This is a genomic window from Viridibacterium curvum, assembly GCF_039544165.1.
In the GTDB taxonomy this organism is placed as follows: Bacteria; Pseudomonadota; Gammaproteobacteria; order Burkholderiales; family Rhodocyclaceae; genus Viridibacterium; species Viridibacterium curvum.
Map to the genome: position 1 here is coordinate 172001 of NZ_BAABLD010000005.1, position 114188 is coordinate 286188.

Genomic DNA, 114188 nt, shown 5'->3' on the forward strand with positions numbered 1-114188 from the left:
TTGGCTTCGCAGGCTGCTGTGGCGTTGGCGGCGGGTTTTGCGTCTGCGGCAGCACCGCCCTTGGCATCTGCCTCGCACTTCTTCACGAAGGCATTCTTGGCAGCACCGGCCAGCGGCTTGCCATCCTTGCCAACGGCCTTGGCTTCACAGCCGCTGTCAGCGGCGCCGCCCTTGGCGTCGGCTTCGCACTTCTTGATGAATGCATTCTTTGCCGCGCCGGCCAGCGGCTTGCCATCCTTGCTCAGTGCCTTGGCTTCACAGCCGGCGTCGGCGGCGAAGGCGAGGTTGGCTGCAAACACGGTGGCGATCAGAACAATCAGCTTGCGCATGGTGAGACTCCCTGAATCTGGTTTGTGAGGGGACGATGGTGCTGCACGGAAAGCAGCAGTGATTCTAGCCCCGCTAAATGGCGCAGTGGGTTCAGACTGATGCGTGGTCAAGCGTGAAAGATGCGCCGTCGTTCTCGGCCAGCGCGTCGCGCAGCCAGGGCATCTCCGCCTTCAGGGTTTGTGCCAGCGTCCACGGGGGGTTGATGACGAACATGCCGCTGCCATGCATGCCACCATCGGTTGCGGCCTTGCGCACTGAGAGGGTGACATGCAGCCAGTTGGCAGCGCCGATCTTGACGAGGCGCTCGGGCAGCACGGTGGCTTCCAGCTTGGGCAGCATGGGGTACCACACGGCGTAGGTGCCAGTGGCGAAGCGCTCCAGGCTTTCGCGCAGTACACCCAGCACGCGGCCGTAGTCTTCTTTCAGCTCGTACGAGGGGTCGATGAGTACGAGGCCGCGGCGCGTGGGGGGCGGCAGTAGGGCCTTGAGGTGGGCAAAGCCGTCGTCGGCGTAGACGATGGTTTGCTTGCCGCCCTGATGGCTGAAATAGCTGGCGAGCGTGCGGTAGTCGGTACTGTGCAGCTCGAACAGACGCAGACGATCCTGCTCGCGCAGGGCACGGTGCGCCAGCCAGGGTGAGCCGGGGTAGCTTTGCAGCGCGCCGCCGCCATTGAGCGCGCGCACTTCGGCGACGTATTCGGCGACGGCAGGGGGCAGGTCTTTACGGTCCCACAAGCGGGAGATGCCGCCCTGATGTTCTTCGAGCTTGCTGGCGTGTTCGGAATCCAGCGCGTACAGGCCGGCGCCTGCATGGGTGTCGACAATCTGGAAGCCCTTGTCCTTCTGGCCGAGGTAGCGCAGCAGCTGGACGAGGACGAGGTGCTTGAGCACGTCGGCGTGGTTGCCGGCGTGATAGGAGTGGCGGTAGCTGAGCATGCCCGTGATTGTACGCGCCAGCTGCTGTGACCACGGCTTGCCGTAGGTGCGACTTCAGTCGCACGCCGGGTGTGGGTGTCCGACTGAAGTCGGACCTGCCTTCGGACCTGCCGAGGGAGGGGGGCCTCGTTCGGGCCTTACTGCAGCTTGCCTTCGGCGTACTGCTTCTCGAAGCGCTCGCGGGCGCGCAGGTACTGGTTGCTGCAGTCGATGCGCGTTGCGTCGTCGGCCGGGTTGCTGCACTTGGGTGCGGGGCGGAAGAAGCGGCGCCATGCGGTTTCCTTGGCATCGGCTTCGGCAGCGGCCATGGCTGCTGCGGCTTCGCGTGCGCGCAGGGCGTCGGCTTTCTTCTGCTCGCGCAGCAAGCGATCCTGTTCGATCAGTTGCTGTTCGCGTTGCTGGCGCTGGGCGCGGGCCTCGGCCTCGGCGCGCTCGTCGACGGAGGGCACTGCTACAGGTGCCGTCGCGACGGCTGTGGCCGGTTCTGGCGCGCTGCGGTTGGCCAGCGCATCCACTGCAAAACGGGCACCAAGAACGATGAGGGCCGCGCCAACCAGGGCGATGACCAGGTGCGTGGGGTTCAGCGGCGCGCGCGCGATCACGTCGTCTTGCACGATGCGGGGTCTCCTCGGCAGGTGTTGTGCAGGCAGGTGAAGCTGAAAGGGGCTACGGAGAATGTCTGCAAAAGTGGTGCAAGCATAGTCCCTGATGCGCGGCCGGCAAATCCCTTTGCTCGCGCGCTGCCGCCTGCTCGTCGCCCCGTCCTGCGCTCCGCAGGTCGCTGGCGTATCATGCGGCCCTGACGGACCGGGACTGACTGCGGCATCCGGTCGCTGTGAACACGCCCTAGGAGCAGGATCATGCAGCAGCAGTCTTCCGGCCTGACAGGCATCACTTTCGGCAACAGCTGGCTCAGCGCGGCGCTGCGTACGCTGGCCGTGTTCGTGCTGGCCTACGTGTTGCCAGCCTTCCTGATGGCGGGCAACCGCTTCGCGGGATTCCTGCAGCTGCTGGCAACCGTGCTGTGCTTTGCGGGTTGCGCAGTCGCCATCTACCGCATCCTGCAGCAGCGCACTGCTGAAGAAGAGGGCATGCCCTTCGAGGCCACGGTGTTCGTCGATGATGAGCCGCCGCCCCGCGTGGTGCGCAGTGTGCCGGCCCCGGCGGCAAGCGCTGCCCCCGATGGCGGTGCAGTGCCGGCCCCAGGTGTCGGCGCAGCGCCCGCCGCCGCCATGTCGCCCGCCGTATCGCCCGTCGCGGCCCCGGCAAGTTTGCCCACCGTCTGGACGCAGGCTGCGCTGGAACGCTTCTGCATTGCGCTGTACCGCTTCAACGGCTTGCGCAGCGAGATGGTGGCGACCGGCGTGCCGGGCGCGTATCGCATCAAGCTCTTTCCCCGCAACAGTGAAAAGGCTAACGCGCTGCTGCTGTGCGAGGCGGATGACGCCGTGCAGGGGAGTGCGCGCTACGAGGTGTTCCTGCGCGACATGGATGATGCAGGGGTCGAGAAGGGTTTCTTCGTGGCGCCAGCTGGCTTCACTAACGACGTGGTGGCCGTGGCGCGTTCGCGTCACGTGACGCTGGTCGACGACAAGCTGATGCGCGCGATGCTTGATCGCCTGCCTGATGGCGCCAAGGCTGAAGCCATCGCTGCGGCCAATGGCGTGGTGTTGTAAGTTGTAACGCCCGCTGCGGCGCAGCCTCGCTGTGCTAGCCTCGTTGCATGACGGAACCCGCTGCATCACCTTCCACCGGACCTGCTGAGAAAGCCGGTCTCGCGCGTCTGCTCAGCCGCCTTGCTTTTCTGGGCCGACCCCGTTTCCTGATTGGCCTGGGCGTTGTCCTGCTCATGTACGGACTTGCGGTCGGTGTGGCTTTGCCGCGTTACCTGCATGGACTCATCGAGCGCGAGGCGACGGCGGTGCTCGGCCGACAGCTCAGCGTCGGCGCCCTGCACATCAATCCCTTCCTGTTCCGTGCCACGGTGGAGGATCTGCGCCTGGGGGCGCAGCAGGGCGATCAGCCCTTGCTCAGCATTGCTCGCCTCGAAGTGCGTGTGGCGCCGCTGGAAAGCCTGTTCCGCCGCGGCGTCGTGCTGTCGGGCCTGCGTGTCGATCAGCCTGCCGTGCGCTTCAGCCGGCTGGCGGCAGGGCGCTTCAGCTTCTCCGACATCATCGACCGCCTCAAGGCTCGGCCGTCCGCACCCGGGCCCAGCGAGCCGGCGCGCTTTGCGCTCAACAACATCGAGTTGCATGACGGGCTGATCGAGTTCGACGACAAGCCGGTGTCCCTGCAGCATCGTATCGACAACATCGATATCGGGCTGCCCTTCATTTCCAGCATTGCCTCGCATGTGGCGGTGAAGGTAAAGCCGACGATCAAGGCGCGCCTCAATGGCACGGTGCTGGCACTGGATGGCGAGGTGACGCCTTTTGCAGACCACCGCGAAGCGACGCTGGACCTCAATCTCGATCCCTTCGATGTGACGCGTTACCTGGCCTATCTGCCGGACAAGTTGCCCGTGAAGGTGACGGCAGCGCATCTGGCGACGCAGCTCAAGCTGGTGTGGCACGAGCGACCCGCGACCGGCGCAATGTTCACGCTGCGTGGCGAAGCGGCTTTGTCCGAAGTGCAACTGACCGATACGGCCGGGAAGGATCTGCTCGGCTGGCGCCGCCTGCAGGTCGAGCTGCTCGATGTGCAACCGTTAGCCACACCGCTGCGTGTGGCGCTTGGCAAGGTCGTATGGTTTGAGCCACGTCTGGCGCTGCATCGCCGTGCTGACGGCAGCATCGCCCTGCCGGGCTTGTCGGCAGCATCCTCCTCGACCACGACCACGACCCCGGTCGCGCGGGCGCAATCGATGCCTGCCGCCTCTGCGTCGAAGTCAGCGGCCTCATCGTCGGGCGCAGTGCAGATCTCGCTCGCCAGTCTGCAAGTGCAACGCGGCAGCGTGAGCTGGCGCGACGATGCGGTGCCAGGTGGCTTCAGCAGCGAACTGACGCCGCTTGACCTGAAGTTGGAAGGCTTGAATCTGCAGAAAGGGGCCAGGCCCGCGCAGCTGACGGCCAGTGTTGAAGCGGCGACAACAGGCGAGCTGAAGGCGCAAGGCAGCGTCGATGTGAACAGCGGTGCCGTGGATGTGCAACTGGCGCTGGCCGCGCTGCAGCTGGAGCGCTATCGCCCGTATTACGCCGAGGCCCTGGGCGCTGCGCAGCCTTCGGGCGGTGTTTCGGCCGCTGTGCGCCTGGCCTGGCTGCCGGGCGAGCAGGGTGGTTTGCGACTCTCGCAGGGCAGTTTCGATGTGGCCAACCTGCGCGTGCCCGATCTGGCGGATGGCAGTGCCGAAGCCAAAGCCAAAGCCAAACCCAAACCCAAACTCCAGACCCAACCCACGGCAGCGCGACCGCCTGCAATCCGGGTGGCCCAGCTGCATCTGGGCGAGATTTCGCTCGACATGGCGAAGCAGCAATTCACGCTGGGCGAATTGCGCAGCCGAGATGCCAGTGTGCGTGTGCTGCGTGACGCCAGAGGGATCAACCTCGCGCGGCTCTTCGCAGCGCCCGACAAGCCTGAAGTGGCAACGACCCAAACCGTAGCGACGAGCACCAGCGCAGGCGCTGCCTCGTCAGCGACTACGGCCAAGCCCTGGCAGATCCGCACCGGCAAGGCGGACATTTCCGCTTGGAATGCCAGCATCGAAGACCGCACGGGTCGGGAGCCTGTGTCGTTGTCGCTGGAGCAATTGAGCCTGCAGGCCGAGGGCCTGGGTCCCGAAGCTATGGGAAAGCTGGGTGTGGCCGCGGTCGTCAATCGCAAGGGCAAGTTGCGCGTCGATGGCCGCCTCGGCCTGTCGCCCCTGCGCGGCAAACTGACGGCTGATCTGCAGGCCATCGACCTGCTGTTTGCTCAGCCCTACGTAAACAGTGTGATGCACGTGCTGCTGACGCAGGGTGTGCTGGACGCGCGTGGCGATCTCGAATTCAGCCTGCCGCCCGAACAGAAGCCCCGCATCAGCTGGAACGGCGACGTGGCGGTGAGCGGCCTCAATCTGCTCGACGAAGCGAATGACGCCGACTTCCTGCGCTGGAAGCGTCTCGCCGCCACGCGCCTGAGCTACAGCACCGAGCCTGCCAGCCTCAGCCTGAACCGTCTGCAACTCGATGACTTCTATACGCGCCTGATCCTCAACGACAAAGGCCAGCTCAACCTCAGCGCAATGCTGGGGCAGAAGTCGCCGTCGGCAGAGGCTGGTGCACCGGCGAGCGAAGCAAAGCCGGAGGCGAAAGCCGAATCCAGGCCTGAGGCGAAGGCAGACATGCAGGCGCCTGCCATCAAGGTGCGCCTGGATGAAGTGCTGCTTTCGGGCGGGCAAATCAATTTCAGCGACCGCTTCGTCAAGCCGGCTTTTGACATGCGCGTGGGCGGGCTTGCTGGCAGCCTGCGTGGTCTGGCGTCAGATGCCGATGCCGTCGCCGAACTCGACCTCAAGGGTAGCGTTGATCAGGTTGCGCCCATCTCCATCGCCGGCAAGCTCAATCCGCTGCGCCGTGACAAAGTGCTGGACATCGTCGCCAAGGTCACCGACATCGACCTCACCAGCACCTCGCCATATTCGGGTCGGTACGCGGGCTATGGCATCAGCAAGGGCAAGCTGTCGATGTCGCTCGATTACCACCTGCATGACGGCAAGCTCACGGCAGGGAACGAGCTGCGACTCGATCAGCTCACCTTCGGCGACGCGGTCGACAGCCCCGACGCCACATCCTTGCCGGTGCGCCTCGCGGCGGCCTTGTTGAAGGACCGTAACGGTGTGATCGAAGTTGACCTGCCTGTGAGCGGCACACTGGATGATCCCGAGTTCAGCATCGGGCGCGTCCTGCTCCGGGCGCTGACCAATCTCATCACCAAGGCTGTGCGCTCCCCGTTCACAGCGCTGAGTGCCGTGTTCGGCGGGGGTGAAGAACTGTCACGCGTCGAGTTCGCCGCCGGCATTGCCGAGCTGTCGCCAGCAACGCAAACGCGTCTGGAGGCCTTGTCCAAGGCCCTGGTCGAGCGCCCCTCGCTGGTGCTGGATGTCGCCGGCGTCGCGGAGACAGCGAGCGACACACCCGGACTGCGTCGTGCAGCCTTGATGGGGCGCTTGCGCGCACTCAAGGCCGCCAACAGCGCACGACGTGGCGAGGCTGTCGGTGACGTTGATGCACTGATGATCGCGCCAGCCGAATACCTGCCCCTGCTGCAACAGCTCTATTCCGAAAGCCCCATCCAGCGACCGAAGAACGCCTTGGGGCTGGAACGCAAGCTGCCGCAGGCCGAGATGGAAGCCATGCTGATGGCGCCGATCAACATCGGTGAAAGCGAACTGCGCAGTCTTGCCAACCGCCGTGCACAGGCTGTGCGTGACTGGTTGCTGGGCAAGGGCAAGGTGCCGGCTGGGCGGGTGTTCCTGGTGTCTTCGCAGCTGGCGGCTGACGCGGTGGGTGGCGGGCCGCGGGTGGAGTTTTCGTTGAAGTGAGCTTTTGAAGCCGAACGTCTGGAAAATGAGACCGCATTTGCTTCTTCGAGTCGGCCGTTATGGCAGCGGTTGTCTTGCTTTGCTTGCCGCCGCAATAGCGGCGCTTTTGTCGGCGGCGTACTGCGTTGCGATGACCGCTTTGAGTCCGGTGCTGATTGCTGTCATCGGGATTTGTGTGTTTGCAGCACTTGTGTGACTGCAGCTGCGTTTGCCGCTACTTTCCAGAACAGTTGCAGCGGCTTTGCTGATAGGTGTTTGCATCGTTCTCTTGCCGCGACATAAATGTGGGCCCGATATTGCGGAGTCCGTTGTCGCTGCGTGCTGATGTGCTACTTCGGAGGCGAGGTGGCTGCGCGCAGAAAATGAAAAACGCCGGCACGAAGCCGGCGTTTTCCTTTTTGCGGATGCTGCGTCAGAACTGGGCGACGCCTGCGGCCTTCCACGGATCGATGATGCCCACGCCAACCTTGTTCAGCAGGTTCGGGATGGTCGAAGGATCGTCGACGGTGTAGTTGTAGTAGGTCTTCGGATCGAAGGCCGAGCCAGCGGTCTGGAACGTCCCCGAGTTGTCGAGGATGTTGTTGCGCTGGACCAGTTCGCCCGGGCCGGAGTCGCCGTAGCCGACGTACGAGGGGTAGGGCACGTTCTTGAAGTAGTTGCCTTCCACGAGCACCTTGGCGTTCATGGTCGATGCCACGCCATAGAGCGCGTTGTTGAGGAAGTAGTTGTTGTAGACGTGCACTTCGCCGAAGCGGACGCGCGGGTGACGCTGGTCGGTCATGAAGACGTTGTGGTGAACCGTGGTCTTCAGGAAGCCGGTGTCGCCCGTGGCGCCATCACTATGGCCGATCAGCATGGTCTTGCTGTGGTTCTTGAACAGGCTGCGGCTGACGGTGATGTGCGTGGTTTCGCGCGTGATATCGAACAGGCCGTCGTGTTCCTTGCCGTCCGGATAGACGTCACCATCCGAGAAGGTGCAGTGGTCGACCCAGACGTGGTGCGTGTTCTGGTTGATCTTCAGCGTGTCGTCCGGTGCGCCCTGGAAGAAGACGTTGCGGATGACGATGTTCTGACGTTTGTAGATCTCGAAACCGCCATTGATGAGCTTGGAGCCGGGCAAACCGATGACGGTCTTGTCGGAGCGCAGCGGCACCATGCCGGCCATGTCGATGACGCCGTCGATCAGGATCACGTACTTGTTGTTGGAGTCACTGTAGGTCTTGAGTTCGTCGAGGGTTTTGACCTTCACTGCGCAGCCGCCGACGCCGCCGGTGGTGGTGTTGAGACCCATGGTGGGCACCGAGGCGAAGCCGTCGACGACAATGCCGTCAGTCGGCGTGCCGGCTGTCACGGCGCAGGCGATCGGAGCCGTGCTCGAAGACGAGGAGGATTTGGACGACGAGGATGAGCTGGCGATGGACGACGTCGAGGAGGAGGAGGAAGAAGACGACGAGGGCGTGCTGGACGAGCTGCTCGACGATTTGGAAGATGACGAGGAAGACGACGAGGAGGCAGGCGCAGACGAGGACGAGGTGCCGCTCGGGACTGAGCACTCGTTGGTGCCGCCAGCGACCTTGCTGCCCGCGCCGAAGGTGGCCTCGCTGCAGACGAAGCTGCCAGTCAGCGTCTTGTAGGTGAATTTGTCTGCGCGACCGAAAGCTACGCTGGTGGCGCTGCTGACCGAACAGGTTTTGCCTTCGGTGCAGATGGTGACGTAGCCTGCGGGACGATTGGCGGCCTGTGATGTGGCAGGCAGCAAGGCGGCGGCCAGCACGGCCCCCGCAAGAAGGTGCTTTGCGAACATGACGACTTGTCTCCAGTGAATATTGTGGTTGTATGAGCGCTGCTGCCGAGGGGATGGCATAGCGACATGCATCCCGCCGGATGTGTGCTGACCGGCAGAACTGGCTTAGCTTGGATCGTGGCGGCGGAAAATTCAAGTGCCGTTGCTGCGGCAAAATGGCGAAACTGATGAAGCTGCTGAATTCGGCGGCAAGACTGGAAAAACAAGGGGTTGGGGATATGGAAGAGCGGTTGATCACCATCGAAAGCAAGCTGGCGTTGGCGGAAGATTTGCTGGATGAACTGAACAAGACCGTTTTCCGGCAGCAGGAGCAGATCGATCTGCTGCAGAGCCAGATCCGTCTGCTGTACACGCAGATGCAGGGGAGTGGTCAGGGCGCGGAGAAGCGCGACCCGCGTGATGAGATTCCGCCGCATTACTGAGGTACAAAAAAAGCCCCGCACAAGGCGGGGCTTTCAGTTGTGCGGCGAAGTGACAGGTCAGAGCTTGCCGGCACCTGCGTTGGCGCGCACGTATGTCGGTACGTCCTTGGCAGGCATGGCGGGTTTGCCGTAGAGCGTGGGCTTCCAGCCCACATCAGGCGAGACCTGGCGCTTGGGGTCGATGCTGTTGACGGCTGCGACAAGATCCGCCGGTTTGCCATTGACCCATGAGCCTGTATCGAAGAATTTGGTGCCGCCGCTCTGAATCTGCGCACCCAGCTCGGCACCGCCGTTCTTGATTTCGAAGGCGTTGTTCTCCGAATAGATCATTGATTCCTTGCCGATGCCGAAAGCGCCGCGGTAGATGGGTACTGAGCCCGATTCCTTGAGCGCTTTTTCGTGTGCGGCCAGACCACCCAGTTTGGGGTCATAGCCTGCAGCGTCGCCAACGAAGAGGTTGTTGTAGCTGTGCACCTTGCCGAAGCGCACGCGAGGCAGACGTTGACCGCTGTTGTCGAAGAAGTTGGCGCGATAGGTCACATTGAGCTTGCCCGTGTCGCCTGTGGCGCTGTCACTGCCACCGATGAGCGAAGTCTTGTCGTGTTTCTGGAAGTGGTTGTAGGTGATGGTGACGAGATCAGCGCCGTTGGTGATGTCGATCAGGCCATCGTGGTGCTGAACTTTCTGCTCGATCTGGTTGTGCGGGAACGGGAAGACGGAGGGGAACTTCTTGTCGTCACGTTCGCCGTCGGTGAAAGTGCAGTGGTCTACCCACACGCGCTTGCCGCCATTGATCGAGATGTTGTCGTACTCGGAGTTCCAGCGGCCCCCCGGACATTGTTGCGGGCCGGTCTTGGCGTCCACGAAGGTTTCCTGGCAGCCAGGGTAGTCTTTGTTGAGGCTGAAGCTGTCGGCCGGATCCCATTGCGGGAAGTAGTCGAACGAGTCTTCAAACGTGATGTTGCGGATGATGACGTTCTCGGTGCCATTGCCGATCAACAGGTTGCCGCGCACGATTTTGGCGTCCTTGCCGAGCCCCACAAGCGTGGTGTTGGAGGTCAGATCGATGACCACGCGAGCCTTCTGTGCTTTGACGGACAGTTCGCGCGCGTCTTCGAGCGGGCCGCTGGGTTTGGGCGGACGCTTGTTGCTCGCCAGCTTGGTATTCCACACCGAGGGCGCATAGGCCTTCACATAGGCGTCGAAGTTGTAGCCGGGGGCGGCGTAGTCCTTCTCGAAGAGTTCCTTGTTGTTGTCGTCAACGGACAGGTTGATCGTGCCCTTGACGTAGATGATCTTGGGATTGGTGCCGCCAGCGGCGAGCGCCTTGACGAGCTCGGCACGGTTGCTCACGGTGAAGACGTGCTCGGCTTTCGCCTTGGAGCCACCGTCGACGCCTGCGCCTGAGGCAGCCCAGCCTTCGTTGGCAGGCAAGACCTGGCGACCCAGATCCTGTGACGACGTCGGGGCTGCGGACCCCTTGCCCGAATTCATGCTCGAGCAGGCGGCCAGTGCTGCGCAAGCAGCGATCACAGACACGCACAGAAAGCTCTGTTTCATCCCTTACCTCCTTTTTGACGACACGATGTTGATGGCGGGAGCCCCTTTTTCAGCGGGGGCTCGCAGCACGGGTGCTGACAGCATTGTTGGCCGCTTTGTTCCCGGAGCGCGGCGATTTTGACAGATATGTCAAAGCGCATGGGATCAGGTTTTCCGGCCAGTGCAGGACAAAATTTTCTCAGGTTCCAGTCATCCGGGTCAGATCAAGGAAGGGCCGGAAACGATCTTTTCTGCGTCCTTTACCGAGATGCGCACGGTTGCGGTTGCGATGACGTGCACGGTCAGCCACTCGGTGAGGCGGTCGATGCCGGGCGTGAGCGACAGGAAGCGGCAGCCGCATAGCCCCTGTGGCGAGCCGACGATGTGGTTGATGGCCTGTGCCTCGCCGCGCAGTTTGTCCGGGATGTCGTGCAGTCGCATTTCGAACTGGAAGGGTTCGCCGCCCTTGAGCAGGCCTTCGGCCTTGACGCTGAAGCCTTCCAGGGAGAGATCTTCCAGCGGGATACGTTCCCCTTCGATGATGATCCAGAAGAACGGGGTGTCGCCACGGCGGGCAATGAAGCGTTGTCGCGCGCGCTTTTCTTCGTGTTCGTTCGACATGGGGGGCGGATTCCAGACCGGGGGCTATCGGGGATATTTCGGTCTGATCCGCGCTGGACTTGAGCCGCAGTTATTGCGGGCAAGCTTGTGGGTGTGTTTCCTCGGGTTGACCCGTATCAACGCGGAATGCGTCTTTGCTGCCAATGATGAAGGGAACCTCTCATCGAGCTGAAGGAAAACGCATGGAACTCATCAAATGGACTCCCGACCTGAGTGTGGGCAACGAGGATATCGACGGCGATCATCGCCGCCTGTTCGAGCTGCTGGAGATGCTGCACGTCGACATGCGCAGCGGGCTCGTCAATCAGGAGACGCAAGCCATCGTCGATGCCCTGATCCACTACGCCGACACGCATTTCTGCCGCGAAGAGGTGTTCATGCGCAGCATCGATTACCCCGACCTCGGTGAGCATCAGGCAGCGCATGCGCGCTTCATCAGCGAGCTGGAGGCCTTGCAGTCACGCATTGCACGCGGCGCACGCACGCCGGTGCTGGACATCGACCATTTTCTGACCAACTGGCTGCGCCAGCATGTGCTGGTGATGGACAAGGCGCTGGCTGCGGCCTTGCAAACGGCTTGACCGTTCAGGCAGCAGACTGTTTGGCTGAGGCTGGCTTGCTGGCGACGTAGTCCAGCAGTTGCCGTGCGGTCTGGTTGCCGATGACGGCTTCGCCGAGCAGGAAGCCGCCGACTTCGCCAATCCCCACGATGACATTGGCGCCGGCAGCTTCGAGATAGAGGCGCTGGCTGGGGTCGAGCAACTCGGCGATGATCTGGGCGTCGGGATTGGCCTGGCGCGCCAGCAAACAGCTGACAGCCGTCAGGGCGTCAGCGTTCTGTCTTTCTGCGTAGTTGGCCAGCAAGACGATGCTGCGCGCTTCGCCAAGGCAGGTGCGCTCGATGGTGTCTTTGCGGATGGGCACCGGGCTGCGCGTAAAGTGCGTCAGCGGGTCGTCATAGGGTTTCTGGTCGGTATCGGCTACGACCAGAATGGGGCGATCCTGATGCGCGGACTCAGCACGCAAGGTCTTGATGATCTGGGCGCCCTTGAGGTTCCAGCCGATGATCACGATGTGGTGTTGCAGTTTGTGCATTTTCAACCCCATTTCTTCTTTCATCTTGCGTTCGATGAGAACGGCTGCCGCGAGTGCACAGAGCAAGGCTGTCAGCAGCTTGCTGGCCACTACCACGATGCTCATGATGAGTCGCCCGCCCGTGGTGAGGGGGGCAACGGCGGAGTCACCCGATGTCATCATGCTGACGAGCAGAAAGTAAAGCGCACTCAGGGGGCTATCGATGCGGCGATTGACGCCTGACTCGAAGGCAAAGACGAGAATCGCGCAGCCGCACCAGACAACCATGAAGATCAGCAGCAGCTCCATGATGAACCGATAGCGCGCGACGGCCATCAGTCGCAGAAACATCGACACGATCACGCTGCGTGGGGGCATGGGCCTCTCCCGGGTGGCATTTCCGTGTTAGCGGCGATACCCGGGGGCAGCTTGAGTGCTACACGTCCTTGCGCAGGAAGCCGGGAGGCCGCGTGGCGCTGCCATCTACGGGGCGATGAATGCTGGGCGTGATCGGGGCTGCCTGCAGCACGCTCTCAAGCCAGGCGAGGATGGGCTGCCAGTCTTCGAGCAGCGGCGCGACCTTGCTGGCGGGGAAGTCGAAGATCGACATGCCGTGTTCCAGGCAGGTGTTGTAGGCCTGCGCGGCTTTGAGTGTGCCGATGTGTTCCAGCTCATGCTGACCCGCCCAATCGCGCAGTACGCTTGCCTGCTTGGTGCGCCCGTCGATGCGCATGCCGACACAGGCAATCTTGCAGCGGCCGCTGGCGATGCGCGGAAAGGTGCGCAATTCGGCAAGGCTGTCGGCAGCCGCGGTGCGGTCGAAGATCGAGGGTGTGGCCGGGATCAGGATGGCGTCGGCATACAGTGCGACCTTCATGAGACCGACGCCCTGGAAGCCGCCGGGGGTGTCAAGCACGACATGCTCTGTGCCCGCTGGCGGCCGCGCGAAGTTGCGTTCATCCATGGTCCAGCCACTGATGCGCGGCCGATCTGCCGGTCGCAGACTCAGCCAGAGTCGTGAGGACTGCTGCCGGTCTACATCCCCGAGCATGACCGCGCTGCCCTTGCTGGCCAGGTAGCTGGCGACGTGAGTGGAGAGCGTGGACTTGCCGGCGCCTCCCTTGCGGTTGATGACGGCAATGACGGACATGCTGGGCGGCTTCCTCTTATTGCGCCGCGACCGCAGTGCGGTCAACGCGTTGGCGCCAGGCCGGATACTCGGTATCCAGCAATTTGGCGGGCCAGGCACCGTACCAGCCGTAACCGGTGCGGCGTTCGTGATGGATATCGGCGTAGCGGCTGACGCGGATGCTGTCGCGGTTGGCCAGCACAACGCTGTTGTCCTGCAGGTCGTAGAAGCGCGCCCACAGCGGCGGAGCTGCTGGGTCTTCGACCATGCGGCGATCTGTCGATGCAGTGTGGTAGTCGTACTTGATCGGCGGGTCGATCTTGAAGGTTTCCAGTCGCCAGCCTGTGATTTTCGAGCGCTCGAGCCAGTCCACGCCAGAGTCGATGGCACGGATGACTTCGGGCGAAGGCTCGGGGATGCTCATCAGGTAGCGCAGCATCTCGACCGTTTCCTGCGACACGATGGACGCCAGCTCGAAGCTGCGCCCCTGCGCGGGCTGCAGCGTCTGCGGGTCGTACTGACCGGCCCAGCCGGTCAGGCGTCCGTTCTGTATTACCTGAAGCTGCAACACGCAAGCATCGCCGCGTTCGAGTGCCGCCTGCGCACGTCGCTTGACGCTGTATGGCAGGTACTCGAAAGGCGCGCTGCCAGTGCTGGCTTTGCGCAGCGTGCGTAAAACACCCGAGGTGACCTCATCGGCCATGGTGATGAAGGGATGGTAGCGCTCGGTGCCCGGTACAGTGTGGGGCCAGCCTCCGCAGCGCGTGTGCTGCATGGAGAGCAGGTAGTCCATGCCCTTGAGCGCCGCAGCGCGGAAGCGCGGTTCGTAGGTCTGCTGGTAGACCGCAGAGAGATACTCGATTTGCGAATAGACGTTGCGGTTGTCGAAACTGCCCGTTGCGTTCGTCTTCTCGACGGCGATGGCGGCTTTCTCTTCTGCATTCAGGATACGGGTCGGGTCGCGGTTCTCGACCCAGCCGCCGTTGTCGCGCTGGTAGAGCAGCACGTTGTCTGCGATCTCGACAATCTGTTCGGGCCTGTACTTGGCGTAGTCGCTGCCGTAGCGGTTGCGCCAGTGGTTGATGCCGTCGGAAAAGCCGTTCAGCGAGATTGCGGTATAGGGGCCAATGCGCGGGGAGGGTTCGAGCAGGCTGCAGGCCGTGATGATGGGCAGCAGGAAGACCGGGAGTAATTGGGGGGGACGAGGCAGCTTGCCAGAGCGGCGGGTCATGCAGTGTCTCCGTTGCAGGGCTGCACGGAGTATGCCGGGTTCCGGCGCTACAGCGAAGCTTGGTTGCTTACGTGCGGTGTCAACGTGTGGCTGGTCGGCGCAAAATGGAAACCGCCTCCCTCGCTCTTGGCCTGGTACATGGCGCGGTCGGCGGCGGTCAGCAGGGCCACCAGGTCGCTGCCATTGCGCGGGAACATCGCCACACCGATGCTCACGCCCAGCTTGAGGCTCAGGGAATTGATCTGCAGCGGCTGCTCGAACAGCATGATTATGCGACGGCACAAGGCTTCGGCCTGGGTGTCGTCGAGAAAGGCTTCAAAGGCGATCAGGAACTCGTCGCCGCCAAGGCGGGCCAGTACGTCGGATTGACGACAGACCTGCTCGATGCGCCGTCCCATGATCTGCAGGGCCTGGTCGCCGACGGCGTGGCCGTAGGTGTCATTGATGTTCTTGAAACCGTCGAAGTCGAGGATCACGACGCCAAGCGGTGAGTAGTTGCGGCGCGCCTGTTCAAGGCGACGCTCAAGGTAGGGCATGATGAACGAGCGGTTGGCCAGACCGGTCAGCGAGTCGGTGCTGGCCAGCGTGCGCAGCTCGTCTTCGAGTTCCTTACGGCGTTCGATGTCCAGCGCCAGTTCGGCATTGGCTTTTTCCAGCTGGTCGGTGCGTTCGCGCACGGCGGCTTCGAGTTGCGTGTTCTGCGCGACGAGTTCGTTGCGGGCGTCGGCGAGGCGCTGCATGAGGCGCGCCAGTGCGGCATAGACGCGGCCGATGTCATCCTTCTCCGTCAGTTGTTGCAGGGCGACGATCTGTGCCGGGTCACCCGGACGCAGTTCGTCGGCGGTACGCACCAGGCGCGCCAGCGGCCGGCCCACGGCGCGCCAGAATATGCCTTGCTGGATGACCAGGCCAACGATGAACAGCGCCATGCCCGAGAGCACCAGCCAGCCGATGGGGCGGAAGGTTTCGCGCAGCAGGGTTTCGCTGTTGATCGCCACAATGGTGTAGCCACGCACGTTGTCCTTGCCCAGCACGACGGGGTGCACGACGATCACGCCGTTGTGGGTGGTCAGCGTACGCGTCGAGCCGGGCTCAGGCAGACTTTCACCGATGGGCCAGGCAATACCGCCCGCATTGCTGCGGTATTGCTGGATGCCGCGTTCGTTGAACAGCGCCGATTCGCTGAGCAGAGGATCGTTGCGGATTACTGCACTGCATTGCTCGTCGAAACCGAGGAAGTCTTCGTAGCGCAGCTGCATGCCGAGCAGTCGCTCGGCACGGCTCGCCAGTTCGTCAGAGGCTATCTGCGCGCGGGCAATCGCGTTCTGACGCTGCTGCTGGTAGATGAATGCCCCGCCGATGACCGTCAATACCGTCGCCACCAGTGCGGCGAACACCAGCGAAATCAGGTTGATGCGGAGGGGAAGCGAAATGGTCACTGCGGATCCCAGCTGAAGCGGGTCAACACTTCGGCGTTGAGCAGGGTGGTGGCGTGAATGGGGATGCCGAGCTTGCGGGCGCGCGCCAGCGAGATCATTGGTCTGCCCTTGGCAGTCGCCTCGGGTGTGATGCTGGCCGGTGACACCTTGTCGACCAGGATGCGGCGTGCCATGCGCCCAGCCAGCCGGCCTTGTTCGATGCCCGACACGGTGACGGCACACAGCGTGCCGCGTTCGACGCGCGTGTCCCAGAACGAGAAGTCGGGCAGCTTGCTGTTTTCGGCCGTCCACTTGAGCACGGTTTCGTAGTCGACGAACTTGCCGTCCGCACCGGCGAAACGGAAGATGCCCAGCAGGCCGACGGCGTCGACCTTGCCTTGCAGGTCGGTCATGGCCTTGCGGTATTCGGCGTAGGTCTTGGGCTGCAGCCAATGGGTGACCTCGACGTCCTTGCGGCGTGCGAGTTCTGTGTTGATGCGTTCCTTCACGCCCTGCCAGGTAGGGTCATCGTCCAGAACGATGGCCAGCTTCAGTTTCGGTGCCGCCTTGATGTCACGCAGCAGCGACAGGGTGCCGGCGAAGTGTTCCCGCTCCAGCACACCGGTGACATTGCGTGCCTTGTCGAAGCCGTAATCGGCATGTGCCTTGTTGACGCCGGAGTAGACGATGGGAGTAGGACCGTTGAGATATTTCACCGCAACTTCCGATTGAGCGACGTCGTCGGTGGTGTAGATCAGGTCAGGCTTCCAGCTCTCGATCAGTGCAATGGTCTGCGCCACGGCCTGCTTCAGTTGTTCGGCAGAATTGTGCTTGGCGTCCAGGTCGACGGTGCGCATCACGATTTCCGCGTCACCCATGCTTTCCTGGAAGCCCTTGGCCTGATCCTGCACCCACGCCCAGTCCGACTTGTAGCTCGTGACATGCAGGATCTTGAGGCTTTGTGCCGAAGCGGCGGTAGCGGCCAGGCAAAGCAGGGCGGTCAGGGCGGAACGCAATACAGCGGAAATCATCATCGTTGGTCTCCTTCGGGCCGGATCGCATGGCGTACGACGTTCCGGGTGTTACGGCTCGTCAGGGGCTGGCCTGAAGCGACAATTATCTGCAGTTCGTGCGCTTGTTCCGCGAATGCCCGACGAGCGCGTCAGCTGCCGCGGGGGAACTTCTTCCTGCGAGCTTGCACCGTCCTGGCTGTTCTGTCAGTGAGAAAGGACGTAATTCTGCCCCGACTCGGTGCCCGTTTCTCCTTGTTTGCCCACTGTGGAGCATGGTGCGGAAATTGCAACATCCCGGCGTTTCTATCACTTTGTTCATAGCTTCCCATGCCAGGATTCCGCGTTGTCCCGCAGTTCGGCAAGTACCGTGAAATCGTGCTTGCCGTGGCCTTCTTCCTGATTTTCGACCTCGCAGTCCTGGTTCTCAACTTCTATACGTCCTACCGCATCGGCGAAGACGCCATAGCCATCAACCTCGCCGGTCGCCAGCGCATGCTCTCGCAACGCATGGCCAAGGCCACACTGGCGCTGGATGCCGAGATGCGCCTCGGCTCGGCCAACGAGCTGACACGGCAGGAATTGCGCGACGCGGTTCGACTGTTTGACATCACGCTGACCGCGTTCGGCTCAGGTGGCGAAGTGCCGGGCGCTGATGGCAAACCGGTGCGCCTGCGGGCGGTTGAAGACGCTACGGGACGCGAGGTGCTCGCCAAGGCTGGCGCGTTGTGGGAGCCCTATCGCGACACGCTGAATGCGGTCGGGCAGGCACCAGCGCTGACGGAGCCGCTGATCGTCGCTGCGTCGACCGCCGTGCTGGCGAATAACAAGCAGTTGCTGGCGCAGATGAACGCGCTGACAGTGCGCCTGGAAGCTGTAGCCTCGACGCAGGCCGAACGGCTGCGCCTTGTGCAGACGGTAGGCATCGTGTTCGCCTTGCTGAACTTCATGTTCATCCTCTTCAAGTTCATCCGCAAACTGCGCGAGAGCGACAGCAAGGCCGAGCAGGCGCAACGTGAAACGGCTGAAATTCTGGGTACGGTGGGCGAGGGCTTGTTCCTCATCGACCGCAACATGATCGTGGGCGTGCAGCAGTCCGCTTCGCTGGCTGGCTTGCTGGGAACAGCTCTGCCGGCAGGCAGCGATTTCGCCGCTGTGTTGCGCGCCATGGTCAAGGGAGAGGATTACTCGCTGGCGGTTGACTACATTCGCCTGCTGCTGGGTGACCGGGTGAAGGAGTCGCTGGTGCGTGACCTCAACCCTTTGCGTGAGCTCTCGGTCGAGACCAGTGAGGGTTCGCGCAATCTTTCCTTCTCGTTCAACCGCGTGATGGTGGAGGGGCAACTGTCCCACCTGCTGGTGACGGTGTCGGACGTCACGGAACTGGTGCGTACGCGGGCCGAACTCGCTGCCTCGCAAGGCCAGGCCGATCAACAGCTGTCTGCCTTGCTGGAGCTGGCACGCATGCAGCCTGCCGAGTTGTCGCGTTTCATCAGTACGACTGAGTCGGCCCTGCTGGACATCAATGACAGGCTGCGCGCCATCGAGGGTAGCGGTGGCAACTATCGTCGCCTGGTCGAACACATCTTCCGGGCCGTGCACACCATCAAGGCGAATGCCGGCCTGCTGGGAGCGCAGTTCATCGTGCATGACGCTGATCTCTTCGAGGGTTTGCTGACGACGCTGCGCGGGCGCGAAGCCCTGAACGGTGATGAACTGATTGGCGTGTCGGTGCATCTCAAGCAGCTGTTCGAGCGCCTGGGCTGGTTGCGTACGGTGATGTCGCGCTTTGCAACACAGGTCACCAGCGTCGCTGCGGACACGCCGGATCTGGCGCGTGCGCTGGCGAGTCTTGCGCGTCGCATCGCCAGCGACTACAGCAAGACGGTGAATGCCGAGATCCAGCTCGACAAGCTGGGCAATCTCGAACACAAGGCCGCTTCGGCCCTGCAGGTGATCGCCGCACAGCTGGTACGCAATGCGGTGGCGCACGGCCTGGAGGCGCCGCAGGAGCGCTTTGAGGCGGGCAAGCAGGTGGCGGGCAAGCTGAGTGTGGTGTTGGCCGAGACCGGACCGTCGCGCTATGCGCTATCGGTGCGTGACGATGGACGTGGCATCGATGCGGCGCGCATCCGCGAAGTGCTGCAGAAGAGCGGCCGTTATTCGGCACAGGCGCTGGCCGAGCTTTCCGACAAGCAGGTGTTGATGGAAATCTTCCGGCCCGGTTTCACGACGGCAGAGAAGTCTGACGAACACGCGGGGCGTGGCGTAGGCATGGACGTGGTGGCAGAGGCCGTGCGACGCATCGGCGGGCACCTCAAACTGCTGACCCAACCTGGCGCCTTCACCGAATTCCGCGTGGAGTTCTCGGCATGAAGATGCTGATCGTCGATGACTCTTCGGTGATGCGCAAACGCATCATGCAGGTGGCGCAGAACAAGGACCTACCCGACATCGAGATCGTCGGTTTGGCACGCGATGGCGTCGAGGCCATCCACCTGACGCGCAAGTACCGGCCTGCCATCGTGACCATGGACCTGACCATGCCCAACATGGATGGCGTGGCATGCATCGGCGAAATCGCCAAGGTGTCTGGCCTGGCGCGCATCCTCGTCGTCTCGGCGCTCAGTGACAAGCGCACCGCGCTGCAGGCCTTGATGAATGGCGCGCACGGCTACATCCACAAGCCCTTCACCGATGCCGAGTTGCTGGCCGGGCTCAAGGAACTGATCAAGGACTGAGCCATGACACAGAAGCTGCAGGAGTCCGATATCCGGGCATTCGTTGATTCCGTTTGCCACTTTTTCCAGCACTCCAGCGGCGAGATGGCCGACGTGCGCTCAGCCTATCTCGCCGAGCCCAGCGAGTTGCTGCAGGGCTATGACTTCACAGGCATCGTCGACGTGTCGGGCAACTGGCGCGGGGCGCTGTACTTCTCGGCGCCGGGTGCGATGCTCGACCAGCTGTTGCGCGATGCCGGCGTGTCGGCCGAGCCCGGTTACGAACAGCAGCTGGACCTCATCGGCGAGATTGCCAACATGTTCTCGGGGCGTGCGCGCAAGGCGCTGGGGCACGAGCTGGAAATCTCGGTGCCGCGACGCTGCCGTGGTGTGGCGATCCGGCCCTCGGGCGTGTCACGCCCCTATGTCATTCCACTGAAGTGGCGAGGTCACGCTGCCCAGGTAGTGGTGGATCTGCAGCGCGTCTGAGCGGCTTCCGGCAAAAAAAGCCCGCACCGTGGGAACGGGCGGGCACAGGAGGTCATAGAGACAGCAACAACAAGACCGCAACAATGCGGCGGGCCAGGCAGGCCTCGTGGACGGGATCAGTCCTTGAAGGCCTGTACGGCAAAGCTAAGCTGGATGTCGTCTGACACGACAGGCACCTTGGTCATGCCGAAGTCCGAACGTTTGACGCGCGCGACGGCGTTGGCGCCGATGGATTCGCGTTTTTTCTGGATCGGATGCGGTCCGGCCTGGAAACTGGTGACGGTGAGCGAAACCGGTTTGGTGATGCCCTTGATTGTCAGATCGCCATCTATGGCCACCAGCTTGTCGCCATCGAAGCGCGTCGCGGTGGACTTGAACGTGATGACCGGGAAGCGTGCGACATCGAAGAAGTCTTCGCCCTGCAGGTGGCCGTTGAACACGGGGTAGCCTGTGTTGACGGTGCGGGCGTCGATGCTGACTTCGACGCTTGCAGTGCGCGCGGCGCGGTCGAACTGGATCTTGCCGATAGTCTGGTCGAAGCGGTGGGCTTGAGTGGTCCAGTTCAGATGGTTGTATTCGAATCGCGCAGCGGTATGCGTCGGGTCGATGGTGTAGATGTCGGCATTGCCGTGGGCGAAAGCCGTAATGCCGGCCAGAGCCAGCGCAATTGCGATGCGATGCATAACAAACCCTTCAGTGAGAACAGATCGGACGCCAGCTTATGGCGCAGTACTGCTCGTCACTTGATCGGAATGCTCGTCTTGCGGCGCCACTGACAGCAGCAACCAGGTCATCCGTTCGCTGGGCGGGGTGAAGGGAGGTACGTTGGGAAAGTACCGCAGCATGGGCCCGGCAATGACTTCGCGACCGGTGTCGCGCGTGACACGTGCCGTGAGTGCCGGAATGTCGGCACAGTGCGGACCCATGAAGCGGAAGCGTGCATAGCTGCCTGGCGGCAGCGTTGTCATGTCCAGCCCCTTGATGGTCGGTAACGTCGCACTGGGGACGCAATGCAGCATGCGCACCCAGGTATCGGGGAAGCGTTGCGGATCGACCCAGCCGTCCGGATGCACGACCCAGTGCCGCCAGTGCTTGCCCCCGGCACGTGCGATGCGCCAGGTCAGCTCGTCGCCGGCATGGAATACATCCGCAGCGCGACCGGCATAGGGCAGGCTGATGACCGGGACGGCGCCGATGTTGAGGATGTCGAGCTGCGGGCTGCGGTCCGGTATTACGAGGGCCGAGGCGCGTGTAGGCGGCACGCCAAATTGGCGCGAAAAGGCGCGGCTGAAGGCAGCGATGGAGCCATATCCCATCTGCATGGCGAGATCCGACACGCTGGGGGTGCTGCCGGCAACGAGCAGGTCGCGCGCGCGCAACAGGCGCAGGCGGCGCAGGGTGGCCATCGGCGTCTCGTGCACCTGCGTGGCGTACAGGCGTTCGAAGCGGCTGCGCGAGAGATGGGCGACGCTGGCGAGATCGTTGAGCGACAGGTACTCGTCGTCCAGATGCGCCGCCATAAAATCCATGACGGTCTGGAGGCGTCGGCGGGCCAGCAGGAACTGTTCGCGACTCTGTGGCATCGAGCAGGAGGGAGTAGGGGTCAGGCTGTCTGGCGCGTCCTCACCCGGCGCGCCCCCAGCAGGAGTCCGAGAATCACCGCGTACAGCAGGGGTTCCCGGATATCCCGTTTGACCAGCCACCAGAAATGGATCACGCCCGCTACAGCAACGGGGTAGACCAGGCGATGCAGCCACAGCCAGCGCTTGCCGCCGAGGCGTTTGATCATGGCATTGGTTGAAGTGATGGCCAGCGGCAGCATGCCGACGAAGGCGGCAAAACCGATGGTGATGAACGGGCGTTTCATGATGTCGGCAAAGATGGAACGCCAGTCGAAGAACTGATCCAGCCACAGGTAGGTGGTGAGGTGCAGGCAGCAGTAGAAGAAGGCGTAGAGCCCCAGCATGCGGCGCAGACGCAGCACCCAGTTGAGGTTGGTGAAGCGGCGAAACGGCGTGACGGTGAGCGTGATGAGCAGGAAGCGCAGCGTCCATTCACCGGTCGCACGCGTGATGTATTCGATCGGATTGGCGCCGAGGTCGTCGTGCCAGAAGCGCCAGGCCAGCAGTGATACCGGGATCAGGCAGACCACAAAGAGCAGGGCCTTGACGCGACCGATCTGCTGCGGGCTTGGGCTACGCAGCCAGGCAATGAAGGGAGGAGGCATCGATCAGAAGTTCTTTTTGAGATCCATGCCAGCGTACAGCGGTGCCACCTCGTCGTAGCCGTTGAACATCAAGGTTTTGCGTTTTCCGAATTCGCCGATGCGGCGCTCGGTGGCCTGGCTCCAGCGGGGGTGGTCGACTTCCGGATTCACGTTGGAATAGAAGCCGTACTCATGCGACGCCGCCTTGTTCCAGGCTGTGCCAGGCATCTTGTCGAGCAGACGGATGCGTACGATGGACTTGCCGCCCTTGAAACCGTACTTCCACGGCACGACGAGACGGATGGGGGCACCGTTCTGATTGGGCAGCTCTTCGCCGTAGAGGCCGACAGCCATCAGGGTGAGCGGGTGCATGGCTTCGTCGAGACGCAGTCCTTCCACATAGGGCCAGTCGAGCACACGAGAACCGATGCCCGGCATCTGCTTGCGATCAGCGAGGGTCGTGAATTCGACGAACTTCGCGCTGCCAAGTGGTTCGACGCGCTTGAGCAGGGTGGCAAGCGGGAACCCCACCCAGGGGATCACCATCGACCAGCCCTCGACGCAGCGCATGCGGTAGATGCGCTCTTCGAGTGGCGCAAACTTGAGCAGGTCCTCGATGCCGATGGTCTGTGGCTTGGCGCAGAGGCCTTCGATGCTCACCGTCCAGGGACGCGTCTTGAGCGTCTGGGCGGCCTCGGCGGGTTCTTCCTTGTCGGTCGAGAATTCGTAGTAGTTGTTGTAGCGGGTGACGTACTTGTAAGGCGTGCTCGGGTCCGGCACCTTGTAGTTGCTGCTGACGACGCCCGCCAGTTTGTTGCCGGCGCTGGCGAGCGAGGGCAGGGCCAGCGCGATGCTGCCGAGGCCCAGCTTTTCAACGAAGCGGCGGCGGTCCGCGTAGATCTCGGGCGGCGTGATTTCGGAAGGGATGATGTCGGCTGGTTTGCGAATCAGCATGGCGATACTCCGTCTGGGTGCACCCATAAGACCGGTCGTCCGGTCTGAACCTTACTTTGCTTCGGTACCGGTTTCAGCTGCGCTGAGCTGGCGCCACACTTCACGGGCGATGGGTAGCAGCTTGTCGCGCTCCAGATCGCCCGACAGCGCGTAGCCGACGCGGTCGTCGAGCCAGTAGAAGACGCTGACCTTGCCCTCGCGTGCGAACTCGAAGGAGCTGTCCGGCACATCACCTTTCTGGGTGCGCAGGTGCAGGGTCAGGCGCTGACCATCTGCGTTCTGGAACATGAACTGGGCGACCGGCCCGGTCTCGCTGGGCAGCATGCGGCCACCCATCAGCTCGTAGCCCAGGGGGCCGAGCCGCGGCACCTTGAGCGGGCGATCGAGACGACGCGACAGCCAGGTGACGAGGTGCGCCTCTTCAGCTGCCGCGACCTCGACCGCGTGGCGTTTCTCGGCCGTGTAGGTGGCGTGGGCGATGGCTGCGATGTGGGGCAGGGTTGCGGGTTCCGGCGCCACGTCGTGCTGTACATGGGCGGCCCAGCCTATGCCCACACCGATCACGAGCCAGGCAATGGCTGCGGCGTGGCGCAGTGGCGAGCGGTGGCTGGCGCGGCGGGCAGCGCGCAACAGGTGGGGCGGCACAGCGCCGTGCAGCACGGCGTCGTAGTGTGCGTGCAACACCTGGTTCTGCGCGCGCCAGGCGGCGATGCGCTGCTGCGCTTCCGGATCGTTGCGCAGGCGTTCGCCGGCACTGTCGCGGTCGTCGACGTCCAGCCTGTCGTCGACGTAGCGCAACAAGGTGTCGTTGAGGGGCGAGATTTCGGGGTCGTTGCGCTTCATTTGACGACCCTCAGGCGCGACACCCCGGCATCGGTCTGCAGGATGCTGCGCAGCTTCTCGCGAGCCCGGTACAGGCGCGACATGATGGTGCCTACCGGCACGCCGAGCACGCGAGCGGCCTCTTCGTAAGACAGTTCTTCCAGCGTGACCAGCAGCAGGGCCTCGCGTTGCTCCAGTGGCAGTTGCTGCAGCGCACGATCAAGATCGCGCAGCATCAGTCCGTCTTCCTGCTCGCTGCGCGTAGCGGCTTCGGGCAGGTCTTCATCGGCACGGTAGTCGAGGCGGCCCGCGTTGCGCAGCTGGTTCACGAAGACGTTGTGCATGATCGTGAACAACCAGGCGCGCAGGTTGCCGGGGCGCCACAGGGGCCAACGCGAGAGTGCCCGCTCTATGCAGTCCTGCACGAGATCATCGGCGCGGGAGCTGTCACCAGTCAGTGCCCGGGCGTAGCGGCGCAAGCGGGGAATTTCGGCAACGATGTCCTGCTGGGTATGCATGGGATAATCGGCTGGCGCGAAGCGGTTTGCGGTCAAACCGCAGGAATGGGATTGATCGTAGCAGGTCGCGCGCTGCGCGGGCTTGCCGATAGCCCGTATGTTGCGATGCGGAATGCTGGCGCATCGTACGTAAGAGAGGTGTAAGTTCGACTGCATTTAATCGGCGCCAAAGCGACATGCCGGATAAACACCTGGAACCGGTCCGGAATTCCGGTCAGCAAGCGTTGTTTCCGCTGCGGCCCTGAATACGGTTTGCTCGCCATAACCAAGGAGACTCAAGATGGCCACCATCGATTCCGTCCTGCAAGAGAATCGTGTTTTTCCGCCTCCGGCTGATGCCGTCGCCCGTGCGACGATCAGCGGCATGGCGGCGTACGAGGCGCTGTGCAAGGAAGCGGAGACCGACTACAGCGGTTTCTGGGGGCGTCTGGCACGCGAACACCTGGTCTGGAAAAAGCCCTTTACGCAGACGCTGGACGAGAGCGGTGCGCCGTTCTACAAGTGGTTCGCTGATGGCGCACTCAACGTCTCGTGGAACTGCCTGGACCGCAATCTCGAGAACGGCAACGCTGACAAGGTGGCTCTGATCTTCGAAGCGGACGATGGCAAGGTGAGCAAAGTCACCTTCCGTGAGCTGCATGCGCTGGTCTGCAAGTTTGCCAACGGCCTGAAATCGCGCGGCGTCAAGAAGGGCGACCGCGTCCTCATCTACATGCCCATGTCGGTCGAAGGCGTAGCAGCCATGCAGGCCTGCGCGCGCATTGGTGCCACCCACTCGGTGGTGTTCGGTGGCTTTTCGGCGAAGAGCGTGCAGGAGCGCGTGGTCGATGCCGGCGCAACGGCCATCATCACGGCCGATGAGCAGTGCCGTGGGGGCAAGAATATCGGTCTGAAGGTGGTGGTGGATGAAGCCTTCAGTCTGGGCGGTTGCGAGGCGGTGCACAGCGTCATCGTCTATCAACGCACTGGCAATGCCATCAACATGGCGGCGGGGCGTGACGTGTGGTTGCACGATCTCATCAAGGACCAGGCGGCGACCTGCGAACCGGAGTGGGTCGAGGCCGAGCATCCGCTGTTCCTGCTCTATACCTCGGGCTCGACGGGCAAGCCGAAGGGGGTACAGCACTCTTCGGCGGGCTACCTGCTGCATGCCATTCTGACCAACAAGTGGACCTTCGATCTCAAGGGTGATGACACTTTCTGGTGTACCGCCGACATCGGCTGGGTGACGGGCCACACCTACATCGCGTATGGGCCGCTGGCCTGCGGTGTGACACAGATCGTGTTCGAGGGCGTACCGACGTATCCGGACACGGGGCGCTTCTGGCGCATGATCCAGGATCACAAGGTGAGCGTGTTCTACACCGCGCCGACGGCCATCCGCTCGCTGATCAAGGCTTCGGAAAACGCACCGGCGACGCATCCGCGCAACTACAAGCTCGACAGCCTGCGCATCCTGGGTTCGGTCGGCGAGCCGATCAACCCGGAAGCCTGGATGTGGTATCACGACAACGTCGGCGGCGGTCGCTGCCCGATCATGGACACCTTCTGGCAGACCGAAACGGGTGGCCATGTCATCACGCCGCTGCCCGGTGTGACGCCGCTGGTTCCAGGATCCTGCACGCTGCCGTTCCCGGGCATCCAGGCCGCCATTGTCGACGAGACGGGCAACGACGTGGAGTGGGGCAAGGGGGGCTTTCTCGTCATCAAACGCCCGTGGCCGTCGATGATCCGCACGATCTGGGGTGATCCGGAGCGCTTCCAGAAGAGTTACTTCCCGACCGACCTCGGCGGCAAGCTGTACCTGGCTGGCGATGGTGCCGTGCGCGATGCGAAGACGGGCTACTTCACGATCATGGGGCGCATCGACGATGTGCTCAACGTCTCGGGTCACCGCATGGGCACGATGGAGATCGAGTCGGCGTTGGTGTCCTGCACCGAGCTTGTCGCGGAGGCCGCTGTGGTGGGTCGTCCTGACGATCTGACCGGCGAGGCGATCTGCGCCTTCGTGGTGCTCAAGCGCGCTCGGCCGACGGGCGACGAGGCGAAGAAGATCGTCAAGCAGCTGCAGGACTGGGTGGCCAAGGAGATCGGACCGATTGCCAAGCCCAAGGACATCCGCTTCGGTGACAACCTGCCCAAGACGCGTTCCGGCAAGATCATGCGGCGCCTGCTGCGTGCGCTGGCCAAGGGTGAAGAGATCACGCAGGACGTTTCCACCCTCGAGAACCCGGCGATTCTCGATCAGCTCAAGCAGTCCGTCTGAGGCGAACTGACGGGTGCGCGGGGGCATGCCCGGAGTCTGGCGATGAGCCCGACCTCGCTGCGCGTACTCGGCATACCCTTGCTCGCCGCTGCATTGGCGGCCGGGCTGGCGGCATTCGGGCTGGTGGTCACGCTGCAGTTGCTGCCCGCTGATCTGCAGGAGGCAGCGGCTGCTGCGCTGGCGCAGCGTCGTGGCACCTTCGTGATGCTGGCGATCCTGCTTGCCGGTGCGGCGGCATGGCTGACCTGGTTGTGGCAGCAACGTCGTTGGCAACAGGTGCTGCGTCTGGCCGAGGCGGTGTCCCTGCTCGGGCAACCCGCAGCCCCGACGGACATCGCAACGCCGGAGAGCCTGGCCCCGCTGGGCGCGGCCATCAATCGTCTCGCGGCTGCGCAGCGTACTCTGCTGGGCGGGCAGCAGGCCGCCATTGAGGCAGCGCGCAACGATACGGAGCGGGAGCGGGCGCGGTTGGCGGCTCTCGTTGATGATCTTGATGAAGCCATCGTGGTGTGCAATGCCGAGGCGCGGGTATTGCTCTACAACCGCCGAGCGGCGCGGTTGTTCGAGGGCACTGGACGACTGGGGCTGGGGCGCGATCTGTCTTCGCTGGTCGATGCTTCACAGCTTGCGCTGGTACGCGACCGCTTTGCCCAGCCCGGCGCTCGTCGTACGCCACAGCGCTTCATGATGACCACGCCGGCCGGGCGTCTGGTGCGCCTGCGTATCTCGCCATTGCTGGATGTGTCGGCCCTGATCGGCTTGATCGTGCTGGCCGACGATGTGACGACCGAGGCTGAGCTCGCGGGGCGTCGCCAGCAGGCTTTGCAGACACTGGCAGACCGTCAACAGGCCGGGCTTGCGGCGTTGCTCCAGCAGCTGCGGCGGATCACGCAGGGTGTGGACCTCCCCTCTGCTGCGCAGCAGGATTTCGATGCCTTTGGCGAGGCAAGCTCCGCGCTGAGCAGTCAGTTGGGGCAGGCTTTGCGCGACGTGTCGCTGTGGGGACAGGGCGTTGTCTTGCGCGACGATATGCGCGCGCTGGACCTGCTGCGTGCAGCACAGCGTCGTATCGAGTCGCGCCTCGGGCTGGCTGTGCATCTGGAGGCGGTCGACTCGGTCGGCGGCGTGTCGGTGGATAGCTTCCTGATGACGCAGGTGCTCACTTTTCTTGCCGTCCGGATCAGTGAGGCTTGTGATCCGCGCAGCGTGGCGCTGACGCTGCACGCCAGCGATGACAAGCTATTGCTGGGACTGCGTTGGGCAGGTACTGCGCTGTCGCAGGAATCGGCACTGGGCTGGGAGCTGGAGCCTTTGCGCCTTGGCGGCGAGGCGTCAAACCTGTCGGTGCGCGAGGTGTTGCGACAGCACGATACGGAGCTGCGTTACGAGCGACATCTGGCGGCCACCGAGTCGTGCTTCAGTTTTGCGTTGCCTGTGCTGACGGTTGCCGACCCTGTTGCCGAAGAAGAGGCTGTCAGCCGCCGCGATGTGGCGTGTGACTTTGCCCTGTTGGGCTGGCAGGGGAGTGCGGCCGCGGATGAGCGCATGCTGGCTGACCTTGCTTTTACGGTGTTCGATACCGAGACCACCGGACTCGATACGGCTCACGACGAGATCATCCAGATTGGTGCGTTACGCATCCTGCGTGGCAAGTTGCTGCGTGACGAGTGCTTCAACAGGTTTGCCGATACTGCGCGCGAGATATCGCCCGCCTCGCTGCGCATCCACGGCATTTCGCGCGAGCGCTTGCGGGGCCAGCCGGGCATTGCCGAGGTATTGCGGGGGTTTCATGATTTCGCTGCAGACAGTGTGCTGGTGGGGCATAACGTGGCGTTTGACATGCGCTTTTTGCAGCGCCTCGAAGTGTCGACGGGTTTGCGTTTCGACCACGCCGTGCTCGACACGATGTTGTTGTCCAGCATCCTGCACCCCAATCAGGCGTCGCACTCGCTGGAGGCGATTGCCGAGCGTTTCGGTGTCAGCGTGGTTGGCCGGCACGACGCACTGGCCGATGCCACGATGACGGCCCGTATCTTCATCTGCATGATTCCGCTGCTGGCGGAGCGGGGTATCCGCACGCTGTCCGACGCACGTCTTGCTCAACAGGAGAGTCGCCATGCGCAGATCCGTTACGGATGAGGAGAGCCTGTCGTCGTTCTCGCTCTACGAGCCCCTGCGTGGACTGATCCGGCGCTCGCCGGTGGTCTATCCGCGTGGTACACCGCTGCGCGTGCCGGTCGAGCGCATGTACGCCGATCGTATCGGTTCTGTTGTGGTGGCTGATCCGCGCGAACTGCGTCCGCAGGGCATCGTTACCTTCAGCGATCTGCTGGGCCGCGTCGTACTGCCGGGCGCCGATCTGTCGGCACCAATCGAGTCGGCGATGGATGAGCACCCCTTGTGCCTCTCGGCAGATGCCACGGCGCACGATGCCATGCTGGCGATGGGACGTTGCTCGGCCCGCTACGTGCTGGTGATGGAGCGCGACGGCAGGCTGCTGGGTGTTGTGTCGCGAGGCGACGTGTATGGGGCGCAGAAGATCGTGCCGGAGGACGTCGTCAACCCCTTGATCTCGGCGCGCACCAGTGGGGAGTTGGTGGATGCAGCCGCGCATGCCCGGCACTTCGTCAAACGGTTGATCAGCCAGGGGCTGGGGGCCAGCCAGGTGATCCAGTGGGCGACTTCGCTCAACGATTTCGTCGGCTCGCAGGCGGTGGTGCTCATGAAAGCGCGCTTCGAGCTGCCCGCTGTGTGCTGGAGCTGGATGGCCTTTGGGTCGGAGGGCCGGTTCGAGCAGACTCTCTCGACAGACCAGGACAACGGCATCATCTTCGAGATGGCCGAGGGTGAAGACCCTGAGCCCGTGCGGCAGGCGCTGCTGCCGTTTGCGCAGGCGGTGAACCAGTTGCTCGACGAGTGCGGCTTTCCGCTATGTCGCGGTCAGATCATGGCGGGCAATGCCGAACAATGCCTGTCGGATCATGAATGGCGGGCGCGCTTCGAGCGCTGGATCAGCGTGCGGGACCCGAAGGCCCTGCTCAACGCCAGTATCTTCTTCGATTTCCGTGCCATTCATGGCGATGGCGGCATTGTGGACAGGTTGCGCAGCTGGTTGCTCGAACGCGTTGCGGCGCAGCCCGTCTTTCTGCGCATGCTGGCGGCCAATGCGCTGGAGAGTGCGCCGCCGCTGGGTCTGTTGCGCGCCTTTGTGCTTGAGCGCAAGGGGGCGGTGCCCGGCACCATCGATCTGAAGAAGAGCGGGGTGCGGCCTTGTGTGGATGCGGCGCGCATTTTCGCGCTCTCGCAAGGGATTGCAGCGACAAGCACGGTGGAGCGCCTGCGCGCCGTTGCGGCAAGCCCTGCGTTTGCCGGTGAGGATCTGCAGGCGGCGATTGACGGTTTCCTGTTCGTGCAGCATTTGCGTTTGCGCAACCAGCAGCAGCATGGTGGCAACGAGAGTCTCGCCAACCGGCTGGATCCCTACAAACTGAATCGCCTGGAGCGCCATATCCTGCGCCACGCCTTCCGGCAGATCAAGCAACTGCAGCAGCGGTTGCGCGTGGACTATCGACTATGAGGACCGGTGAGACGCGATGAGCGATTACGGCCGCAACTATTTCATCTTCTTCATCGGTTTCGCACTGTTCGTGGTGGCGATGGCCGTTGGTGAGCAACTGGGTGTGCCGCTGGGCTGGATTGGCTATGCCTTCCTGCTTGCGACCATCTTCATGTACGCGGTGATCGGCGTGCTCGGACGCACAGCCGATGTCAGCGAGTACTACGTGGCCGGGCGGCGTATTCCAGCGCTGTATAACGGCATGGCCACCGCGTCGGACTGGATGAGCGCAGCCTCGTTCATCGGGCTGGCGGGTACCCTGTACGTGGCGGGTTTCGACGGATTGGCTTTCGTCATGGGCTGGACCGGAGGCTATGTGCTGGTAAGCCTTCTGCTGGCGCCTTATCTGCGGCGCTTCGGCGAGTACACGATTCCCGATTTTCTGGGTGCGCGTTACGAAGGCACGGCGCCGCGCCTGCTGGGTGTGGCGGCGGTAGTGATCACGAGCTTCGTCTACGTGGTGGCGCAGATCTATGGCGTGGGCCTCATCACCAGTCGCTTTGCCGGCATCGAGTTTTCGATAGGTGTGTTCGTTGGCCTGGCAGGCGTGCTGGTGTGTTCCTTCCTGGGCGGCATGCGTGCGATCACCTGGACGCAGGTGGCGCAGTACCTCGTGATCATCGTGGCCTACCTGACGCCCGTGGTGCTGATGTCCTGGAAAACGACCGACAGCCCCATCCCTCAGCTGGCCTATGGTCGCGTGCTGGAAAAACTGGGCGAGGAGGAGCAGCGCTTGCTCGCTTCGCCGCTGGAGCAGCAGGCGCGCGATGCACTCGTCAAGCGTGCCGATGAGCTCAAGCAACGCATTGCGGGATTGCCGGACTCTCTGGAGGCTGAGCGCAAGCTACTTATCGACCGACTTGAATACCTGCAGGATGCCAATGCCTCGGCGCGCGACATCGCCAACGCGCAGCGCCAGCTGCGGGCCTTGCCCGGTGACGCCAAGACGGCGCGTGTGCAGTGGGAGGCCGATTACCGCGATGTCGTCAGTCGCTCGCATGGCCCGGCGCCGCATGCGCAGGCCTACGCATCTGACGGGCAGGACAGTGCGGCCCAGCGCAACAACTTCATTGCCCTGGTCTTTGTGCTGATGATCGGGACGGCCGGGCTGCCCCACGTGCTGACGCGCTACTACACGACGCCAGGGGTGTCAGCCGCGCGCAAGTCGGTGTTCTGGTCCTTGCTGTTCATCCTGTTGCTGTACGTGACGGCGCCGGCCTATGCGGTATTTGCCAAGTGGGAGGTCTACCACCATCTGGTTGGCACCCCGATTTCCGAGTTACCGGCCTGGATCAATTCATGGGGCAAGGTGGGGCTGGTCAGTGTCGAAGACCTCAACCTCGATGGCGTATTGCAGCTGGCGGAACTGTCCATTCACCCTGACGTAATCGTGCTGGCAACGCCCGAGATCGCGGGCTTGCCGTACTTTGTCTCCGGGTTGGTGGCGGCGGGAGGGCTGGCGGCCGCGCTGTCGACAGCGGACGGCTTGCTGTTGTCGATCAGCAGTGCGTTGTCGCACGACGTTTACTTCAAGATCATGAATCCGCAAGCAGCGACCCAGCGTCGCCTGCTGGTTTCCAAGGCTACCCTGATGGTGGTGGCCATGCTGGCGGCCATCGTCGCGACACTGCGGCCAGACAGCATCCTGTTTACGGTGGGGTTTGCGTTCTCGATTGCTTCGTCGACGGTATTTCCCGTCATGGTCAGCGGCATCTTCTGGCGTCGGGCCAACAAGTGGGGCGCCATCGCCGCCATGATTGCCGGCCCGCTGGTCACCATCATCTACGCGGTGCGCACGCATGGCTTCTTTGGTGGCAGCATGGCCAATGCCTGGTTCGATATCCAGCCCATTTCCAGCGGGGTATTCGGCGTTGTTGCGGGTTTTGTGGCGCTGGTGGTGGTCAGCCTGCTGACGCCACCGCCATCCGAGTCGGCTCGCAGCATGTTGGCGCGTCTCCGGGATGTGCCGGAAGAGCCCTGAAAGGCCCGCCACAAGGGTATTGCGGCGGGGTGGTGGCCCCGGCTTCTCATCCCGCGCCTTCACTGCTACAATTCGCGCCCTTGTCCGGAGAGGTGGATGAGTGGTTTAAGTCGCACGCCTGGAAAGCGTGTTCAGGATAATATCCTGACGGGGGTTCGAATCCCCCCCTCTCCGCCACAACACTAAACGCGCCATGAGCGCGTTTTTTGTTGTCTGGATGTCTGCGCAGAACGCAGACGTCGGGGATGAGAACCCGCGGTTCGCTCGGCGAGCGAAGTCTCGCCGGATGCCGCCTGCGGCGGTCCCGAGCGAGAGCGAGGGATTGGGGATCGCCTCAAGGCGAGCCGCCACAATTCCCCCTCTTCGCCACAACACATAAACGCGCCGCGAGCGCGTTTTTTGTTGTCTGCACCCAGCGTCCACTGGCGCGCAGAGGCTTGTTTTTTGCGGCTCTTCACCATTTCTCTGGCTGGAAAAAAGCAATTCCTGTCAGGTCCTATAGCAATCCCTGTCAGCCCGCACAAATGCTTGTTACTTAAAGTCTGATCGCTAACGTGTTACCGGTGCCTAATGAAAAGAGAATGCACCGCTTCAATGGAGTCGAGACGATGAAAAACAGGTTTTTGATGGCCGCCGGCTTGCTGGCGGCTTTGTTGTTGAGCGCGTGTGGCGGCGGAGGCAGTGGTGGTGGTGCGGCAGGGACGGGTGCTTCGTCCTCGGCGGTTGCCAGCAGTGTCGCTTCGAGCAGTGTGGCGTCCAGCAGTGTTTCCAGCAGCAGCCTGTCTTCCAGCGTTGCCAGCTCGGTGTCCAGCTCTGCTGCCGTGACGGTGCACCTCTTGGGTGACTCGACGATGACAACCTATACCGAGGATCGCCGCCCGCAATATGGCTGGGGCGAGAAGCTCGGCATGTTCTTCAACGGTTCGGTCACCATCAAGAACTGGGCGGCCGGTGGGCGCAGCTCACGCAGCTTCTATTACGAGACCGGCAAGTGGGATGCCGCCAAGGCGGCAATCAACACGGGTGACTACGTGATCATCCAGTTCGGCCACAACGACCAGAAGTACGGCACTGACTACAACGAGTACGGGACCTATGCGTATTGCAGTGACGGTACGGGTAACGGCGAAAGCTGTACTGGCGCACTGGATGCAATCGATTCGACGGGTACCGTCGACAAGGGGCTGCACTCCTACTACCAGTTCCTCAAGAAGTACGTGACCGAAGTGCGTGCCAAGGGTGGTATTCCCATCCTCATGACGCCCATCGTGCGTAACTATTGGGCCAGTGGCGCGATGACGGCGGAAGGTCAGCACAACGTGCCAATCAAAGGTGCCGAGACTTTTGCGCGTGGTGACTACCCGGCAGCCATGAAGGCGATCGCGACGACCTATTCGGTGCCGCTGGTCGACATCACGGCGGGTACGAAGACCCTGGTCGAAAGCTACGGCGCAACGGCCGCAGGTACCGATCTGTACTACCCCGACAGCACCCACCTTAACGGCACCTACGCCACGCTTGTGGCGAAGATGGCGGTGGATGGGCTGAAGTCGCAGAACATCCTGAAGGACTACATCATCAGCGTGACCTCGCTGCTGGCCAGCCCCTCTACGCTGGCCTGGGGCGACCGTTACGTGGGTGACACTTCGTACAAGTCGCTTAACGTGTCGACCTTCGACCTCAGCCCTGCCAGCGGTACTGTGACGCTGACAGCGCCCAGCGGTTACAAGCTGTCGCTCGACAAGACGACCTGGACGGGCACGCTGGATGTGGCCTATGGCAACGGTGCTTTCACCAGAACGGTCTATGTGCAGTTCGCGCCCACGGCCGTTCAGGCCTACAACGGCAACCTGACCGTGGTCATTTCGGGCGGCGCGACGCTGGGTTCAGTAGCACTCAGTGGCTCCGGCATCGCCGTGCCGTCGGGGGTGTCGACCTATGTCTTGTGGAAGATGAACGACAATGCGTTGACTGCCACGACCGGTGGCCTCGTTACCGGGTCCGACGCGGTGGTGAGCAACCTCACTGCGGGCTCAGTCAAGGCGTTGGCTGTGGATGGGGTAACGGTAAACGTCAACCGCTACAACTCGACGACAAGCACGGCGCATGACGCCACCAAGTACGTTCAGTTCACGGTGACAGCACCTGCATCGGGTAGCTTCTCGATAAACACCATTTCGGCCTGGCTGGCGACCAGCGGTGGCGCGAATACCCGAGCTGACATCGAGTACTCGCTGAACGCAGATTTCTCGGGCTCGGTACGTCTCAACGCGGCAGATCTGACTTTTACAACCGACGTGATGGCCAAGACAGAATATGCCTCGCTGGCGATCAACGTTCCAGCGAACGCCAAGCTCTATCTGCGTTTCTTCCCTTGGTACAGCTCGACGGCAACCGGAAAGTATCTCGCTGTGAGCGACGTGAAGATTTCGGGCATTGTCACCACCAGCCCTTGAAGAACGTAGCGGCTCTGTATGGCAGGGCTGCTATACCGGGCACGGCGAGTCAGCAGTGCGATTGTTGTTCCTGTTTGAAACCGGGCCGTGTGCCCGGTTCTTTTTTGCGCCTCGATCCCGCTGAACAGATGACTCAGGGCTTGATGAGGGCGTAACGCTTGAGCAGGGTCCGCATCACGTTGCGCGAGATGCCCAATAGTTCGGCAGCGCGAACCTGGTTGTGCCCGCATAGCTGGAATGCGGTGGTCACGACGGTCGATTCGATGAGACTGAACAACTCCGGCTCGCCGCTGTCGAGCACACGCTTGATGGATTCCGTCAGCTGGGTTCCAGGGGACTGAACTGCAACGGCGGATGAAGACTCCGGTGCAGTGACGGACACAAACCGCAGGTCACGTGGCGTGATGGTGCTGTTCTGGCAGACCAGCAAGGCGAAGTGAATGACGTTTTCGAGTTCGCGGATGTTGCCAGGCCACGGGTAGTTGGCCAGCGCGCGCAGCGCATCGGGCGCGAAGCGCGGTTGCTCTGTCCCTTGGCGTTCGCTGTAGAGGCGCGCGAAGTAGCGCGCCAGTGCCTCGATGTCACCAGGTCGCTCGCGCAGGGCAGGAATGCGCAAGCTGGCCACATTGATGCGGTAGAAAAGATCCATACGGAAGTGGCCTGACGAGACCGCGCGTTCCAGGTCTACGTTAGTCGCGGTGATGAGCCGTACATCGACGGGGAGGGGTGTGCGGGAGCCGAGGCGCACAACTTCGCGTTCCTGCAGCACGCGCAGCAACTTGACCTGGATGGACTGCGGCAGGTCGCCGATTTCATCGAGGAACAGCGTGCCCTTGTGAGCCGCTTCGAACCAGCCCTGTCGTGCCCGCTGTGCCCCGGTGAAGGCTCCGCTCTCGTGGCCGAAGAGCTCCGCCTCGACGATGTTCTCGGAAAAAGCGCCGCAATTGACGGCCACGAAAGGACCGCTGCGTCCGCTTAGCTCATGCAGGTGGCGGGCGACCAGCTCCTTGCCGGTGCCTGTCTCACCCTGGATGAGGACGCTGGCTTCGCTCCCGGCGATCTGCTCGATGCGCTCAAGCAAGCTGCGAGAAGCGGGGTCGACGAAGACCAGTGCACGAGCGCGGATCGAAAGCGGGCTGGCGCTGCTGTCTGGCAATGCCAGCAACTTTTCCGGCAGGTATGAAGGCGGGCTCAGGGAACTCATGCTGTGTCGTAGCGAGGGTGCGGATGTCGGGTGTTGTAGCTTGCGCTGTTTGCGCAAGCCACGATGTGCTCAGACTCTAATCGTCGTGACGACAGATGAAAAAGACGAATATCTGCGATCGTTATTCTGCGCGCGGTGGTGCGTTGTTCGCTGTGAGTCTGGCGTGAATGCCCTGCAGTGCAGAAAGGGCTCCGTCAGCCACACTTACACCCATCCCCGCCGGAACATGCCATTCCGTCTTGTTGATGCGGATCAGCGCGCAACGCTGGTGCTCGCTGAAATGACGCACGGTCGGAACGCGAGTTCCTGCCCCCAGTTCGATGACTACAGGGGAGCGAAGTTGCGCGCGCCAGGCGAGGAATTCCCACTGCTGTGCCTGCGTCCGGTCTGCAAGCCAGTCACCATCGCCGAACATCAGAATGTTCGGGCGTGCGATGGCGCCACAATCCGGACAACGTGGTGCGGCGTTACGCAGATGGCAGGCATCTTCATCTACTTCCGGTTTGAAATGAGCTGCCGACCAGATCCGTGCGTTACAGCCTCGCTGACATTGCAGATGGTGGATGCTGCCGTGAATCTCGACAATCTGCTGTGCGTTGAATCCGGCTTTCTGGAACTGGCCGTCGACATTGCTCGTGAAGACAAATGCCCCGTGTTCGAGGTGGCTGGCGATGTCGCGCAGGATGGCGAATCCGTCATGCGGGACGGTTGCGCGATAGAGATTCAGTCTGTGCCCGTAAAAGCCCCATGCCAGCGCGGGGTCGCTTTCGAAATACGCCGGAGAAGCGATCGCCTCGAACGGAATTCGGGCGCGGCCCAGTGCAGGGTAAGCATTCCAGAAGCCATTCGGCCCGCGAAAATCCGGCAAGCCGGAATCCACGCCCATGCCCGCACCAGCTGCAATGATGAGCCCGTCGGCTGCCTCCAGCAGGCGGGCTGCTCGTGAAAAGGCTGTGCTCAGATCATTGGCTGCGGGCATGGTCTCATACCGTGTTCGTAAAGTTGCCTGTTCGTGCCTGCGGTGTGATGCCGGGCGCGGGTTCGATTCCCGCCGCCTCAATCACCGCCAAACGAAAAAGCCACCGCGAGGGTGGCTTTGTCGTTTGGTGGAGGCGGCGGGAATCGAACCCGCGTCCGAAAGTCCTCTACAACTGGATCTACATACTTAGTCGATCAATTTGATTTAACGCTGTGCTCAGCCGATCGACAGGCCTGCGCAACGCGAGTCACCTTGGATTTAGCACTGCATCAAGTGACCCGATGCAATGCGATTCCCTGTAAATGACACTGCTGCCGGTTGCCCGGCCTGCCCCAGGAACAAGTCAGTGCAGTGGCCTAGGCCTTAAGCGGCCAGAGCGAATTGCTCGTCGTTTGCGAGTATTACTGTCCAGTGTTTTTACGAGGGAACTGGTCCTCGGTATGCACCTGGCTGCTTCGCGACCCCCGTCGAAACCAGGTCGCCCCCAAGTCAATTCATTCTACGCTGTGGGCCCAGATACTCCAAGACTTCTGCAGGGTGATTGATGAGGAAGTCGGCTCCCCATGCTTCGATGGGCTTGTCCTCGCCAAGGTAGCCCCAGCGCACAGCCATCGAACGCATGCCCGCAGCCTTCGCAGCAACGATGTCACGTTCATCGTCACCGAGGTAGATACATTGTCCGGGGGCAATACCGCATTGTTGTGCAGCGAGCAGCAACGGATCGGGCGCCGGCTTGGCGCGCGGCGTGGTGTCGCCACTGACAACGCTGGCCGCACGCACATTCAGGCCAAGCGCAGAGACCAGAGGCTGTGTGAAGCGACTATGCTTGTTGGTGACAATGCCCCAGCGGATTGAGTGAGCTTCCAGATGGTCAAGTAACTCCGGGATGCCGTCGAACAGTCGGGTCTGTACGCAAAGGCGTTGGGCGTAGTGCTGGAGAACGCGTTTGAAGAGAGATTCGTAGCCTTCGTCCTGCGGGTGCAAGCCATGGCTGACGCGCAGCAGGCCGCGCACACCTTGTGAAATCAGCGGACGCAATCTTTCCAGGGGCAGGGCGTCGAGACCCTCATCAATGCGCGTTCGATTGAGTGCATCCGCCAGATCTGGTGCGGTATCAGCCAGGGTGCCGTCGAGATCGAAGAGGACGCAGCGGATGTCTTCCTCAAGCATGCTTCACGCAGCGAACGAGATAGTTTACGTCCGTGCCCGGCCCCAGACTGTAGCGTTTGTCAAAGGGGTTGTAGTGCATGCCGATCAGTTCGACGACGTCGAGGCCGGCGTTGCGGGCGAAGCGGCTGAGCTCGGCAGGCTTGATGAAGCGGGCGTATTCGTGGGTGCCGCGCGGCAGCAGGTTCAAGATGTACTCGGCACCCACAATCGCCATGAGGTAGGACTTGGGGTTCCGGTTGAGTGTCGAGAAGTACACAGAGCCACCCGGGGCGGCGAGGTCTGCACAGGCCTGTACGACGCTGGCCGGATCGGGCACATGTTCAAGCATTTCCATGCAGCTGACGACGGCGTACTGTCCGGCGCGTTCGTTAGCAATCTGTTCGGCAGGGATCTTGAGGTAATCGACTTCAATGCCACTGTCCAGCGCATGCAGGCGGGCTACGGAGAGTGCCTTGTCGGAGAGGTCGATGCCTGTAACCTGCGCGCCACGGCGTGCCATGCTCTCGGCGAGGATGCCACCACCACAGCCCACATCTATTACGCGTTGGCCACTGATGGGGGAGTGTTTGTCTATCCAGTCGAGTCGCAGGGGATTGATTTCATGCAGCGGGCGGAATTCGGATTCCGGATCCCACCAGCGGTGAGCAAGGGCGCTGAATTTGGCGAGTTCGGCGTCGTCGGCGTTGAGCGTTGCGGACATCTTTGCGGCCTCTGAAAAGAAAAAGGCCCTGCCGGGGCAGGGCCTTGCGGGTCAGCGTCAATATTACTTGATGCCGACGGCTTCCAGTTCGATGCGGCGGTCCGGAGCCAGGCAAGCCACGAGCTTCTTGTTCTTGCCGTTTTCAGCGCCCATCTTCTTGCACTTGTCGCCGGTCACGGGTTGCTTTTCGCCCTTGCCCTCGGCGTAGATGCGGTTGGCCGGAATGCCCTTGCTGGTCAGGAAGTCCTTGACCGAAGCGGCACGCTTTTCCGACAGGGTCTGGTTCGGCTCATCCTTGCCGATGCGGTCGGCGTGGCCGACGACGATCACGACTTCGAGCGACTTCAGCTTGGTCACTTCCGCGGCGTACTTGGTCAGGGAGTCCTGACCCGCAGCCGTCAGATCGGCGCTGCCGAACTCGAAGGTGGCGTCAGCCGGCAGGGTGACTTTGACAGCCGGTGCGGCCGGGGCAGCAGCAGGAGCCGGTGCCGGGGCCGCGGCAGGTGCCGGGGCGGGGGCCGGAGCAGCGGTTGCGGGAGCTGCGGCCGGTGCGGCGGCAGGAGCTGCCTTCGGTGCAGCGGGTGCAGGCGCTGCGACCGGAGCCGGCTTGCAGGCGGCTTCGCTTTCAGCGTAGCCCGGTTCGCATGCGCAGCCGATGGGCTTGCCATCCGTCGTCAGGTTGGAGAGGGCCAGTTCCTTGGTCCAGTTGATGGTACGCCAGCACCAGCCGAAGGGGTTGCGAACGATGATCTTGTTAGCGTCAATGGCATAGGCCTGAACGCCTTTGCCATCCGTTACCAGGTTTTGAGCGGAGGCAGAAGCAGCGCTGGCTGCGAGGAAGAGGGCGACAAGAATTTTGTGTGCGGTTTTCATGGGACTCTCGTTATCAGGCGGAACGGGTGGGGAGACAAGAACTGTTGCCGAGTGATCATTCGTCCGATTTGACTGGCGCCACACTTGGGAGTGGGTGGCGCCCCTACCGCGCGACACGCCAACGGCTCAGGATCTCTTGTTCTGCAGAGAATTCTGCCATAGCCGCGAAATGGCCGGCAAATCTTCATTGCGCTGCAATAACAGTTCTCCGTTCGCCAAAACGCCCTTTCCATCGACCCATACGTGACTGACGTGCTCACGTCCGGCCGCAAATACGATATGCGAAACGGGATCAAAAACCGGCGCAATTTCATTTGCATTCAATGAGATGGAGCAGATGTCCGCGCGCTTGCCAGGGGTCAGGCTGCCGATCCGCTCCTGCAGTCCGAGGGCCTTGGCAGCCAGCAGAGTGGCCATCTGCAAAACTTTGTGTACGCGCAGCGCGGCAGCGTCGTCGGCCTGAATCTTGGCGAGCAGGGACGCGAAACGCATCTCCTGCAGTACGTCCAGCCGGTTGTTGCTGGCGGCGCCATCCGTGCCAAGACCGACGTTGATGCCAGCCGAGAGCATGGCCGTGACGGGAGCGATGCCGCTGGCGAGCTTCATATTGGATACGGGGTTGTGCGCAACGCCCACCTGGTTGAGCGCCAGCAGTTCGATGTCCTTGTCGTCAACGTGCACGCCGTGGGCGATCAGCAGGTTGGGGCCCAGCAGTCCCAGCTTCTGCAAGCGTTGCAGCGGGCGCAGGCCGTACTGCTTGAGGCTGTCCTCTACTTCGTTTCGGGTTTCCTGCACGTGAATGTGCACGGATGCGTCCAGCTCTTCGGCCAAGGCGCCGACGCGTTCGAAGGCGCTGTCCGAAACCGTGTAGGGGGCGTGCGGGGCGAGCGAGAAGTCCAGTCGCGAGTGGCCAAGCCACTTGTCGCGCACTGCCAGGCCTTTGTGCAGGTAGTCGTCTGCGTTGGCGGCGTAGTTGCCGGGGAAGTCCAGGACGACCAATCCGATCATGGCCCGCATGCCCATCTCCTCATAGGCGCGGGCCGCCGCATCGGGGAAGAAATACATGTCGTTGGCGAAGGTCACGCCGCCACGCAGCATTTCGGCCGCCCCCAAGAGCGTGCCGTGATAGACGAACTCTTCGGAGACATGCTCGCGTTCGGCCGGCCAGATTGCCTCGGTGAGCCATCGCATCAGGGGCAAGTCGTCAGCGTGGCCACGCAGCAGTGTCATTGCCGTATGTGTATGCAGGTTGATCAGACCCGGGATCAGCACGTGGTCTTCCAGCACCACGGTTTCGGCAGGGCTGAAGCGCAGGCGGGCGTCGCTGATCGGCAGCAGGGCGACGATGGCGCCGTCACGGATCGCCAGCGCGTGGTTTTCCAGTGTTGTATCCGCGGGCTCTACGGGAACGACCCAGCGTGCTTCGATGAGGGTGTCAATGCGCTCAAGTGCTTGATTCATGGGCTTGCGGGGGATTGGCGGGCCAAGTCTGGAGGGTGGGGGCATGTTACAATCGAACGCTTTCTGGGGGCCGTTCTGCCTGCATGCCGGGGCGTTTGGCTGACAACAGTACGTACGATCTTACGACACCCGCCGCTACATGAATTCATTCGCCAAGGAAACTCTCCCGATCAGCCTTGAAGAGGAGATGCGTACCTCGTACCTCGATTACGCCATGAGCGTGATCGTCGGCCGCGCGCTGCCTGATGTGCGCGACGGTCTCAAGCCCGTACATCGTCGCGTGCTGTTTGCGATGCATGAGCAGAACTTTGCTTGGAACCGGGCCTATGTAAAGTGCGCCCGCGTCGTCGGTGACGTGATGGGTAAGTACCACCCGCACGGCGACTCGGCCATCTACGACACGCTTGTGCGCATGGCGCAGGACTTTTCGCTGCGCTACACGCTGATCGACGGACAGGGCAACTTCGGCTCGATCGATGGCGACAACGCCGCCGCGATGCGTTACACCGAGTGCCGTCTGGACAAGATCTCGGCAGACCTGCTGGCCGACATCGAGAAGGAAACCGTCGACTTCCAGCCGAACTATGACGGCAAGGAACTCGAGCCGACGGTGCTGCCCACGCGCGTACCCAACCTGCTGATCAATGGCAGCTCGGGCATTGCGGTCGGCATGGCGACCAATATCCCGCCGCACAACCTGACTGAAGTCATCGAGGCCTGCCTGGTGCTGCTGGCGGAGCCGACCACCGATATCGAAGATCTGATCAAGATCGTGCCTGCGCCGGATTTCCCCACGGCCGGTTTGATCTATGGCCTGCACGGCGTGCACGAGGGCTATCGCACGGGCCGTGGCCGCGTGATCATGCGTTCGCGCACCCACTTTGAAGACATCGCCAAGAGCGCAGATCGTCAGGCCATCATCATCGATGAGCTGCCGTACCAGGTGAACAAACGCACCCTGCTCGAGAAAATTGCCGAGCTGGTGCAGGAAAAGAAGATCGAGGGCATCTCCGATCTGCGCGACGAGTCTGACAAGTCCGGCATGCGCGTGGTCATCGAGCTCAAGCGCGGTGAAATGCCCGAGGTGGTGCTGAACAATCTGTTCAAGCAGACGCAAATGCAGGACAGCTTCGGCATGAACATGGTGGCGCTGGTCGACGGCAAGCCGCGCCTGCTGAATCTCAAGCAGATGCTCGAATGCTTCCTGTCGCACCGTCGCGAAGTGGTCACGCGTCGCACGATCTTCGAGCTGCGCAAGGCGCGCGAACGCGGCCATGTGCTGGAAGGTCTGGCCGTTGCGCTGTCGAACGTCGACGAGATCATCGCCCTCATCAAGGCAGCGCCGACGCCGGCGATTGCGAAGCAGGAGTTGATGGGCCGCGAGTGGCGCTCCAAGCTCGTCGAGGAAATGCTGTCGCGTGCGATGGCTTCCGAGTACCGCCCTGACGGCGTCGGCGAGAACGTCGGTCTTTCGGCCAATGGCTATCGCCTCTCCGAAGTGCAGGCGCAGCGCATTCTCGAAATGCAACTGCAGCGCCTCACCAATATGGAGCAGGACAAGATCGTTGGCGAATACAAGGAGGTGATGGACATCATCGCCGACCTGCTCGACATCCTGTCCAAGCCGGCACGCATCACCCAGATCATCTCCGACGAACTGCGCGCGATCCGCGAGCAGTTCGGCGATCCGCGCAAGTCCGAGATCGTGATGTCGACAGCAGACATCAATATTGAAGACCTGATCACGCCCGAAGACATGGTCGTGACGCTGTCGCACACCGGTTACTTCAAGCGCCAGCCGCTGGCCGACTACCGCGCGCAGAAGCGCGGCGGCCGCGGCAAACAGGCTGCGGCGACCAAGGAAGATGACTGGATCGACCAGCTCTTCGTCGCCAACACGCACGACTACATCCTGTGTTTCTCGAACCGCGGCCGCCTGTACTGGCTCAAGGTCTATGAAGTGCCGGAAGGCAACCGCAATTCGCGCGGCAAGCCCATCGTCAATCTCTTCCCGCTCATTGAGGGCGAAAAGATCACCGCCGTTCTGCCGGTCAAGGAGTTCGACGAGGGCCACTTCATCTTCATGGCGACCGCACAGGGCACCGTCAAAAAGACGCCGCTCACCGACTTCGCCAATCCGCGCAAGGCCGGCATCATTGCCGTGGGTCTCGATGATGGGGACTTCCTGGTCGGCGTGGCGATCACTGATGGCGACTGCAACGTGATGTTGTTCTCTGACGCCGGCAAGGCCGTGCGCTTCAGCGAGAACGATGTGCGGCCGATGGGTCGCACCGCACGCGGTGTGCGCGGCATGATGCTTGAAGACGGTCAGCGCGTGCTTTCAATGCTGGTGGCGCACGGCGAGACGCAATCGGTGCTGACCGCCACCGAGAATGGTTACGGCAAGCGCACCAACATTGGCGAATACACGCTGCATGGTCGCGGCACCAAGGGCATGATCGCCATCCAGTCGTCCGAGCGTAATGGCAAGCTGGTCGCCGCTGTGCTGGTCGACCCGACTGATCACGTCATGCTCATCGCTGACAACGGTGTGCTGATCCGCACTCCGGTCAAGGATATCCGCGAACTGGGCCGCTCGACGCAGGGCGTCACACTGATCAACCTCGACGATGGCGCCAAGCTTTCCAGCATCGAGAAGATCGTGGAGACCGACGAAGACATCGAGAGCGGTGAGGGCGCCGAGGGAGGTGAAGCCGGTGCTGAAGGGGCCGCCGAGTGACGCGCGTATTCAATTTCGGCGCAGGTCCCGCCGTTTTGCCTGAAGCGGTGCTGCAGCAGGCGGCAGCAGAAATGCTGGACTGGCGCGGCAGCGGCATGTCGGTGATGGAGATGAGTCACCGTGGCAAGGAGTTCATGAGCATCATTGCGCAGGCCGAAGCTGACCTGCGTGAGCTCATGGCCGTGCCCGCCAACTACAAGGTGTTATTCATGCAGGGCGGTGCGATCGGCGAGAACGCCATCATTCCGCTCAACCTGCTGGGCAAGAATCCGAAGGCGGATTACATCGATACCGGCAGTTGGTCGGGCAAGTCGATCAAGGAGGCTTCGCGTTACGGCGATGTGCATGTCGCCGCCAGTTCCTGCCGTCCTGAGGCAAAGCAGGGCAAGTACACGACCATTCCTGCCGTGGCCGACTGGCGCGTGCGCAAGGATGCGGCCTACCTGCACATCTGCGGCAACGAGACGATTGACGGCGTCGAGTACCTGCAATGGCCTGACATGGACGCATTGGGCCTGAAGGGCGTGCCGCTGTTTGTCGACGTGTCGTCCCACATTCTTTCGCGCCCGATGGACGTGTCACAGTTCGGCCTCATGTATGGCGGCGCGCAGAAGAACATCGGTCCGGCTGGACTCGCCGTCGTGATCATCCGTGAAGACTTGCTCGAGCAGGCACAGGCGGGCTGCCCCTCGGCATTCCACTACAAGACAGTGGCCGAAAACGGCTCCATGTACAACACGCCGCCGACCTATTCCATCTACATCGCAGGTCTCGTCTTCCAGTGGCTCAAGGCGCAGGGCGGCGTGGCGGCGATGGAAGCGAAGAATCGCGCCAAGGCGGCTCTGCTGTACGACGCGCTTGATGCCAGCGGTTTCTACGTCAACCACGTTGCACGCGAATGCCGTTCGCTGATGAACGTGCCGTTCTTCCTGCGTGACGAGTCGCTCAATGACGCCTTTCTCGAAGGTGCCAAGGCACGCGGTTTCTTGCAGCTGAAGGGGCACAAGTCGGTCGGTGGCATGCGTGCTTCGATCTACAACGCCATGTCGCTTGAAGGCGTGCAGGCGCTCGTTGGCTACCTCAAGGAGTTCGAGAAGAGCCATGGCTGACAACAACGAACTCACCCCCGAACAGACCGAAGCCCTGCTGGCGGTACGCAGGGAAATCGACAGGCTCGATGGCGAGATTCTCGAGCGTCTCGCTGCGCGCGCGCGTTGTGCGCTGAGAGTGGGCGAGATCAAGAAAGGGCCGCTGTATCGCCCCGAGCGCGAAGCACAGGTGCTGCGCAATATCGCCGAGAAGAACCCCGGCCCGCTGTCGACCGAGGGCGTACAGCGTATCTTTCGCGAGATCATGTCCTGGTGTCTGGGGCTGGAGCAGCCGCTCAAGGTGGCATATCTCGGTCCGCAAGGCACCTATTCCGAATCGGCTGCCAGCAAGCACTTCGGCGGTGCGCCGGAGTTGCAGCCGCAGCAGACCATCGACGATGTGTTCCACGCGGTCGAGGCGGGTGCGACAGCCTATGGCGTGGTGCCGGTCGAGAACTCGACCGAAGGCGCTGTCGGTCGCACGCTGGATCTCTTCATGTCGCGTAAGGTCTCGGTGTGTGGCGAGGTGAGCCTGCGCATCCGCCAGAACTTCATGACGCACGCGGCCGACCTGTCGCAAGTGAAGCGCATCTACTCGCACGCTCAGTCGCTGTCGCAGTGCAATGACTGGCTGGCCCACCACGCGCATGGCATTCCGCGTCTGCCTGTATCGAGCAACGCCGAAGCGGCGCGTCTCGCAGCAGAAGACAAGGAGTCTGCGGCCATTGCCGGCGAACGCGCTGCGCACCACTTCGGCTTGCCGATCCTTTTCGCCAATATCGAAGACGACCCCAACAACACGACGCGCTTCCTCGTGATTGCGCGTCACGACTCAGGGCCTTCCGGCAAGGACAAGACATCGGTCGCGTTCTCGGCGCTCAACAAGCCAGGCGCGGTGCATTCGTTGCTGCAACCCTTCGCGGATGAAGGTGTCAGCATGACCAAGTTCGAGTCGCGTCCTTCGCGCACCGGTCTGTGGGAATACGTCTTCTACGTGGATATCGAAGGCCACCGTGAAGACCCTGCGGTCGCCCGAGCGCTCAAGGCGCTTGGCGAGCACGCGGCGTTCCTGAAGGTACTGGGTTCGTATCCGGTGGCCGCAATTTGATGAACTGCGTTTCGTCACAAGTTTTCAGTGGCGGATGTTTTTGACCCTGATTGACCCGCAACCATGACCATTGCACAACGCGCTCCTGCCTACGTCCGCGCCATCTCCCCCTACATTCCCGGCAAGCCGATTTCCGAGCTTGCACGTGAAATGGGGCTGAACGAGGCCGACATCGTCAAGCTCGCCTCCAACGAAAACCCCTTGGGCATGAGCCCCAAGGCCAAGGCGGCGATGCTGGCTGCTGCGGATGACATCGCGCGCTACCCGGACGGCAACGGCTTTGCGCTCAAGTCTGCGCTGGCGAAAAAGTTCGGTGTCGGCATTGATACCCTTGTGCTGGGCAATGGCTCGAACGATGTGCTTGAACTGATCGCGCGTGCCTTCCTCGACGAGAGCGGCAGCGGCGTGTTCGCCCAGCATGCTTTCGCGGTGTACCCGCTGGCGATCCAGAGTGTCGGTGCGCGCCTCATCGAAGTGCCGGCGCGCAACTTCGGTCATGACCTCGCTGCAATGGGGGACGCCGTCGCTGCGGACACCCGCATCGTGTTTGTCGCCAACCCGAATAACCCGACCGGCACCTTCCTGCCAGGCGAGTTGATCGAGTCCTTCCTCAAGCAGGTGCCAAAGGATGTGATCGTTGTGCTCGACGAGGCTTACAACGAATACCTCGCGCCTGAACAACGTTATGACGCCGTGGCCTGGCTTGCTCAGCACCCCAACCTCGTCATCACGCGCACCTTTTCAAAGATCTATGGCCTCGCCGGCTTGCGCATCGGCTATGCGATTGCCAGCCCCGAGGTGGCCGATCTGATGAACCGCATGCGCGCACCGTTCAATGCCAACAGCCTGGCGCTGGCCGCAGCGGAAGCCGCGCTTGCAGACGAAGAGTTCCTGCAACGCAGCTTTGAAGTGAATCGCGACGGCCTGGTACAGATCATTGCCGGGCTGGACAAGCTGGGCCTTCAGCACATTCCCTCGGCCGGCAACTTCCTCACCTTCAAGGTCGGCGATGGCGCGGGTGTGAATCAGCGCCTGCTCAAGCAGGGCGTCATCGTGCGTCCCATCGGTGGCTACGGCATGCCCGAGTGGCTGCGCGTGTCCATTGGCACGCAGGCCGAGAACGCGCGTTTCCTTGAAGCCCTCGCCAAGGCCTTGGGCTGATCGTTCAATGACGGCGCATTTCAACCGGGTCGTTGTCGCTGGCGTTGGCCTGATCGGTGGCTCATTCGCTGCTGCACTCAAGCAGGCAGGCGCGGCGCGGCACGTTGTTGGCATGGGGCGATCGACAGGGTCGCTGCAGCAGGCGCAGTCACTGGGACTCATTGACGAGATTGCGACTGACTGGTCCGTTGCGTTGAAGGGTGCCGATCTTGTGTTGCTCGCGATGCCGGTCGGCCAGATGGGGGCGGCCATGCAAGCCATGGCGCCGCATCTGGAGCCGCAGACCCTGGTGACCGATGGGGGCAGTACCAAGGGCGACGTCATCGAAGCCATCTACACGCACCTGTCGGGGCATCTGGCTTGTGTGGTTCCGGCACACCCCATCGCGGGCGCTGAGAAGAGCGGTCCGAGCGCCGCGACGCCTGATCTGTATCGTGGCCGCAAGGTCGTGCTGACCCCTTTGCCCGAGAACGCGCCGCATGCCATCGATACCGTTCGTGCTGCCTGGGCGGTGTGTGGGGCGGTAATGCACCAGATGTCGCCGCAAGAGCACGACCGCGTGTTTGCCGCCGTCAGCCACCTGCCGCATCTGTTGGCTTTTGGCCTGGTGCACGATCTGGCCGGGCGGGCAAATGCTGAACAATTGTTCCGTTACGCTGCTTCCGGCTTTCGTGACTTCACGCGGATTGCGGGCAGTCACCCGGAGATGTGGCGAGATATCTGTGTGGCCAATCGCCAGCCGCTGCTGGCTGAGCTGGATGCCTATCTTGCAGAGTTGGCCTGGCTGCGGGCCTTGCTGCTCAATGCCGATGGCGACGGACTTGAGAAGCTTTTCGCCGAAGCCAGCGCCGCACGTAACGCCTGGGGCGCAGCGCAATAAGCGTTGGCGAACCCGATTTCACTGAAAGCAATCTGAATCATGGAATTTCTCGATCTGGCTCCGCTGTCTTCTGCGCAGGGCACGGTGCGTTTGCCGGGCTCGAAGAGCATCTCGAACCGCACTTTGCTGCTCGCTGCAACGTCTGATGGGGTGACGGAGATCAAGGATCTGCTGGCTTCGGACGACACCGACCGCATGCTTGACGCGCTGAAGCTGCTGGGCGTTCCGGTGACCAGGACCGGCGATAAGGACTACCGCGTTGTCGGCGCACCGGCAGGTTTTGCGAACAGGCAGGCTGATCTGTTTCTCGGCAACGCCGGCACGGCTTTTCGTCCGCTAACGGCGGCGTTGGCTCTGGCGGGCGGCACCTACAAGCTGCACGGCGTGCCGCGCATGCATGAGCGCCCCATCGGCGACCTCGTCGATGGCCTGCGCCAGATTGGCGCGGACGTTGAATATCTGGGCAATGAAGGTTTTCCGCCGCTGCAGATTCGTCCGGCGAGTATTACGCCCGGTGGCGTCGTGAAGATCCGCGGTAATGTCTCCAGCCAGTTCCTGACGGCCTTGCTGATGGCACTGCCGACGACCGGAGTCGAAACCACCGTCGAAGTGATCGGCGAGCTGATTTCCAAGCCCTACATCGAAATCACGCTCAAGCTGATGGCGCAGTTCGGTGTGGAGGTGAAGCGTGAAGGCTGGCAACGTTTCATCATTCCCGGTGGCAAGCGCTACGTCTCGCCGGGCACTCTGTATGTCGAGGGCGACGCCTCGTCGGCGTCCTACTTCCTCGCGGCGGGCGCCATCGGTGGCGGTCCGGTGCGCGTTGAAGGCGTCGGTCGCAACAGCATCCAGGGTGATGTGGCCTTCGCGGCGGCACTTGAAAAGATCGGCACCCGCATCACGATGGGAGATAACTGGATCGAAGCCTCCGCGCCGGCGGGCAAGTTGCAGGCTTTCGACATGGACTTCAACCACATTCCCGACGCGGCGATGACGCTGGCTGTGGCCGCGCTGTTCTGCAATGGCCCGAGCCGCCTCACCAATATCGGCAGCTGGCGCGTGAAGGAAACGGATCGCATCAGTGCGATGGCGACCGAGCTGCGCAAAGTCGGTGCGACGGTGGAGGAGGGTGAAGACTGGTTGCGCATCACGCCCCCGGCACAACTTACGCCGAATGCTGCGATTGACACTTACGACGATCACCGCATGGCGATGTGCTTCTCTCTCGTAGCACTCGGTGGCACGTCGGTGCGCATCAATGACCCGAAGTGCACGGCCAAGACCTTCCCTGAATATTTCGACGTGTTTGCGGGCGTGACCCGCTGAGGACGCTGGCACTGCGCTGGCATGGCTTTATGAAACAGACTCTGATTGAACTTCTCGGTACCCGCGTCCGTGCTGCGCTGAATGCAGCTGGCTGTGAAGGCGCGCCGGCTGTGGTGGCGCCCGCAGGCCGCCCGGAATTCGGCGACTACCAGGCCAATGGCGTGATGGGGGCCGCCAAGGCGCGCAAGATGAATCCGCGCGCGCTGGCCGAACAAGTCATCCAGCATCTCGATCTTGCCGGTATTGCGAGCAAGGTCGAGATCGCCGGCCCCGGCTTCATCAATATTACGCTGGCGCCGGAGTATCTTGCCACGCTGGCGACCGAAGCACTCGCGGATGCGCGTCTGGCTGTGCCGCAGGCCGCTGCGCAACGCGTCGTGATCGACTATTCCGGACCCAATCTCGCCAAGGAAATGCACGTCGGCCACCTGCGTTCGACCATCATCGGTGATGCATTGGCGCGCGTGCTGCGCTTCCTCGGCCACAGCGTGATCGCGCAGAACCACGTAGGCGACTGGGGCACTCAATTCGGCATGCTCACGGCCTACCTCATCGAAGCAGAGCAGGGCGGCGATGTCGGCCTGTCCGATCTGGAGGACTTCTATCGTCGTGCCAAGCAACGCTTCGATGAGGACGAAGCCTTTGCGACGCGTGCGCGTGAATACGTGGTCAAGCTGCAGGGGGGCGACGCACAGGTCAATGCGCTGTGGCAGCGTTTCCTCGACATTTCACTGCATCACTGCGAGGCGGTGTACGAGCGCCTTGGTGTTGGTCTCACGCGTAACGATGTGCGCGGCGAGAGCTTCTACAACGAAGATTTGCCGGTGGTTGTCGCCGATCTGAAGAGCAAGGGACTGGCGGTTGAGAGTGAAGGCGCGCAGGTTGTCTTCCTCGATGAGTTCAAAAACAAGGAAGGCGAGGCCCAAGCCTATATCGTGCAGAAGCAGGATGGCGGCTACCTCTACGCAACGAGCGATCTGGCGGCAATCCGTTATCGCATCGGTACCCTGCATGCAGATCGCATCCTCTACGTGGTCGATGCAAGGCAGGCCTTGCACTTCCAGCAGCTGTTCACGCTGAGCCGCAAGGCAGACTACGTGAGCGAAAGCACCAGGCTCGAGCACGTTGGCTTCGGCGTGATGCTTGGCGACGACGGCAAGCCTTTCAAAACGCGCAGCGGCACCACAGTCAAACTGGTCGAACTGCTGCAGGAGGCGGAAGAGCGTGCCTTTGCCCTGGTCAGCGAAAAGAATGCTGAGATGCCCGAGGCAGAGCGCAAAGCGATTGCGCAGACAGTCGGCATTGGCGCCGTGAAGTACGCCGACTTGTCGAAGAACCGCAGCAGCGACTACATGTTCAGCTGGGACACGATGTTGGCCTTCGAAGGCAACACGGCGCCCTATCTGCAATATGCCTATACGCGTATCCAGAGCGTGTTCCGCAAGGTCGATGCCTGGAATGAGTCGGCCGCCATTACGCTGGTCGAGCCCGCCGAGCGCACACTGGCGCTCGAACTGGCGCGCTTCGCCGATGCCTTGAACGCTGTCAGCCGCGAGACGGCACCGCACTTCCTGTGCAGCTACCTTTACGATCTGGCGACGCAATTCATGCGTTTCTACGAAGCCTGCCCTGTGCTCAAGAGCGAAGGTGCGGTACGCGATAGCCGCCTGCGCCTGTGCCAGCTGACGGCACGCACCCTCCAGACCGGTCTGGGCTTGCTGGGCATCGAAACGCTGGAAGTGATGTAAATGAGTTCGAGCATTCAGGTCCCGGTACTGGCCATCGATGGCCCGACAGCTTCGGGCAAGGGCACCGTGGCATCCCGCGTCGCCACCAGGCTGGGATGGCATTTTCTGGATTCCGGTTCGATTTACCGGTTGGTTTCCATGCAGGCCCTGACCGAGGGTGTGCCGTTCGATGATGCAGAACGTCTGGTCGTCATTGCCCGCCAGTTGAATGTCGCCTTCGAAGGCGAAGAAGTCCGTCTGCATGGCGAGGACGTCAAAGAGGCCCTGCGTCGCGAAGAGGTGGGCAACGGCGCTTCGAAGCTTGCCGCCATTCCGGCCGTACGCGAAGCCCTGCTGACGCGCCAGAAGGACTTCCGGCAGGCGCCCGGGCTGGTTGCCGACGGGCGCGACATGGGGACGGTCGTCTTCCCCGACGCCTTCCTCAAGATCTTCCTGACCGCCAGCCCCGAGGCGAGAGCAGAAAGGCGCCATAAGCAGTTGATCGACAAGGGTTTGTCTGCTAACCTTGAACGTCTTGTGCTGGATCTTCGCGAACGCGATGCGCGTGACATGAATCGCGCGGTAGCGCCGTTGAAGCCCAGTGCGGATGCAGTCTTGCTGGACACCACCTCCATGACCGCCGATCAAGCCGTCGAATTCGTGCTTGATCGTTTGCGGGAACGTGGGGTGTCTGCGGGCTGATGTGGTGCCGGTTCATCCTCCCCGGGTGCGCCGGTTTTGTTCAACTTACTGATTTACGTCGTGTCCGCACGACGCTCCGAGCCCTTACATGTCCTCCATCTCCACAGCAGTGTCTACTGAAGACAGCTTTGCCGCTCTCTTCGAAGAAAGCCTCAATCGCCAGGAAATGCGCGCCGGTGAAGTCATCACCGCCGAAGTCGTGCGCATCGACAACAACTTCGTTGTCGTCAATGCTGGCCTGAAGTCTGAAAGCTATATTCCGCTCGACGAGTTCCGCAATGATCGCGGCGAGCTTGAAGCCAATCCCGGTGATTTCGTGCAGGTCGCCATCGAGTCGCTCGAAGACGGTTTCGGTGAAACCCGCCTGTCTCGCGACAAGGCCAAGCGCATCGCCGCCTGGAACTTCCTCGACACCGCACTCACCGATGGCACCCTCGTCAAGGGCGTCGTGACCGGCAAGGTCAAGGGTGGTCTGACTGTCATGACCAACGGCATCCGCGCCTTCCTGCCGGGTTCGCTGGTCGACATGCGTCCGGTCAAGGACACCACGCCGTACGAAGGCAAGGAATTCGAATTCAAGGTCATCAAGCTTGACCGCAAGCGCAACAACGTCGTGGTTTCGCGTCGCGCCGTGCTCGAAGTGAGCATGGGCGAAGAACGCGAGAAGCTGCTGGCCAACCTGGCCGAAGGCACCATCGTCAAGGGTATCGTCAAGAACATCACCGACTACGGCGCGTTCGTGGATCTGGGCGGTATCGACGGCCTGCTGCACATCACCGACCTCGCATGGCGTCGCGTGCGTCACCCGTCCGAAGTGCTGACGGTTGGTGACGAAGTTACCGCCAAGGTCCTGAAGTTCGATCAAGAAAAGAACCGTGTCTCGCTGGGCATGAAGCAGCTGGGCGAAGATCCGTGGGTTGGCATCTCGCGCCGCTATCCGCAAGGTACCCGCCTGTTCGGCAAGGTCACCAACATCACCGACTACGGTGCATTCGTTGAAGTCGAACAAGGCATCGAAGGTCTGGTTCATGTGTCCGAAATGGACTGGACCAACAAGAACATCCACCCGACCAAGGTTGTCCAGCTGGGCGACGAAGTCGAAGTGGCCATCCTCGAAATCGATGAAGATCGTCGTCGTATCTCGCTGGGCATGAAGCAGTGCAAGGCGAACCCGTGGGACGACTTCGCAGCCAACCACAAGAAGGGTGACCGTGTGAAGGGCGCCATCAAGTCGATTACCGACTTCGGCGTGTTCATCGGCCTGCCTGGCGGCATCGACGGCCTCGTGCACCTCTCCGACCTGTCCTGGTCGGTGACTGGTGAAGAAGCCATCCGCAACTTCAAGAAAGGTGATGAGCTGGAAGCCATCGTGCTGGCCATCGACGTCGAGAAGGAGCGCATCTCGCTGGGCGTCAAGCAGCTGGATGGGGATCCCTTCACCACCTTCGTGGCAACCCACGACAAGAACAGCCTCGTCAAGGGCGTCGTGAAGTCGGTGGATGCCAAGGGTGCCGTGATTGATCTGGGCAACGATGTCGAAGGCTATCTGCGTGCTTCCGAGTTCTCGCGTGATCGCATTGAAGACCTGTCTTCCGTGCTGAAGGTTGGCGAGTCGCTCGAAGCGCTGATCATCAACGTGGACCGCAAGTCGCGTTCGATCAGCCTGTCGATCAAGGCCAAGGATCAGGCTGAGCAGAACGAAGCAATGCAGAAGCTGTCGGCCGACAGCGGTAATGCCGCCAGCGGCACGACCAACCTCGGCGCGCTGCTCAAGGCCAAGCTCGGCAACACCCAGCAGTAATCACGCAACTGGCTGACATGACAAAGTCGGAACTGATCGAACGTCTGACTGTGCGCTTCCCGCAGTTGGGCGCCAGGGATGCCGATTTCGCCGTCAAGGTGATCCTCGACGAGATGACCGCGTGCCTGTCACGCGGTCAGCGGATCGAGATCCGTGGTTTCGGCAGTTTTGCGCTCAATTACCGGCCGCCGCGCGTGGGGCGCAACCCCAAGTCCGGCGACAAGGTGATGGTTCCCGAGAAGTACGTCCCGCATTTCAAGGCGGGCAAGGAATTGCGCGAACGGGTCGATCACAGCGGCGGGTCCGCAGCGTGAGTGTGTGAAAGTGCCCTCGGGCATCATGTATTGAAGGGAAGGCGGTCTTTGGCCGCCTTCTTTTTTGTCTGTCTGTCGTGGATAATCGCGCGATGCGAATTTTTGTCTGGCTTGCCCGTCTGCTGGTGTTCATCCTGCTGCTGGGGTTTGCGATCAGGAATGACGCGCCGGTAACGCTCAACTTTTTCTTCAGCACGCAGTGGAAGCAACCGCTGGTGCTGATCATGTTGCTGATGTTCGTGGCGGGTGCTGCGGTAGGGGTTCTTGCCTTGCTGCCTACCTTGTTGAGCAAGCACCGCGAAGTCTCCCGCTTGCGTCGTATGCGTGGTGAGCCCGCCTTGCCGCGCAATGTGCGCCCCCAGTATCCCGACGCTCCTTGAGCCCGGATACGCGTTCCGAAGGATCCTATGGAATTCGAGTTCTGGTGGCTGTTGTCCCTGCCGCTCTTCTTCGCTTTCGGCTGGGTTGCCGCGCGCGTCGACATCCGCCACCTGCTGCGCGAGTCGCGGTCGCTGCCACGCACATATCTCTCCGGCCTGAATTTTCTCGTTAACGAACAGACCGACAAGGCCATCGATGCTTTTGTCGAGGCGGTGCGTATCGATCCACAGACCGTTGAGGTTCACCTGGCTCTTGGCAGCCTGTTCCGCCGACGTGGTGAGGTTGATCGCGCAATCCGCATCCATCAGGGACTCGTGGACCGCGAAGACCTCAGCGAAGAGCAGCGACTGAATGCCCTGCACGAAGTGGGTCAGGACTACCTCAAGGCCGGTTTGCTCGACCGCGCCGAAAGCGCCTTCATGCGTCTGCGTGAAACCGCTTTGAAAGAAACTGCAGAAAAGGCCCTGCTGGAAATCTATCAGCAGGAAAAGAGCTGGGACAAGGCGATTGCGATTGCCCGCGAAATGCCCGACCACGATCATCGCCGCGAGCGCCAGATTGCCCATTTCCATTGCGAAATGGCCTTGCAGGAGATCGCTACGTCGCGCTACGACAAGGCGATGGCGCAACTGGAAACTGCCCTGCATATCAATCCGCGCTGCGTGAGAGCCGCCATGCTCAAGGGCGATGTGCTGGCAGCACAGGGGCAGGACGACGCTGCGCTGGAGACCTGGCGGCGTATCGAGCAGATGGATCCCCAGTTCCTTTCGCAGGTGGCAGACCGCATTCTTGTTACCTCGCAACGCAAGGGAGACGAGGCGGGAGCAGTTAACCTGCTGCGTTACTATCATGAGCGCTACCCCACTCTGGATCTGCTGGAGAAGATTTTCCGTCGCGAGATGGCGCAGGATCGCGCGCAGGTTGCCTACGATCTTGTGCGTGACGAACTGGTGCGTAATCCGACACTGCTCGGGCTGGACAAACTGCTTGAGGCCGCTGTCATCACGGCGCCACCCGACAAGCGGCAAGATGTCGAACTGGTCAAGGGCTTGATCCACGGCCATACCCGCCGTGTCGCGCGTTACTGCTGCACGCAATGCGGATTCAAGGCGCGCCAGTACTTTTGGCGCTGCCCTGCTTGCGGCGACTGGGAGTCCTATCCTCCCAAGCGAACCGAAGAATTTGATCTGGCCGTATAAGCGGCCAACAGGATTTCCCCACATTCACCATCCGGATTGGCAACATGAAAATCACCGTTGTAGGTACTGGTTACGTAGGTCTGGTTTCGGGCGCCTGCCTTGCTGAGGTCGGCAATGACGTACTGTGCCTGGATCTCGACAAGGAAAAGATTCGCATCCTCGAAGAAGGCGGCATCCCCATCTTCGAACCAGGCCTGCTGGAAATGGTCAAGCGCAACGTCGCCGCGGGTCGACTGCATTTCACGACCGACATCGACCAGGCTGTCGCGCATGGCACGATCCAGTTCATCGCCGTCGGCACGCCGCCCGATGAAGATGGATCCGCTGACCTCAAGTACGTGCTCTCCGCGGCGCGCAACATCGGTAAGCGCATGACCGACTACAAGGTCGTCGTCGATAAGTCGACAGTGCCTGTTGGCACGGGTGACAAGGTGCGTGCCGCGATTGCCGAAGAACTCAAGGCGCGCGGTATCGACGTGCCCTACAGCGTGGTGTCGAATCCGGAATTCCTCAAGGAGGGTGCGGCTGTCGAAGATTTCATGCGCCCGGACCGTATCGTTGTCGGTGCCGAAGACGAACAGGCCATTCACCTGATGCGTGCGCTTTACGCGCCCTTCCAGCGCAATCACGAACGTCTGCTGGTGATGGACATCCGGTCGGCCGAATTGACCAAGTATGCTGCCAACGCCATGCTTGCGACGCGCATCTCGTTCATGAACGAGCTCGCGCTGCTGTCTGAAAAACTGGGTGCTGATATCGAGCTTGTTCGCCAGGGCATCGGCTCCGATCCGCGCATCGGTTGGCACTTTCTTTACGCCGGTTGTGGCTATGGTGGCTCGTGCTTCCCCAAGGACGTGCAGGCCCTGATCCGCACTTCCAATGGTGTCGAGCAACCCATGCACGTGCTGCAGGCCGTCGAGGTCGCCAATGAGCGCCAGAAGCACGTGCTGGTCAACAAGATCGTCGCGCGCTTCGGTGAGAACCTTGCGGGCAAGCGTTTCGCACTGTGGGGCCTGGCATTCAAGCCAAATACCGACGACATGCGCGAAGCCCCCAGCCGCGTCATCATCGAAGAACTGTTCAAGCGTGGCGCAACCGTCACGGCGTACGATCCGGTCGCGATGCACGAGGCCCAACGCATCTTCGGCGACGACAAGCGTCTGAGCTACGCCGAGCAGCCCATGTCGGCTCTGGAGGGTGCGGATGCCCTCGTGATCGTCACCGAGTGGAAAGAATTCCGCAGCCCCGATTTCGACGGCATCAAGGCCAAGCTCAAGAGCCCCGTCATCATTGATGGCCGCAACATGTTCTCGCCCGAGTTGCCGCGCGCAGCCGGCCTTGAGTACTCCGGCATTGGCCGCAACTGAACGATCGACTGATGACCCGACTCGCTGTTCCTGACACCTCCGGCGCCCGCATCCTCGTGGTGGGCGACGTCATGCTGGACCGTTACTGGTTTGGTGATGTGAATCGTATTTCGCCCGAGGCGCCGGTGCCTGTCGTGCATGTCGCGCGCACAGAAGAGCGTCCCGGTGGGGCGGCCAATGTGGCGCGAAACGCTGCAGCTCTGGGCGCCAAGGTCAGTTTGTTGACTGTGGTGGGGCAGGATGAAGCCGCTGTGGCTTTGGGGCGTTTGCTGGAAGAGTCCGGCGTGCGTTCCCTCATGCATGGTGACGCTACGCTGTCGACGACAATCAAGCTGCGTGTGTTGGGTCGTCAGCAACAGTTGCTGCGCATCGATTTCGAGAACAAGCCCTCGCGTGAAGTGCTCGACGACAAGCTCGCGCAGTTCGAGGCCGAGCTCGCCAACCACGATGTCGTGATCCTGTCGGACTATGGCAAGGGTGGTCTAGCCCACGTGCAGAAGATGATTGCCATGGCGCGTGCAGCCGGCAAGCAGGTACTCGTCGACCCGAAGGGTGACGACTACAGCATCTATCGCGGCGCCAGTCTGCTGACGCCTAACCGTTCCGAGTTGCGTCAGGTTGTGGGCAAGTGGAACAACGACGCCGACCTGACCGCCAAGGCGCAAGCCCTGCGTGAATCGCTGCAGCTGGACGCCCTGCTCGTCACGCGTTCGGAAGAGGGCATGACCCTGTTCCAGCCGCAAGGCAGCGTGCATGAAGGCACGCGTGCGCAGGAAGTATTCGACGTCTCCGGCGCCGGCGATACCGTCATCGCGACGCTGGCCGTCATGCTCGCCAGCGGCTGCGATCTTGCTTCCGCCATGCGCCTCTCCAACCACGCCGCCGGCATCGTCGTCGCCAAGCTGGGCACCGCTACGGTGACGCTCGACGAACTGCGCGCCGAATTCTGATAGCAGCACAGGAAAGCAGGACCACTCCATGGCTCGTTACTACATCGTCACCGGCGCAGCCGGCTTCATCGGCTCCAACATTGTTGCCGGACTCAATGCACGCGGCATCACGAACATTATCGCGGTCGACAATCTCAGCAAGGCTGACAAGTTCAGGAACCTGGTCGATTGCGATATCGCAGACTATATCGACAAGCACGAGTTCATCCAGGCGATCGAGGCGGGTGAGTTCGATGGCGGTGTCGAGGCCATCCTGCACCAGGGCGCCTGCTCCAACACCATGGAGCACGACGGCAACTACATGATGACCAACAACTACCGCTACTCGCTGTCGTTGCTGGACTTCTGTGCCGATCAGGCCGTGCCTTACCTCTACGCCTCGTCGGCGGCCACCTATGGTGCCAGCAACGTTTTTCGCGAAGAGCGCCAGTTCGAAGCGCCGCTCAACGTCTACGGGTACTCCAAGTTCCTGTTCGACCAGGTCGTGCGCCGCGCGATGCCCGACATCGAATCGCAGGTCGTCGGCTTCCGCTATTTCAACGTCTATGGTCCGCGCGAAGACCACAAAGCCGGCGCTGGATCGTCCGTCGCCTTCAATGCGTTCCACCAGTTCCGCAAGGAAGGCAAGGTCAAGCTCTTCGTCGGTTGTGACGGCTACGGTGACGGCGGTCAGCTGCGTGACTTCGTGTACATCGAAGACATCGTGCGTGCCAACCTCTATTTCCTCGACAACCCTGACAAGTCGGGCATCTTCAACCTCGGCACCGGCCGCGCGCAGTCGTTCAACGATGTTGCCGTTGGCGTGGTCAATGCCTGCCGTCGCCATGCCGGCGAGACGGAACTTTCGCTGACCGAGATGGTGCAGCAAGGCCTCATCGAATACGTGCCTTTCCCGGACATCCTCAAAGGCAAGTACCAGAGCTTCACGCAGGCCGATATCACCAAGCTGCGCAGCGCTGGCTATGACGCCCCGTTCAACGACGTCGCCAAGGGCGTGGCGAAGTACTGTGAGAAGCTGCTGGCAAAGGGCTAGGGGCTGAGCCCGGGCGGCATGCCCGGAACGATATACCCCCATGCGTTTTGCTCACGGACCGGCTTGCCGGACCTTGTCGTATACTTGAAGCATGATTGACGGTGGCCTCCAGGCCGCCCGCCCGACCGGAGAGTTCTGAAATGACCTATGTAGTGACCGAAGCCTGCGTCAAGTGCAAGTACACCGACTGTGTAGATGTCTGCCCCGTCGATTGCTTCCACGAAGGCCCCAACTTCCTCGTCATCGATCCGGACGAGTGCATCGACTGCACGCTGTGCGTGGCGGAGTGCCCCGCAGAAGCCATCTTTGCCGAGGACGACCTGCCGGCCGATCAAGGCCACTTCACGGCCCTCAATGCCGAGCTGGCCAAGATCTGGCCCGTCATCGTCGAGCGCAAGGATCCGCTGCCCGATGCCGACGACTGGGTCAAGGTCAAGGGCAAGACAGACATGATCGAACGCTGATCCCTAGCTGACCGTCTCTCTGTCAGACACCCACAGCACAAGGCGCATACCGGGAACGGGATGCGCCTTTTTCATGCCACTCATGGCAGCATCCAGCCCATGACGCTGGCCTCCCGATCCTTGGCGCCCGATGCGGCATTTCTGCCTGCAGCGGCGCGTCACATCCTCGATTTCGCCACCGAGCTGGGGCGTCCTGCCGACCTGTCTGCGGCCAGCTTGCTGCTGCCCAACCTCAAGCTGGCGCCCGCAATGAACGCAGCCCTGCAGGCGGCCGCAGGCGGCCCTGTACTGCTGCCGCGTACCAATACGCTTGGCGGCCTCGTAGAGCCCTGGTTCGCTGCCATAGAAGCGCTGCCTGACGCGCGCCGCCAGCTCATCCTGCATTCGCTGCTGCGCAGTCGCGAATGGTTTGACGACGCCATGTTGTGGGATGTGGTCGGCGAACTCACTCAGCTCTTCGATACGCTCACCGAACATGCGGTGCCCTTGCCCGAGAGCGAAGAAGTGTTGCTCGCCCGTCTCGAAGCCGGATTCGAGCTCAATAACTCGCAGGCACTGGCTTTCGAGGCGCGCGTCGTCAATACCCTCTGGCGCGCCGAAGCTCAGGGCAAACCCTCGCGCGCCGCCGCCCGCCTGCTCGCAGCCAGTCAATGGCTTGCACAGCTAAACGGCCCACTCATCGTGATGCTCGAATCGCCGGATGCAGGGCCGCTGCAAGGGCTCATTGAGGCGGCCGCCGAGCGCGTACCCGTGTTGCTGTTGTGCCCCGAACGTCAGCTGGCCAAAGGTGCCCTCGCTGCGCTGCTGCAAGCTGCCTGGCCGCAGCAGGGTGAGCTCGCTTTGCGGGAGCGTGTTGCGGGTCTTGACGTCATGGAGGTCTGCAATCGCATGCGCCTCCTCGCTGCGGAGAGCCTCGAAACCCTCGGCCAGGCCGTCGCCGATCAGGTGCTGTACTGGCTATGCGAAGGCCGTCGCAACATTGCTCTGGTGGCATGCGACCGCCTTGCCGCACGCCGCGCGCGCGCGCTGCTTGAGCGTGAAGGCGTGCTGGTGCAGGACGAAACCGGCTGGAAGATGGTGACAACGCGGGTTGCTGCGGTCGTCGACGCCTGGCTCGAAGTGCTGGCCTCTGATGCCTGGCATCGTGCGCTCATCGACCTTCTGCGTGCGCCACTGCTGTTCGTCGATATCGAACCGCTCGCGCGCGGGCAAGCCGGCGACCTGATTGCCCAGCTCATCCGCGAGCACAACATCGCCAGCGGGCTGGACGTGCTAAGCAAGCTCGTCGACGCCTCGACGGATCCGCGCGCCAAGGACGCCGCTGCGCTGCTCGAACGCCTTGCCAAAGCTCGTGCCGCCATCAACCCTGCGCAGTCCGCCAGCATCGCCGAGTGGTTGCGTCGGCTGAAGAAGAGCCTCGAACTGCTCGGCGCCTTGCCTCACTTCGAGCAGGACGCCGCCGGCGGCATGTGGCTCGAATGGCTGGAGACGCGGCAGGCCGAGCTTGCGCAAGATGCGAATTTGCCGGATCCGATGCGCTTTCGCTTCGCGGCCTGGCGCACCTGGTTCAACCGCCAGATGGAAGCGCAGCTCTTCCGTGACGAGAGCATCGACAGCCCCGTCATCCTCACCCACCTCGCCGCCACGCGCCTGCGTGCCTTCGACGCGGCCATCGTCATCGGTGCTGACGCCGAACACCTTGCGCCGCCCGCGCCGCCGGGCTGGCTCACGCATGCCGGTGTACGTCGCGAACTGGGCCTGCCGGGGCTGGAGGCCGAACGCCTCCAACTCCGTGAGGACCTCGCCGGCCTGCTGCTCAGTAGTGATGCCAGCGTGATTGCCTGGCAATGCCTGCGGCGCGATGAAGAGCTCATGCCAGCGGCGGAAGTGGCTGTGCTGCAGGCTGCCTTGACGCTCGCGACGGGGCAGGGGAGTGTGGTCGATCGTGCCCAGCCGCGCGAGATCGCCAGCAGCGCAGAGGTCGGGCCTACAGCATTCGCTTCGCCGTCGGCACCCGCCGCGCGCATCCCGCTGCGCCTCTCCGCCTCCGGCATGCAGACCCTCATCGACTGCCCGTACCGCTACTTCGCGCGCTACGTGCTGCGCCTCGCCGAACTGGATGAACTCTCCGAGGGCATGGAGAAGCAGGACTTCGGCACGCAGCTGCACCGCATCCTGCACGACTTCCATTCTCGCTTCCCGCTGCTGGCCAACGTGTCGGACGAAACACTCGCCGATGCCTTGTCAGCCATCACCGAAGAAGCCTTCGCTGAGGCTGTCGCGCGCAACTTCCAGGACCATGCCTGGCGACTGCGCTGGCGCAGGCAGCTCGCCGACTACATTGCCTGGCAACGCCAGCGCGAAGCGGACGGCTGGCACTGGCAGAGTGGTGAAGTCGACCTGCGCCGGGAACACGAACTCGGCGCTGAGCGCACGCTGACCCTGCAAGGCCGCATCGACCGCATCGACAATGGCAAGGATGCAGAAGGCGATAGCGCGCTGGGGCTGCTCGATTACAAATCGCGCGCGCTCACCTCATTGCGCACCCAGGTCAAGGACCCGGACGACATCCAGCTGGCGTTCTACACCCTGCTCGTCGGCCAGCACGTGCAGGAGGCGGCCTACGTCGCCCTCGATGGCGACACGCTAGGTGCCGTCGCCATCGACGAACCCGAAGAACGCGCCGGTGCGCTGCACGACGTAATCACGGAAAGCTTCAATGCCTTGCTCGATGGTGCAGCGATGCCGGCGCAGGGCACGGCGGGCGCGTGTGCGTACTGCGAGATGCGGGGTGTATGTCGCAAGGAGTGGATGGATGAGGAGCTTGTTGATGAGCGCTGAACTCCGCCTGCAACAGCGTTTCCTTGCGCTTGACCCTGCGCAGAGCGTGGCCGTCGAAGCTTGCGCGGGCAGCGGCAAGACTTGGCTGCTGTCGTCGCGCCTGCTGCGTTTGCTGCTTGCTGGCGTGAAGCCGGGAGAGATTCTGGCGATCACCTATACGCGCAAGGCGGCACGTGAGATCGAAGCGCGGCTGCGCAGCTTGCTGGTGATGCTGGCGACGGCGCCGGAGGACAAGGCGCTGGCGATGCTGGTCGAGCGTGGCTTGTCGCGTGATGAAGCGCAGGCGCTGTTGCCGCGTGCGCGGGGCTTGTTCGAAGCGACCTTGCAGGCCTTGCCAGCTATCACGATCACGACTTTCCACGGTTGGTTTGCGCGGCTGCTTTCCGGTGCGCCGCTCGATAGTGGTCTGGCCGGACGCACGCTGGATGACGCGGCGGGTGGCTTGCTGGATGAGGCCTGGGCTGCATTGGCGGCCGATTGCGGGCGTGCGCCGGAAGCGCCCTTGGCGCAGTCGCTGCTATGGCTCTATGAATCGCTGGGCGCACACAGCACGAAGAGGCTATTGAAGGCTTTCGTCGAGCGTCGTGCCGAGTGGCGTGTGTGGCTGGCGGGGCTCGGCGGTGTAGAGGGGCTGAAGCAGTGGTTGACGTCGACCTTTGGTGAAGGCAGTGATCCACTGGCAGATTGCTTCACGCCCGCGCGTTTGAGCGAACTGGAGGACTTTGCGCGGCTGCTGGGCCAGAACACGGACGGTGACAGGACGCTGGGCAATGACTTGGCGCAGGCGGTTGTCGATATGCGCGCGCTGGCTGAGGGCGCAGCGTTCCAGATGGCGTTCAGCGCGGTGCGCACGGCTTTTCTGACCGCCAGCCTGGAGCCCCGCAAGCGCAAGGCGTCGGGTGCGCAAGCCAAGCGTTTGGGCGCTGCGGGCGAAGAGCGCTTCCTTGCGCTGCACGAGGCATGGAGTACACGACTGATCGCCGCACTCGGTGCACTGCAGGATCAGCACAACGCGGTGTTCAACCGTCATGCGCTGGCAGTCGGGCAGGCGCTGCTGGACAAGCTGGATGGGCTGAAGCGTTCGCGCCGCGTGATGGATTTTTCTGACCTCGAAGCGGAGATCGATTCGCTGCTGGCGCGCGAGGGCAGCGGTGCCTGGCTGCAAGCGCGGCTCGACGCGCGCTACAAACACATCCTGCTCGACGAGTTCCAGGACACGAATCCGCTGCAGTGGCGCATCCTGCGCGGCTGGCTGGACGCCTATACGGGCATGGGTGCGGCGCGGCCCACGGTGTTCCTAGTCGGTGATCCGAAGCAGTCGATCTATCGTTTCCGTCGCGCCGAACCCAAGCTGTTCACGGCTGCGGCGGAGTACTTCGAGCAGGAGTTTGGTGCCAAGCGTATCGGCAATGCCCATACTTTCCGTAATGCCGAAGGCATCGTGCAGCTCGTCAACGCGGTATTCGGTGAGGCACAGATGGCGGGCTTTGTGCCGCAGAGCGCTGAGCGCGCAAGCTGGCCCTCGCGTGTCGACGTGCTGCCGCTGATAGCTCTGGCAACGGATAGCGACGCTGCACCGCAGACCGGGTTGATCCGCAATCCACTCGAAGCGCCGCGTATCGAGCAAGAAGACCTGCGACGTGCCGAAGAGGCGGCGCTGCTGGCCGAACGCATCAGCGCGATGGCTGGGCGCATGTTGGTGCGTGGCAAGGACGGGCAGGATCGGCCCGCGCGCTACAGCGACATCCTGATCCTCACGCGGCGCAAGACGCAGCTTGCAACGTATGAAGCGGCCTTGCGCGCGGCGGGTATTCCATTTGTGAGCCCTGGCCGTGGTGGCCTGCTCGACACGCTGGAAGCGCAAGATCTGCTGGCCGTGCTGCGCTTTCTCGCCGACCCGGCCGACAACCTGCGCCTGGCCCATGCATTGCGCACGCCGGCTTTCAACCTGACTGACGAGGACTTGTTGGCCGTCTCGGCTGTTGGCGGTGCGTGGTGGCCGGCGCTGCAGCGTCTTGCGGCTGAAGGGCATGCCGGCATGCAGCGCGCCAGCGGCTTGCTGCGTGACTGGTTGGCGGCCTCCGCACACCTGCCAGCGCACGATCTGATCGACCGCGTTTTTCACGAGTCCGACTGGTTCGCGCGTACGCGTGCTGCCGTGCCGGCGGCCTTCTGGCCGGGTGTGCATGCCAACCTCGAAGCGCTGCTGGAACTGGCGCTCAATGTAGACGCCGGGCGTTACCCCAGTCTGACGCGTTTTGTTGACGAGCTGGCGCGGTTGTCATCGTCGGATGACGAGGCGCCGAGCGAAGGTCTGGTATCTGCCAGCGGTGAAGGGGAGGCAGACGGACAGAGTCCTGGCCGCGTGCGCATCATGACCATTCATGGTGCCAAGGGTCTGGAGGCGCCCATCGTCTGGCTGATCGACGCCAATTCGGTGCCACGCAGCAGCGAGGGCTACGGTGTGGCGATGGATTGGCCGGTCGAATCGAGCGTGCCGCAGCACTTCTCCCTGCTCGGTCGCATAGGCGAGGCAGGGCCGTCGCGTGCGGCGATTCTCGAACACGAAAAGGCCGCCGCTGAACGTGAGGAGCTGAACCTGCTTTATGTCGCCATCACGCGCGCCGAGCAGGTGCTGGTCGTCAGCGGAATCGAACCCAGCCGGACGCAGAACGCGCTGACGCCCTGGAAACGTATTGCCGCTGCGATTGGCGCCAATACTGGGTTAGCGGGCAGCATGCCTGAAGAGGAGCGCGCAGAGCGGGTCTCCGGGGTGCCTGCCGTGAAAGCCAATACCGGTGAGGCTCCGCGACAGGTGCCTCGCATAGGCTCTCTGCGCCGCAGCGGGCAGGTCGCCGAGGCGCCGGGTAACGCGGCGGGGGCAGAGTTCGGCACGGCGCTGCATGCCTGGCTGGAGGCCCGTTGCGCAGGCTGGCCGCTGCCGCAGGTGGAGGCTACCGTGGAGCAGGCGGCGCGCCGCATCTACGAGCGACCGGCACTGCAGCGCTTTTTCGACCCTGCACAGTGCCTGCGAGCTGCCAACGAAGCGGCCTTCGTGACGGCAGATGGCAAGCTGGGTCGCATCGACCGCTGGGTCGAGTTGGCTGACGCCTTCTGGGTCATCGACTACAAGAGCGGCGACGCGGCCACCGCGCCTGTCGCCGAGTACCGCCAGCAGCTCGATGGCTACCGCGCCTTGCTGCGCCAGTTTGCCGGTAACAAGCCAGTGCATGCTGTGCTGCTGTTTCCCGATGGCAGCGAGCAGGTATTCGATTGATGGCCAGCGGCCTGCCCTGCTGCGAACCGTGAGCATGGGTCTTGCTCTATGATTCGACCAAACCTGAATTGATCCATTGCTGCGGGAGACACCCATGCTTGTTAGCGAAATCCTGGCCATCAAAGGCACCGTCCTCTACACCATCAACCCTGAGCACTCCCTGCAACAGGCCGTCGATCTGATGACCGAGCTCGACATCGGTTCGCTGGTGGTGGTTGATGGCGGCAAGATGGCCGGCATGCTGACCTTCCGCGAACTGCTCGCTGCGCTGGCCAAGGCCGGCAAGAACTGGCGCGAGGCCAAGGTGGCTGGCGCCATGCTGGCCAAACCGGTCAGCGCACGCCCCGATATGGAAGTGGCCGAGCTGCAGCGCATCATCGTGGAGCATCGCCAGCGTTATCTGCCGGTCATGGACGGTGACACGCTCCTGGGCGTCATCTCCTTCCACGACGTGGCGCGTGCCATGCTCGAAGAGCAGGCCTTCGAGAACCGCATGCTGAAGGGCTACATCAAGAACTGGCCCGAGGAAACTGAATCTGAAGATTGATGTCAGATAAGCCACCACCAGCCAATATCGGGCACGGTGGTACCGCGTGTAGTGTGGGTGGTGGTGCAGGTCCTGCTGTAGCGCAAGCCGGGCATGCCGTTGATGAAACAAGATTCCCGCAGGGAACAAGGAGACATCATGGAAAAGATCTGGCTCAAGAGCTACCCGGAGGGTGTGCCCGCCGAGGTTGACCTCAACGAGTTTTCATCGATAGGCGACCTGTTCGAGCGCAGCGTCAAACGCTGGCCTGACCGAGCGGCCTACATCAACATGGGCAAGTCGATCAGCTACAGCGAGCTCGACACCTTGTCCCGCAACTTCGCGACCTGGCTGCAAGGCGAGCTCAAGCTGCCGCGCGGCACACGCGTGGCGCTGATGATGCCCAACGTGCTGCAGTACCCGATTGCCATGTTCGGCACGCTGCGCGCCGGTTACACCGTCGTCAATTGCAATCCGCTCTATACGCCGCGCGAGCTGGAGCACCAGCTCAACGACTCGGGCGCCGAAGTCATCGTGGTGCTGGAGAACTTCGCGCACACCCTGCAGGCCGTCATCGACAAGACCAAGGTGCGCCATGTCGTCGTGACCAGCCTCGGCGAAATGCTGGGCCTCAAGGGCCTGATCGTGAACCTCGTCGTGCGCCACGTGAAGAAGCTGGTGCCGACCTGGAGCTTGCCGCAAGCCATCAACTTCAAGACCGCGCTGTCACGCGGCGTTGGTCATGCGCTGCAGCCGGTGAGCGTGACGCACGATGATGTGGCCTACCTGCAATACACGGGCGGCACCACGGGCGTCGCCAAGGGGGCTGTGCTGACGCATGGCAACATCATTGCCAACCTGCAGCAGGCACACGCCTGGATCAAACCGCTGATTGATGAGGGCGTCGAGACCATCATCACGGCGCTGCCGCTTTATCACATCTTCTCGCTGACGGCGAACTGCCTGACCTTTCTCAAGATCGGTGCCAGCAATGTGCTGATCACCAATCCGCGCGACATTCCCGGCTTCGTCAAGGAGCTGAGCAGGGTTCGCTTCACCGTCATCACGGGCGTGAACACCCTGTTCAACGCGCTGCTCAACAATCCGGATTTTGCCAGGCTCGATTTTTCAGGCCTCAAGTGTTCGCTGGGTGGGGGCATGGCCGTGCAGCAGGCGGTGGCCGAGCGCTGGCACAAGACCACGGGTATTGCCCTGCGTGAGGCCTATGGCCTGACCGAGACTTCGCCGGCCGTCTGCATCAATCCCATCGACCTCAAACACTTCAACCATTCCATCGGCCTGCCCATTCCCTCGACGGATATCTCGATCCGTGACGATGACGGTAACGAACTGGCCGTTGGCCAGGCGGGTGAGCTCTGCGTGAAGGGGCCGCAGGTGATGCGTGGCTATCACAATCGGCCGGACGAGACCGCCAAGGTCATGACCGCAGATGGCTTCCTCAAGACCGGCGATATTGCCGTGATGGACGAAAAGGGCTTTTTGCGCCTCGTGGATCGCAAAAAAGACATGATTCTCGTTTCCGGCTTCAATGTGTATCCCAATGAGGTCGAGGACGTCGTGGCGACTCACCCCGGTGTTCTGGAGGTCGCAGCGGTCGGCGTGCCCGACGCAAGTTCGGGTGAAGCCGTGAAGATCTTCGTGGTCCGCAAGGATCCAGCTCTCACGCCAGAGGCCCTGATTGCTCACTGCAAGGGTTTGCTGACCGGCTACAAAGTTCCGCGCCAGGTCGAGTTTCGTCAGGAGCTGCCTAAAACGAATGTAGGAAAAATTCTGAGGCGAGCTCTGCGAGACGGAACGACTACTTCCGGTTGAGACGCGCCAAACCAGTGCTGGCGTGACTTCCTGCATGGCAGCGGTGTCAGGGCCGCCAAAAAGGGCGCTGATGCACATGCAGGAATTGCCACAGATGCCGATAGCGCCCGCTTGCCCAAGCGGAGATCTTGTGCTTGAATGCAATCGCGTTTCTCACTTCTGTTTGACCCCGATAACCGTGAACTCCTCCTTCTTCGCCCCTCTGCATGCTGTCGCTCCCGTAGCGGAAGCTGTAGTCGTACGCGTAGTAGGCGTAGGCGGCAACGCGCCGTAACGGGGACTGAGTCAGACTCAAGAGATTTCAACCCCGCCGGCGCAAGCCGGGCGGGGTTTTTCTTTTTCTGACTCTCTCCCGGCAACAAGCAGGCAAAAAATTCAGGGCGTCATCGGCGCCCGGCCAGAGGAGTCTTTAAATGCGATTAACCGGAGCTCAGCTCGTTGTTCGCTTGCTCGAGCAGCAGGGCATCACCACCGTCACCGGGATTCCCGGCGGTGCAGCGCTGCCCCTTTACGATGCATTCGCCGAGCGCGACACCATTCGCCATGTGCTGGCCCGTCACGAGCAGGGCGCCGGCTTCATCGCCCAGGGCATGGCCCGAGTGTCGGGCAAGGCGGCCGTCTGTATGGCCTCCAGCGGCCCCGGCGCGACCAATCTGGTCACGGCCATTGCCGACGCCAAGCTCGATTCGATTCCGCTGGTCTGCATCACGGGTCAGGTGCCGTCGTCGATGATCGGTACCGACGCATTCCAGGAGGTCGATACCTACGGCATCTCGATCCCCGTGACCAAGCACAACTATCTTGTGCGCAATGCGGCGGACTTGCTGCATGTGATTCCGGAGGCTTTCCGTCTCGCCGAATCGGGTCGCCCCGGGCCAGTGTGGGTCGATATCCCGAAAGACGTGCAGAACGCCATCGTCGAGGTCGAATCGCTGCCCGAACCGGGCAAGGCTGACCCCGCACCCGTTGTGAATCTCGATGACGTGCGCCGTGCGGCGGAACTCATCAACGCGGCGAAGACCCCCGTGCTGTATCTGGGTGGCGGCGTGATCATGGCCGAGGCTTCGGCGCAGGCCGTGATGCTCGCTGAGCAGGCCGGCATGCCGACCACCATGACGCTGATGGGCCTCGGTGCGATGCCCGTCGATCATCCGCTGTCGCTGGGCATGCTGGGCATGCACGGTGCGGCTTACACCAACTACATCTTGCAGGAGTCTGACCTGCTGGTCGTGCTTGGCGCGCGCTTTGACGACCGCGCCATCGGCAAGGCCGAAAAGTTCTGTCCCAACGCGGCGATCATCCACGTTGATATCGATCCGGCCGAGCTGGGCAAGATCAGGCGTCCGCACGTGGGTATCTGCGGCGATGTAGGCAAGGTGCTCGACGCGCTGATGCCCATGGTGCAAGTGCAATTGCGCAAGCCCTGGCTGGCGCGTGCCGACGAGTTGCGCAAGGCTCACCCGCTGAAGACGCCGGGCATTGAGGATCCGCGCAGTCATTATGGTTTGATCGCTGCCGTGGCCGATGCACTCGATGACGAAGCCATCGTGACCACCGACGTCGGTCAGCATCAGATGTGGGTGGCGCAGGCCTATCCGCTGCGCCGTCCCCGTCAGCTGCTGACCTCCGGCGGCCTGGGCACCATGGGCTTTGGCATGCCGACGGCGTTGGGCGCCGCGATTGCCGAGCCCGAGCGCACGGTTGTGTGTTTCTCGGGTGATGGCAGTCTGAAGATGAACATCCAGGAATTCGCCACGATGGCTGACGAGCAGGCCAATGTGAAGGTGATTCTGATGAACAACCAGACACTGGGCATGGTGTATCAGCAGCAGGACATGCTCTACGACAAGCGTTTCTTCGCGGTGAACTACAAGACGCGTACGGACTTCGTGAAGATCGCCGAAGGCTTCGGCATCGGTGCGCTGGACCTCGACAAGGTCGAGGACCCGCGCGCCGCACTGGCAGAAGAAATGAAGCGCCGTGGCCCGTGCCTGATCCATTGCTCCATCGATGTGGAAGCCAAGGTGCTGCCTTTCGTACCGCCGGGCAAGTCCAACGTCGAAATGATCGGAGGCTGAGATGGATATGCGAGTTGAAACCCCAAGAGATCAGGCCTTTGCCAAGGTCGTGCTGCAGCTGACCGTGCGCAACCACCCCGGCGTGATGTCCCACGTATGCGGTCTCTTCGCACGCCGCGCCTTTAACGTAGAGGGAATCCTCTGCATGCCGGTCGGCGACGGTACGCAAAGCCGCATCTGGCTGCTGGTACGTGATGACGAGCGCCTGCCGCAGATGATCAGCCAGGCTGAGAAGCTGGAGGACGTGCTGTCGGTCGAGCGTGCCATTGCCGACCACAAGGTCTTCGAGCGTCTCGAAGACTTCTTCGGCTGATCCGCTGTGCAGCTGCGGTGCCTCCGCTACGCTCAGCCGTAGTGGAGGTCAGTCGCCTTGCCGCGGAAGATGCGGTAGGCGAACACGGTGTAGGCGCCGATCATCGGCACGGTGATCGCTATGCCGATGAGAATGATCTTCAGTGACTCAGGCGCGGCAGCCGCCTGCCACAGCGTGATGCGATCCATCACCACGTAGGGGAACAGGCTGTAGGCCAGTCCGCAGAAGCCCATGGTCATGATGTAGCCAGCCAGCAGCAGCGGGATCAACGCTGCGCGTCCGTGCGTGCCGCGTTCACCGCGCAGCATGAAGATCAGCCCGAGGAAGGCCGCCATCGTACTCAGCGGAATTGGCAGCAGGGCGAAGAAAGCCGGCAGGCTGAACCAGCGCTCACGCACGGTCTCGCTTACCCAGGGCGTGGCCAGCGAGATGAGCAGCATGCCGAGCGCCACCGGTAGCCAGGCAATGCGTGCCCAGCGCAGCGCGTGTTGCTGAAGGTCTCCCTCCGTCTTCAACACCAGCCAGCAGGCACCCAGCAGTACGTAGGCCGTCGGCAGCGTGGCCGCGATCAGTGCCGCGAACACGAGGTATTCCGTACCTTCTGCAAAGCCCGTGATATAGCGGCCGAGCATCCAGCCTTGGGCGAGTGAAGCGATCAGCGAACCGGTGAAGAAGGCGGCATTCCACAATGGCTTGTGCGTGTCGCGTGCCTTGACGCGAAACTCGAAGGCCACGCCGCGCAGCATCAGCCCGCAGAGCATCGCCGCGACCGGCAGGTAGAGGGCAGAGAGCACCACACCGTAGGCTTTGGGGAAGGCGATAAGCAGGATGCCCACACCCAGGACCAGCCACGTCTCGTTGGCATCCCAGAAGGGGCCGATGGAGGCGATCATGGTGTCCTTCTGCGCCGTGGTCGCACGCGGCAGGAGCATGCCGACGCCGAGGTCGTAGCCATCGAGGATGACGTACACGAGCATCGCGAAACCCATCAGGCTCATGAAGATGACGGGCAGGAGCAGATCGAGGGTCCATGCCTGTTGGGCAAGCTGGGCGAGGTGGTCGGTGCTCATGTGCGTAACTCCGCGATCGCGTTGGGGACGCCGACGGGGCCAACTGGCGGCGCTTCCTCCGACACCGGTTTTTCGGCGAGGTAGCGCAGCACGGCCACATAGGAAACGATGAGGAACAGGTACATCGCGAGATAGGCCACCAACGTGGCCGCGATGTTTGCTGCCGGCACGCGCGAGGCGACGTCCGCCGTGCGCAAGAGGCCATAGACAATGAAGGGCTGGCGGCCGATCTCGGTGACGTACCAGCCGGCCACCGTGGCCAGCCAGCCGGAGAAGGTCATCGCCACGAAGACGTAGAGCAGGGGGCGTGGCAGCGTGTCCGGAGCGCGCCGCCTGCGCAGCAGCCAGCTGCCGATCCAGCTGGCCGCCAGCATCGCCATGCCGGTGCCGACCATGATGCGGAAGCCCCAGAACAGCGGCGCGACCGGCGGGTGCGCATCCGGGAACTGGTCGAGGCCGCGTATCTCCGCATTCACGTCATGTTTGAGGATCAGACTCGCGCCGCCGGGAATGCCGATGGCAAAACGGTTACTCTGCGTCGCGGTATCCGGAATCGCGAATAGCAGCAAGGGGGCGCCGCGCTCGGTCTTCCAGATGCCTTCGATAGCGGCAATCTTCTGCGGCTGGTGTTCCAGCGTGTTGAGGCCGTGCATGTCGCCGACGAAAATCTGTACCGGGATCAGCAGGGCTGCAGCGAACACGCTGCTGCGCAGGACCGGCGCGCTGGAGCGGTTGGTCCTGCCACGCACGAACTGCCAGGCACTGATGCCCGCCATGAGAAAGCACACCGTAAGCCCTGATGCCAGCAAGGTGTGCGCAAGGCGGTAGGGGAAGGAGGGGTTGAAGACGATCTCCAGCCACGAGCGTGCGTGGAATTCGCCGTTGATGATCTCGTAACCCGCCGGGGTCTGCATCCAGGAGTTCAGGCTGAGAATCCAGAATGCTGACAGCGTGGTGCCGAAAGCGACGAGAAAGGTGGCGATGAGGTGCACGCGCTCCGACACACGCCCATGGCCGAACAGCATGATGCCGAGGAAGGATGCCTCCAGAAAGAACGCTGTGAGCACCTCGTAGCCCAGCAGGGGGCCGGCGATGTTGCCGACTCTCTCCATGAACCCGGGCCAGTTGGTGCCGAACTGGAAGCTCATGGTGATGCCCGACACCACGCCGAGGCCGAAGGACAGTGCGAATACTTTGGTCCAGAATCGGTAAGCGACCAGCCAGGCCTTGTCCTGCGTCTTCAGCCATCGCCAGCGGAACATCAGGAGGGCCCAGCCCAGCGCAATGGTGATGGTGGGGAAGAGGATGTGGAAGGTGATATTCGCTGCGAACTGCATGCGCGCCAGAAGCAGGGCATCCATGGCGGTGTGACTCCTTGGCCCTTTGTACTGCCGGCGGTGCGGGCCAGGTCCCGCGCGGCATTCCTGAAACCTGTTGCTGCGGCTAGTTGCTCTTGCCTTTGCCGCCGCCGACGATCTTCACCTTGCTGGTGAATTCGAGCAGCTTCTGCACGCGAGAGCCCATGCGCATCAGCTGCGCGAGGGTGTTGCGGTCCATGTGTTGCACTTCGTCGAACCAGGTGGTGAGCATCTCGATGAGTTCGTGCATGCCGCGCATGCGCTCCTGCGCGACGGCGTCTTCTTCCGACGCAGGCTTTTCCATGAGTGCGCTGCGCAACATCGACAGGGTGGGCTCGATCTCGCGGCGACGGCGCTCCTCTGCCAGGATCTGGAATACCTCCCAGGCATCCGAGGGTGCATCGAAGTATTCGCGGCGGTCACCCGGAAGGTGCTTGAGACGCACCAGTCGCCAGGCTTGCAGCTCCTTCAGGCCCATGCTCACGTTGGAGCGCGAGAACTCCAGCGCCTCGGCAATCTCGTCGGCGTTCAGGGGGCGCTGCGAGACGTAGATGAGCGCGTAGATCTGTCCGACCGTGCGGTTGATGCCCCAGCGGCTACCCATCTCGCCGAAGTGGGCGACGAAGCTGCGAACAAGTGGTGTCATCTGTTGTCTTCTGAGGGCTGCATTGCCATAGATCAAATAATAACTGAATTTTCAGTAATTGCTGAAAAATGAAAATATGGCTGAGCAAGCCAGCCTTGGTTGGGGCGCACAGGTCGGTCCGGTGGGGCTCGCGTGGTAAAATTAAAGGCTCCATAGACCACGCCCACCCCCAAGTCGCGGGGCACAAGGAACAGGCCCCATGTCTGGCAGCACGTTCGGTACGCTCTTCACGGTTACTTCCTTCGGTGAGTCGCATGGCGCGGCCATCGGCTGCGTCGTCGATGGTTGCCCGCCAGGACTGGCGTTGACTGAGGCTGACATCCAGATCGAGCTGGACCGCCGCAAGCCCGGTACCTCGCGCCACGTGACGCAGCGCAAGGAGCCGGATACGGTCGAAATCCTTTCGGGCGTGTTCGAGGGTAAGACCACGGGTACGCCCATCGCGCTGCTGATCCGCAACCAGGATCAACGCAGCGGCGACTACTCGAAGATCATGAACACTTACCGGCCGGGTCACGCCGATTATGCCTATGCGCATAAGTACGGCGTACGTGACTACCGTGGTGGTGGCCGCTCTTCGGCGCGTGAAACTGCTGTGCGCGTCGCCGCTGGCGCAATTGCCAAGAAGTGGCTCAAGGAAAAGCACGCCATCGTGATTCGCGGCTGGATGAGCCAGCTTGGCGAAATCCGCATTCCTTTCAAGGGCTGGGAGCACGTCGGCGAGAACGCCTTCTTCGCTCCGAACGACGAGATCGTGCCGCAGCTCGAAGCCTACATGGACCAGATCCGCAGCGAGCGCGATTCCATTGGCGCGCGTATCGAAGTCATCGCCACCAATGTGCCACCGGGCTGGGGTGAGCCGGTGTTCGATCGCCTGGACGCTGACATTGCCTACGCCATGATGAGCATCAATGCGGTCAAGGGCGTAGAGATAGGTGATGGTTTCGCGACGGTCGCGCAGCGCGGCAGCTATCACGGCGACGAACTGACTCCCGCTGGTTTCCTGTCGAATCACGCGGGTGGCGTGCTGGGTGGTATCTCCAGCGGACAGGATATCCGCGTGGCCATGGCCATCAAGCCGACTTCGTCGATTCCGCAAGAGCGTCGTTCCATCGACAAGCTAGGCGAGCCGACGATGATGATGACCACCGGCCGTCACGACCCCTGCGTAGGCATCCGCGCCACGCCCATCGCAGAGGCCATGCTGGCGCTCGTGCTGATCGACCACGCCCTGCGCCAGCGCGCGCAGAACGCCGACATCACGCCGGATGCGCCGCGCATTGCGGGCCTGGCGCCGCACGGCAACCAGGACGTGCCGTCGCCGCGTGATTGACGGGCAGTCGGCACGCCTGTCGACGTACTACTTCTGCTACTTCGCCTACGTCGGCATCTTCATGCCTTACTTCGGGCTGTTCCTGCAGTCGCGCGGATTCGCCGCGACCGAGATCGGCATCCTCATGTCGATGATGCAGATCATGCGTTTGCTGGCGCCCAATCTGTGGGGCTGGATTGCGGATCGCTGGCAGAACCGCGTGGCGGTTGTTCGTTTGTCAGCAGTCATGTCGCTGCTGGGCTTTGTCGCGATTTTCTGGGCTGAAGGCTTCTGGGCCTACTTTGCCGCGCTGGGGGTCATGAGTTTCTTCTGGACGGCGACCATGCCGTTGCTGGAGTCCATGACACTCGACCATCTGGCTGAGCGTGCGGATCGTTACGGCCAGATCCGCGCCTGGGGCTCGGTCGGTTTCATCTTTGCCAGCTTCGGCATGGGGTTCGTGCTGGAGCGCTGGAGTCTCGGCAGCATCCTGCCGGTGTCCACGGCCATCCTCGCGAGCATCGTGTTGGGATCCCTAGCGTTGCGCGAGCAGAAATCTGCCCGGGCACGACATCACGAAGATCACTCGGGGCTGGGTGACATCCTGCGCCAACCGGGCGTGCTGGCGCTGTTGCTGGCGTGTCTCCTGATGTCGGCCGCGCATGGTGCACTGTATGTTTTCTACTCCATCCACCTCAATCAGGCTGGCTATGCCAAACCCCTGATTGGCGCACTGTGGACGCTCGGTGTGCTGGTCGAGATTGGTGTGTTTTTCCTCATGCCGGGTTTGTTGAAACGCTACTCGTTGCGCGCCATCTTGCTGGTCTGCTTTGCGACGGCAGTGCTGCGATTCACCGGCATTGGCTGGGGCGTGGCTTCGCTGCCCTTGATTGTGCTGTTGCAATGCCTGCACGGCATCACCTTCGGCGCTTATCATGCCGCTTCGGTGGCAGCCGTGCATCGCTGGTTCGGGCCGCAGCACCAGTCCTTCGGACAGGCGCTATACGGCAGCATGAGTTTCGGTGCCGGTGGCATCATTGGCGCCAGCCTGTCTGGCTGGTTGTGGGATCATGCCGGCCCCGGTTGGACCTTCACCAGCAGCGCCGGCTTCGCGCTTGCCGGTTTCCTGATTCTCGCGCTGGCATGGCGCGGTTCTTCTCGTTAGGTGCAAACATGCGTACCGGATTGAATACCTTCCTGCTCTTCGCTGTCATGCTCATGACCACGGCTTGCCAGACCGTGCAGACCACACAGCCCGGCGTTGTGGGTGTGACGCGTCAGCAGCGCATCATGGGCTCGCTGGAGAACGAATCGCAGCAGATGAACAAGGAATCCGCGCTGGCGTACACGACCACGCTGCAAAGCGCCGCCAAGAAAGGCGAGCTCAATCCTGACAAGGCGCAGACCGAGCGCGTCCGGGCCATCGCCAACAAGCTGATTCCGCATGTCGTCGTGTTCCGCCCCGAGGCGAAGAACTGGGCATGGGAAGTGAATGTGCTGGCCAGCAAGGACGTCAACGCCTGGTGCATGCCCGGCGGCAAGATCGCGGTGTTCACGGGCCTGATCGAAACGCTCAGGGTCACGGACGACGAGTTGGCTGCTGTCATGGGTCACGAGATTTCGCATGCATTGCGCGAACATGCGTTGGAGCGTCAGCCACGTGTCATGGCGGCGCAAGTAGGGGGTGTGCTCTTGTCTGTGGGATCGGCGGCGCTAGGCTTCGAACTGCCCCCCGAACTTGCCCAGTCGGCCTCCATGGCGGCGATTGCACTGCCTAACTCGCGTGAGCAGGAGAGCGAGGCGGATCGCATGGGGCTGGAGCTGGCTGCGCGTGCGGGTTATGACCCCAGCGGTGCGGTGACCCTGTGGCAGAAGATGGCGAAGCTCGGAGGCAACGCGCCTCCCAAGATTCTCTCGTCCCATCCGCCTAGCGAAGAGCGCCAAGCCGATCTGAAGGCCACCGTGCCACTGGTCATGCCCCTGTATGAGAAGGCGCGCGGACGCTGATCGGCTGTCTGTAGTTGCGGATGTTGCAGATGTCTCATTGCTGGCTTGACTGTCGCCGCCTTTTCGTATCGTCGATGTTGCGCTAAAGTTCCGCCTCCGGCATGCGTTGTAAGGGTTTGGCCCTGCATGCTGCCCCGGTACATCCGGGTCGCGGCGACTATCCCCGATGCCGTGAAACTGGTGAATGCTGATGAATCCTGCCCGTCCGATCATTGCTGAACGTTTCGATTTCGCCATGCAGGCACTACTGACCTGCGTTGGCGGCACTGTCACGTCCACGGGCACCATCACCACCAAAACGACCAAAACCGTTACCGGATAGTTTCGTCCCGTGCCTCCGCTCGAGTTCCCGCCAGCGGCGGGGCGGGCGGACCAGAGTCCGGCGGGGACCGAGTTCAATAAAAGGAAATTGCAATGCGTGTAGGTTTTGTTGGCTGGCGCGGCATGGTTGGCTCCGTGCTGATGCAGCGGATGCGTGAAGAGAATGACTTCGCCCACATAGAGCCCGTTTTCTTCACTACTTCCAATGTGGGTGGCAAGGGGCCGGATGTCGGCCGTGACGTCGAGACGCTCAAGGATGCCAAGTCCATTGACGACCTGAAGGCGCTGGATGCAATCGTCACCTGTCAGGGCGGCGACTACACCAACGAAATCTACCCTCAGCTGCGCGCTGCGGGCTGGAGCGGGTACTGGATTGATGCAGCCTCATCGCTCCGAATGAAGGACGACGCGATCATCATCCTCGACCCCGTTAACCTCAACGTGATTCAGGATGGCCTGCAGAAGGGCGTCAGGAATTATGTTGGCGGCAACTGCACGGTCAGCCTCATGCTGATGGCTCTGGGCGGGTTGTTCCAGAACGACATGGTCGAGTGGGCTACTTCGATGACTTACCAGGCGGCCTCTGGTGCCGGCGCGCAGAACATGCGCGAGCTGATCGCGCAGATGGGCCGCATCCATGGGTCCGTGGCCGACTTGCTGGCCGATCCGGCTTCCGCGATTCTCGACATCGACCGTAAGGTGGCCGAGACGATCCGCAGCGACGACTTCCCGAGGCAGAACTTCCGCAACACTGCGCTAGCCGGCAGCCTGATCCCCTGGATCGATGTGCCCTACGAAAACGGCCAGAGCAAGGAAGAGTGGAAGGGCGGCGCCGAGTGCAACAAGATTCTCGGCAAGCCGGCTTTCCGTACGCCGGGCAGCGTGCCCATCGATGGCCTCTGCGTGCGCATCGGCGCGATGCGTTGCCATAGCCAGGCGATGACTATCAAGTTGCGCCAGGATGTGCCGCTGGATGAAATCACCGACATCATCGGCAAGGCCAATGACTGGGTGCGTGTGGTGCCGAACGACCGCGAGCGTTCCGAGCGTGAGCTTACGCCTGCAGCCGTAACCGGTCATCTGCACGTCCCCGTCGGTCGGCTGCGCAAGCTGGCGATGGGCGGCGAGTACCTGACAGCATTCACAGTCGGCGACCAGCTGCTGTGGGGCGCTGCCGAGCCGCTGCGCCGTATGCTGCGGATTCTTCTACAAAAATGACAGTTGTTTGCCGGGACCTGACGGTCCCGGTGAGTTGCATAAATACAACAATTGAGACCGTTAGACCCAGCTATTCAGGTAATGGATGAGCTTGCGACGATAACTCATTGATGTTATTTTGAAGTTTACTTTCACCACATCGGGCTGCCATAACGGCTGCGCCGCACGAAGCGTTATGAAAAAATCGTTCCTTCGTAGCACCCTCTTGGCAGCAATGATTGCTTCCATCTCCGGCCCGGCGATGGCCGCCGGCTTGGGACGGATCAATGTATTCAGTTCCTTGGGGCAGCCACTGAAAGCCGAGGTGGAGATTGCGGCAACGCCCGAAGAGCTGGAGGCCATGACGGCGCGGCTCGCATCGGCTGAAGCCCATGCCCGTGCGAATATTGAATTCGTCAGCGACTTTACCGCTGTGCGCATGAGCATCGAGCGGCGCGCCAACGGCAGCGCGGTTGTGCGCATTACGTCAGATCGTGCCTTCAACGAGCCTTTCGTTGACATGCTCGTCGAACTGACCTGGCAGGGTGGTCGTATCCTGCGCGAATACACTTTCCTGCTAGACCCATCTGAAACGGGTGCTTCCAGTGCCCGTGCGGTACCTCAACTGGCCGAACCCGCCGTCCGTGTTGATGCTGCGCCGGCTGCGCGTCCTGCACCGACCCCCGCACCTGCCGTCGTGTCCTCTGCGCCTGCACCGGCTGCGAGCAAGGCTGCACGCCCCGCCGCCGAGAAGCCCGCCGCTGCCGCGCCGGCACCGAAGCCCGAGAATGCACCCGCTGGCAGTGCTGGGGATTACACGGTCAAGTCGGGTGATTCGGCGACGTCGATTGCCGGCAAGCTCAAGCCAGTCGAAGTGACGCGCGACCAGATGGTCGCTGCGCTCTATCAGGCCAACAAGGATTCGTTTGGTGGCGGCAACATCAATCGCCTGTCGACCGGTACCGTGTTGCGTGTGCCGAGCGCAGCCGAAGCTGCCGCCATCGACAAAGCCGAAGCGCGTCAGATCATCGTCAAGGCTTCGAATTTTGAAGCCTTGAAGAGCGATGTTGCCCGGGCTGCCGAACAAGCGCCCGCACGTGACGCCAAGCCCGCCCAGGCATCCTCCGGCAAGGTCAGCCCGAAGGTGGAAGAGAAGGCCCCGGCAAGTGGTCAGGCTCGTGATCAGCTGAAAATCGGCCGTACTGACACCAAGGAAGGTGCTGGCGGCGACGCCAAGTCGGCCAGCCGCATCAAGGCGCTTGAAGAAGATGTTGTGGCGCGCGACAAAGCGCTCAAGGAAGCCAAGTCCCGTGCTGCCGAGCTCGAACGCAACGTCAAGGAGCTCGAAAAGCTCGTCAAGATGAAGACTGACAGCCTGGCTGAGCTGCAGAAACAAGCTGCAGCGGCGGACGCAAAGGCCAAGGAGGCGCTGAAGGCTGCTGCGGCTAACGCGAGCAAGGAAGACAAGGCTGCTGCCGCTGCCGCTGAAAAAGCGGCCAAGGTCGCCGCTGCTGCAGCCGAAAAGGCTGCGAAGGAAGAGGCAGCCGCGGCCGCCAAGGCTGCGAAGGCTGCAGAGAAAGCCGCCAAGGAAAAGGCCGCTGCCGACGAGAAGGCTGCCAAGGAAAAGGCTGCTGCTGAAGCTAAAGCCGCTAAAGAAAAGGCCGCGGCGGATGCAAAGGCCGCCAAGGAGCAGGCTGCTGCCGACGCGAAGGCTGCGAAGGAAAAAGCAATTGCTGATGAAAAGGCGGCCAAGGAACAAGCCGCTGCAGCGGCCAAGGCTGCTGAAGAGCAAGCGGCTGCCGAAAAGGCCGCCAAGGAACAGGCGGCTGCTCAAGCTGCCGCTGAGGCATCGGCTGCAGCCGCTGCTGCAGCGACGGCGAGCGAGCCCGTAGTTGCGGCGGCCAGCGAAGCTGTGCCGGCCCCCGTTGCATCGGCCCCCGTTGTAGCGCCGACACCTGCTCCCGCAACGGATACCGCTCAGGTGGTCGAAGACTCCGGCAGCATCTTTACCAGTCCGCTGATACTTGGCGTGTTGGCTGCGGCTGCGGGTGGTCTGGGCTTCGTATTCCTGCGTAACCGCCGTCGCAATGCCGCTTCGGGTGCGATGACGACTTCACTGAGCGAAAGCTCAACCAGCCCGAATTCGGTTTTTGGCAACGCAGGCGGTCAGACGGTTGATACCGGCACCAGCATGCTGCATACGGACTTCAGCCAGTCGGGGCTCTCGGCAATCGACAGTGACGAAGGTGTTGATCCAGTGGCGGAAGCTGACGTGTACATGGCCTACGGTCGTGATGCACAAGCCGAAGAAATCCTGCAGGACGCGCTCAAGAGCGATCCGACCCGCGTGGCGATCTATCTGAAGCTGCTCGAAATCTATGCTCAGCGTCGTAGCGTCAAGCAGTTCGAGAATGTTGCTACCGATCTCTACACCCAGACTGGTGGCGTAGGCGATGATTGGGGCAAGGCTGCCGCGCTGGGGGCGCGCCTCGATCCGGGCAACCCCCTGTATGGCAACGCGGGAAGCACTGACAACACTACGGTAATCATTCCCAAGGCACAGGCCGCTGAAGTACCGGTTGAAATTTCGCTGCCGGCAGAAGTTGCGGCTGCTCCGGAACCTGCTCCGCAGGCCGCCGTCAGTTTTGGTACGAACAATGTGTCGCAGATGCGTGCGACCTGGACGGTGCCGGGCGAGATCGGCCAATTGGCGCAGGGTGAAGGCGATGTGCCGGTTATGCCGGAACCTGAACCCGAACCGATGTTGACCGCGACATCACCCGAGCCGCTGAATCTGGACTTCAATCTGGATCTGGAGCTGCCGCAAGGTGACGAGCCGGAAACGCGCATTGAAGCTCGCGAACCCGAAGACGAGCCGCTGTCGATCGATACGCAACCCGATTTCTCGGCAGGCGAATCGGCTCCGCTTGAATTCGACCTGGATGTCGAGCCCGCCGCTGCAGCCCCCGCGCCGGCCCCGGCCGCGCCTGTTGTGTCGCAGTTTGCTGCGGCTGAAGCTGCGGTCGACAAGGCCATGAGCGAGTTGTCTTCGACCGATGCCATGGGTGTCGAACGCGCGATGGAACGTTCGCACGTGTCGGAGGTTGATCTGGAAAAGACCAACTTCGAGAGCAGCTTGCTCGACTTTGACTTCGAGCTGGGTGAAGACTCGAATGTATCCCGCAGCAGCATGGATCTCTCTGACATTCAGATCTCCAGCTCGGCCAGCCCGGCGGCAGCTCAGGTCGAGATGGTCGATACCAGCGCGGCTTCGACGCCGGCAATTGGCAATGTCGACCTCAACGACGAAGTAAGCACCAAACTGGAACTGGCGCGCGCCTATGAAGAGATGGGCGATATCGAGGGCGCCAAGGAGCTTCTCGAAGAAGTCATGTCGGACGGCGCTGATGTACAGAAAGAAATGGCACGTACGATCCTGACGCGCATTGCATGATGTCGTCCGAGGTTTCGCGAACACATCCGGCCGTCCTAGTGACGGCCGGTTTGTTTTGTATTGTCGCCCTGCAAGGCTTGTCTGGATATGCGTTCTGGCTGCTTTGGCTGGCTGTGCTGGGCGTCGCGGCGGGATGCAACCTCAGGCCACTGCGGCGCATGCTTTGGCGGTCGAAGTGGATCTTCCTTTCAATCCTCATCCTGTTTTCCTGGCAGACGCCGGGCCGCGCCGTACTGGTGGATTTCTGGAGGCTAAGCCCCAGTGTCGAAGGCGTGCTGTTGTCCGTTGAACATGCGGCACGATTGGCGGGCATGATAGGCGTCATCGTGATTCTCATGAGTCGCTTGCAGCTTGCTGACTGGGTGGCGGCTCTGCATGTCCTCGTCGCGCCCTGCCGTTGGCTAGGCATTTGTACCGATCGCTTTTCCGTGCGTTTGACCTTGGTGCTGGAGGCAGTCAGTACTGAAAGGCCCCGCAGGCCGACATGGCACGAGGTGCTGACTACAATGGATCCGGGGACGGATTCTGCGTCGGTGGAAAGCGGCGCGACGCGCTGGGACCTTGTTGTCCTGTCAGCGCGTGATCGCGGCGTGTTGTGGCTGGCGTGGGCGGGAGCCTTTGGAGCAGGGGTATGGCTCGCATTGTCCTGAGCATCGAGTACGACGGCAGTGCTTTCGAAGGCTGGCAGTCGCAACCTCACGGACGGACCGTGCAGGATGTGCTGCAGGCGGCCGTGCGTGAAATTGCGGGGCACGAGGTTGTCCTGCATTGTGCAGGCCGAACAGACACGGGCGTCCATGCGACGACGCAGATTGCTCACTTCGATACGGATGCCGCGCGCCCCCTTTCCGCTTGGGTACGTGGGGTCAACGCACATTTACCGCATGCGGTCAGCGTGCATTGGTCGCAAGAGGTTGATGAAGATTTTCATGCGCGCTTCAGTGCCGAAGCGCGTCGCTATCGTTACGTCCTGCTCAACCAGCCGGTGCGGCCCGCTGTGCTGGCCGGCAGGGTCGGCTGGCATCATGCTCCGCTGGATCTTGCAGCCATGCAGGCGGCCTGTGCGGCGATCATTGGTACGCATGATTTCTCTGCGTTCAGGGCTGCTTCGTGTCAAGCCAATACGCCGGTAAGGTTGATGCATCTGGCGCGCGTCGGCCGGCAGGGCAATTGTCTGCATTTCGATTTTGCCGCGAACGGCTTTCTGCATCACATGGTACGCAATCTGGTCGGTGCGCTGTTGCATGTCGGTAAAGGAGAGGCCGCGCCGGACTTCATGCGCGAGCTCTTGCGGCAGGCGGACCGGCGGCTGTCGCCGCCAACTTTCGCGCCTGACGGACTTTATCTGTGCGGGATTCGTTATCCTGAGAGCCATGGCCTGCCTGCTCGGGGCCAGCTATTCGTTCCTCCGGCCATTTCTGGAAACCCATGCGAACCCGAATCAAGATCTGTGGATTGACCCGTGAGCAGGATGTAGACGCTGCTGTGAATGCCGGCGCTGACGCCATCGGGCTGGTTTTCTACCCGCCCAGCCCGCGTTTTGTCGATATTGAGCGCGCTGCGCAGCTATGTCGCGAGGTGCCGCCGTTCGTAAGCATCGTCGGTTTGTTCGTGAATGCCGAAGAAGCGTTTGTGCGCCGGCACCTCGATGCATTACCGCTGACATGCCTGCAGTTTCATGGAGAGGAACGCTCCGAGGATTGCGGGCGCTATGGTCGGCCTTACCTCAAAGCTGCCCGGGTGCGGCCGGGGGTCAATCTGGTAGACTACGCGGCCGCGTTTCCTGACGCCCAAGGCCTGCTGCTGGACGCTTGGGTTGATGGCTATGGTGGCGGTGGCAAGACTTTCGACTGGTCACTGATCCCGGAAAATCTGCCTTTGCCGCTCGTCCTGTCTGGTGGGCTGGACGCTGAAAACGTGACGGAAGCGGTGCAAAGCATCCGTCCTTGGGCGGTGGATGTGAGCAGTGGCGTCGAGTCGCTGACCGGTGGCAAGGGAATCAAGGATGCAGCGCTGATCGCTGCGTTCATTGCTGGAGTACGCAATGCAGATGTCTGACCTCAAGTACAACATGCCCGACGATGGTGGGCATTTCGGGCAGTTTGGTGGCGTTTTCGTCGCCGAAACCCTGATTCCGGCGTTGGACCAACTGCGCGCCGAGTACGAAAAGGCCATCAAGGACCCGGACTTCATCGCCGAGTTCCAGTACGAGCTCAAGCATTACGTCGGTCGTCCCAGTCCGCTCTACCATGCCAAGCGCTGGTCCGAGATCCTGGGTGGCGCGCAGATCTACCTCAAGCGCGAGGATCTGAACCACACCGGTGCGCACAAGGTTAATAACACCATTGGTCAGGCCTTGCTGGCGCGCCGCATGAACAAGAAACGTGTGATCGCCGAGACCGGCGCGGGTCAGCACGGCGTGGCATCGGCCACCGTGGCCGCCCGTTACGGGCTGGAATGCGTGGTCTACATGGGCTCGGAAGATGTTGCGCGCCAGGCGCCCAATGTGTTCCGCATGAAGCTGCTTGGCGCGACGGTTGTTCCCGTCAGTAGTGGCTCCAAGACCCTCAAGGATGCGATGAACGAGGCCCTGCGTGATTGGGTGACCAACGTCGACTCCACGTACTACATCATCGGCACCTGTGCCGGTCCTCATCCTTACCCGATGCTGGTGCGCGATTTCCAGTCCGTCATCGGTGAGGAGTGCAAGGTCCAGTGTGCCGAGCAGATCGGCCGCCAGCCTGATGTCGTCGTGGCTTGCGTGGGTGGCGGCTCAAACGCCATCGGCATTTTCTACCCTTATATCGAAGTGCCTGGTGTGCGCTTGATCGGCGTGGAAGCCGGTGGCCATGGCATCGAAACCGGTCGCCACGCGGCACCGCTGACGACCAATGCTCCCCCCGGCGTGCTGCATGGCGAGCGCGTCAATCTGATGCAGGACGAAAACGGCCAGATCGTCGATACACACTCGATTTCTGCCGGCCTGGATTATCCCGGCGTCGGCCCCGAACACTGCCATCTCAACGAGATCAAGCGTGCCGAGTATGTCGCCGCGACCGACGACGAGTCGTTGCAGGCGTTCCACGACCTGTGTCGCTATGAAGGCATCATCCCTGCACTGGAGTCCAGCCACGCGCTGGCACATGCCCGCAAGATTGCTCCGCAGATGGCGCGCGATCAAGTCATCGTCGTGAATCTGTCAGGCCGTGGTGACAAGGACATTCCGACCATCGCCCGACTCGAAGGCATTCAGCTTTGATCCGGCCCTGATTGGCCTCATTGCCCCATACCAGCCGATACCGAACCCGCATGTCTTCCCGCATCCAGACCACTTTCTCCCGCCTCCAGGCCGCCGGCAAGCGCGCCTTGATTCCCTACATCACCGCCGGTGACCCGAATCCCGGTATGACCGTGGGCCTCATGCAGGCGCTGGTCAAGGGTGGGGCCGATATCATCGAGCTTGGCGTGCCGTTTACCGATCCGTCGGCGGATGGTCCCGTCATCCAGCGCGCAACCGAACGCGCACTGGCGCATGGCGTGAGCCTGCGTTCAGTGATTGCCATGGTTGCCGAGTTCCGCAAGACCGATGACCAGACACCGGTTGTTCTCATGGGTTACGCCAACCCGGTGGAAGCCATGGGATACGAAGCCTTCGCTGCTGCGGCGAGCGAAGCGGGCATCGACGGGTTGTTGACCGTTGATTTGCCGCCCGATGAGGCGCCTGCACGTGTAGCCGTGTTGCAGCGTTTCGGTATCGACCCCATTTTCCTGCTCGCGCCCACGACGCCGCCGCAACGCGCGCAGACTGTCGGAAAGCTGGCGAGAGGCTATGTTTACTACGTGTCCCTCAAGGGCGTGACCGGGGCGAGCCACCTCAACGTTGGCAACGTGGCGGAAAAGCTGGCTGAACTGCGCCAGTACATTCCCCTGCCGATCGGTGTGGGCTTTGGCATCCGTGACGCGGCGTCTGCGCGTGCTGTGTCGGACTGTGCCGATGCTGTCGTGATCGGTACGCGGATCGTGCAGGAGTTCGAGCAGGGTCCCGACGGGCTGGCTGAGCGTCTGATCGACTTTCTGTCGGGCGTGCGCGCCGCGCTGGACGAGCCCCGAACCTGACCGGAATTATTTGAAGAGGATTCAAGATGAGCTGGCTGACCAAACTGCTGCCGCCCAAGATCAAGCGTGACCAACCCGTCCGTAAATCGATTCCGGAAGGTCTGTGGATCAAGTGCGAGGCCTGCGAGGCCGTGCTGTATCGCTCGGACATCGAGCAGAGCCAGTATGTGTGCCCCAAGTGCGGCCACCACAAGCGTATCCGTGCGCGCCAACGCCTGGATCTGTTGCTGGATGCAGAAGGCCGCTTCGAGCTGGGCTCTGAGGTTGTGCCGCTTGATCCGCTGAAGTTCAAGGACAGCAAGAAGTACCCGGACCGTCTGGCCGCTGCCAATGAAGACACTGGTGAAGCTGACGCGCTCATCGTCATGCAGGGCTCGGTGTGCAACGTCCCCCTGGTTGTTGCGGCATTCGAATTCGATTTCCTCGGTGGCTCCATGGGGTCCGTCGTGGGCGAGCGCTTTGTGCGTGGCGTCAAGGCTGCCTATGAACAGGATTTGCCGTTTGTGTGTTTCACCGCCACCGGTGGTGCGCGAATGCAGGAAGGTCTGTTCTCCCTCATGCAGATGGCCAAAACGACGGCGGCGATCACGCGCCTGTCGGCGCGTCGCCTGCCTTTCGTGACAGTCTTGACTGACCCGACCATGGGTGGTGTCTCGGCCAGTTTTGCCTTCATGGGCGATGTGGTGATTGGTGAGCCTGGCGCACTGATCGGCTTTGCCGGCCCGCGCGTAATCGAGCAGACCGTGCGCGAGAAGCTGCCGGAAGGTTTCCAGCGTTCGGAGTTCCTCATCGAGAAGGGCGCCATCGACATGATTGTCGATCGCCGTGAACTGCGCGAGCGTCTCGCCCAGGTGCTGACCCTGTTGTCGGGTCAGCCCGCCGTCAATAGCTGATGTCCCTGCCTGATTCGTTGCAAGGCTGGCTCGACTGGATCGAGCGTCAGCATGCACGTCCCATCGAACTGGGGCTGGATCGTGTCCGCCGCGTTCTGCAGACGATGAATCTGCGCAATGGTGCGGTCGTCATCACCGTGGGGGGCACCAATGGCAAGGGCTCAACCTGCGCCATGCTCGACGCCATCCTGCGCGCGGCGGGCTATCGCGTTGGCGTCTACACCTCCCCGCATCTGCTGAGGTACAACGAACGTGTTCGTCTGCTCGGGCAGGACGCTGACGATGCTGTGCTGTGCCGTGGCTTCGAGGCGGTCGAGGCAGCGCGCACCGCGTTGCCTGATACGCCGCTGACCTATTTCGAATACGGCACCTTGGCCGCCTGGTGGGTGTTTTGCCAGCAGGCGCTGGATGTGGTCGTGCTTGAGGTCGGCTTGGGTGGCCGGCTGGATGCGGTCAACGTCATCGATCCCGACTGCGCCATCGTGACCGGTGTTGCCATGGACCACATGGATTACCTCGGCGATACGCGCGAGAAGATCGGTTTCGAGAAAGCCGGCATCTACCGTGCGGGGCGTCCGGCGATTTGCAGCGATCCGCAGCCCCCACAGTCGTTGGTCGATCACGCACGTGCAATCGGGGCTGATCTGCGCATTTCGGGGCGTGATTTCGGTTTTTCCGGTGACAAGACGCAGTGGCAGTTCCGTGGCCGCCAGCAGCGTCGCAACAGCATGGCTTACCCGGCCTTGCGTGGCGCCAATCAATTACTTAATGCAGCAGGGGCGCTGGCTGCGCTGGAGGCTATCGAAGAGCGCCTGCCTGTGCCGATGCAGGCTGTTCGTCAGGGACTGATGCTGGTCGAAGTGCCGGCGCGCTTCCAGGTACTGCCGGGCCGGCCCTCCGTGGTGCTGGACGTGGCACACAATCCCCAGTCGGCGGCTGTGCTGGCAGACAATCTTTCCAATATGGGCTTCTTTCCGGACACCCATGCGGTGTGCGGCATGCTGGCTGACAAGGACATTGCTGGTAGCCTGAAGCCGATGCTGGCTCGCGTTGATCACTGGTACCTGTGTAATCCGGGTGGGCCGCGCGCGGCAACACCTGAAGCGCTGCAAGAAGTGCTGCTGGGGCTGGGAAGCAAGGCCACGGTGAGCCTCTTTGCCGATCCGGCAGCGGCCTTTGCGGCAGCGAGGGCGAAGGCGGGGGAGGGTGATAGAATCGTGACCTTCGGATCCTTCCTGACCGTATCGGCTGTCATGCAGAGCTTGCAACGGCAACCGGCGGAGGTGGGGTCGGCAGCCCCTCCGACAGAAGCCCGCCATGGCTGAAAACGACGCCCAGCTCGAACTGAAGAAGCGCGCCCGCCGTCGCCTGATTGGTGCCGTGGCCCTTGCGCTCGCAGCCATCATCTTTCTGCCCATGGTCATGGACAGCGAACCGCGTCAGACCGGCAATGAGTTGCAGATCCGCATTCCAAGCCAGGAAGGCAGCAACTTCACCTCTCGCGTCATCAATACCGCCAGCAGTTCCACACCGGTCTCGGTGCCCGGCGACCCGGAAATGAGTCCCGTTACCGTGAGCTCGGCACCGCGTGGCGCTGCGAGCGCGTCAACAGTCGCGGCCAGCAGTGCGGCGTCGTCGTCGTCGAGCGTGGCCGCTGCGAGTGCTCCGAGCCATACGGCAGCGAGCAGCGCCGGCGGTGAAGTCAGGGCGCGCGCCCTGCTCGAACGAGGCGAAGAGCCGGCATCCAGATTTTTCGTCCAGGTTGGTGTTTATCGCGAACAGGACAACGCACGTGGCGTAGCAGCCAAGGTCAAGCAGGCAGGCATGGTGCCCAGCGTCGAGAAGGTGGGAGCCAGCACGCGCGTGCGTGTTGGCCCGTTCAAGACCAAGGCACAGGCTGAACAGGCGGTGGAAAAGCTCAAACGGGTAAGTCTGGACGGGGTTGTCTCGGGCAAGTGAGCAGGCAGTGACCGTTTTCGATTTCGTCTTCCTCGGAATCGTGCTGGCCAGTGTTCTGCTTGGTGCCTGGCGCGGATTGGTCAGTGAGGTCATCGCGCTGTGCAGCTGGGCGCTGGCGGTTTTCCTGGCTTGGCGCTTTGCGGCCTTGATTGCGCCCTTTGTGGCTCCATTTGTGACTACGCCGGCGCTTCAGTGGGCGCTCGCTTTTGTCGTCATTGTGGTGGCGGTCCTGCTCATGCTGGCCGTGGTGCGTTTCCTGCTCCGTGAGCTGCTGAAAGCAGCCGGTCTGGGACTGACGGATCGCGTGGCCGGGGCCTTGTTCGGCGTGGTGCGCGCGGTTTTGATTGCGTTGGTGCTGGTTGGTCTGTGCGGGCTGACGAGCTTCCCGCGCGAAGCCTGGTGGCGCGGAGCGACTTTCTCTGCACCGCTGGAAACGGTTGTGATTGCAGTGAAGCCCTGGCTCCCCAAAGAGCTGGCGGCACGTATCAGGTACAGGTGAGCTATGTGTGGAATCATCGGGGTCGTGGCAAGCACGTCCGTCAATCAGCTGTTGTATGACGGTTTGCAGGTGCTGCAACACCGCGGGCAGGACGCCGCGGGGATCGCTACGGCGGAGGGCGGACGCTTCCACATGCACAAGGGGCCGGGCTTGGTGCGCGACGTATTCCGCACGCGCAACATGCGCAACCTGGCGGGCAACTGGGGCATCGGTCACTGCCGTTATCCCACCGCAGGTTCGGCCTACAACCCGGCTGAGGCGCAACCGTTCTACGTGAATTCGCCTTTCGGCCTGATGCTGGCTCACAACGGCAACCTCACGAATGCTGATGCGCTCAAACGCGAGATGTATCTCGCCGACCTGCGCCACATGAATACCAACTCCGATTCGGAAGTGCTGCTCAACGTGCTGGCGCACGAGCTGCAAGAGGCTTCCGGCGGTTCGTTCCGTCTCGACGAAGAAACCATCTTCCGTGCCGTGAAGGGCGTGCATCGCCGTGCCAAGGGCGCCTATGCCGCCGTGGTGATGATCGCGGGTTATGGTCTGCTGGCTTTCCGCGATCCGTACGGCATCCGTCCGCTGGTGATCGGCGAGAACGATGTCGGTGATCGCAAGGAATACATGGTGGCGTCCGAAAGCGTGGCAATCGACGTTCTGGGCTTCAAGCTTTTGCGCGACGTGGCGCCCGGCGAAGCGATCCTGATCGATGTCCACGGCAAGCTCTCCAGCGCACAGTGCGCCGAACCGGCGCCGTATGCGCCGTGCATGTTCGAGTTCGTCTATCTGGCACGCCCCGATTCGCTGATCGACGGCATCTCGGTCTACGAAAGCCGCGTGAAGATGGGCAGCTACCTGGCTGAACGCATCAAGCGTGACTTCGCCGATCTGGAGATTGATGTCGTGATCCCGATCCCCGATTCCAGTCGCAACGCTGCGATGGAGCTGGCGAGTGATCTGAACCTGCCGTACCGCGAAGGCTTTGTGAAGAACCGTTACATTGGCCGTACCTTCATCATGCCCGGGCAGGCGGTGCGCAAGAAGTCTGTGCGTCAGAAGCTCAATGCCATGCACCAGGAATTTGCGGGCAAGAAAGTGCTGCTTGTGGATGACTCCATCGTGCGTGGCACCACCAGTCGCGAGATCATCACGATGGCGCGTGAAGCTGGGGCCACCAAGGTGTACATGGCCTCGGCTGCGCCGCCGGTGCGTCACGCCAACGTGTATGGCATCGACATGCCCAGCCGTGCTGAATTGATTGCTTCGTACCGCACCGAGGAAGAGATCGGTCGTGAGATCGGCGCCGACGCGTTGATCTACCAGACGCTGGAGGATCTCAAGGAAGCAGTGGGGTCGCTGAACCCGGCAATCAAGGAATTCGAGACATCCTGCTTCGATGGGCGCTACGTGACAGGCGATATCACGCCGGAGTACCTCAGCTTTGTCGAGGGCGGTCGTGCCGACTCCAACATCGGTGAGGATCCGGAAGCGAGTCAGCTTGATCTGAACCTGGTGTCTTGACGGCAGACATTGCAGGAGAGTAGCTTCCTGTTACGCGCCGATTTGATGCACAGCTTGCGGGCGCTTAATAAATCCAGCTAAAGCGAAGCAGGACGCAGTGCAGGACCCGTTCTGACTCGCAAGAGCTGAACGGGTTTTTTGTTTTCGAGGTGAGCATGAATCCTTTTGATGAACTTGATCTTGATCCCCAGACTCTCGCCATCCGTGCCGGCACGCAGCGCAGCCAGTTCGGCGAGCACAGTGAGGCGCTGTTCCTGACTTCCAGCTACGTCTTCAAGAGCGCCGCAGAGGCCAAGGGCCGCTTTGTCGGTGGCGATGAAGGCATGGTCTATTCGCGCTTCACCAATCCCACGGTGGACATGCTGCAAACCCGTCTCGCCGCGCTGGAGGGGGCCGAGGCGTGTATTGCTACGGCCAGTGGCATGGCTGCCATCCTCGCTGTGTGCATGGGCTTGCTGAAGTCCGGTGACCACATCGTCGCGTCCAAGGGCTTGTTCGGATCGAGCATCCAGTTCTTCAACCTGTACATGGCAAAGTTCGGCGTTGAGACGAGCTACGTCGATGCGGACGATCTTGCCGCCTACGAGGCGGCGATGAAGCCGACGACGAAGCTGGTGTTCGTCGAGACGCCCTCGAACCCGCTGACGCAGCTGGTCGACATTGCGGCAACCGCGGAGATCGCGCATCGCGGTGGCGCTTTGCTGGTGGTCGACAATTGCTTCTGCTCGCCGGCCCTGCAGCAACCACTCAAGCTGGGTGCAGATATCGTCATTCACTCGGCGACCAAGTATCTCGATGGTCAGGGTCGTGTGCTTGGCGGTGCGGTTGTGGGCAGCAAGGCTTTGCTGGAGGAAGTGCTGCGTTTCCTGCGCACGGCAGGGCCGACGATCTCGCCCTTCAACGCCTGGATCATCCTCAAGGGGCTGGAGACGCTGGATATCCGCATGAAGGCGCATTCGGTCAATGCTCTGGCCGTGGCCAGCTGGCTGGAGCAGCAGCCGGGTGTGGCACGCGTTTTTTATCCCGGTCTGCCGTCGCATCCGCAGTACGAGCTGGCGCGCCGTCAACAAAAGACGGGCGGTGCGATCGTGGCCTTCGAAGTCAAAGGAGGGCAGGCCGAAGCCTGGCGGGTGGTCGACAATTGCCGCTTGCTGTCGATCACGGCAAATCTGGGTGACACGCGTACGACCATCACGCATCCGGCGACGACAACGCATGGTCGCATCACGCCTGAAGCGCGCACTGCAGCGGGTATCCAGGACAGCCTGATCCGTCTTGCCGTCGGGCTGGAGGCGGTGAAGGACATTACTGACGACCTGGCGCGCGGCCTGAGCTGAGGAGCGGGCGACAAAAAACAAAGGGGCGCGATGCGCCCCTTTGTTTTTCGGGTCAGTCCGTCACAGTGTCATCAGCGTCTGACGCCCCCACCAGGACTCCTGTGGCGCAAGTACGATCGGTGTTTCGACGACGGCGCCTTCGACGCAGAGCATGCGCCGGAAGCCGTTGTCTGGCAGGTCCTGCAGTTGCTTGCTGCGTTCGACCCAGGGGTTCCAGACCACAGTGTCTGGCAGATTCTCGCTGTAGATGGCCAAGGCACGGTGCTGCTCACGGAGCAGCAGTGCGTTCTTCGTGCCGTGGTAGATGCGGTCGACTTCCTGATCGATCATGAAGCTGGTGCCGCTTTCGCGGAAGCGTTTTTTGGTCAGCGAGTCGGAGCACTCCTGCCCGCGCAAGCCTTCCAGCATGCATTCCTCGACCTCTTTGACTGCGAGATAGGTATGCAGGGCTGCAGTGAAGCTGAACGACTCATCGCCGTCGTTGAGCACGTCCATTTCCATGTCCAGGCGATCGCCGGAAACACTGATGGCCAGTTCCAGAACGAATTTTCCTTGCCACTGCGCCAAAGTTGCGTCGCTGTAACGCAGGCGCAGATTGGCCATCGCGTAGTCCTCACCAACACGCGCGTCGACGAGCTCCCATTTGCTCTTGCGTGCAAAGCCGTGTGAAGGCAGGGGACCGTTGCTGGCGAACTGCGGAAAGCAGATCGGTACGCCGCCGCGCACGGCTGTGCCTTCCTTGAACACGGCGTCGGGTGAGAGGTACAGACGGTCAGGGCCGCCGCGGGGCTTCCACGACACCACATGCGCGCCGTGGTCGAGCACGATGGCTTCACTGCCATCTGGTGCGCGCAGGCGCGTGGCAGGCATGCCGTGGAAGTCGATGCGTTCTGCAAGATTGGGAGTTGTCATGAGATGGCAAAAAGCGTTGATGCGCGGGATGCGAAGAGATTACCGCGTCCTGCACTCGGCATGGCGGAAACAGTCGGTCGGGTGATCGTTGACCATGCCGACTGCCTGCATGAAGGCGTAGCAGATGGTGGAACCCACGAACTTGAAGCCGCGTTTCTGCAGGTCTTTCGACATGGCGTCGGAGACCGGTGTGCGAGCCGGAACTTCAGCAAGGCTGGGCCAGCTGTTCTGAATGCTCTGACCGTCGACGAACTGCCACAGGTACTTGTCGAAGCTACCGAACTCAGCCTGCACGGCAAGCACGGCACGTGCATTGCCCAATGTGGACTGGATCTTTTGCAGATTGCGGACGAGACCTTCGTTGGTCATGAGCCGCGCGACATCCTTATCGGTCATGCCGGCGACACGTTCGGGGTTGAAGCCGTAGAAGGCGGCGCGATAGTTCTCGCGTTTGCGCAGCACGGTGATCCACGACAGTCCGGCCTGTGCGCCCTCCAGCGTGATGAGCTCGAAGAGCTTGCGATCGTCGTGTACCGGTACGCCCCATTCGTCGTCGTGGTACTTCACGTAGAGCGGGTCATTGCCAGCCCAGGCGCAACGCGTCGTCATGTTCCGTCCGCCAGTTCGTTGATGACGTCGAGCACGCGTACCTCCGGTAGCCCCTTCATTTTGCCGAACAGTGGCGCAATGGATTTGAGCAGTGGCGCGGACTGGATCCACGCCGCGTGGGCCTCCGCTGAGACCCACACTTCAATGGTGTTGAAATAGCGCGGCCCGCCGCTGGCAGCATAGACATCGCAACGCACGCAGCCTTCTGCCATGCGGGTCATGTTTGCCATTTCGGCGAGCTGGGAGCGGACGGCGTCGACGTGCTGTGGCAGGGCCTCGGCCAGGGTGATGACGTGTATCGGCATGAATCAGTTGGATGGCGGAAAAACAGGACGCAAGGCGTCAGGACGAGGAGCAGTGAGGTCGAGTGTACCGTGCCTGAGCGTGTGATCGTCAGGGTCGAGCGTCAAGACGAAGCCAAGCCGCTGCGCAAAGCGCAGCATGCGGTCATTGCTGGCCAGAAAAACGCCCTTCATTGTCTGCAAACCGCTCGCGCGTGCAGTGTCGATCAGGCTGTCCATCAGGAAACGCCCGACGCCGCTGCCTTGCCAGGCATCGGCTACGACGATGGCGAACTCACAGCTGCTGCCATCAGGATTCGTGGCGTAGCGGCTGATGCCGATCTGCACCGGCGCGTCATCCTGCTCTATGAGTGCGATAAGCGCGATCTCGCGGTCATAGTCGATCTGCGTGAGCTTGGCGAGCAGGCTGGGTGGTAGCTCGCGCAGTGCGCTCATGAAGCGGAAGTAGCGCGTCTCGGGCGAGAGCTTGCGCACGAAGTCCTGCTCCAGTTCGGCGTCTTCCGGCTTGAGGGCGCGCAGCAGTACTGGCGTGCCGTCGCGCAACTGCCAGTGCTGGGTCAGGGTGGCGGGGTAGGGGTGAATCGCCATGTGATCGTATGGCTTGGCACGCGGCGGAATGCTGCCGACTTCCATGCGCGCATGCCATACGATGGCTTCGTGTTCATCGACGAGCAGCGGGTTGATCTCGATCTCGCGTACCCAGGGCAGCTCGCAGACGAGCTCCGAGATGTGTAGGAGGATGTCCTCGACATCGTCGATGCGCGCTGCGGGCATGTTGTTGTGGGTACCCAGCAGGGTTGCAGCGCGCGTGCCGCGGATGAGGTCTTGCGCAAGGAAGCGGTTGAGCGGTGGCAGGGCCACGGCACGGTCGGCCCACCAGTCGGGGTCGGTACTGCGTTCGCCGAAGCCGATCACCGGGCCGAACACCGGGTCGCGCCAGACGCGGATCATCAGGGCGCGCGTCGATTCGTACTCGCGCATTGCTTCGACACAGATCCCCTCCTTGCTGGAGCCGGGCATGCGGGCATCAAGTTCGGCGCGCAGCTCTTCGAATGCCAGGTGTGCTGCAACGGTGCTGGCAATATTGCGACGGGTGAGCAGGGCTCGGCGGGCCGCCGGCAAGGCCACATTGGGGCGCAGTGTGACGGGAAAGCCGATGTCTTGCGCCAGCGAGGCAGCTTCTTCTGCCGTGTTGGCGAGAAAGCTGGGCGGCACTGCGACATGGAAGGCGGACAGCACGGCCATGGCTTCCTGCCGCAGGAGCGTGGTACGACGGCGGGCCAGTGCGTTGTCGATGATGAAGCGCGCAGCCTGGGTCAGCGGCAGACGTTCGTCGACGAGTGGAGCGGGGGCCTGCGTCAGCAGGGTCTGGTTGCGGTAGTAGGCCGAGAGGTGCGAGAAGAGCTCGACCGCTACCTCGGGCGTACGCAGTGAAGGGATGCCGGCCTCGCGAAACATCTCGCGCGCCTGGCGAGTCTGGTCTTCGCCCAGCCAGCAAGTGAGGATGGGCTTTTCGGTCGTCTTGTGCAGTTCAATGACGCGACCTGCGACTTCATTGGGGCGAGTCATGGCCTGCGGAGTCAGCAGGCATAACACGCCGTCCACGCCATCGTCATCAAGCAGCGCGGCCAGCGCATTCGCGTAGCGCTCGGGGTCCGAGTCGCCGACCAGATCGATGGGGTTATCGAGCGACCAGTGTGGCGGCAGGATGCGATCCAGCCGCGTCAGCGTACGGGTGGACAGCTGTGCCAGCGGAATGCCCAGGTCACCGGCGCGGTCTGCTGCCATCACACCGGGGCCGCCCCCGTTGGTGATGATGGCGAGCCGGTTACCGCGCGGGCGGAAGTGGGCGAACAGCGCTTTCGTGGCGGCGTAGAGCTGGCTCAGGTTATAGATTCGGATGACGCCAGCACGGCGCAGGGCAGCGTCGAACACGGCATCGTCACCTACCACCGCGCGAGTGTGTTGTTGGGCGGCGCGCAGGGCCTGCGGATGACGCCCGACCTTGAGGATCATGATGGGCTTGGCTCGTGCCGCGGCGCGGATGGCGGAGAGGAAGCGCCGTGCGTTACGTATGCCTTCGATGTAGAGCAGGATGCTCTCAGTGCGGTAGTCCCACACCATGTAATCGAGGATCTCGCCGAAATCCAGATCGCTGGATGCGCCGAGCGAGACCACATTGGAGAATCCGACCTGGTTGGGACGTGCGTAATCGAGAATGGCCGCACAGAGGGCACCCGATTGCGAGATGAAACCAATCGAGCCGGGCAGTGCTTGTGCCTGCGCAAAGGTGGCATTGAGGCCGATCTGCGGTCGTGCGACGCCGAGGCTGTTGGGTCCGAGCAGGCGCATGCCGTACTGGCGTGCCGTACGCACGACTTCCATCTCCAGTCGCGCGCCGTCCGCGCCACTCTCACCGAAGCCCGCGGACAGGACAGTTGCTGTGCGTACGCCGGCTTTGCCGCATTGCTCGATGATGGCGGGCGTCGTGGCGGCCGGAGTGGCAATGATGGCCAGATCGACCTTGAAGCCGACATCCCCGATGCGTCGCACGCAGGGAACGCCCTGCACGGTTTTGTATTTTGGATTGACAGCAATGAGCTTGCCGCGGAACTGCCCGGCCAGCATGTTGCGCATCAGTACCTGACCGAGCGCTCCCTCCCGCTCGGTGGCGCCGATGATTGCCACGCTGGAAGGCTCGAAAAGCGCGGAGAGGTAGTGCTTCTCATCCATGACAAGGCCTGCCGTGGTACTCGCACAGCGAGTACGAAAAAGTCTGTGGCTTAGACGGAAGTTGCAGGGTTGGTGTCATGCAAGCTGTTGATTTGAATACATGCTCACGCAAGTCTCGCCTCTTGCTGTTGATGGGTATCAAACCCGCCATCCCACAAACATCGCCTTCATCGCGAAGAAGCTTACCCCCAGACTGATGGCTTTCGTATCAGGCAAGGTCTCGGCATTGCTCCGATGCAGCTGGGGCGGTGGTGCATCAGAGCTGATTGATGCGCGATGTCATGATGGTTCAGATAATGCCGGGCTTGATCGAGAAGGTCATCTACGCGATCAGTTCTTCAAGCCTGACGGGGAATGTGGGTCATCGCACGCTCGTGCCGGATCAGCGTATTTGCCGGACTGGTTCGCTGACCCCGATTCGCGTGGGCGTCCGCACCGGGCCCGGGGGGCGCATTGTCTTGAAGCCAACGCAATCCGCCGCATGAAATTGAGCGCGCCTTAGTACACCGGCTTGCCGAAGCGGATTTCCTGCAGGATCTTGGCGGAAATTTCTTCGATGGACCGTGCAGTGGAGTCGATGAAGGGGATGCCTTCACGCTGCATCATCTTCTTGGCCGACTCCAGTTCGGCGCGGCAATTTTCGATGGATGCGTATTTGCTGTTGGGGCGCCGTTCCTGACGGATCTGCGACAGCCGTTCCGGCGTGATGGTGAGACCGAAGAGCTTGTTGCGGTGGCGCTGGATCTCTCCGGGCAACTTGTTGCGCTCGAAGTCTTCGGGGATCAACGGGTAGTTGGCAGCCTTCACGCCATACTGCATGGCGAGGTACAGGCTGGTCGGCGTTTTTCCTGAACGCGATACGCCGACGAGAATGACGTTCGACTGCTCAAGATTCTTGTCGCTGACGCCATCGTCATGTGCGAGCGTGAAGTTGATGGCTTCGATACGACGCTTGTAGTCCTCGCTTTCGGCAATGCCGTGGAAGCGTCCGACCGCGTGTGTGGACTTCACTCCGAGCTCTTGTTCGAGGGGCGCGATGAAGGTGCCGAACAGGTCGATGAAGTGCGCGTTGCACTCGTGCAGCGCAGCAATCGTGTCGGTTTGCACCAGCGTGCTGAAAACCAGCGGACGGGTGCCGTCACGTTTTTCGGCTTCGCGGATGTTGCGAGCGCAGTCGAGCGCCTTGTCCAGCGAATCGATGAAAGGCGCACGCACCTGACGGAACTCGCAGTCCGGAAACTGCGCCAGCAGGCTGTGTCCGAGCGTTTCGGCAGTAATGCCCGTGCCGTCGGAGACGAAGAAAACGGTGCGGCGGGGTTGGCTGCTCATCGTGATGCCCTCGTATATACCCATTATCTTCGTGCCGCGTGATGCCCATCACAACGGTTGGGGTAAGCTCTGATGCGGCGCACAAAATCGCGTCGATAGAATGCTGCCCAAAGCTGCTTGACGCAAGTGTTTGCGTCAATAGATCACATTCTCTCTTCCTCATAGAGGTGCCCCGATGAGTGCGTACGTCATCCCGTTCGAATCCCTGCGCATGACGGATGTTGAGGAGGTGGGAGGCAAGAATGCCTCGCTCGGCGAGATGATCAGCCAGCTTGCCGCTGCGGGTGTGCGAGTGCCGGGTGGTTTTGCGACGACGGCATTTGCGTACCGCGAGTTTCTTGCCACCGATGGTCTTGCAGCGCGTATTCATGCGGCGCTCGAAACGCTGAACATCGATGACGTAGAGGCACTTGCAAGGACAGGCGCGCAGATCCGTCAGTGGATCATGGAAACGCCCCTGCCGGCGAAGCTCGAAGCCGACATCAAGACGCACTACGAACGCCTGGTGGCGGAGGGTGAGGGCAGCTTTGCCGTGCGTTCCTCTGCAACGGCAGAAGATCTACCGGACGCGTCGTTTGCGGGTCAGCAGGAAACCTTTCTCAATATCTCTGGTTACGAAAACATCCTGCACGCGATGCGTGAAGTGTTTGCCTCGCTGTACAACGACCGCGCGATTTCCTATCGCGAGCACAAGGGCTTCCGTCATGCCGAGGTCGCGCTGTCAGCTGGCGTGCAGCGCATGGTGCGATCGGACCTTGGCGCGGCCGGCGTGATGTTTACGCTGGATACCGAATCGGGCTTCAAGGACGTCGTGTTCATCACCTCGTCCTATGGACTCGGTGAAACAGTGGTGCAGGGCGCAGTGAACCCGGACGAGTTTTACGTGCACAAGCCCATGCTGGATGCGGGCAACCCGGCTGTGATCCGTCGCAGCCTGGGCTCCAAGATGATCAAGATGGTCTTTGCCGACAAGCGCGAAGCGGGCAAGTCGACCCTTGTGCAGGACGTTGCCGAGGCGGATCGCAACCGTTTTTCTCTGACCGACAAGGAAGTGCTGGAACTGGGCCGCTACGCCCGCATCATCGAGAAGCACTATGAGCGTCCGATGGACATCGAGTGGGGCAAGGACGGCAACGACGGCAAGCTCTACATCCTGCAGGCGCGTCCGGAGACCGTGCAGTCGCAGGCCTCGACGCTGGTCATGGAAAAGTATCGCCTCAAGCATCATGGTCGTGTGCTGGTCTCGGGTCGTGCAATCGGCCAGAAGATCGGACAAGGCGCCGTACGCATCATCAAGGACGCCTCCGAGATGGGGCGCGTGCAGGAAGGGGATGTGCTGGTTGCCGACATGACGGACCCAAACTGGGAGCCGGTCATGAAGCGCGCTTCGGCGATCGTCACCAATCGTGGCGGGCGGACTTGCCACGCGGCAATCATTGCGCGCGAACTCGGTGTTCCGGCCATCGTGGGATGTGGTGATGCGACCGAAGTGCTGGAAGAAGGGGAGAGCGTCACCGTCTCTTGTGCCGAAGGCGATACGGGACACGTCTACCGCGGCCGTCTCGAATACGAAGTCATCACGACCGACATGGGCCAGATGCCCGACATCCCGGTCAAGATCATGATGAACGTGGGCAACCCTGAGCTCGCCTTCGAGTTCTCGCAGATTCCCAATGGCGGTGTCGGGCTCGCGCGGCTTGAGTTCGTCATCAACAACATGATTGGCATTCACCCCAAGGCGATTCTTGAGGTGAACCAGGCCACCGCAAGTCTGCGAGAAGAGATCGAGAGGCGGTCGCGTGGTTACGCGACGCCACGTCAGTTCTTCATCGAGCGTCTCGCCGAGGGCGTGGCGACCATTGCGGCGGCGTTCTGGCCCAAACCGGTGATCGTGCGCCTGTCGGACTTCAAGTCCAACGAATACCGCAAACTTTTGGGCGGCGACATCTACGAGCCGGAGGAAGAAAACCCCATGCTGGGTTTCCGTGGCGCTTCGCGTTACATCGCCCACAGCTTCCGCGACTGCTTCGAGCTGGAGTGCCTGGCGATGAAGCAGGTCCGCAATGTGATGGGGCTGACCAACGTGCAGCTGATGGTGCCCTTCGTGCGCAACCTCGAAGAGGCGCGGGGTGTCGTCGATCTGCTGGCCGACCATGGCCTGCGGCGCGGCGAGAACGATCTAAAACTGGTGATGATGTGCGAGATTCCCTCCAACGCCTTGCTGGCCGATAAATTTCTCGAATGTTTTGATGGCTTCTCGATAGGCTCCAACGATCTGACCCAGCTCACGCTCGGGCTGGATCGCGACTCTGGTCTCGTTGCCCATGCTTTCGATGAGCGCGACCCCGCAGTCAAACAACTTCTTTCCATGGCGATCGGTTCGGCGAACAAGCTCGGGAAATATGTCGGCATCTGCGGCCAAGGTCCGTCAGATCACGCCGATTTCGCCGAATGGCTGATGGACGAAGGCATCCAGACGATTTCCCTCAACCCCGACACGGTGGTTGATACCTGGCTCAAGCTGGCAGCCCACGCATCGGGCTGACGAGCGGCAACGAAGCCCTTCTTGTAGCCCTCAGGGGCGTTTGTGCCCCGCATGTCGGACCGCGGAATACGCCCCGGACTTACCCTGATATACCTGCGCTGCCCGTTCGGGCAGTCATGCTAGACTTGCCGCCCAAGCTGGATCGGCTGGTCGGTAGCACGACGACGCAAGCCGCGACTTTCGGTCGCGGGCCCAGCTAAACGACTAGCCCCGCAAATGAGATGCCTTGGTCACAGGGCGTTGGGGCGCGATAAACGAGGAGGAGCGTGTGGCACTGCTTCTATTGTCCAATCGAACCATCGCCAAGGCGGGCGTGCGCGCTGTGACCCTGCGCGAGGTCGTCGTCGCCTCGATCGTTCTGTGCTTTGTCGCAGGCGTTGCCGGGTTTGCCGCAGGTCTGATTGTCGGCCGTAACAGCGTTGCAGATCTGCAGGCAGCTGCCGAGCCGGACCCGCTGCGCGAGGGCTATGCCATGCAGCGTCTGGGTGAAATGTCAGCCCGCCTTCTGGCACTCGAAAACAACGCCAGCGGCTTGCTTCGCAAACTAAGCGGTATCGAACAGGTGCAGGGGGCCTTCACCAAGCTCGAGAAGTCTGGCGCTGCACCGGCGCTGACGCCCAAGCCGGTTCTCAATGCCAGCAAGGATGGCTCGGGCGGTCCGGTAATGGCGCCGGTTTGCGACAGCGTCAGCGTTCCCGACGCCATGCAGACTTCGGCGCGTGATGGTGTCAAGCGGGCCGAAGGTACGCTGGCCTGTTTGCAGAGCGTGCTGCAGGCTATCGAGAAGACGGCCGAAACCCGCACCCTTGCCTATATGTCACTGCCCAAGCAGGTGCCTATTCCCGATGTGGATCTGGGCTCGCCTTTTGGCAATCGTGTCGATCCGATCACTGGCGCGGTGGCTTTCCATCCGGGACTCGATTTTTCCGCCAAGTACGGCACCGACATCATGTCGGCTGGCGGCGGCAAGGTGCGTTTTGCCGGTTGGCACAACGAGCTCGGTAACGTGATCGAGCTCGATCATGGCAATGGGCTGATCAGTCGCTACGCGCATGCCTCGCGCTTGCTGGTCAAGGTGGGTGATGTCGTGGCGCCCGGTCAGAAAATCGCCGAGGTAGGCTCGACAGGTCGATCCACTGGCGCTCACCTGCATTTCGAAATCCTGCATGCAGGGCGTTATGTTGACCCCCTGCAGTATCTCAATGCGGTGAACAAGAATGCCGTCGCGTCGAAACGTTGATCCCGTCACGCGGCGGCTGGGCAGCGCGCGCTACGTTCTTACCATCCCGCGTCATCGTCAGCCGCTCTGGTGGTGGTTGGGGGCGCTGCTGTTACTTGGGGCAGCCGGTGTCGCGATGGCCATGCGTGCTGGAACGCCTGAAGCGCAGGTGCTGGAGGAACGTGACCACCTGCGTCTCGAAGTTGGCAACCTGCAGCAGGCACAGCGTCTCAGCGAGATGAAATTGCAACAGGAAGTTGCGACCCGCGAGGAACTTGTGAAGCAGGTTGATACACTCACACAGAAGCTCAAGCAGACCGAGCAAGAGTTGAGCTTCTTCAAGAACCATCAGCGCGTGCGTGGCACGCCGACGGCGCAAGGGGGCGTAGCCCCCGAATCAGCCAGCCAGACGCTGGCGCCCGCGGTGCGCTGACGCCGAAGCGTCACGTACTACTATCCGTATCACCTCGTTCGGAGAGCCCGGATGTTCGGTAGAAAGAAAGAGCCTTCCATTGATACCTCGACGCTGTCGAGCCTGATCGCCAGCAACGTCGAAATCGTGGGTAACCTGAGCTTCATGGATGGCCTGCATATCGACGGTCACGTGCGCGGCGATGTGCTCGGCAAGCCGGGCAGCCGCAGCCTGCTCGTGCTCAGCGACCGTGGCAGCATTACCGGCAATGTGCGTAGCCACGACGCGGTTATCAATGGCGTGATCGTCGGTGACCTGGAAGTCGAACACTTCGTCGAACTGCAAGCCAACGCTCGTGTGACGGGCAGTATCACCTACCGTTCCCTGCGCATGGATGCAGGGGCTTCTGTCGATGGCAAGCTCAGCAAGCTGGGCGATGCTGATGGCAGCAACGTCGTCGAGTTGCCCGCTGGCAACCTTGCCACGGCATGATCGGAAAACTCTCCGCCGTCGAAATCTCCACCTGGTACTGGCTCGCCCTCGGAGTGGTGCTGGTGCTGGGCGAGATCTTCATGCCCGGCGGTATCCTTGTATGGATCGGGGTGGGCGCTGCCGTGGTTGGCATCGTATCGGTCTTCGTCAAGCTGACCCTGATTGTCAAGCTGGTGATCTGGATGGTGGTGGCTGGCATCCTGCTCGTGCTCTGGTTCAAGCTGCTCCGTGACAACGACAGTTCGCGCGAGGGGCGCGCCGAAGCCACCTTGGGTTACACCGGTACACTGGTGCGTGTCGTGGCACCGGGGATGAACAGCAGCGTGCGCTTCAATCGCCCTATCCTCGGTGAAGAGGTCTGGGATTGCGAATCCAGCGTGCGCATCGACGCGAACACCAAGGTCAAGGTCGTTGCAGCCGTAGGGCGCGAAGGTCGTAGACTGCGCGTCATGCCGGCCTGAGTTGTCGGCCCCGGATAATCTGAATACGTATTGAGGGATTGTTGTTGAGCCGCTTTGTCTCGCCTCGCCAAACCAATCGCCTGACGTTGCGCCGCTGTCTGATGCTGGCGTTGCTGCTGGCGCTTCCGATGGGCTCCATGCAAGCCGAAGCCCAACCCAGGAAGCAGACAGGCAAATCAGCCGCAGCAGCAAAGGCTTCACCCAAAAAGGCGCCGGCAAAGCGCGCTACGACAAGCAAACCGGCACCTGCCAGCAAGGCGCGCGCCACATCGGGCGGTAGCGATTGCCAGACCGTGCGTGTCAAATCGGGCAAGGGCTACCGGAACGTGCGTCGTTGCACCAAGGAGCCGACGGGCCCGTTGCAGGGTGGTGCAGTCACACCCGGCGAATCTTCGCAGCCGGAACTGCGTGCCCGTACGATTCCTGATCGGGCCTACGCCGTCGATGGTCACACTTTCTTCCATCAAGGGCGCAAGTATCAGATCGTGGGGCTCAACGAAGCCCTGGTGCCGGCTGGCAATGATCTGGCCAAACAGCGCCTGCAATTGGCGCTGGATAGTGGCACGGTGTCCGTCGAGCCTGACAAGGTCGATGACGCCGGCACGGTGCACGCGGTTGTCAAGGTGTCGGGCAAGAACCTCGCCGACATCCTCAACGCGCGCTAAGCCTTCTGCCTCAGGGCAGGGCCGAGGCGCGCAAGCCCTTTTGGGCGATGCGTTCCAGCAGTCGCGGCAGCACTTCCAGAATGATGGGTGTTCTGCCGGCAGCGTTGCCATCATGCAGCAGCAGGATGTCGCCCGCAGCGAGCTTGTGCGTCAAGCGCGCCAGTACCTTGTCCGGATTGGTCTCTACGGTGTCGAAACCGCGTCGTGTCCAGCTGGCCTGCTTGAGCCCGTTCTGGAACAGGATGCGATTGAGGAATGCGTTGCGTAGTCCAGCTGGTGCGCGAAAATATCGCGGGGTGAAGCCTGTGGTGTTGTGGATGATCTCCTGCGTACCCACTACCTCCTTGCTGATGCTGTTTGGCCCCATGACCGAGAAGCTGTGCGGATGGTGGGTGGTGTGGTTTTCGAGCGTATGGCCGCGTGCGAGGATTTCCCTCGCCAGCCCGGGATGCCGGCGGACCTTCTCGCCTACACAGAAGAAGCTGGCCTTCACGCCATGCTGATCAAGTATGTCCAGCACCTTGGGAGTGACTGCAGGGTCGGGCCCATCATCGATGGTGATCGCAACGCGCTGCTGGGGGTCTGGCAGGCGCAGCAGATTGGGACCCAGCCATCCGCTGCGAGGCCATAGCGTGGCGGCAGTGATGACCAGGTGGTCGACGATCAGGCTGCCCAATGTCCATTGCCACAATGACGGCTTTAGCAGCGTCAGCACGGCCGCGCCGACGTGTACCCAAAGCGAGAGTTGAATGAGCAGGGGGTATTGAAAAGCGGACGGATTGGGAGACATCGGAGACGCGAAAAAACAGCAGCTGGAGTGCTGGTAATGTTGAAGGGAGGGGTGTGATTCTGCCTGATCAGGAAAGCTGAAGAAGTATCAGCCCGATCAGGGCTGGCAGTCCCTGGAACCAGAAAATACGGGGTTTGCCCGTGCTCCAGGCGCCGTAGATGCCGGCGACCAGAACACAGAGCATGAAGAAGCGCGCAGGTTCCCGCCCTGCATCACCCAGCCAGACGCTCCAGAACAGGCCTGCTGCCAGAAAACCGTTGTAGAGACCTTGATTGGCCGCCAGCACGCGCGAGGTGCGGGCATCTTCGGGTTTCTGGCGGAAGGTGCGCAGTCCGATGGGCTTTTCCCACAGGAACATTTCCAGCACCAGAATCCAGATGTGCAAGAGGGCGATCAGTGTGATGACGACAGCAGCGGCGATTGACATCGGTGGCTTCCTGGCAAGGTGTGGGCAAGTTCTGCGACGGGCATGATACTGCCCGTCTGACGCAGCAGCGCCGTTACAATCCTGAAATGACGACGATATTGGCCATCGAGACTTCGAGCGAGTGCGCCTCCGTGGCCTTGCTGTACGGGAATGAACTGATCAGCCGCGCGCTACCGGGAACCGGTGCTGCGCATTCCGGCAATGTACTGCCTGGCATCCACCTTCTGATGGCCGACGCCCAGCTGGGCCTGGCGTCGCTTGACGTGATTGCCTTTGGTCGCGGTCCGGGTGCCTTCACAGGGGTTCGACTGGCCTGTGGTGTGGCACAGGGCCTGGCACTGGGCGTGGACCGTCCGGTCGCGGCAATCAGCTCTCTGGAGGCGTTGGCCCTGCCGGCAGCGCGTGCTGGATCGCGCCTGTACTGCGCCATGGATGCCCGCATGAACGAGGCCTACATCGGTCGATTCCTTGTGGTGGATGGCCGCCTTGTGGCGGACGGTGAGGTGGTGTGCGTGCCGCCCGCCGAAGCTCCGTTGCCGGAGAGCGATGGTTGGACAGGTTTGGGTACGGCTTTCGCGGCCTACGCTGGACTCTGGCCGCAGGCACTTGCGCACCAGGTCAGCTTTCCTGGTGTGCAGGCTACGCCGCTGGCTGAAGATGTGGCGCGTCTGGCTGCTGCGCGTCCGGATTGCTGGCTGGACGCCGCGCTGGCAGCGCCGGAGTACGTCCGCAATCGCGTGGCGTTGACTACGGCAGAACGTCTTGCCCAAGGCGGACGTGCCTGATGGTCGCGATTCGTCCGTTGCAGCATGAAGACATCGATCGCGTGGTCGCGATCGACATACAGACCGACGCCTTTCCCTGGCGTCAGAAGCATTACATCGAAGGCATGGACGCCGGCTACAGCAGCTGGGTGATCAGCGAGGCCGGGCAGCCGGTGCAAGGGTTTGCGGTGATGATGATGGTGCTCGACGAGGCGCATCTGCTGAAGATCAGCGTTTCGACGGATTATCAGCGGCGTGGTCTCGGTACGGCGCTGCTGCAGCACCTGTTCGCCCGTGCGAAACTGGCGGGGGCCACGCAGATGTTTCTCGAAGTGCGGCGTAGCAATGTGCTGGCACGGCCGCTGTATGAGCGGCAGGCCTTCGTCGAAATCGGTCAGCGCAAGGCGTACTACCCGACGACAGAGGGCCGGGAAGACGCGATTGTCATGCGCCGGGAGCTTTCATGAGTCGTACACAGATTCTGGCTGAAATGGGCATCAAGCCGGTCTGGCGCTTACGTCAGACCGTGCCTGCGGAAGAGGCGTTGGCGCCGCAGCAGGCCCTGCCTGATCTGCTACCCGTCGCGCAGATCGAATCCGCTTCCGAGACTGCCGTTGCACCGATGCCGGTTGTGGCGCGTCGTCATGAAGCAGCAGATGCTGCAGACGACTGGGCTGCGCTGGCGCGCGAAGTGGCGGAGTGTCGTGCCTGCAAGCTGTGCGAAACGCGCAAGCAGGCTGTGCTTGGCGTCGGTGACACGCAGGCGAGCTGGATGCTGGTGGGTGAGGGGCCTGGCGCAGAGGAAGATGAGCGCGGCGAACCCTTCGTGGGCCAGGCGGGCAAACTGCTCGATGCGATGCTGGGCTCGGTCGGGCTGACGCGTGGCAAGGGCGTCTACATTGCCAATTCGGTGAAGTGCCGTCCGCCAGGCAACCGTACGCCGACCGAAGAAGAAATCCTCGCCTGTCGTCCCTTCCTGGAGCGCCAGATCCGCATGGTGCAGCCGCACTTGCTGATCGCACTGGGACGCCCGGCCGCACAGACCTTGCTCGGGCAGGAGATCAGCATCAGCGCAGCACGCGGGCGCACCCATCGCTACGGAGAGCTACCCGTTCTGGTGACCTATCACCCCGCTTACCTGCTGCGCACACCGCAGGACAAGGCCAAGGCATGGGAAGACCTGTGCCGCGCGACGGATCTCGTGGCTGCGTTCGACAAGGCGGAGTAAGTCACTGAGAGTCACTGAGCAGCGCTTGCTGCTCCGCTCGTGTACGGCTCAGTGTTTGTGCTCTTCGAGCAGCGCGAGGTCGTCGTGCTCGGCCTGGTTGCGCAGATGGCGCAGTTTGACGAGGTACATGCAGCCTGCGACGAAGAAGCCGAACAGCACGATCACCACGTTGACCGATAGCCCGCTGCCAACCAGCACCGAGTAGAGCCAGGTCATCATCAGGATGCTGAGGTTCTCGTTGAAGTTCTGTACGGCGATGGAGTGGCCTGCGCCCATCAGTACGTGACCACGATGCTGCAGCAAGGCATTCATCGGCACAACGAAGAAGCCGGACAAACCACCCACCAGCACCATCAGGATCATGATGCACAGCATGCGCACGTCCATCTGCAGGGCCATGCCGGCAATCTTGATGGGTTCGTGCAGCTGAATTTGCGGCATGTAAGGCATCAACACCATGAGCGGCACGATCAGGCCCATGGCGATACCGATGGGAATGACCTTCATCGTCTGGCGCAGGCTCAGCATGCGCGCTGCCACGATGGCGCCGATAGCGACACCCACAGCGACAACACCTTGCAGCTGCGTCGATTGCGAGAGACCGAGGCCGAGTTTCTGGTCCGCCCAGTCGATGACGATGAACTGGATGGTTGCGCCGGCACCCCAGAACAAGGTGGTGACGGCCAGCGAGATCTGGCCGAGGCGGTCACGCCACAACAGGCTGACACAATGGCCGAATTCCTTGACCAGATAGAGCGGGTTGTTCTTGAGCGGTTTGCTGGCAACGCCCGTGTCCGGCACGTAGCGATTGAGGACGGCAGCGACAACGTAGAGCAGACCGACCGTCAGCAGGGCCACCTGTTCCTTGTTGTGAATGACGGGCAGGTCAAAGGCCAGCACCCAGTTGCCGAAGGCAGGCAGGATCAGCAGCCCGCCCAGCAGGGAGCCGAGAATGATCGCGCCGACCGTGAGGCCTTCGATCCAGCCGTTGGCAGTGACCAGTTTGGAGGGGGGCAGCATCTCGGTGAGGATGCCGTACTTGGCCGGTGAGTACGCCGCGGCACCAAGGCCGACGACTGCGTAGGCGAGCAGGGGATGGACTTCGAACAGCATCAGACCGCAACCGACGATCTTGATGCTGTTGCTGATGAACATGACGCGCCATTTGGGCATCGAGTCGGCGAAGGCGCCGACAAAGGCGGCGAGCACCACGTAGGACAGCGTGAACGAGGTCTTGAGCAACGGCGCGTATTCCGGCGGCGCCTTCAGCTGCTGCAGCAGGGCAATCGCACAGATGAGCAGCGCGTTGTCTGCCAGCGCAGAGAAGAACTGCGCTGCCATCACTACATAGAAACCAATGCCCATCCCAGACCTTCGTCCCTCTCCGCGCGGGGCGGGGCTCGCAGCCTCGCCTTTGTCCTTGCCCCGGCAAGGTGTGCCTGCTCGGGTGTGGCGGGTTTATACCACAGGGCCGTTGCCGGGCTCCCGTTCATAGTTGTCAAAACCATGTGTCCGGCCAGCAGGCCGGCATAACGATAGTCGGCGCGAACGTGTTCGTAGGGGTATCTCAGCTTTCATTGCATCGCTGTTTGTGTTGCAATTCGGGATAAGTGTTGTTTATGTTGCGAGGCAGCATCATGGCCGATCGTCGATTGCAGGTTTTTCATGCCGTGGCACGCCACGGATCTTTCACCCGGGCAGCAGAAAACCTGTTCATGACCCAGCCAGCGGTGACCTTCCAGGTCAAACAGCTGGAAGAACAGTTCAACACCCGTTTGCTCGATCGCGGGCATGGCAAGGTTTCCCTGACGCCGGCGGGTGAAATCGTCTTCGCTTACGCAGAGCGCATCCTCGGCCTGTCGGACGAGATGGAAACGCGCATCAACGAGCTCACGGACGAGCTCACGGGCGTGCTGACCATCGGCTCCAGCGCCACTATCGCCGCTTATTGGTTGCCGGCCTTGCTGGCAGCTTTCAAGCGCAAGTATCCGCGTGTCGTGCCGCGCCTGTTCGTCGGCAACTCCGAAAGCATCCAGAACCGCGTTGCTGCACATGATCTGGACGTCGGTCTGGTCGAACGGGATTCGACCGACCCGGATCTGGAATGCACCCAGGCTTATCGCGACGAATTGCTGGTCGGTGTGCCGCCGGGCCATCCTCTGAGCAAGGCCGCGTCGCTGACGCCAGCAGACCTGCAGCCCTATCCCTTCGTCGACCGCGATCCGGGAGCCGCCATCCGCGCCCTGTCCGAGCAGTTCTTCCGCGACGGTGGCGTGCCGCCCGAGTCACTGGAGCGCACGGCCGAGCTGGGCAGTCTGGCGACCATCAAGCATCTGGTACGCGAGGGCATGGGTTTTGCCATCGTGTCGCGCATGTCGCTTGCTCGTGATCTGCGCGACGGGGCGCTGGTGGGCGTTTCGCTTGAGCCGAAACTGTATTCCTCGCTGAACGTGATCGTGCCCAAGGACCGCTTCCGCGCACGTCTGCACTCGACATTTGCGGAATTCGTGGTCGAGCATCTCGCCGAGTACGCCCGCACCGCCGAGCAATCGGGTGAGGGCGTTCCCGGCCAGACCCACCTCTGACAGCATGTCCCGTCCCATCCTGGCGCGCATCGATCCTGCGGCGTTCCGTCACAACTATCTGCTGGCCAAGGCGCGTGCGCCGCAGTCGCGCGCCTGGTGCGTCGTGAAGGCGAATGCCTACGGACACGGCGTCTTGCGCTGTGCCGAAGCCGTGCGCGATGTGGCTGACGGGTTTGCGCTACTGGACCTGGCCGAAGCGCGCATCCTGCGCGAAGCCGGTTTCACACAGCCGATCCTGCTGCTTGAAGGCTTCTTTGATGTGGAAGGGTTGCTTGAAGCGGCGCGTCTGGATCTGGACGTCGTACTGCACGACGAGTCGCAACTGCGCATGCTCGAAGCGACACCTCTACCGGCGCCGCTGTCGGCCTGCCTCAAGCTGAATACCGGCATGAACCGGCTTGGCTTTCCAGCGGAGCAGTGCCCGGGTTTGCTGGTGCGCCTGCAGCAAAGCGGCAAGCTGGCGCAGATCACGTTGATGACACATTTTTCCGACGCCGATGGTGAGGGAATCGACGCCCAATGGACGCGCTTCACTGCCCAGTTGCCGGCTGGCATGCCGTTCAGCTGCAGCAACTCCGCCGCGTTGTTGCGCTTCCCGCAGACGCATGGCAATTGGGTTCGGCCAGGCATCATGTTGTACGGTGGTTCGCCGATGCCGGCAGCGCTGAGTGCCGAGTCCATTGGCTTGCGCCCTGTCATGACCCTGCAGAGTCGCATTATTGCGACGCAGACGCTGGTTGCGGGCGACACCGTGGGTTACGGCAGTCTGTTTCGCGCCGATAAACCCATGCGTATCGGCATCGTCGCCTGCGGTTATGCCGACGGTTACCCACGTCACGCACCGAGTGGCACGCCAGTGCTGGTTGATGGACAACTCACGCGCACTGTGGGGCGCGTCTCGATGGACATGCTGGTCGCCGACCTCGAGCACTTGCCGCAAGCCAGCGTCGGCACACCCGTCGTGCTGTGGGGCGAAGGTTTGCCGGCTGACGATGTGGCGACTTCGGCCGGCACGGTCAGTTACGAATTGTTCTGTGCGCTGGCGCCGCGTGTGCCGGTCGTGCAAGCGGGGCATTGATGGCCAAAGCCAAGACGGTCTACAGCTGCACTGAATGCGGCGCACAGAGCCCCAAGTGGCAGGGGCAGTGCCCGGGCTGCGGGCAGTGGAACACATTGGTAGAGGCGATTGCCGAGGCGCCCGGTACGGGCCGTTTCGCATCGCTGGCGGCGGGCAGCGGCAAGCTGCAGAAGCTCGCCGAGATAGACCCGCGTGAATCGCCGCGCACGCCGACCGGTGTGGACGAACTGGACCGTGTGTTGGGCGGCGGCTTCGTGCCGGGCATGGTGGTGCTGATCGGTGGTGACCCCGGTATCGGCAAATCGACCCTGCTGTTGCAAGCGCTGGCCAGCATCATTGCCAGGCAGTCTGTGTTGTATGTCAGTGGCGAAGAATCGGCCGAACAGGTGGCCTTGCGCGCGCGGCGTCTGCAGCTCGATTGTGGCGAGCTGCCGCTGCTGCCCGAAATCTCGCTCGAAAAGATTCTCGCCACCCTGCGCGACACCAAGCCAGCTGTGGCCGTCATCGATTCCATCCAGACCTTGTACTCCGAAGCGCTGCAAAGCGCCCCCGGCTCGGTGGCTCAGGTGCGCGAATGCGCCGCGCAGCTCACGCGGCAGGCCAAATCGACCGGCACCTGCATCGTGCTGGTCGGCCACGTCACCAAGGACGGTGCGCTGGCTGGCCCGCGAGTGCTGGAGCACATCGTCGACACGGTGTTGTATTTCGAAGGCGATACGCATTCGAGCTTCCGCCTTGTGCGCGCTTTCAAGAACCGCTTCGGCGCCGTCAACGAGCTGGGTGTGTTCGCCATGACCGACAAGGGGTTACGCGGCGTCAGCAACCCGTCGGCACTCTTCCTCTCGCAACACGCTGATCCCGTCCCCGGCAGCTGTGTGCTGGTGACGCAGGAAGGCACACGCCCCCTGCTGGTCGAAATCCAGGCCCTCGTCGATAGCTCGCACGGCAACCCGCGCCGTCTCTCGGTGGGCCTTGAGCAGAACCGGCTGGCCATGTTGCTGGCGGTGCTGCACCGCCATGCGGGTATTGTTTGCTCGGATCAGGATGTGTTCATCAACGCCGTCGGCGGCGTCAAGATCAGCGAGCCGGCGGCTGACCTGGCAGTCTGCCTGGCCATTGTCTCTTCGTTGACCAGCCGGCCCTTGCCGAAAAAGCTCGTGATCTTTGGTGAAATCGGCCTGGCCGGCGAGATCCGACCCGCACCGCGCGGACAGGAACGCCTGCGCGAAGCGGCCAAGCTGGGCTTCGAACTGGCCCTCATCCCGACCGCCAACGCCCCCAAGCAAGCCATTCCCGGCATGGAAGTCCGCGCTGTGGACCGCATTGAGCAGGCCTTGGCCTGTCTGCGGGAGTGGCGGGATCGGTGAAATACACAACGGGGGAGTGACGGCCGAAAGGCTAGAATGCGCCCCGACACGGAATTCCCGGCATTCAACCGAAATCACCAAGGTACAAGCATGAAAAAGCACTGGCTCGTCGGCAACTGGAAGATGCACGGCAACCTCAAGGCCAACGCCGAACTCTTCAACGCAATCCGTAGCGGCACAGGGGAGCTGGCGCCGGAAGTCGACATGGTCCTGTGTCCTGCATTTCCATATCTCGCGCAGATGCAAGGTCTGGTGGAAGGCACAGGCATCCAGATCGGCGCCCAGAATGCTTCGGACCACCTGCGTGGCGCCTACACGGGCGAGACGTCGCCGCTGATGCTCAAGGAACTCGGCTGTGGCTTCGTCATCATCGGGCACTCGGAGCGCCGTTCCTACCAGGGCGAGAACGATGGCCTCATGGGCCGCAAGGCGCTGGCTGCCATCGATGCCGGCCTGATCCCCATCCTGTGTGTCGGCGAGACCGCAGAAGAGCGCGATGCCGGCCGCACACATGAGGTGCTGGGTCGCCAGCTCGACGCCGCTTTTGGCTACATCCGCACCGCGCACGACAACATCATCGTGGCATACGAGCCGCGCTGGGCCATCGGTACCGGCATCGCTGCGACGCCCGAGATCGTGCAGGCCGAGCACGCCTTTCTGCGTGCGCGCATCGGTCAGCGTGACGCCGAATTCGCCAAGCGCCTGACCATTCTCTACGGCGGCAGCGTCAAAGCCAGCAACGCCGCCAGCCTGCTGTCCATGCCTGACGTCGATGGTGGCCTGATCGGCTCGGCCGCACTCAACGCCAGTGAATTCGTCGCAATCTACAAGGCGCTGGTCGAGGTGACCAAGACGCGTCTCGCCAAGGGCGCCTGATGCGCCAGGTTGTCCTCGATACGGAAACCACCGGCCTCGATTGGCGGACCGGTGACCGGGTCGTCGAAATCGGCTGTGTGGAGCTTGCCAACCGCAAGCTCACCGGGCGCAACTACCACGTCTACCTGAACCCGGAGCGACTGGTCGGGGATTCGGAGCGCATTCACGGTCTGTCCGACGACTTCCTTGCCGACAAGCCGTTGTTCGCGAGCCTTGCAGCCGAGTTCGTGGACTATGTCAGTGGCGCTGAACTGATCATCCACAACGCCAGCTTTGACGTCGGCTTCCTCAACATGGAGCTGGAGCGGCTGGATCTGACACCGCTCAACAAGCTGTGCCCCAGCGTGATCGACACGGTGCGCATGGCCAAGGAGATGTGGCCGGGCAAGAAGGCCTCGCTCGATGCCTTGTGCGAGCGCTACGCCATCAACAATTCGCACCGCACGCTGCACGGCGCCTTGCTTGATGCGGAACTGCTGGCCGAGGTCTATCTCGCCATGACGCGTGGTCAGGAGACCCTGACCATGGGGCTGGATGCCGACGGCCCGGCACACAGCGCGGATGGCAAGCCGGTGGAGCGTCCGCCGCTGCGCGTGCTGCGCGCCAGTGAGGCCGAACTGGCCGAGCACGACAAGGTGCTGCAGGACATCGCGAAGAAAGCGAAGTGCATGTGGCTGCCTCCCGCACCAGCTGAAGGTACGGTTTAGCGCCAGAGCTGTTCGGGACGGATGCGGAAACGCATCTTGTCGCGTGGCACCACGGCGCGGATCTCGAATTCCTTGTTCGACGTGTCGCGGCGCAAGGGCTGGCCGTAGGAGAGTCCCGTCGAGCTGGCGAGGCTGATAACCATCGGTGCGTTAGCGAGCTTGCCGCGGCTGTGCACGATGCCTGTCTCGCCATTGGCCAGTGCCACGCAGGTACCGGGCGGGAAGATGCCGATTTCCTTGACCAGTGCTGCCGCGAAGACGTTAGGCTCGTTGCCCGAGTCGATGAACAGCGAGCGTGCGGCTTCGGCCGATGTCACCGGGGCGCGTGCCGCACGCGGGCTGACCTTGGCCGAGAAGATGTCGGCGGTCTGGATCAGGCGCGCTTCTTCACCCGGCGCCGTGATGCCGAAGGGATAGCCACCGCCGCCGACACGTTCGTGATGG

At 62.2% G+C, this 114188-nt stretch carries 100 protein-coding genes, 1 tRNA gene, 1 other RNA gene and 1 pseudogene (2 of these 103 running past the window's edge); 66 read left to right on the forward strand and 37 right to left on the reverse strand.

Features of this window, described 5'->3' with window-relative positions; translation table 11 throughout:
- The 3 genes from ABEA02_RS04955 to ABEA02_RS04965 form a co-directional block, all read right to left on the reverse strand.
- On the reverse strand, positions 1 to 329 hold the 5' portion of the coding sequence (locus tag ABEA02_RS04955; protein ID WP_345531750.1) for a hypothetical protein. 82 nt of this gene lie to the left of the window's left edge; only the first 329 of its 411 coding nucleotides appear in the window; it begins with the start codon at positions 327 to 329; the stop codon falls past the left edge of the window.
- Positions 330 to 420: 91 nt separating this feature from the next.
- A complete protein-coding gene (locus tag ABEA02_RS04960) occupies positions 421 to 1266 on the reverse strand; it encodes a 23S rRNA (adenine(2030)-N(6))-methyltransferase RlmJ (RefSeq protein WP_345531751.1) in 846 nt (281 codons plus the stop codon).
- Between the two features lie 137 nt (positions 1267 to 1403).
- On the reverse strand, positions 1404 to 1880 hold the full coding sequence (locus ABEA02_RS04965) for a hypothetical protein (RefSeq protein WP_345531752.1): 477 nt from the start codon (positions 1878 to 1880) through the stop codon (positions 1404 to 1406).
- A 246-nt stretch (positions 1881 to 2126) separates the two neighbouring features.
- On the opposite strand from ABEA02_RS04965, the gene ABEA02_RS04970 reads away from it, so the two are divergent.
- Together ABEA02_RS04970 and ABEA02_RS04975 are read left to right on the forward strand one after the other, a co-directional pair.
- On the forward strand, positions 2127 to 2942 hold the full coding sequence (locus ABEA02_RS04970; protein ID WP_345531753.1) for a restriction endonuclease: 816 nt from the start codon (positions 2127 to 2129) through the stop codon (positions 2940 to 2942).
- Between the two features lie 47 nt (positions 2943 to 2989).
- A complete protein-coding gene (locus ABEA02_RS04975; protein ID WP_486391269.1) occupies positions 2990 to 6784 on the forward strand; it encodes a DUF748 domain-containing protein in 3795 nt (1264 codons plus the stop codon).
- Positions 6785 to 6841: 57 nt separating this feature from the next.
- On the opposite strand, the gene ABEA02_RS04980 is transcribed toward ABEA02_RS04975, so the two are convergent.
- Together ABEA02_RS04980 and ABEA02_RS04985 are read right to left on the reverse strand one after the other, a co-directional pair.
- On the reverse strand, positions 6842 to 7045 hold the full coding sequence (locus tag ABEA02_RS04980) for a hypothetical protein (protein ID WP_345531755.1): 204 nt from the start codon (positions 7043 to 7045) through the stop codon (positions 6842 to 6844).
- A 151-nt stretch (positions 7046 to 7196) separates the two neighbouring features.
- Entirely contained in the window at positions 7197 to 8588 is a 1392-nt protein-coding gene (locus ABEA02_RS04985) for a pectate lyase family protein (RefSeq protein WP_345531756.1), read from the reverse strand.
- A 167-nt stretch (positions 8589 to 8755) separates the two neighbouring features.
- Here ABEA02_RS04985 and ABEA02_RS04990 point away from each other — a divergent pair, with 167 nt between their 5' ends.
- Positions 8756 to 9010 (forward strand): SlyX family protein, encoded by a 255-nt coding sequence (locus ABEA02_RS04990; protein ID WP_345531757.1) that lies wholly within the window; start codon positions 8756 to 8758, stop codon positions 9008 to 9010.
- Between the two features lie 57 nt (positions 9011 to 9067).
- Here the strand turns inward: ABEA02_RS04990 and ABEA02_RS04995 are convergent, their stop codons facing one another.
- Both ABEA02_RS04995 and ABEA02_RS05000 read right to left on the reverse strand, forming a co-directional pair.
- Entirely contained in the window at positions 9068 to 10570 is a 1503-nt protein-coding gene (locus ABEA02_RS04995; protein ID WP_345531758.1) for a pectate lyase family protein, read from the reverse strand.
- A gap of 198 nt (positions 10571 to 10768) precedes the next feature.
- Complete coding sequence (locus tag ABEA02_RS05000; RefSeq protein ID WP_345531759.1) at positions 10769 to 11170, reverse strand: PilZ domain-containing protein; 402 nt, start codon at positions 11168 to 11170, stop codon at positions 10769 to 10771.
- A 182-nt stretch (positions 11171 to 11352) separates the two neighbouring features.
- Here ABEA02_RS05000 and ABEA02_RS05005 point away from each other — a divergent pair, with 182 nt between their 5' ends.
- Positions 11353 to 11751 (forward strand): bacteriohemerythrin, encoded by a 399-nt coding sequence (locus tag ABEA02_RS05005; RefSeq protein ID WP_345531760.1) that lies wholly within the window; start codon positions 11353 to 11355, stop codon positions 11749 to 11751.
- 4 nt (positions 11752 to 11755) lie between these two features.
- Here the strand turns inward: ABEA02_RS05005 and ABEA02_RS05010 are convergent, their stop codons facing one another.
- The 5 genes from ABEA02_RS05010 to ABEA02_RS05030 are packed head-to-tail and all read right to left on the reverse strand — an operon-like array spanning position 11756 to position 17056.
- Positions 11756 to 12622, reverse strand: coding sequence for an NAD-binding protein (locus tag ABEA02_RS05010; RefSeq protein WP_345531761.1), 867 nt, complete (start codon positions 12620 to 12622; stop codon positions 11756 to 11758).
- Between the two features lie 58 nt (positions 12623 to 12680).
- A complete protein-coding gene (locus tag ABEA02_RS05015) occupies positions 12681 to 13394 on the reverse strand; it encodes a ParA family protein (RefSeq protein WP_345531762.1) in 714 nt (237 codons plus the stop codon).
- Positions 13395 to 13410: 16 nt separating this feature from the next.
- Complete coding sequence (gene pelA, locus ABEA02_RS05020; RefSeq protein ID WP_345531763.1) at positions 13411 to 14604, reverse strand: pectate lyase; 1194 nt, start codon at positions 14602 to 14604, stop codon at positions 13411 to 13413.
- Positions 14605 to 14651: 47 nt separating this feature from the next.
- Complete coding sequence (locus ABEA02_RS05025) at positions 14652 to 16043, reverse strand: diguanylate cyclase domain-containing protein (RefSeq protein WP_345531765.1); 1392 nt, start codon at positions 16041 to 16043, stop codon at positions 14652 to 14654.
- Positions 16040 to 17056 carry an ABC transporter substrate-binding protein gene (locus ABEA02_RS05030; RefSeq protein ID WP_345531766.1) on the reverse strand — a complete coding sequence of 339 codons (1017 nt, stop codon included), beginning with the start codon at positions 17054 to 17056 and terminating at the stop codon, positions 16040 to 16042. Before ABEA02_RS05030 ends, ABEA02_RS05025 begins: the two co-directional genes overlap by 4 nt.
- Before the next feature lie 306 nt (positions 17057 to 17362).
- Here ABEA02_RS05030 and ABEA02_RS05035 point away from each other — a divergent pair, with 306 nt between their 5' ends.
- The 3 genes from ABEA02_RS05035 to ABEA02_RS05045 are packed head-to-tail and all read left to right on the forward strand — an operon-like array spanning position 17363 to position 20241.
- On the forward strand, positions 17363 to 19408 hold the full coding sequence (locus ABEA02_RS05035) for an ATP-binding protein (RefSeq protein ID WP_345531767.1): 2046 nt from the start codon (positions 17363 to 17365) through the stop codon (positions 19406 to 19408).
- Positions 19405 to 19773, forward strand: coding sequence for a response regulator (locus tag ABEA02_RS05040; protein WP_345531768.1), 369 nt, complete (start codon positions 19405 to 19407; stop codon positions 19771 to 19773). The genes ABEA02_RS05035 and ABEA02_RS05040 overlap by 4 nt, the downstream gene beginning before the upstream one ends.
- Before the next feature lie 3 nt (positions 19774 to 19776).
- Positions 19777 to 20241 (forward strand): chemotaxis protein CheX, encoded by a 465-nt coding sequence (locus tag ABEA02_RS05045; protein ID WP_345531769.1) that lies wholly within the window; start codon positions 19777 to 19779, stop codon positions 20239 to 20241.
- 116 nt (positions 20242 to 20357) lie between these two features.
- Here ABEA02_RS05045 and ABEA02_RS05050 read toward each other — a convergent pair whose 3' ends face one another.
- The 6 genes from ABEA02_RS05050 to ABEA02_RS05075 form a co-directional block, all read right to left on the reverse strand.
- Positions 20358 to 20924 carry a YceI family protein gene (locus ABEA02_RS05050; RefSeq protein WP_345531770.1) on the reverse strand — a complete coding sequence of 189 codons (567 nt, stop codon included), beginning with the start codon at positions 20922 to 20924 and terminating at the stop codon, positions 20358 to 20360.
- A 36-nt stretch (positions 20925 to 20960) separates the two neighbouring features.
- Positions 20961 to 21770, reverse strand: a complete 810-nt coding sequence (locus tag ABEA02_RS05055) for a helix-turn-helix domain-containing protein (RefSeq protein WP_345531771.1) — start codon at positions 21768 to 21770, stop codon at positions 20961 to 20963.
- Positions 21771 to 21844: 74 nt separating this feature from the next.
- On the reverse strand, positions 21845 to 22468 hold the full coding sequence (locus ABEA02_RS05060; RefSeq protein ID WP_345531772.1) for a protein-methionine-sulfoxide reductase heme-binding subunit MsrQ: 624 nt from the start codon (positions 22466 to 22468) through the stop codon (positions 21845 to 21847).
- 3 nt (positions 22469 to 22471) lie between these two features.
- A complete protein-coding gene (msrP, locus tag ABEA02_RS05065; RefSeq protein WP_345531773.1) occupies positions 22472 to 23401 on the reverse strand; it encodes a protein-methionine-sulfoxide reductase catalytic subunit MsrP in 930 nt (309 codons plus the stop codon).
- Between the two features lie 51 nt (positions 23402 to 23452).
- Entirely contained in the window at positions 23453 to 24244 is a 792-nt protein-coding gene (locus tag ABEA02_RS05070; RefSeq protein WP_345531774.1) for an anti-sigma factor family protein, read from the reverse strand.
- Positions 24241 to 24741, reverse strand: coding sequence for a sigma-70 family RNA polymerase sigma factor (locus ABEA02_RS05075; protein ID WP_345531775.1), 501 nt, complete (start codon positions 24739 to 24741; stop codon positions 24241 to 24243). Before ABEA02_RS05075 ends, ABEA02_RS05070 begins: the two co-directional genes overlap by 4 nt.
- 280 nt (positions 24742 to 25021) lie before the next feature.
- On the opposite strand from ABEA02_RS05075, the gene acs reads away from it, so the two are divergent.
- The 6 genes from acs to ABEA02_RS05105 all read left to right on the forward strand — a co-directional run bounded on the left by acs (position 25022) and on the right by ABEA02_RS05105 (position 35060).
- Positions 25022 to 27007 carry an acetate--CoA ligase gene (gene acs, locus ABEA02_RS05080; protein ID WP_345531776.1) on the forward strand — a complete coding sequence of 662 codons (1986 nt, stop codon included), beginning with the start codon at positions 25022 to 25024 and terminating at the stop codon, positions 27005 to 27007.
- 42 nt (positions 27008 to 27049) lie between these two features.
- Entirely contained in the window at positions 27050 to 29146 is a 2097-nt protein-coding gene (locus ABEA02_RS05085) for an exonuclease domain-containing protein (RefSeq protein WP_345531777.1), read from the forward strand.
- Entirely contained in the window at positions 29124 to 30584 is a 1461-nt protein-coding gene (locus tag ABEA02_RS05090; RefSeq protein WP_345531778.1) for a putative nucleotidyltransferase substrate binding domain-containing protein, read from the forward strand. The genes ABEA02_RS05085 and ABEA02_RS05090 overlap by 23 nt, the downstream gene beginning before the upstream one ends.
- Positions 30585 to 30600: 16 nt before the next feature.
- Positions 30601 to 32604: a VC_2705 family sodium/solute symporter gene (locus ABEA02_RS05095; protein WP_345531779.1), complete on the forward strand. Its 2004-nt coding sequence runs from the start codon at positions 30601 to 30603 to the stop codon at positions 32602 to 32604.
- 86 nt (positions 32605 to 32690) lie between these two features.
- Positions 32691 to 32781 (forward strand) — tRNA-Ser (locus ABEA02_RS05100).
- A 431-nt stretch (positions 32782 to 33212) separates the two neighbouring features.
- Positions 33213 to 35060 carry a GDSL-type esterase/lipase family protein gene (locus ABEA02_RS05105; protein WP_345531780.1) on the forward strand — a complete coding sequence of 616 codons (1848 nt, stop codon included), beginning with the start codon at positions 33213 to 33215 and terminating at the stop codon, positions 35058 to 35060.
- 133 nt (positions 35061 to 35193) lie between these two features.
- On the opposite strand, the gene ABEA02_RS05110 is transcribed toward ABEA02_RS05105, so the two are convergent.
- From ABEA02_RS05110 to ABEA02_RS05140, 7 genes are all read right to left on the reverse strand, one after another.
- Positions 35194 to 36264 (reverse strand): sigma-54 interaction domain-containing protein, encoded by a 1071-nt coding sequence (locus ABEA02_RS05110; RefSeq protein WP_345531781.1) that lies wholly within the window; start codon positions 36262 to 36264, stop codon positions 35194 to 35196.
- Positions 36265 to 36385: 121 nt separating this feature from the next.
- Entirely contained in the window at positions 36386 to 37243 is an 858-nt protein-coding gene (locus tag ABEA02_RS05115) for an SIR2 family NAD-dependent protein deacylase (RefSeq protein WP_345531782.1), read from the reverse strand.
- Positions 37244 to 37368: 125 nt separating this feature from the next.
- Positions 37369 to 37729, reverse strand: a transfer-messenger RNA (tmRNA) gene (gene ssrA / locus ABEA02_RS05120).
- 3 nt (positions 37730 to 37732) lie between these two features.
- Positions 37733 to 38413, reverse strand: a complete 681-nt coding sequence (gene gph, locus ABEA02_RS05125; protein WP_345531783.1) for a phosphoglycolate phosphatase — start codon at positions 38411 to 38413, stop codon at positions 37733 to 37735.
- Positions 38406 to 39113: a bifunctional 2-polyprenyl-6-hydroxyphenol methylase/3-demethylubiquinol 3-O-methyltransferase UbiG gene (gene ubiG / locus ABEA02_RS05130; RefSeq protein ID WP_345531784.1), complete on the reverse strand. Its 708-nt coding sequence runs from the start codon at positions 39111 to 39113 to the stop codon at positions 38406 to 38408. Before ubiG ends, gph begins: the two co-directional genes overlap by 8 nt.
- A 63-nt stretch (positions 39114 to 39176) precedes the next feature.
- Positions 39177 to 39986 carry an OmpA family protein gene (locus ABEA02_RS05135; RefSeq protein ID WP_345531785.1) on the reverse strand — a complete coding sequence of 270 codons (810 nt, stop codon included), beginning with the start codon at positions 39984 to 39986 and terminating at the stop codon, positions 39177 to 39179.
- Positions 39987 to 40112: 126 nt separating this feature from the next.
- Positions 40113 to 41447: a TRZ/ATZ family hydrolase gene (locus ABEA02_RS05140; RefSeq protein ID WP_345531786.1), complete on the reverse strand. Its 1335-nt coding sequence runs from the start codon at positions 41445 to 41447 to the stop codon at positions 40113 to 40115.
- A 139-nt stretch (positions 41448 to 41586) separates the two neighbouring features.
- Here ABEA02_RS05140 and gyrA point away from each other — a divergent pair, with 139 nt between their 5' ends.
- The 22 genes and pseudogenes from gyrA (at position 41587) to ilvN (ending at position 70556) form a co-directional block, all read left to right on the forward strand.
- Complete coding sequence (gene gyrA / locus ABEA02_RS05145) at positions 41587 to 44187, forward strand: DNA gyrase subunit A (RefSeq protein ID WP_345531787.1); 2601 nt, start codon at positions 41587 to 41589, stop codon at positions 44185 to 44187.
- The gene (serC, locus tag ABEA02_RS05150; RefSeq protein WP_345531789.1) at positions 44184 to 45296 is read left to right on the forward strand and encodes a 3-phosphoserine/phosphohydroxythreonine transaminase; all 1113 of its coding nucleotides are present in this window, start codon (positions 44184 to 44186) and stop codon (positions 45294 to 45296) included. The genes gyrA and serC overlap by 4 nt, the downstream gene beginning before the upstream one ends.
- On the forward strand, positions 45289 to 46383 hold the full coding sequence (gene pheA / locus ABEA02_RS05155) for a prephenate dehydratase (protein ID WP_345531790.1): 1095 nt from the start codon (positions 45289 to 45291) through the stop codon (positions 46381 to 46383). Before serC ends, pheA begins: the two co-directional genes overlap by 8 nt.
- A gap of 63 nt (positions 46384 to 46446) precedes the next feature.
- Positions 46447 to 47544, forward strand: coding sequence for a histidinol-phosphate transaminase (gene hisC, locus ABEA02_RS05160; protein ID WP_345531791.1), 1098 nt, complete (start codon positions 46447 to 46449; stop codon positions 47542 to 47544).
- A 7-nt stretch (positions 47545 to 47551) separates the two neighbouring features.
- On the forward strand, positions 47552 to 48424 hold the full coding sequence (locus tag ABEA02_RS05165) for a prephenate dehydrogenase (RefSeq protein WP_345531792.1): 873 nt from the start codon (positions 47552 to 47554) through the stop codon (positions 48422 to 48424).
- Positions 48425 to 48463: 39 nt separating this feature from the next.
- Positions 48464 to 49747, forward strand: a pseudogene (gene aroA / locus ABEA02_RS05170) (3-phosphoshikimate 1-carboxyvinyltransferase); the annotation flags it as partial.
- 32 nt (positions 49748 to 49779) lie between these two features.
- Positions 49780 to 51498, forward strand: coding sequence for an arginine--tRNA ligase (gene argS / locus ABEA02_RS05175; RefSeq protein WP_345531793.1), 1719 nt, complete (start codon positions 49780 to 49782; stop codon positions 51496 to 51498).
- On the forward strand, positions 51499 to 52179 hold the full coding sequence (cmk, locus tag ABEA02_RS05180) for a (d)CMP kinase (protein WP_345531794.1): 681 nt from the start codon (positions 51499 to 51501) through the stop codon (positions 52177 to 52179). It begins immediately after the preceding gene.
- 88 nt (positions 52180 to 52267) lie between these two features.
- The gene (gene rpsA / locus ABEA02_RS05185) at positions 52268 to 53980 is read left to right on the forward strand and encodes a 30S ribosomal protein S1 (protein ID WP_345531795.1); all 1713 of its coding nucleotides are present in this window, start codon (positions 52268 to 52270) and stop codon (positions 53978 to 53980) included.
- 17 nt (positions 53981 to 53997) lie between these two features.
- A complete protein-coding gene (locus ABEA02_RS05190; protein ID WP_345531796.1) occupies positions 53998 to 54294 on the forward strand; it encodes an integration host factor subunit beta in 297 nt (98 codons plus the stop codon).
- 92 nt (positions 54295 to 54386) lie between these two features.
- Positions 54387 to 54674 (forward strand): LapA family protein, encoded by a 288-nt coding sequence (locus ABEA02_RS05195; RefSeq protein WP_345531797.1) that lies wholly within the window; start codon positions 54387 to 54389, stop codon positions 54672 to 54674.
- A 27-nt stretch (positions 54675 to 54701) separates the two neighbouring features.
- On the forward strand, positions 54702 to 55874 hold the full coding sequence (gene lapB / locus ABEA02_RS05200) for a lipopolysaccharide assembly protein LapB (protein ID WP_345531798.1): 1173 nt from the start codon (positions 54702 to 54704) through the stop codon (positions 55872 to 55874).
- Between the two features lie 44 nt (positions 55875 to 55918).
- Positions 55919 to 57241: a UDP-glucose dehydrogenase family protein gene (locus tag ABEA02_RS05205; RefSeq protein ID WP_345531799.1), complete on the forward strand. Its 1323-nt coding sequence runs from the start codon at positions 55919 to 55921 to the stop codon at positions 57239 to 57241.
- Between the two features lie 11 nt (positions 57242 to 57252).
- Entirely contained in the window at positions 57253 to 58191 is a 939-nt protein-coding gene (gene rfaE1 / locus ABEA02_RS05210; RefSeq protein WP_345531800.1) for a D-glycero-beta-D-manno-heptose-7-phosphate kinase, read from the forward strand.
- Positions 58192 to 58219: 28 nt separating this feature from the next.
- The gene (gene rfaD, locus ABEA02_RS05215) at positions 58220 to 59224 is read left to right on the forward strand and encodes an ADP-glyceromanno-heptose 6-epimerase (protein WP_345531801.1); all 1005 of its coding nucleotides are present in this window, start codon (positions 58220 to 58222) and stop codon (positions 59222 to 59224) included.
- Between the two features lie 140 nt (positions 59225 to 59364).
- Entirely contained in the window at positions 59365 to 59688 is a 324-nt protein-coding gene (gene fdxA / locus ABEA02_RS05220) for a ferredoxin FdxA (protein ID WP_345531802.1), read from the forward strand.
- Positions 59689 to 59787: 99 nt separating this feature from the next.
- A complete protein-coding gene (locus ABEA02_RS05225) occupies positions 59788 to 62529 on the forward strand; it encodes a PD-(D/E)XK nuclease family protein (RefSeq protein WP_345531803.1) in 2742 nt (913 codons plus the stop codon).
- Positions 62519 to 65806 carry a UvrD-helicase domain-containing protein gene (locus ABEA02_RS05230; protein WP_345531804.1) on the forward strand — a complete coding sequence of 1096 codons (3288 nt, stop codon included), beginning with the start codon at positions 62519 to 62521 and terminating at the stop codon, positions 65804 to 65806. The genes ABEA02_RS05225 and ABEA02_RS05230 overlap by 11 nt, the downstream gene beginning before the upstream one ends.
- Positions 65807 to 65900: 94 nt before the next feature.
- Positions 65901 to 66353: a CBS domain-containing protein gene (locus ABEA02_RS05235; protein WP_345531805.1), complete on the forward strand. Its 453-nt coding sequence runs from the start codon at positions 65901 to 65903 to the stop codon at positions 66351 to 66353.
- A 138-nt stretch (positions 66354 to 66491) separates the two neighbouring features.
- Positions 66492 to 68165: a long-chain-fatty-acid--CoA ligase gene (locus ABEA02_RS05240; RefSeq protein WP_345531806.1), complete on the forward strand. Its 1674-nt coding sequence runs from the start codon at positions 66492 to 66494 to the stop codon at positions 68163 to 68165.
- 413 nt (positions 68166 to 68578) lie between these two features.
- The gene (ilvB, locus tag ABEA02_RS05245) at positions 68579 to 70243 is read left to right on the forward strand and encodes an acetolactate synthase large subunit (RefSeq protein ID WP_345531807.1); all 1665 of its coding nucleotides are present in this window, start codon (positions 68579 to 68581) and stop codon (positions 70241 to 70243) included.
- A gap of 1 nt (position 70244) precedes the next feature.
- Complete coding sequence (gene ilvN / locus ABEA02_RS05250; RefSeq protein WP_345531808.1) at positions 70245 to 70556, forward strand: acetolactate synthase small subunit; 312 nt, start codon at positions 70245 to 70247, stop codon at positions 70554 to 70556.
- Between the two features lie 32 nt (positions 70557 to 70588).
- On the opposite strand, the gene ABEA02_RS05255 is transcribed toward ilvN, so the two are convergent.
- The 3 genes from ABEA02_RS05255 to ABEA02_RS05265 all read right to left on the reverse strand — a co-directional run bounded on the left by ABEA02_RS05255 (position 70589) and on the right by ABEA02_RS05265 (position 73630).
- On the reverse strand, positions 70589 to 71626 hold the full coding sequence (locus ABEA02_RS05255; protein WP_345531809.1) for a cytochrome d ubiquinol oxidase subunit II: 1038 nt from the start codon (positions 71624 to 71626) through the stop codon (positions 70589 to 70591).
- Positions 71623 to 72987 (reverse strand): cytochrome ubiquinol oxidase subunit I, encoded by a 1365-nt coding sequence (locus ABEA02_RS05260; protein ID WP_345531810.1) that lies wholly within the window; start codon positions 72985 to 72987, stop codon positions 71623 to 71625. Before ABEA02_RS05260 ends, ABEA02_RS05255 begins: the two co-directional genes overlap by 4 nt.
- A gap of 82 nt (positions 72988 to 73069) precedes the next feature.
- On the reverse strand, positions 73070 to 73630 hold the full coding sequence (locus ABEA02_RS05265) for a GbsR/MarR family transcriptional regulator (RefSeq protein WP_345531811.1): 561 nt from the start codon (positions 73628 to 73630) through the stop codon (positions 73070 to 73072).
- A 199-nt stretch (positions 73631 to 73829) separates the two neighbouring features.
- Between ABEA02_RS05265 and aroC the strand changes: the two genes are divergently transcribed.
- From aroC to ABEA02_RS05350, 17 genes are all read left to right on the forward strand, one after another.
- Complete coding sequence (aroC, locus tag ABEA02_RS05270) at positions 73830 to 74963, forward strand: chorismate synthase (protein WP_345531812.1); 1134 nt, start codon at positions 73830 to 73832, stop codon at positions 74961 to 74963.
- Positions 74956 to 76107 carry an MFS transporter gene (locus tag ABEA02_RS05275; protein WP_345531813.1) on the forward strand — a complete coding sequence of 384 codons (1152 nt, stop codon included), beginning with the start codon at positions 74956 to 74958 and terminating at the stop codon, positions 76105 to 76107. Before aroC ends, ABEA02_RS05275 begins: the two co-directional genes overlap by 8 nt.
- Before the next feature lie 8 nt (positions 76108 to 76115).
- Positions 76116 to 76949, forward strand: a complete 834-nt coding sequence (locus ABEA02_RS05280) for a M48 family metallopeptidase (protein ID WP_345531814.1) — start codon at positions 76116 to 76118, stop codon at positions 76947 to 76949.
- 190 nt (positions 76950 to 77139) lie between these two features.
- Positions 77140 to 77271, forward strand: coding sequence for a hypothetical protein (locus ABEA02_RS05285; RefSeq protein ID WP_345531815.1), 132 nt, complete (start codon positions 77140 to 77142; stop codon positions 77269 to 77271).
- 92 nt (positions 77272 to 77363) lie between these two features.
- A complete protein-coding gene (gene asd, locus ABEA02_RS05290; protein ID WP_345531816.1) occupies positions 77364 to 78488 on the forward strand; it encodes an aspartate-semialdehyde dehydrogenase in 1125 nt (374 codons plus the stop codon).
- 214 nt (positions 78489 to 78702) lie between these two features.
- On the forward strand, positions 78703 to 81921 hold the full coding sequence (locus ABEA02_RS05295; RefSeq protein ID WP_345531817.1) for a motility hub landmark protein FimV: 3219 nt from the start codon (positions 78703 to 78705) through the stop codon (positions 81919 to 81921).
- A complete protein-coding gene (locus tag ABEA02_RS05300; RefSeq protein ID WP_345531818.1) occupies positions 81918 to 82571 on the forward strand; it encodes an energy-coupling factor transporter transmembrane component T family protein in 654 nt (217 codons plus the stop codon). The genes ABEA02_RS05295 and ABEA02_RS05300 overlap by 4 nt, the downstream gene beginning before the upstream one ends.
- Complete coding sequence (truA, locus tag ABEA02_RS05305) at positions 82553 to 83380, forward strand: tRNA pseudouridine(38-40) synthase TruA (protein ID WP_345531819.1); 828 nt, start codon at positions 82553 to 82555, stop codon at positions 83378 to 83380. The genes ABEA02_RS05300 and truA overlap by 19 nt, the downstream gene beginning before the upstream one ends.
- Positions 83350 to 83979, forward strand: a complete 630-nt coding sequence (locus ABEA02_RS05310; RefSeq protein ID WP_345531820.1) for a phosphoribosylanthranilate isomerase — start codon at positions 83350 to 83352, stop codon at positions 83977 to 83979. Before truA ends, ABEA02_RS05310 begins: the two co-directional genes overlap by 31 nt.
- Entirely contained in the window at positions 83966 to 85180 is a 1215-nt protein-coding gene (gene trpB / locus ABEA02_RS05315; RefSeq protein WP_345531821.1) for a tryptophan synthase subunit beta, read from the forward strand. Before ABEA02_RS05310 ends, trpB begins: the two co-directional genes overlap by 14 nt.
- Before the next feature lie 50 nt (positions 85181 to 85230).
- On the forward strand, positions 85231 to 86037 hold the full coding sequence (trpA, locus tag ABEA02_RS05320; protein ID WP_345531822.1) for a tryptophan synthase subunit alpha: 807 nt from the start codon (positions 85231 to 85233) through the stop codon (positions 86035 to 86037).
- Between the two features lie 26 nt (positions 86038 to 86063).
- Positions 86064 to 86930 carry an acetyl-CoA carboxylase, carboxyltransferase subunit beta gene (accD, locus tag ABEA02_RS05325; protein ID WP_345531823.1) on the forward strand — a complete coding sequence of 289 codons (867 nt, stop codon included), beginning with the start codon at positions 86064 to 86066 and terminating at the stop codon, positions 86928 to 86930.
- Positions 86930 to 88255, forward strand: coding sequence for a bifunctional tetrahydrofolate synthase/dihydrofolate synthase (folC, locus tag ABEA02_RS05330; protein ID WP_345531824.1), 1326 nt, complete (start codon positions 86930 to 86932; stop codon positions 88253 to 88255). Before accD ends, folC begins: the two co-directional genes overlap by 1 nt.
- On the forward strand, positions 88248 to 88889 hold the full coding sequence (locus ABEA02_RS05335) for an SPOR domain-containing protein (protein ID WP_345531825.1): 642 nt from the start codon (positions 88248 to 88250) through the stop codon (positions 88887 to 88889). The genes folC and ABEA02_RS05335 overlap by 8 nt, the downstream gene beginning before the upstream one ends.
- Positions 88890 to 88896: 7 nt before the next feature.
- A complete protein-coding gene (locus tag ABEA02_RS05340; RefSeq protein WP_345531826.1) occupies positions 88897 to 89388 on the forward strand; it encodes a CvpA family protein in 492 nt (163 codons plus the stop codon).
- Positions 89389 to 89391: 3 nt separating this feature from the next.
- Positions 89392 to 90906, forward strand: coding sequence for an amidophosphoribosyltransferase (gene purF / locus ABEA02_RS05345; protein WP_345531827.1), 1515 nt, complete (start codon positions 89392 to 89394; stop codon positions 90904 to 90906).
- 155 nt (positions 90907 to 91061) lie between these two features.
- On the forward strand, positions 91062 to 92243 hold the full coding sequence (locus ABEA02_RS05350; RefSeq protein ID WP_345531828.1) for an O-succinylhomoserine sulfhydrylase: 1182 nt from the start codon (positions 91062 to 91064) through the stop codon (positions 92241 to 92243).
- 60 nt (positions 92244 to 92303) lie between these two features.
- Here ABEA02_RS05350 and ABEA02_RS05355 read toward each other — a convergent pair whose 3' ends face one another.
- The 5 genes from ABEA02_RS05355 to ppsR form a co-directional block, all read right to left on the reverse strand.
- Entirely contained in the window at positions 92304 to 93155 is an 852-nt protein-coding gene (locus ABEA02_RS05355; RefSeq protein ID WP_345531829.1) for a D-hexose-6-phosphate mutarotase, read from the reverse strand.
- Between the two features lie 39 nt (positions 93156 to 93194).
- A complete protein-coding gene (locus tag ABEA02_RS05360; protein WP_345531830.1) occupies positions 93195 to 93764 on the reverse strand; it encodes a DNA-3-methyladenine glycosylase I in 570 nt (189 codons plus the stop codon).
- The gene (locus ABEA02_RS05365) at positions 93761 to 94069 is read right to left on the reverse strand and encodes a putative quinol monooxygenase (RefSeq protein WP_345531831.1); all 309 of its coding nucleotides are present in this window, start codon (positions 94067 to 94069) and stop codon (positions 93761 to 93763) included. The genes ABEA02_RS05360 and ABEA02_RS05365 overlap by 4 nt, the downstream gene beginning before the upstream one ends.
- A gap of 3 nt (positions 94070 to 94072) precedes the next feature.
- On the reverse strand, positions 94073 to 96799 hold the full coding sequence (locus tag ABEA02_RS05370) for a bifunctional acetate--CoA ligase family protein/GNAT family N-acetyltransferase (protein WP_345531832.1): 2727 nt from the start codon (positions 96797 to 96799) through the stop codon (positions 94073 to 94075).
- 498 nt (positions 96800 to 97297) lie between these two features.
- Entirely contained in the window at positions 97298 to 98128 is an 831-nt protein-coding gene (ppsR, locus tag ABEA02_RS05375) for a posphoenolpyruvate synthetase regulatory kinase/phosphorylase PpsR (protein ID WP_345531833.1), read from the reverse strand.
- 175 nt (positions 98129 to 98303) lie between these two features.
- Between ppsR and ppsA the strand changes: the two genes are divergently transcribed.
- The 6 genes from ppsA (at position 98304) to ABEA02_RS05405 (ending at position 103922) form a co-directional block, all read left to right on the forward strand.
- Positions 98304 to 100673 carry a phosphoenolpyruvate synthase gene (gene ppsA, locus ABEA02_RS05380; protein WP_345531834.1) on the forward strand — a complete coding sequence of 790 codons (2370 nt, stop codon included), beginning with the start codon at positions 98304 to 98306 and terminating at the stop codon, positions 100671 to 100673.
- Between the two features lie 268 nt (positions 100674 to 100941).
- Positions 100942 to 101913, forward strand: coding sequence for a M23 family metallopeptidase (locus ABEA02_RS05385; RefSeq protein WP_345531835.1), 972 nt, complete (start codon positions 100942 to 100944; stop codon positions 101911 to 101913).
- Entirely contained in the window at positions 101891 to 102325 is a 435-nt protein-coding gene (locus tag ABEA02_RS05390) for a hypothetical protein (protein WP_345531836.1), read from the forward strand. The genes ABEA02_RS05385 and ABEA02_RS05390 overlap by 23 nt, the downstream gene beginning before the upstream one ends.
- A 51-nt stretch (positions 102326 to 102376) precedes the next feature.
- Positions 102377 to 102796 (forward strand): bactofilin family protein, encoded by a 420-nt coding sequence (locus ABEA02_RS05395; protein WP_345531837.1) that lies wholly within the window; start codon positions 102377 to 102379, stop codon positions 102794 to 102796.
- Entirely contained in the window at positions 102793 to 103257 is a 465-nt protein-coding gene (locus tag ABEA02_RS05400) for an NfeD family protein (protein WP_345531838.1), read from the forward strand. The genes ABEA02_RS05395 and ABEA02_RS05400 overlap by 4 nt, the downstream gene beginning before the upstream one ends.
- A 128-nt stretch (positions 103258 to 103385) precedes the next feature.
- Positions 103386 to 103922 (forward strand): hypothetical protein, encoded by a 537-nt coding sequence (locus ABEA02_RS05405; RefSeq protein WP_345531839.1) that lies wholly within the window; start codon positions 103386 to 103388, stop codon positions 103920 to 103922.
- Between the two features lie 10 nt (positions 103923 to 103932).
- On the opposite strand, the gene ABEA02_RS05410 is transcribed toward ABEA02_RS05405, so the two are convergent.
- Together ABEA02_RS05410 and ABEA02_RS05415 are read right to left on the reverse strand one after the other, a co-directional pair.
- On the reverse strand, positions 103933 to 104637 hold the full coding sequence (locus ABEA02_RS05410; protein WP_345531840.1) for a polysaccharide deacetylase family protein: 705 nt from the start codon (positions 104635 to 104637) through the stop codon (positions 103933 to 103935).
- A 142-nt stretch (positions 104638 to 104779) separates the two neighbouring features.
- Positions 104780 to 105139 (reverse strand): DUF1304 domain-containing protein, encoded by a 360-nt coding sequence (locus ABEA02_RS05415; RefSeq protein ID WP_345531841.1) that lies wholly within the window; start codon positions 105137 to 105139, stop codon positions 104780 to 104782.
- 86 nt (positions 105140 to 105225) lie between these two features.
- Between ABEA02_RS05415 and tsaB the strand changes: the two genes are divergently transcribed.
- Genes tsaB through ABEA02_RS05430 form a run of 3 tightly spaced genes read left to right on the forward strand, consistent with a single transcriptional unit; the run spans position 105226 to position 107131 of the window.
- Positions 105226 to 105924 carry a tRNA (adenosine(37)-N6)-threonylcarbamoyltransferase complex dimerization subunit type 1 TsaB gene (tsaB, locus tag ABEA02_RS05420; RefSeq protein ID WP_345531842.1) on the forward strand — a complete coding sequence of 233 codons (699 nt, stop codon included), beginning with the start codon at positions 105226 to 105228 and terminating at the stop codon, positions 105922 to 105924.
- Positions 105924 to 106370, forward strand: coding sequence for a ribosomal protein S18-alanine N-acetyltransferase (gene rimI, locus ABEA02_RS05425; RefSeq protein WP_345531843.1), 447 nt, complete (start codon positions 105924 to 105926; stop codon positions 106368 to 106370). The genes tsaB and rimI overlap by 1 nt, the downstream gene beginning before the upstream one ends.
- Positions 106367 to 107131, forward strand: coding sequence for a uracil-DNA glycosylase (locus ABEA02_RS05430; RefSeq protein WP_345531844.1), 765 nt, complete (start codon positions 106367 to 106369; stop codon positions 107129 to 107131). Before rimI ends, ABEA02_RS05430 begins: the two co-directional genes overlap by 4 nt.
- Before the next feature lie 48 nt (positions 107132 to 107179).
- On the opposite strand, the gene lplT is transcribed toward ABEA02_RS05430, so the two are convergent.
- Complete coding sequence (gene lplT, locus ABEA02_RS05435) at positions 107180 to 108496, reverse strand: lysophospholipid transporter LplT (RefSeq protein WP_345531845.1); 1317 nt, start codon at positions 108494 to 108496, stop codon at positions 107180 to 107182.
- Positions 108497 to 108768: 272 nt separating this feature from the next.
- Between lplT and ABEA02_RS05440 the strand changes: the two genes are divergently transcribed.
- The 5 genes from ABEA02_RS05440 to dnaQ all read left to right on the forward strand — a co-directional run bounded on the left by ABEA02_RS05440 (position 108769) and on the right by dnaQ (position 113744).
- Entirely contained in the window at positions 108769 to 109716 is a 948-nt protein-coding gene (locus ABEA02_RS05440; RefSeq protein ID WP_345531846.1) for a LysR family transcriptional regulator, read from the forward strand.
- 4 nt (positions 109717 to 109720) lie between these two features.
- Positions 109721 to 110794 (forward strand): alanine racemase, encoded by a 1074-nt coding sequence (alr, locus tag ABEA02_RS05445; RefSeq protein WP_345531847.1) that lies wholly within the window; start codon positions 109721 to 109723, stop codon positions 110792 to 110794.
- Positions 110794 to 112161, forward strand: coding sequence for a DNA repair protein RadA (gene radA / locus ABEA02_RS05450; RefSeq protein ID WP_345531848.1), 1368 nt, complete (start codon positions 110794 to 110796; stop codon positions 112159 to 112161). Before alr ends, radA begins: the two co-directional genes overlap by 1 nt.
- Before the next feature lie 90 nt (positions 112162 to 112251).
- Positions 112252 to 113037, forward strand: a complete 786-nt coding sequence (gene tpiA / locus ABEA02_RS05455; RefSeq protein WP_345531849.1) for a triose-phosphate isomerase — start codon at positions 112252 to 112254, stop codon at positions 113035 to 113037.
- Positions 113037 to 113744, forward strand: a complete 708-nt coding sequence (dnaQ, locus tag ABEA02_RS05460; RefSeq protein ID WP_345531850.1) for a DNA polymerase III subunit epsilon — start codon at positions 113037 to 113039, stop codon at positions 113742 to 113744. Before tpiA ends, dnaQ begins: the two co-directional genes overlap by 1 nt.
- On the opposite strand, the gene ABEA02_RS05465 is transcribed toward dnaQ, so the two are convergent.
- Positions 113741 to 114188 carry the end of an HD-GYP domain-containing protein gene (locus ABEA02_RS05465; RefSeq protein ID WP_345531851.1) on the reverse strand. Its footprint extends 656 nt past the window's final position, so the window shows 448 of its 1104 coding nt (coding positions 657–1104); its start codon lies beyond the right edge, outside the window; it ends in the stop codon at positions 113741 to 113743. The genes dnaQ and ABEA02_RS05465 overlap by 4 nt on opposite strands.

What these genes read in the sequence shown, in the direction of transcription:
- ABEA02_RS04960 (WP_345531751.1), bottom strand. Translation starts at nt 1,266, where the DNA reads ATGCTCAGCTACCGCCACTCCTATCACGCCGGCAACCACGCCGACGTG.
- ABEA02_RS04970 (WP_345531753.1), top strand. Translation starts at nt 2,127, where the DNA reads ATGCAGCAGCAGTCTTCCGGCCTGACAGGCATCACTTTCGGCAACAGC.
- ABEA02_RS04975 (WP_486391269.1), top strand. Translation starts at nt 2,990, where the DNA reads ATGACGGAACCCGCTGCATCACCTTCCACCGGACCTGCTGAGAAAGCC.
- ABEA02_RS04980 (WP_345531755.1), bottom strand. Translation starts at nt 7,045, where the DNA reads ATGCAAACACCTATCAGCAAAGCCGCTGCAACTGTTCTGGAAAGTAGC.
- ABEA02_RS04985 (WP_345531756.1), bottom strand. Translation starts at nt 8,588, where the DNA reads ATGTTCGCAAAGCACCTTCTTGCGGGGGCCGTGCTGGCCGCCGCCTTG.
- ABEA02_RS04990 (WP_345531757.1), top strand. Translation starts at nt 8,756, where the DNA reads ATGAAGCTGCTGAATTCGGCGGCAAGACTGGAAAAACAAGGGGTTGGG.
- ABEA02_RS04995 (WP_345531758.1), bottom strand. Translation starts at nt 10,570, where the DNA reads ATGAAACAGAGCTTTCTGTGCGTGTCTGTGATCGCTGCTTGCGCAGCA.
- ABEA02_RS05000 (WP_345531759.1), bottom strand. Translation starts at nt 11,170, where the DNA reads ATGTCGAACGAACACGAAGAAAAGCGCGCGCGACAACGCTTCATTGCC.
- ABEA02_RS05005 (WP_345531760.1), top strand. Translation starts at nt 11,353, where the DNA reads ATGGAACTCATCAAATGGACTCCCGACCTGAGTGTGGGCAACGAGGAT.
- ABEA02_RS05010 (WP_345531761.1), bottom strand. Translation starts at nt 12,622, where the DNA reads ATGCCCCCACGCAGCGTGATCGTGTCGATGTTTCTGCGACTGATGGCC.
- ABEA02_RS05015 (WP_345531762.1), bottom strand. Translation starts at nt 13,394, where the DNA reads ATGTCCGTCATTGCCGTCATCAACCGCAAGGGAGGCGCCGGCAAGTCC.
- pelA (WP_345531763.1), bottom strand. Translation starts at nt 14,604, where the DNA reads ATGACCCGCCGCTCTGGCAAGCTGCCTCGTCCCCCCCAATTACTCCCG.
- ABEA02_RS05030 (WP_345531766.1), bottom strand. Translation starts at nt 17,056, where the DNA reads ATGATGATTTCCGCTGTATTGCGTTCCGCCCTGACCGCCCTGCTTTGC.
- ABEA02_RS05035 (WP_345531767.1), top strand. Translation starts at nt 17,363, where the DNA reads ATGCCAGGATTCCGCGTTGTCCCGCAGTTCGGCAAGTACCGTGAAATC.
- ABEA02_RS05040 (WP_345531768.1), top strand. Translation starts at nt 19,405, where the DNA reads ATGAAGATGCTGATCGTCGATGACTCTTCGGTGATGCGCAAACGCATC.
- ABEA02_RS05045 (WP_345531769.1), top strand. Translation starts at nt 19,777, where the DNA reads ATGACACAGAAGCTGCAGGAGTCCGATATCCGGGCATTCGTTGATTCC.
- ABEA02_RS05050 (WP_345531770.1), bottom strand. Translation starts at nt 20,924, where the DNA reads ATGCATCGCATCGCAATTGCGCTGGCTCTGGCCGGCATTACGGCTTTC.
- ABEA02_RS05055 (WP_345531771.1), bottom strand. Translation starts at nt 21,770, where the DNA reads ATGGATTTTATGGCGGCGCATCTGGACGACGAGTACCTGTCGCTCAAC.
- ABEA02_RS05060 (WP_345531772.1), bottom strand. Translation starts at nt 22,468, where the DNA reads ATGCCTCCTCCCTTCATTGCCTGGCTGCGTAGCCCAAGCCCGCAGCAG.
- msrP (WP_345531773.1), bottom strand. Translation starts at nt 23,401, where the DNA reads ATGCTGATTCGCAAACCAGCCGACATCATCCCTTCCGAAATCACGCCG.
- ABEA02_RS05070 (WP_345531774.1), bottom strand. Translation starts at nt 24,244, where the DNA reads ATGAAGCGCAACGACCCCGAAATCTCGCCCCTCAACGACACCTTGTTG.
- ABEA02_RS05075 (WP_345531775.1), bottom strand. Translation starts at nt 24,741, where the DNA reads ATGCATACCCAGCAGGACATCGTTGCCGAAATTCCCCGCTTGCGCCGC.
- acs (WP_345531776.1), top strand. Translation starts at nt 25,022, where the DNA reads ATGGCCACCATCGATTCCGTCCTGCAAGAGAATCGTGTTTTTCCGCCT.
- ABEA02_RS05085 (WP_345531777.1), top strand. Translation starts at nt 27,050, where the DNA reads ATGAGCCCGACCTCGCTGCGCGTACTCGGCATACCCTTGCTCGCCGCT.
- ABEA02_RS05090 (WP_345531778.1), top strand. Translation starts at nt 29,124, where the DNA reads ATGCGCAGATCCGTTACGGATGAGGAGAGCCTGTCGTCGTTCTCGCTC.
- ABEA02_RS05095 (WP_345531779.1), top strand. Translation starts at nt 30,601, where the DNA reads ATGAGCGATTACGGCCGCAACTATTTCATCTTCTTCATCGGTTTCGCA.
- ABEA02_RS05105 (WP_345531780.1), top strand. Translation starts at nt 33,213, where the DNA reads ATGAAAAACAGGTTTTTGATGGCCGCCGGCTTGCTGGCGGCTTTGTTG.
- ABEA02_RS05110 (WP_345531781.1), bottom strand. Translation starts at nt 36,264, where the DNA reads ATGAGTTCCCTGAGCCCGCCTTCATACCTGCCGGAAAAGTTGCTGGCA.
- ABEA02_RS05115 (WP_345531782.1), bottom strand. Translation starts at nt 37,243, where the DNA reads ATGCCCGCAGCCAATGATCTGAGCACAGCCTTTTCACGAGCAGCCCGC.
- gph (WP_345531783.1), bottom strand. Translation starts at nt 38,413, where the DNA reads ATGCTTGAGGAAGACATCCGCTGCGTCCTCTTCGATCTCGACGGCACC.
- ubiG (WP_345531784.1), bottom strand. Translation starts at nt 39,113, where the DNA reads ATGTCCGCAACGCTCAACGCCGACGACGCCGAACTCGCCAAATTCAGC.
- ABEA02_RS05135 (WP_345531785.1), bottom strand. Translation starts at nt 39,986, where the DNA reads ATGAAAACCGCACACAAAATTCTTGTCGCCCTCTTCCTCGCAGCCAGC.
- ABEA02_RS05140 (WP_345531786.1), bottom strand. Translation starts at nt 41,447, where the DNA reads ATGAATCAAGCACTTGAGCGCATTGACACCCTCATCGAAGCACGCTGG.
- gyrA (WP_345531787.1), top strand. Translation starts at nt 41,587, where the DNA reads ATGAATTCATTCGCCAAGGAAACTCTCCCGATCAGCCTTGAAGAGGAG.
- pheA (WP_345531790.1), top strand. Translation starts at nt 45,289, where the DNA reads ATGGCTGACAACAACGAACTCACCCCCGAACAGACCGAAGCCCTGCTG.
- hisC (WP_345531791.1), top strand. Translation starts at nt 46,447, where the DNA reads ATGACCATTGCACAACGCGCTCCTGCCTACGTCCGCGCCATCTCCCCC.
- ABEA02_RS05165 (WP_345531792.1), top strand. Translation starts at nt 47,552, where the DNA reads ATGACGGCGCATTTCAACCGGGTCGTTGTCGCTGGCGTTGGCCTGATC.
- argS (WP_345531793.1), top strand. Translation starts at nt 49,780, where the DNA reads ATGAAACAGACTCTGATTGAACTTCTCGGTACCCGCGTCCGTGCTGCG.
- cmk (WP_345531794.1), top strand. Translation starts at nt 51,499, where the DNA reads ATGAGTTCGAGCATTCAGGTCCCGGTACTGGCCATCGATGGCCCGACA.
- rpsA (WP_345531795.1), top strand. Translation starts at nt 52,268, where the DNA reads ATGTCCTCCATCTCCACAGCAGTGTCTACTGAAGACAGCTTTGCCGCT.
- ABEA02_RS05190 (WP_345531796.1), top strand. Translation starts at nt 53,998, where the DNA reads ATGACAAAGTCGGAACTGATCGAACGTCTGACTGTGCGCTTCCCGCAG.
- ABEA02_RS05195 (WP_345531797.1), top strand. Translation starts at nt 54,387, where the DNA reads ATGCGAATTTTTGTCTGGCTTGCCCGTCTGCTGGTGTTCATCCTGCTG.
- lapB (WP_345531798.1), top strand. Translation starts at nt 54,702, where the DNA reads ATGGAATTCGAGTTCTGGTGGCTGTTGTCCCTGCCGCTCTTCTTCGCT.
- ABEA02_RS05205 (WP_345531799.1), top strand. Translation starts at nt 55,919, where the DNA reads ATGAAAATCACCGTTGTAGGTACTGGTTACGTAGGTCTGGTTTCGGGC.
- rfaE1 (WP_345531800.1), top strand. Translation starts at nt 57,253, where the DNA reads ATGACCCGACTCGCTGTTCCTGACACCTCCGGCGCCCGCATCCTCGTG.
- rfaD (WP_345531801.1), top strand. Translation starts at nt 58,220, where the DNA reads ATGGCTCGTTACTACATCGTCACCGGCGCAGCCGGCTTCATCGGCTCC.
- fdxA (WP_345531802.1), top strand. Translation starts at nt 59,365, where the DNA reads ATGACCTATGTAGTGACCGAAGCCTGCGTCAAGTGCAAGTACACCGAC.
- ABEA02_RS05225 (WP_345531803.1), top strand. Translation starts at nt 59,788, where the DNA reads ATGACGCTGGCCTCCCGATCCTTGGCGCCCGATGCGGCATTTCTGCCT.
- ABEA02_RS05230 (WP_345531804.1), top strand. Translation starts at nt 62,519, where the DNA reads ATGAGCGCTGAACTCCGCCTGCAACAGCGTTTCCTTGCGCTTGACCCT.
- ABEA02_RS05235 (WP_345531805.1), top strand. Translation starts at nt 65,901, where the DNA reads ATGCTTGTTAGCGAAATCCTGGCCATCAAAGGCACCGTCCTCTACACC.
- ABEA02_RS05240 (WP_345531806.1), top strand. Translation starts at nt 66,492, where the DNA reads ATGGAAAAGATCTGGCTCAAGAGCTACCCGGAGGGTGTGCCCGCCGAG.
- ilvB (WP_345531807.1), top strand. Translation starts at nt 68,579, where the DNA reads ATGCGATTAACCGGAGCTCAGCTCGTTGTTCGCTTGCTCGAGCAGCAG.
- ilvN (WP_345531808.1), top strand. Translation starts at nt 70,245, where the DNA reads ATGGATATGCGAGTTGAAACCCCAAGAGATCAGGCCTTTGCCAAGGTC.
- ABEA02_RS05255 (WP_345531809.1), bottom strand. Translation starts at nt 71,626, where the DNA reads ATGAGCACCGACCACCTCGCCCAGCTTGCCCAACAGGCATGGACCCTC.
- ABEA02_RS05260 (WP_345531810.1), bottom strand. Translation starts at nt 72,987, where the DNA reads ATGGATGCCCTGCTTCTGGCGCGCATGCAGTTCGCAGCGAATATCACC.
- ABEA02_RS05265 (WP_345531811.1), bottom strand. Translation starts at nt 73,630, where the DNA reads ATGACACCACTTGTTCGCAGCTTCGTCGCCCACTTCGGCGAGATGGGT.
- aroC (WP_345531812.1), top strand. Translation starts at nt 73,830, where the DNA reads ATGTCTGGCAGCACGTTCGGTACGCTCTTCACGGTTACTTCCTTCGGT.
- ABEA02_RS05280 (WP_345531814.1), top strand. Translation starts at nt 76,116, where the DNA reads ATGCGTACCGGATTGAATACCTTCCTGCTCTTCGCTGTCATGCTCATG.
- ABEA02_RS05285 (WP_345531815.1), top strand. Translation starts at nt 77,140, where the DNA reads ATGAATCCTGCCCGTCCGATCATTGCTGAACGTTTCGATTTCGCCATG.
- asd (WP_345531816.1), top strand. Translation starts at nt 77,364, where the DNA reads ATGCGTGTAGGTTTTGTTGGCTGGCGCGGCATGGTTGGCTCCGTGCTG.
- ABEA02_RS05295 (WP_345531817.1), top strand. Translation starts at nt 78,703, where the DNA reads ATGATTGCTTCCATCTCCGGCCCGGCGATGGCCGCCGGCTTGGGACGG.
- ABEA02_RS05300 (WP_345531818.1), top strand. Translation starts at nt 81,918, where the DNA reads ATGATGTCGTCCGAGGTTTCGCGAACACATCCGGCCGTCCTAGTGACG.
- truA (WP_345531819.1), top strand. Translation starts at nt 82,553, where the DNA reads ATGGCTCGCATTGTCCTGAGCATCGAGTACGACGGCAGTGCTTTCGAA.
- ABEA02_RS05310 (WP_345531820.1), top strand. Translation starts at nt 83,350, where the DNA reads ATGCGAACCCGAATCAAGATCTGTGGATTGACCCGTGAGCAGGATGTA.
- trpB (WP_345531821.1), top strand. Translation starts at nt 83,966, where the DNA reads ATGCAGATGTCTGACCTCAAGTACAACATGCCCGACGATGGTGGGCAT.
- trpA (WP_345531822.1), top strand. Translation starts at nt 85,231, where the DNA reads ATGTCTTCCCGCATCCAGACCACTTTCTCCCGCCTCCAGGCCGCCGGC.
- accD (WP_345531823.1), top strand. Translation starts at nt 86,064, where the DNA reads ATGAGCTGGCTGACCAAACTGCTGCCGCCCAAGATCAAGCGTGACCAA.
- folC (WP_345531824.1), top strand. Translation starts at nt 86,930, where the DNA reads ATGTCCCTGCCTGATTCGTTGCAAGGCTGGCTCGACTGGATCGAGCGT.
- ABEA02_RS05335 (WP_345531825.1), top strand. Translation starts at nt 88,248, where the DNA reads ATGGCTGAAAACGACGCCCAGCTCGAACTGAAGAAGCGCGCCCGCCGT.
- purF (WP_345531827.1), top strand. Translation starts at nt 89,392, where the DNA reads ATGTGTGGAATCATCGGGGTCGTGGCAAGCACGTCCGTCAATCAGCTG.
- ABEA02_RS05350 (WP_345531828.1), top strand. Translation starts at nt 91,062, where the DNA reads ATGAATCCTTTTGATGAACTTGATCTTGATCCCCAGACTCTCGCCATC.
- ABEA02_RS05355 (WP_345531829.1), bottom strand. Translation starts at nt 93,155, where the DNA reads ATGACAACTCCCAATCTTGCAGAACGCATCGACTTCCACGGCATGCCT.
- ABEA02_RS05360 (WP_345531830.1), bottom strand. Translation starts at nt 93,764, where the DNA reads ATGACGACGCGTTGCGCCTGGGCTGGCAATGACCCGCTCTACGTGAAG.
- ABEA02_RS05365 (WP_345531831.1), bottom strand. Translation starts at nt 94,069, where the DNA reads ATGCCGATACACGTCATCACCCTGGCCGAGGCCCTGCCACAGCACGTC.
- ABEA02_RS05370 (WP_345531832.1), bottom strand. Translation starts at nt 96,799, where the DNA reads ATGGATGAGAAGCACTACCTCTCCGCGCTTTTCGAGCCTTCCAGCGTG.
- ppsR (WP_345531833.1), bottom strand. Translation starts at nt 98,128, where the DNA reads ATGAGCAGCCAACCCCGCCGCACCGTTTTCTTCGTCTCCGACGGCACG.
- ppsA (WP_345531834.1), top strand. Translation starts at nt 98,304, where the DNA reads ATGAGTGCGTACGTCATCCCGTTCGAATCCCTGCGCATGACGGATGTT.
- ABEA02_RS05390 (WP_345531836.1), top strand. Translation starts at nt 101,891, where the DNA reads ATGCCGTCGCGTCGAAACGTTGATCCCGTCACGCGGCGGCTGGGCAGC.
- ABEA02_RS05395 (WP_345531837.1), top strand. Translation starts at nt 102,377, where the DNA reads ATGTTCGGTAGAAAGAAAGAGCCTTCCATTGATACCTCGACGCTGTCG.
- ABEA02_RS05400 (WP_345531838.1), top strand. Translation starts at nt 102,793, where the DNA reads ATGATCGGAAAACTCTCCGCCGTCGAAATCTCCACCTGGTACTGGCTC.
- ABEA02_RS05405 (WP_345531839.1), top strand. Translation starts at nt 103,386, where the DNA reads ATGGGCTCCATGCAAGCCGAAGCCCAACCCAGGAAGCAGACAGGCAAA.
- ABEA02_RS05415 (WP_345531841.1), bottom strand. Translation starts at nt 105,139, where the DNA reads ATGTCAATCGCCGCTGCTGTCGTCATCACACTGATCGCCCTCTTGCAC.
- tsaB (WP_345531842.1), top strand. Translation starts at nt 105,226, where the DNA reads ATGACGACGATATTGGCCATCGAGACTTCGAGCGAGTGCGCCTCCGTG.
- rimI (WP_345531843.1), top strand. Translation starts at nt 105,924, where the DNA reads ATGGTCGCGATTCGTCCGTTGCAGCATGAAGACATCGATCGCGTGGTC.
- ABEA02_RS05430 (WP_345531844.1), top strand. Translation starts at nt 106,367, where the DNA reads ATGAGTCGTACACAGATTCTGGCTGAAATGGGCATCAAGCCGGTCTGG.
- lplT (WP_345531845.1), bottom strand. Translation starts at nt 108,496, where the DNA reads ATGGGCATTGGTTTCTATGTAGTGATGGCAGCGCAGTTCTTCTCTGCG.
- ABEA02_RS05440 (WP_345531846.1), top strand. Translation starts at nt 108,769, where the DNA reads ATGGCCGATCGTCGATTGCAGGTTTTTCATGCCGTGGCACGCCACGGA.
- alr (WP_345531847.1), top strand. Translation starts at nt 109,721, where the DNA reads ATGTCCCGTCCCATCCTGGCGCGCATCGATCCTGCGGCGTTCCGTCAC.
- radA (WP_345531848.1), top strand. Translation starts at nt 110,794, where the DNA reads ATGGCCAAAGCCAAGACGGTCTACAGCTGCACTGAATGCGGCGCACAG.
- tpiA (WP_345531849.1), top strand. Translation starts at nt 112,252, where the DNA reads ATGAAAAAGCACTGGCTCGTCGGCAACTGGAAGATGCACGGCAACCTC.
- dnaQ (WP_345531850.1), top strand. Translation starts at nt 113,037, where the DNA reads ATGCGCCAGGTTGTCCTCGATACGGAAACCACCGGCCTCGATTGGCGG.